The organism is Streptococcus mitis subsp. hohhotensis, from assembly GCF_000722775.1.
In the GTDB taxonomy this organism is placed as follows: domain Bacteria; phylum Bacillota; class Bacilli; order Lactobacillales; family Streptococcaceae; genus Streptococcus; species Streptococcus carlssonii.
Genome location: NZ_JPFZ01000006.1, coordinates 57,672 through 157,829, shown reverse-complemented (window position 1 = coordinate 157,829; position 100,158 = coordinate 57,672). Strand labels below are relative to the sequence as shown.

Here is a 100,158-nt window from a genome sequence, read left to right as displayed (position 1 = left end):
TTCTACTTGCATGTATTAGGCACGCCGCCAGCGTTCGTCCTGAGCCAGGATCAAACTCTCATTAAAAGTTTGAGTTCTCACTCATTTCTGTCACTGACAGATTTATTGTTTTTTTCATTGTTCAGTACTACAACCTTAGTTGTAGTGCCCTGCACATTGGTTCGTCTTGTTCAGTTTTCAAAGGTCTTTGTCACTCACTTCTCTCAAGCGACAACTATATTAGTATATCACAGTCGCTTTTGCTTGTCAACACTTTTTTGAAACTTTTTTAAAACTTTTTTCATCAAGTGTTTCAACTGCAACATACCATAGTCCGTACGGGATTCGAACCCGTGTTACCGCCGTGAAAAGGCGGTGTCTTAACCCCTTGACCAACGGACCAGAGTTGTTATTTTCAACTCTTACTATTATACCGACTTTTTATTTTTTGTCAACTACTTTTTTAAACTTTTTTACAAATCTTTCAATTCTTTTCAAGTACAGTTTTTCAAATTATAGTAAAAAGAGCCAGAATTGTACTGACTCTTCTATTGTTCATTAAACTTAGAAGCACGTTCTTCTCCCCACCAATAGGGGATTAGTTCTGCGACTTTCACCGTCTTTCTTGTATCGTAGTCCATCATGAATTCTGCATCTTTATTTTCAGCATTAAGCTCTAAAAGGAATTCTCTACAGGCACCGCAAGGCATGGCTGAACTTCCACCATAAGGTGGTTTATCTCGAAAGGCTAAGACTTTTTTAACCTTAGTTCGTCCCGAAAATTGGTACATATTGAAGAGTGCTGCCCGCTCTGCGCAGAGATGGAAAACACCACAAGTTCCCTCCATACAGAATCCTGTAAATATTTGTCCATCTTCTGCTTCTACTGCAGCTACAACATGATTGGCATAAACAAAGTCTGATACTTCATGTGGATCGTATAGCTTCTGTGCTTCTTCGTACATCTTTTCCCAGATGTCCATTGTTGCATCCTTCTTACTTAGAGATTTCCTTTAACATATTTTCGATATGCTGAATTGATTTTTCACGTCCAAGCAAGAAAATTGTATCTGGTAATTCTGGTCCATGCATTTCACCTGAAACAGCGATACGAATAGGCATGAAAAGATTTTTCCCTTTAATACCTGTTTCTTTTTGGACTGCTTTAATTTGTGGGAAGATATTCTCTGTTACAAATTCATCATCTGTCATCGCTTCAAGTTTTGCTTTGAAGGCTTCAAGAACTGTTGGGACTGTTTCACCTGCCATGACTTCGCGCTCTGCTTCGGTCAATTCTGGGAAATCTGAGAAGAAGAGATCTGTCAATGGGATAATTTCATCGACTGATTTCATTTGTGGTTTATAGAGTTCAACTAATTTTTCAGCCTTGTCAGTCAATCGACCTGCTTCTTCTAGGAATGGTTTTGCCATTTCAAAGATAGTTTCTAGGTCTGCATTCTTGATATAATCATTGCTCATCCAGTCGAGTTTTTTCTGGTCAAAGGCTGCCGGAGACTTGCTGAGGCGGTTTTCATCGAAAAGTTTAATGAGTTCTTCACGAGAGAAAATCTCATCTTCGCCACCTGGGTTCCAACCAAGAAGAGCAATAAAGTTAAAGACTGCTTCTGGTAAATAGCCTTTTTTACGGTAGTCTTCGATAAACTGAAGGGTGTTGGTGTCACGTTTAGACAATTTTTTCCCAGTTTCAGAGTTGATAATCAAAGTCATGTGACCAAACTCTGGAGTTTCCCAACCAAGTGCTTCATAGACCATAAGCTGTTTCGGTGTATTAGCAATGTGGTCGTCTCCACGAATTACGTGAGAGATTTGCATATCATGGTCATCGACGACAACAGCAAAGTTGTAAGTTGGGTAACCGTCTTTCTTTTGGATAACCCAGTCACCACCGATATTACCACCTTCAAATTCGATATCACCTTTGACCATATCATGCCACTTGTAGATACCTGACTCATTGACCGACAAGCGAACAGTTGGAATGATCCCTGCTGCTTCACGTTCTGCGATGTAAGCTGCTTTTTCTTCTTCACTCATACCAAGGTATTCGTTGATGTAGCGTGGTGTTTCGCCAGCTGCTTCTTGGCGTTCACGTTCAGCTGCTAACTCTTCTTCTGTAACGTAAGATTTGTAGGCTTTTCCTTCAGCTAATAGTTGGTCAATGTATTTTTGATACAAGTCCAAACGCTCAGACTGGCGGTAATTTTCATGTGTTTCTGGACTTTCATCCCAGTCCATACCTAACCAACGAAGGTTTTCAAGCTGTGAACGTTCACCATCCTCGACATGGCGTTTACGGTCAGTATCTTCGATACGGATAATAAAAGTTCCACCATGATGACGTGCGTAAAGGTAGTTGAACAATGCTGTACGGGCATTTCCGATGTGTAGTAGTCCTGTTGGACTTGGTGCGTAACGTACGCGGATATCTTTTGACATAGTTTCTCCTATAAAGTCTCTAGGCGTCTGCCTTTTTGCTCTCTATATTATATCACAAGTCTTGGCTGAGTCCAATTTCTATGGATAAAGAGAGTAAAAAGAGTGGACAAACCACTCTTTTCTTCTATTATAGACGTGCGTTAAGTTCTTTGCTCAATTCTTCAAATCCTGGTTTTCCAAGAAGGGCAAACATGTTACGTTTGTAAGCTTCAACACCTGGTTGGTCAAATGGGTTGATAGCATTCAAGTAACCTGAAAGGGCAATTGCCAGTTCGAAGAAGTAGATAGTGTAACCAAGAGTGAAAGCGTCTTGCTCTGGAAGAGTCACGTACATGTTTGGTACATCACCATCTGTGTGGGCAAGAAGAACACCGTCAGTTGCTTTTTTGTTTACAAAGTCAACGTCTTTTCCTTGAAGGTAACCAAGTCCGTCAAGGTCTTCTTCCAAGCTAGGGATAATCACGTTTTTACGAGGTTTGTCAACACGAACAACTGTTTCAAACATGATACGAGTTCCTTCTTGGATAAATTGACCAAGTGAGTGCAAGTCAGTTGAGAAGTTGGCTGAAGTTGGGTAGATACCTTTTTGGTCTTTTCCTTCTGATTCACCAGCCAATTGTTTCCACCATTCTGAGAAGTATTGAAGTGATGGCTCGTAGTTTACCAAGATTTCAGTTGCATATCCTTTACGGTAAAGGATATTACGAACTGCTGCGTATTGATAAGCTTCGTTTTCAGAGATTTTATCTGAAGTGTAGTCTTTGCGAGCTGCATTCGCACCTTCCATAAGGGCTTTAATGTCAGCTCCTGATGCTGCAATTGGAAGCAAACCAACTGCTGTCAATACTGAGAAGCGTCCACCGATGTCATCTGGAACCACAAAGGTTTCCCAACCGTTAGCGTCTGCTTCAACCTTAACAGCACCTTTTTGGCGGTCAGTTGTTGCGTAGATACGTTTGTTTGCTTCTTCTTGTCCGTATTTCTTAACCAAGAGTTCTTTGAAGACACGGAAAGCGATAGCTGGTTCAGTTGTTGTACCTGATTTAGAAATCACGTTTACTGAGAAGTCTTTGTCTGCAACATACTCTACCAAGTCAGCAAGGTAAGTAGATGAGATTGAGTTTCCTGCGTAAAGGATTTGTGGAGCCTTGCGTTCTTCTTTTGTTTGCAAGTTAGCAAAGTGGTGGTTCAAGAAGTCGATTGCTGCTTTGGCACCAAGGTAAGATCCACCGATACCGATTACAACCAAGACATCGCTGTCTGATTTGATTTGCTCAGCAGCTTTCAAGATGCGGTCAAATTCTTCGCGGTCGTAGTTTTCAGGAAGGTCCAACCATCCTAAGAAGTCGCTACCAGCACCAGTTCCTTTACGGATCAATTCATCTGCTGCTGTTACTTGTGATTGCATGTATTCCACTTCATGTGGTGCAACAAATTTGTCTAAAACTTTTGAATAATCAAATTTAATATGTGACATGTTATTCCTCCAATATTTCTTCTTTTCTATCATAACGCTTACCTTCGTTTTTTTCAAGTTTTTTTGTCGAATTTCTCCAATTTTTATCAGAATTCAAACGTTTGCGTAAAAATCCCACATTCCAAAAATTTTGAAAAAATAAAATAAAGAACGACCAGATGTCCCAGTCGTTACAGTTCATTCAATAAATACTCAAATAATTCTAAATTGCCATCTTCTTCATTAACCAGAAACTCTGGATGCCACTGTAAACCGATAATGCGGTGCTCGTCGATAGACTCAATCGCTTCAATAGTTTGGTCTCTTGGATCAATAGCAGTTACACGGAAATTAGGTGCCAAATCTTTAATGCTTTGACGATGGACGGAGTTGACCTGACTTTCTTTCCCAAATAGCTTAGCCACCACGCTTCCTTCTACTGTCTCAATAGAGTGAGATGTTCCGAAAGGTAGCCCTTGCCAGTGACCTTCGATTCCTTGATTGAGGGTTCCACCAAAGGCAACATTGACAAGTTGAACACCGCGACAGATTGCCATAATTGGTTTATTCTGACGAAGCGCTTCTTTCAAGAGGGCCAATTCAAACTCATCACGTACTAGATTGTAATCATCGCTCTCGATGGTCTTTTTCTCTCCATAAAACTGAGGGTGGACATTTTGACCGCCTGTCAAAATGAGTTTGTCAATCATTTCCACATAATCGCGTACAACTGACTCATCACCAACAGGAATGACTAAAGGGAGACCACCGACTTGACGAATGCTCTCTGCGAATCTACAAGATACAGATGAATGAATGTTTTTGCCTTCTGCGTCTACGGGACATAGATTTGCAGCAACTCCTACAACCGTTCTAGCCATGATGTCTCTCCTTTCGAATATTAACGATAGTCCTATCATAGCACTCAAAATGACTTTCGTCTAATATGTTTTTTTAAGGCTGTGATAAAAATTTTTTATGGACAAGAAAAAGCTGCCCACATAGGACAACTTCTTTCTTATTCGAAAACAAATTGATTGTGATAGAGTTCTGAATAGAATCCACCTAGCTTCAAGAGTTCATGGTGGTTACCACGTTCAATGACCTCTCCATCTTTAAGGACAATAATCTGGTCTGCATTAAGGATGGTCTTCAAACGATGGGCAATAACAAAACTGGTTCTGCCTGCTACAACTGCCTCCATGGCATGCTGAATCTTGCTTTCTGTCACCGTATCTACGTTTGAAGTGGCTTCATCTAGAATAAGAACTTCTGGATCTGTCATCAGGGTTCGAGCGATAGAAATCAATTGTTTCTGTCCTGTTGAGAAGATGCTCTGATCATCATCTATAAGAGTATCGTATTTATCAGGTAAGCTTTCGATATAGTCGTGAATGTGGGTTGCCTTGGCTGCTACCTCAACCATTTCTTGACTAGCATCTGGCACACCGAAACGGATATTGTCTCGAATCGTTCCACTAAACAAGACCGAATCTTGCAAGACAATCCCCACCTTGCTTCTGAGGCTATCTAAATCATAGTCACGGATGTCTTTGCCGTCAAAATAAATACCACCAGCATCAACATCATAAAAGCGATTGATGAGGTTCATAATAGTCGTTTTCCCTGACCCAGTCGGACCAACAACTGCTGTCATCTGACCTTTAGGGGCAGAAATGCTGACATCTTTCAAAATAGGTTTATCAGGTAAGTATGAAAAATCAATATGACTGATTTCAACACCTTCTTGCAACTTAGTGAAGATTGGAGCCTTTTCAGGTCGGATTTCTTCCTCTGCGTCAAACATTTCCTGAATCCGTTCAGCACCTGTAAAGGCTAGCTGAAGGCTTCCCCAACTTGCCGCAACTTGGATAATAGGCTGGTAGTACTGCTGTGAAAATTGGGCAAACATAACAATCAAACCTAGGGCGGTACTTGTTTCAATAGTCTTATCATTCAAAAGTACAGCTGAACCAGCAAAGATGACGATGGCTGTATTAACCAGACTCATGCCATTCATGACAGGGAAAAGAATTCCTGAGAACATTCTTCCTTTAAAGGTCGCCTTGCGCACGCGCTCATTTTGCTCAAGAAATCCTGCCATCATATCCTCTTGAATTCCTTGCACAATGACAGCTTTTTGGCCTGAAATACTCTCGTCCATATAGGCGTTGAGCTTCCCTACCTCTTTTTGCTGGATGTTGGTGTATTTGCGGGCCATTTTTACAATAAAAATCAGCATAAGGAAGGCCACTGGTGTGCTGGCAATGGTGATGAGGGCCAGCGTCACATTTCTCGAAAACATGACAAGAATCAGACCGATATATAAAACAATATTGCTCATGACCTGAATCAAGCTCTCGTTAAAGGCTTGGAGGATATTATCCAAATCACTGGTAAAACGAGACAGGATATCGCCATCTTGTCGGCGGTCAAAGAATGAAACCGTCAATCGCGCAAGCTTCCCAAATAGGCCTTTGCGCATCTCGTTGGTCGATTCTGCAATCACGCGCGTCATAAGACACATGTATATGACACTAGAGATAAATAGAACCAAAACCAGCAGTCCAAGATTGACCATGATTCCTGATAGACTTTGCCAAACAAGTTCTGGATTGCCATCTTGATAAGCTTGAACTAAATTAGCTAACTGCGTCACTGCTTGTCCAGAAAAGACCGGAAAGAGGGCTTGGGCAAGAGTTGCCAGAACAATCATCAGGATAACAACTACAAATGATAGCTTATAGACTTTAAAATAATTCCAAAAAAATTGAACTGTCTTCATTTTACTCCTCCTTTCCTTTCTGTGTTTCATAGATTTCACGGTAAACGGCATTGTTGGCAACCAAGTCTGCATGCGTACCTTGACCAATCAATCGTCCTTGGTCTAGAACCAAGATTTTATCTGCATGAACAACCGAGCTAATCTTTTGCGCGATGATAATGGTTGTTGTTCCCTTCAAGTCCTTATTCAAGGCTTCTTGCACTAGGCGCTCTGACTTGGCATCCAAGGCCGAGGTCGAATCGTCAAAAATCAGAATACGTGGATTGCTGACAATCCCACGCGCAATCGACATCCTTTGTTTTTGCCCACCTGAGAAATTGGTTCCCCGTTCCTCAACTGGACTTTCAAAGGTTTTCTCCATACGATGAATGAATTCACTGGCTTGGGCAATATTAGCTGCGCGTTCCATTTCAAATAGAGTAGCATCTCCCTTACCCTGTCTCAAGTTATCTGCAATCGTTCCACTAAAGAGAATGGCACGTTGAAGAACGATAGAAACAGTTTTACGCAAGGTTCCTTCACTCACTTCTCGAATATCCTTCCCTCCGATTTTGATAGCCCCTTCCTGTGGATCAAAGAGACGTGGAATCAATTGAGCCAAGGTTGATTTTCCTGCACCAGTCGCTCCAACGACACCAACCATCTGACCAGGTTCAATAGTAAAGCTCACATCTTTCAGCATCGGTTCCTTGTCCATTGGATAGGTAAAGGTCACATTTTCAAAGCTAAGACTTCCGACCAACTCTTCATCTGGGACATCCTTGAAGGTCATGGCTGGCTCTGCGTCCAGAATTTCTCGAATACGACGCATGGAAATCATAGCACGACTGACAGAATTTCCCAAAAATCCAACCATAACAATGGTAAAAATAATCTGGCTTAGGTAATTGACAAAGGAAGCAATGGAGCCAACAACTGACGGATCCGACTGAACCATCCCAGCAACTAGCCAAATAGAAAGGAAGACCGCCCCGTAACCAACCAACATCATAAAGGGTTCCACTACTGAAAAGGCATACCCAATGTAAAGGTTTTGACCAAGAAGCTCGTCTGAGACTTCCGTAAACTTTGCAAACTGCTCTTTTTCTTGGACAAAGGACTTGACCACACGAACACCGCGCAGATTTTCTTTAGCAATAGCATTGATGCGTTCAAGAAGGGTTTGAAACTTGGCAAAACGAGGACCCATCATCCCCATCATGACAGCAGTCAAACCAAAAATCAAGACTACCATGAGAACAATTACCCACCACAGAGAAGGCAGGGTTTGAACCGCCAGGATAAAGGAACCGATGAACAAGAGGGGAAGTCTGAAAAGAATTTGGAAGGTCATCATGACCACGTTCTGAATCTGGTTGATATCATTTGTCATTCGAACGACTAGATTTCCCGCATTAAATTGTTCAATATTGGCATAAGAAAAGGTTTGGATTTTACGGAAGGCGTCCTCCCGAAGGTCAGATGAAACTCCTTGGGCAATATAGGCTGCGAGGACAACATTGAGCCCACCAGCAACCAGACCGACCAAGGCCACACCAATCAACCAAGCCCCGATACTATAAATAGCTTCATATTTTCCAGCAAGGAGGGCGTCTAAGACTTCCTGCAGATAACGCGGTTGCAAAAGTGAACTAGCAACCATCAAGCCTGTCATCAGAAGCGAAGCCAAGGCCTGCCACTTGTAGGTTTTTATTTTCTGAATCAGCATACTTTCTCCTTAAAAAATAGACAAAAGGGAGCGACAATGCGTCAGCTCCTTTTCATTCTGTTTGTGTGATGTTATTCTAGCAAAAAAGTGGGAACTTGTCAAAGAAGTCTTCTTGATACAGCTAGAATGACAAGTCATTCATTCTTTATAATTTTTGTTTTAACTCGACCAAGACATTCATAGCCTGCATAGGTGTCATATTGTAAACATCCAGTTTAGACAATTCTGCTAGGATAGGATGCTCTTCTGCCGTATCAAAGAGTGAAATCTGTTCAGTGACATCACTTGTTTGCCTCATGGGAGCAGGACTTTCTGTACCCTGACTCTCTAACTGAGTCAAAATCTTATCCGCCCTTGCTAAAAGGTCTGCTGGCAAACCAGCAATCTTGGCAACATGGATACCGTAGGATTTGTCAGCTGGGCCTGGTTCAATCTTGTGAAGGAAAGTGACCTGTCCATCCTGCTCCAAGGTTGCCACGTGGACATTAACCAAGTGTTGTAAACTAGACTCCAGACTAGTCAACTCATGGTAGTGGGTCGCAAAGAGGGTCTTGGCTCCGATATGTTCATGGATGTATTCAATGATGGACTGAGCAAGAGCCATCCCGTCATAAGTTGCAGTTCCACGACCTAACTCATCAAAGAGAATGAGAGAATTCTTGGTCGCATGCGAAATGGCATTGTTGGCCTCCATCATCTCCACCATAAAGGTTGACTGGCCTGAAACCAAGTCATCTGCTGCTCCGATACGGGTAAAAATCGCATCAAAAATCGGTAAACGGGCGCTTTCTGCCGGTACATAGGAACCCATCTGGGCCATTATCGCCGTCATGGCTAACTGACGCATGTAGGTTGACTTCCCACTCATGTTTGGTCCTGTAATCAGTTGAATACTGGTATCTTTTGCCATCTGAATCGTATTGGGAATATAGGTCTGAGCCCCCATGACCTTTTCAACAACAGCATGGCGCCCTTTCTGGATATCAATTCGCGAATCATCTCCGAATTCAGGTCGAATCAAATGCTGGGTTTCAGCAACAACTGCGAGACTTTGCAGGACATCAACTGTCGCAATTCCTTGGGCTAGAGCTTGTAAACGTTGGATGTACTTGCTGACCTCTTCACGAATACGCATAAAAATTTCGTACTCTAGGTTGGCTGACTTCTCACGCGCCTCCAGCATATCGCCCTCGATACGGGCTAATTCTTCAGTTCCAAAGCGTTCCGAGTTTTTCAGCGTCGCCTTGCGGAAAAAGTGAGCTGGAACATTTCCCAGTTGTGAATTGGTCACATGAAAATAGTAGCCATCCTTTTTATTGTAGTCAATCTTGAGCGTACTGATACCAGAGTTTTCTCGCTCCTTTGCTTCAATCTCAGCAATCCAGCTAGTCCCTTCTCTGAGCACACGACGGTACTTGTCTAAGGTATCGTCAAATCCCGTACGGATAATGCCCCCATCTGTAATCACATGAGGGGCTTCAGGAGCAATCGCTGCGCTAATCAAACTCTCCAACTCTGGAATAGCATCTAGTTGTGTGATGAGATAGGCTAGAGCAGGTTGCTCCATACCTTCTAAAATCGCACGAATTCGTGGCACACTAGATAAGGTGGTCGCCAGCTGCAAGAGATCCTTGGGATTGGTTTTGCCAAAAGAAACCCGACTAGCCAATCGTTCGATATCATAAACTCCCTTGAGACTGTCTGTCAAATCACTACGCTCAAAGAAATGGTCGAGAAAGACCTGCACCACTTCTTGACGTTGGATGATTCGTTCCTTATCAATCAAGGGGCGATGAATCCAAGAACGCAAGAGACGCATGCCCATAGCCGTCTTGGTTTCATCCAAAAGCCAAAAAAGACTGCCTTGCTTCTTGCCTGAACGGGCATTTTCAACCAAATCCAGACTAGCCTTGGTCGCATAATCCATCTGCAAGTAATCTTTGATTTCATAGCGGATAACAGGCTTGAGGTGGTTCAATTCCCTCATCTGAGTCCGATGAACATACTGGAGTAGCTTACTAGATGCCGCTTGCTCCACAGGTGCCAATCGTGAATCCAGTAAATGAAGGTCTTCAAAGCCTTCTTTTTCATAGGAAAGCACTAGATTCATCTGACGACTAAGGATTTGTTCTTCTTCCTCAGACAAGTCATAACCCAACACCACTTCGCGCGCCTTGAGGTTACGGATTTCCCCACAAACCAGCGTGAAATCCAAAAGACCTGTCACATAAAAGTCACCCGTCACTAGGTCCATATAAGCTAAGCCAAATTGACTGCCATCACGGTCTATAGCAACCAAGAAATTGTTCTGACTATCCGGCTTACTACTATCGACCACTGTCCCTGGCGTAATAACCTGAACAACCTCTCGTTTCACAACCCCAACTGCTTGCTTAGGATCTTCCATCTGCTCTGCGATAGCCACCTTATAACCCTGCTCAATCAAGACATCAATGTACTGTTGGGCAGAATGATAGGGAACACCCGCCATAGGGATCGGATTATCGGCATTCTTGTTGCGACTCGTTAAGGAAATTTCCAGAATCTGCGCAGCATTGACCGCATCCTCATAAAATAATTCATAAAAATCACCCATCCGAAAGAGCAAAAAAGCATCTGGATATTGCTTTTTTATATCCACATACTGTTGCATGCCGGGTGATAGCTTTTCTGTCGCCATTTTCCGTCTCTCCTTGTCAAAAATAAGTCTTGAGAGCAACTCCCAAGACCTTACTTATCTTTCATCAAATCTAGCAAACGATCTTCCATGAGTTTGGCAACGTGCTGGTCTCGACAAATGACCAATAAGGTATTGGCACCAGCAACTGTTCCTAAAATCCATTCATCCTTGTTTGCATCTACAATATTTGCCAAAACAGAGGCTTCTCCCAGTTTGGTATGAAGCACCAAGGTAAACTCTGCTCTCGCAACACCTTCTAAATGATGAGACAAAAATTCCACCAAATCAATCTTTTCTGTCTCATTTGCTAGTACATAATACACCATATCATTTTTCTTGACCTTGGTCAAGCCAATTTCGCGCAAATCACGAGACAAGGTTGTTTGCGTCACAAAAACATTGTGCGCCTCCAACCGATCTTGAATTTCTTTTTGTGTACTTAATTTCTCCTCAGTAATCATTTTTTTTATTAACTGATGACGATCTCTTTTTCTCATAAAATCCTCTTATGTGAATATTTATAACTATTTTTATAACTATATTATACCAAAAAAATAGGAGATTTCAAAAATTTTTTCTTCTTTCTTTAAAATTGTGATAAAATAGTAGAAAAGTCCAAAAAGGAGCTCTTAATGAATACAAAAGAATTGATTGCTAGCGAATTGGCTAGCATCATTGATAGCCTAGACCAAGAGGCTATTTTAAATTTACTGGAAACCCCTAAAAACTCAGAAATGGGAGACATTGCTTTCCCTGCTTTTTCACTTGCAAAAGTCGAACGTAAGTCACCTCAAATGATTGCTGCTGAACTGGCTGAAAAAATTAACAGCCAAGCCTTTGAAAAGGTTGTCGCAACAGGACCTTACGTTAACTTTTTCCTTGATAAATCTGCCATTTCTGCTCAAGTATTGCAAGCTGTTATCACTGAAAAAGAACACTATGCTGACCAAACTATTGGCAAACAAGAAAATGTTGTTATCGACATGTCTAGCCCAAATATCGCTAAACCATTTTCTATCGGTCACCTGCGCTCGACTGTTATCGGAGATAGCTTGTCACATATTTTCCAAAAAATCGGTTATCAAACAGTCAAGGTCAACCATTTGGGAGACTGGGGTAAACAGTTTGGGATGTTGATTGTTGCCTACAAAAAATGGGGCGACGAAGAAGCTGTAAAAGCTCATCCAATCGATGAACTTCTTAAACTCTATGTCCGCATCAACGCTGAAGCTGAAAATGACCCTAGCTTGGATGAAGAAGCACGCGAATGGTTCCGTAAACTTGAAAATGGAGACGAGGAAGCTCTCGCACTTTGGCAATGGTTCCGTGATGAAAGTTTGGTGGAATTTAACCGCCTTTACAATGAATTGCAAGTCGAATTTGACAGCTACAATGGAGAAGCCTTCTACAACGATAAGATGGATGCAGTTGTAGACATTCTTTCTGAAAAAGGGCTTCTTGTTGAATCAGAAGGTGCCCAAGTTGTGAATCTTGAAAAATATGGAATCGAACATCCAGCCCTTATCAAGAAATCTGATGGAGCAACTCTCTATATCACACGTGATCTAGCTGCAGCCCTCTACCGTAAAAATGAATACCAATTTGCTAAATCTATCTACGTCGTTGGTCAAGAGCAATCTGCCCACTTTAAACAACTCAAAGCTGTCTTGCAAGAGATGGGTTACGACTGGAGTGACGACATTACCCACGTTCCTTTTGGTCTGGTTACAAAAGAAGGGAAGAAACTCTCTACTCGTAAAGGGAATGTCATCTTGCTAGAGCCTACTGTTGCAGAGGCAGTTAGCCGTGCCAAGGCCCAAATCGAAGCTAAAAATCCTGAACTTGAAAATAAAGATCAGGTAGCCCATGCTGTTGGGGTTGGAGCCATTAAATTCTATGACCTCAAAACCGACCGTACAAATGGATATGACTTCGACCTAGAGACCATGGTATCCTTCGAGGGTGAAACTGGACCTTACGTTCAATATGCCTACGCTCGTATCCAATCTATCTTACGCAAAGCCGATTTCAAACCAGAAACAGCTGGTAACTATAGCTTGAATGATACTGAAAGCTGGGAAATCATCAAGCTCATCCAAGACTTCCCACGTATTATCAACCGTGCAGCGGATAACTTTGAACCTTCTATCATTGCTAAATTTGCAATTAGCCTGGCTCAAGCCTTTAACAAATACTATGCACATACACGTATCTTGGATGAAAGTCCAGAACGCGACAGCCGTCTAGCCCTTAGCTACGCAACCGCAGTCGTTCTCAAAGAAGCCCTTCGCTTGCTTGGAGTAGAAGCGCCAGAGAAGATGTAAATCGTTACAAGAGACTGGAACTAAAGTTCCTAGTCTCTTGACGGCAATCGCTATATGGCGAATTGCCTAAACGCTTCACTAATTCACCAAACCAAATAATATCGATTTGGTTTGGTTCATGTCGTAATCTTCAAGTTACTTGATTAAAAAGCAGTCTAAGTAATTAAGACCAAATCCTGTCGGAGATTTGGCTAGGCGCTTCACTAGTAAAGAAACATAAATATTATCGATTTATGTTTCTTTACGTCGTAACCAGAGATACTTACCTAAACGCTTCACTAATTCATCTAACCCAATAATATCGATTTGGTTTGGTTCATGTCGTAATCTTCAAGTTACTTGATTGTAAAGCAGTCTAAGTAACTAAGACCAAATCCTATACGTAATTAGGTTTAGAGGTCTATCAAAAATCTTATCAAGTTTTGCTGGCTTGTTCTGCTATTTTGGGTTCTCTAAATCGATTTACTCACTACTACTTCTTTATCATACAGGGAGATTTCCTATGAGCCAATATGCTTATATCCTCGTTGTGATTAGCTTGGTTTTCCTTTTTCTGCTCAATAAGTACGAGAAGGAGAGACTGCAAAGGCTCTACCAAGAACAACTTTTGAAGGATGAAACATTTAGGGCTGACATCAAGGAGAAAATTCAAACGACTGAAAATATCAATGATGTCATTGCATATATCAATAAAACTTATCATCTGGGAATGTTGCTATCAAAAGACGTTACAGATCAATTGAAATAAACCGAGCTATTCTTTAAGGAATATCAAAACCGAGACTAAGAGTTTAATACTGAGTCTCGGTTTTTGTGTATTTTTCAAGTAACAAAGCCACTACTCCCCAGCAATGCAAGTGCAAAATCCTCTAGAATATGATAGAATAATGGAAAGGACTCTATCAAGGAGGAAAGCATGAAAAAACAAACCATCGCCGTCTTGGGGCCTGGTTCTTGGGGAACTGCCCTTTCACAAGTCTTAAATGACAATGGACACGAGGTACGTATTTGGGGAAATCTTCCCGAGCAAATCAATGAAATTAATACCTATCATACTAATAAACACTACTTTAAAGATGTCGTTCTAGATGAAAATATTATCGCCTACACCGACTTAGCAGAGGCATTAAAAGATGTAGATGCGATTTTGTTTGTTGTCCCAACAAAAGTGACACGACTTGTTGCCCAACAAGTTGCACAAACCTTGGATCATAAGGCTATCATCATGCACGCATCAAAGGGATTAGAACCTGATAGCCATAAACGATTATCAACCATCCTTGAAGAAGAAATTCCTGAGCATCTCCGTAGTGATATCGTCGTTGTATCAGGGCCTAGTCATGCAGAAGAGACTATTGTGCGTGACCTGACTTTAATCACTGCTGCTTCTAAAGATTTACAAACAGCTCAATACGTTCAGGAGCTCTTTAGTAATCACTATTTCCGACTTTATACCAATACGGATGTTATTGGAGTCGAAACTGCCGGTGCTCTTAAAAACATTATCGCTGTCGGTGCTGGAGCTTTACATGGTCTGGGATTTGGTGACAACGCTAAGGCAGCCATCATCGCTCGAGGATTGGCAGAAATTACCCGCTTAGGGGTAGCACTCGGGGCCAGTCCATTGACCTATAGTGGCTTATCTGGTGTGGGAGATTTGATCGTAACGGGAACTTCCATCCACTCTCGTAACTGGAGAGCTGGAGATGCCCTTGGTCGTGGAGAATCCCTAGCTGATATCGAAGCCAATATGGGCATGGTAATTGAAGGAATTTCAACAACTCGAGCAGCCTATGAACTAGCGCAAGAACTTGGAGTCTATATGCCCATTACACAGGCCATTTACCAAGTTATTTACCACGGAACCAATATTAAAGATGCCATTTATGACATCATGAACAATGAATTTAAAGCAGAAAATGAGTGGTCTTGACCCTCTAAAGAAAGGATTCTTATGACATCAAAAGTTAGAAAGGCAGTCATCCCTGCCGCTGGACTCGGGACTCGATTTTTACCAGCAACCAAAGCACTTGCTAAAGAAATGTTGCCAATTGTAGACAAACCAACTATCCAATTTATCGTAGAAGAGGCCCTTAAATCAGGTATTGAAGATATTCTGGTTGTCACTGGTAAATCAAAACGTTCTATTGAAGACCACTTTGACTCAAACTTTGAGCTTGAGTACAACCTTAAGGAAAAAGGCAAGAACGACTTGCTAAAATTAGTAGACGAAACGACTGGCATTCGCCTCCACTTTATCCGTCAAAGCCATCCTCGTGGTCTTGGAGATGCTGTCTTACAAGCAAAAGCTTTTGTAGGGAATGAGCCCTTCGTTGTCATGCTGGGTGACGACCTAATGGATATCACAAATGACCACGCTATACCTTTGACAAAACAATTGATGAACGATTACGAGACGACTCACGCATCAACCATTGCTGTCATGCCTGTACCTCATGAAGACGTTTCAGCATATGGAGTTATCGCTCCTCAAGGTGAGGGGATTAATGGTCTCTATAGTGTCGAAACTTTCGTTGAAAAACCAGCCCCCGAAGATGCTCCAAGTGATTTGGCAATCATCGGACGCTATCTTCTCACACCTGAGATTTTTGATATCTTAGAAAATCAAACTCCTGGTGCTGGAAATGAGATCCAACTTACCGATGCCATCGATACTCTCAATAAAACACAACGTGTTTTCGCCCGTGAATTTACAGGAGCTCGTTACGACGTTGGGGATAAATTTGGCTTTATGAAAACATCTATTGACTACGCCCTCAAGCACCCACAAGTCAAAGATGACTTGAAAGATTACCTCATCCAACTAGGAAAAGAATTGGCTGAAAAGGAATAACATAAAAAGATAAGGTTCAAAAATGCCTTATCTTTTTCATTACATAAATTTTCATCCCATTCCCTTGTAGAAAAGCAAAACTGCAAGTCCTAAAAACAAGACTACTGCTCCTACCCTCTGGCTGCTACTATACATCCGTCTTTCTCCTCGGACTGGAAAGATAACTGCTAGAAATGCTCCACCGACTGCACCTCCGATATGGCCTGATAGGCTGATTCCTGGAATCAGAACACTTCCAATAATGTTAACCACAAAAAGTGTCAGATAGGATTGACCCAACTGCTGGATATAAGGATTACGCGTTGCATAGCGAAGAACAATAATCGCAGCAAATAGTCCATAGAGAGAAGTCGAGGCTCCTGCTGCTAAGGATTGGGGACTAAATACAAAAACGAAGAGATTGCCCATCATTCCTGATAAAAGATAGAGAAAGAAAAACTTTTTGGATCCGAAAATCTCCTCTACCTGCCTACCAAGATAATAAAGCGAAAGCATATTGACAATGAAATGCTGCCACCCAATATGAACAAAAATGGCAGAGAAGAGACGCCAAACCTGCTCAGGAAAGAGACGAATGACCGGCCCATACATGGCTCCAAATCGAAATAGGGTATCTGCCCTATCAAAGTTTCCACCTGTAGTCACCAACATTAGTAGAAACACCAAGGCCGTCACTAGGAGGAAAAGACTCGTCACAGGATAACGTCTATCAAAGATTTCCTTCATCAATGAATACCTCCTCAACAGGAATATCATGGTTTTCAGGAATAAAATCCTGAACTTGACAAGGATAAACCGTACTCAAAGTATGACCAGAAAACTGTTCCAGATAGCGGTCATAATAACCTCCACCGTATCCAACCCGATATCCTTCCGTCGAAAAAGCCAAGCCAGGAACATGAATCAAATCAATCTGAGAGACATCCACTACTTCCAAAACTCCCTCTGGCTCCAGTAAGCCAAAGGAAGTTTTTATCAACTGCTGTGGATGATAGACCACAAAGTCCATGCGCCCCTTGGGATAGGTTTTGGGTATCAGAATCTTCTTGCCGTCCTTCAGCGCCTGCTCAATCAATCCCTGCGTTTGGAACTCATGAGAAAAAGAGAGATAGGTTGCGATGACCTTGGCTTCTTGGTAAAAAGGGTGTTGTAACAGTCGTTCTGTTAAAGCTTGGTCTATAGCCTGTTTTTGTTCTCGAGGTAATGCCTTCATTTCTTGCAAGACTTGCTTACGTAATTCCGATTTCATAGACAAGCCCTCTACTCTGCTGCCTTCTTTTTCAAGAAACTAGAGACCGCATCCACCCCAATAGCCAAAACTTCTTCCTTAGGACTCATCTGAGGATGATGAAGGGCATAAGGACTATCGATACCAAGCCAAAACATAACCCCATCAACCTTTGAAAGGAGATAACCAAAGTCCTCACCTGTCATAGCAGGCTCGATATCAATCAACTCAATTCCGTCTTTTTCTTCAAAGAAGTCCATCAGTTCACGCGCCAAGGCTGGATTGTTCTCAACAGGCAAGTAACCACCTTGTTTGAGTTCCACTTCAACTTCCATATCAAAGGCTGCTGCAACGCCTTCTGCAACTGTTTTGACCCTTTTTTGCACCAAGAGACTCATATCCTGAGTCAAGGCTCGAATGGTGCCATGTAAAAAGGCTGTGTCTGTAATGACATTGTTAGTTGTTCCAGCCTGAAAAACTCCAAAGGTCACCACTGCTCCCTCGATTGGATTAACATTGCGGCTGACGACTGACTGCACCTGGGTCACAAAGTAACTAGCCGCCACCAAGGCGTCATTGGCTTCATGAGGAAAAGCTGCATGTCCCCCTTTGCCTTTGAAACGAATCTTCACCTCGCAAGTCCCTGCAAAGAGTGTATGAGTATTGGTCGCAATCTGGCCAACCTTCAGATCTGGACGGACATGGAGACCATAAAATTGGTCTGGCAACCAGTCTCCAAAAGCGCCATCCTCATACATGAGCATCCCACCAGCTTCATTTTCTTCAGCAGGCTGAAATAGGAAAAGCAGATTATTCTTGGGTTGCTCTTCAAGGGCTCGCTCAAGACAGCCCAAAGCAATGGTCATGTGGAAGTCATGGCCACAAGCATGCATACGACCGTGATGTTGGGAAGAAAAAGGAAGGCCTGTCTGTTCAAGGATAGGCAGACCATCAATATCTGTCCGCCAACCAATGGTCCGCTCTGGCTGACTTCCCTGCAAATAAACTAAAATACCTGTCCGCCAAGTACGAACTTGGACAAACTCCTTGCCCGCAGTCAATTTCTCAATCACATCCAGCAAATAAGCCTGAGTCTTAAACTCCTCCAATCCAATCTCTGGAATCTGGTGCAAATCTCGTCTAGTCTGAATCAAATCTAACATCTATCTATCCTCCTATATAGCAGAAAGAGGCTGGAAAAGGGTTCCGCCTCTATTTTTCTTTTACAATTACAAGGTACGAAGCGCATCTTCTAGCGCTGTTTTTTGTTGGGTTTGGCTATCGATTTCTTTGATAATACGAGCCGGAACGCCTGCTACCACTACATTTTCTGGGACATCTTGAGTCACGATAGCTCCTGCAGCGACAACCGAACCACTACCGATTTGAACCCCTTCGATAACCACTGCATTGGCTCCGATGAGAACATTATCCCCGACACGGACTGGATCGGCACTAGCTGGTTCAATCACACCTGCCAAAACCGCCCCTGCGCCAACGTGGCTGTTCTTCCCAACGATGGCACGACCACCAAGGATAGCACCCATATCAATCATAGTCCCAGCACCGATTTCTGCTCCGATATTGATAACAGCTCCCATCATGATAACAGCATTGTCACCAATTTCAACTTGATCACGAATAATAGCGCCTGGTTCGATACGAGCGTTGATAGTACGTTTATCTAGCAAAGGAACTGCAGAATTACGAGCATCTTGCTCAACAACATAGTCTTGATTTTCTACCAAACCATCTAGAAGCGGAGCCACATCCTTCCAGTCTCCGAATAAGACATTCCCTAGTTTGACAACAGAGCTAGGTACAGCAGTTGTAAGTTGTCCCTCGAAGGTTACTTTAACACTGGTTTTCTTTTCAGCATTGGCGATAAATTGGATAATTTCTTGAGCATTCATTTTTGTGGCAGTCATAGGCGCCTCCTAGTTCATTTTAATGATACCTATTCTACCAAAAAAGGCCTCAAATTTGAAGCCTTTTTGTTTGTTTTTAGGTATGATTTTTAGGGATGTGAGATAAAACGTGCTGTCGGTAAAAGCAAGCTCCTACCGATACAACCTAAAAACACTCTTCACAACTATCTCCCCGTGTTTTATTGACTATTCTAGTATAGCACACTTTTAAAATTAAGAAAAGACTTTTTATTTACTTTCTTTCGCTTCTTCTACCGATAGGAAAATCATGGGTAAAATAATCAGGGTCATAGCTAGAAGAAGGGACCAATCCACTACCAGACCTAAAAATAAAACACTCAGCAAGGCAGAAGAGAGAGGTTCACTGGCACTGATAACGGAAACCACCAAAGGTGAAACCAAGGACACAGCCTTCATGGAAATAAAAAAAGCAAAAGCCGTCCCAAAGAAAGCGATAATGAGACAAATCAAGATGCTCCAAATATCAGGAGTAAAGGAAAGCTGGTAAACCGGCGAGAGGACATTGCTAAATAAACCTGCCAAAATCATCCCCCACCCAACTGTGGGAACAAAACCGTAGCGCTTAGCAAAAGGCTGAGGTAGGATAACATTAAACATAACCCCCATAGCGCTCAGCAGACCTGTCACAAGCGCTAGTGGTGTCATAGATAACTGAGAGAGATCTCCCTTTGTCGCCATCAGGCCAACACCCAACATGGCAACCAAAACATAAAAAATAGCGCTTTTTGACGCTCGTTTTTGATAAACCAAGCGATTGTAAAAGAGGATAAAGACAGGACTGATAAACTGTAAAATAGTTGCTGTCGCTGCATTTGAGTATTCTACACAGAGATAGAAAAAATACTGAACTGAAAAAATCCCCAAAATAGCATAGGCTAAAAAGGGTAGGTAATTTTTCTTATCTCGCCAAATATCTAGCACTTGCGATTTTAATTGTATTGCAGACCAAATGAGCACAAGACTCCCTGCCAGTGTCAAACGCATAGAGGTAATCCAGCCAGAAGACACTTGATAATGAGTAAAGAAATATTCTCCTAAAATTCCACAGATTCCCCAGATTAAGCCGGATAGGAGCGAATAAATAGTTCCTTTAACAATCTTTTTCTGATACTGATTCATACCTTTATTGTAACACGAAAGGAAAAAGAAAAAAGTGGCAATCCATTGATTAGCCACTTCATTTAGAAAAGTTTAAAGAACTTATCGTCTCGTCGTTGAAGAAGAAGGTTTAGTATCGCTTGAATTGCTACTGTTGCTAGAACTACTACTTGAACTGTTATTCGAACTAGTACTTGAGCTAGAAGGAGTTGGCAATGTGCTAACGATACTTGACCAAGCGTTTTGATAATCTGCTTCACTTCCTCCAATAGCAAAGTGATAGCTAGTCGTAGGAGCTCCCGCCTTGTTAGCCCAATAGCTGGTAACAGTCGAACCTGTGACCTCTACCTCTTTTCCTTCAACAGAAACCTTCCCTGGTTTTTGACCTGTTGATTTCAAGACTTCGGATTTTACGACACTAGGATCTAAAGCGAAGCGCTCGTTCCCCCAAATGTTTGGGGAGGCTTGCTGAATCGCATTTACCAGATGAGCCATGTAATTAGAGTTATTGGAATAACCTGCTCTACGTGACAGTGAATGATTATCATCATGCCCAATCCAGCCACCTAGGGTTAATCTAGGTGTCGAAAGCATGAGCCACATATTTTCGTCTTGGTTGGTCGTACCAGTCTTCCCAATCCAATCTGCATTAGCCAGAGTAGGATTTAAAGAAGTCAGATTCGTCTTGAAGGTTGTTGTCACACGAGAGGATAGAACTTCTCGCAACAAGCCCTGCATAATCGTCGCAGTAGCTTTTGAATAGACTTGAACCGGTTTATCCTGATATTCATACACCACTCTACCATCTGCTGCTTCAATTTTAGAAATTACATGTTTTTTATGATATAGACCATTATTTGCTAGGGTCTGATAGCCATTGGTATGCTGGGCAACTGTGACTTCAATACCACCACCCATCGGCAGGCTCTCAATACCGTACTCAGGAATCTCGTAGCCCATCTTTTCCATATAACCCTTGACATCAACACCCTTTTCACGAAGCATACGATAGGTCCAGTAAGCCGGAATATTCCATGAATAGTTCAGAGCCTCTCCCAAGGTCATCATTCCTGTTCCCTTGCTATTAGCATACATAATCGGATTACCATTAGCAAAGTTTGTTGGATAGTTAGATAGAATCGTTTCGCTTCCCATCAAGCCCTGGTCAATAGCAATACCGTAGGCCAGCAAGGGCTTGGTAGTAGAAGCTGGTGAGCGCTTGGTATCAAAGGCATGATTATTTTGATTTTCTTGATAATTACGACCACCTACAAAGCCTAGAATAGCACCTGTTTGGTTGTCCATCAGGACATTCCCTACTTCTACACGACCTGTTCCATCGTCTAAAAGATAGCCATAGTCAGAAACCGCACTTTGCATAGCAGAATGAATTTTCTGGTCTATGGTAGTAGTAATTTTATAACCACCATTTTCAATTTCCTTGGCTGCCAAATCGCGATAAAACTTCTGAGTTGCCTCAATTTTCAACTCCTTAGCGGAGACATTATCTCTCTGAACTAGATAATCATATATACGTTCCTGAGCTTCTGCCAAGGCTGTAAAGTATAAATAGCCTCGTGACACACCTATGACTGTAGCTGAAGGGAGAAAGTCCTGTTTAAGATTGTAATCCTTATATTGAGAATACTCGTCTTTGCTTAAGGCACCTGTACGATACATACTGTAAAGAACTGCCTTAGCCCGTCTCAAGCCTATTTCTAAGTCTTCATCACTCTTCAACTCTCCAGTATTTTCATAAGGAGAATAGGTAATGGGACTCTGTGGAAGTCCTGCTAAAAATGCTGCTTGAGGAACCGTCAACTGACTTGCATCTACACCGAAAATCCCCTCAGCTGCCTGCTGAGCTCCTGCAATATTCTGCCCCTTATTATTTCGGCCAAAGGGAGCCACATTGAGATAGGTCGTTAAAATCTCATCCTTATTCATGGCGCGTTCCAAGGCAAGAGCATCCACAATTTCTGTCGCCTTACGAGCCAAGGTCGGCGCATCCCCAACCACCTGCTGTTTAATCAGTTGCTGGGTCAAGGTTGACCCCCCACTTGAGGAACCCAAACCTACAAATTTCCCCAAGGTCGCACGAATCACCGCCTTGGGCACTACACCCTTATGTTCTTTAAAGTGTTCATCTTCCGTCGCAATGATAGCCTTCTTCAGATTTTCCGAAATTTGCTCAGATGAGATAGAAGTGCGCAACAAATCACTCTCTATGGAAGCAATCACCGTCCCATCCGCATAGGTAATCTCTGAAATAGAAGAAATGTCCTTGACCTGATGTACCAATTCTTCTGTCTGAGGCACCCGAACCTTGTCAAATAAGGCCACCCCGTACCCCAAAGCAATCCCAGCTCCCAACATTCCTCCTAGAAAACCGAGTACAAAGAGTAAGTTAAATAAGGCTTTTATACTCAGTAAAATAGCTGGAAAAATAGCTGGCTTCTCTAAGGATTTAGATTTTTGGACACTTGAGACTTTCTTGCCAGGGCTAGCTGTTTTTTATTTTTTGTTTTTGCTGGAAAAATTCCAGCATTTTTCGTTTTAATTCATTTAATTGATTTTGCATGGATTTCCTCACTCTATCTATTATACCATAAAAGGTAAACTTTCAATAAAATAGCCACTTTCTTCCCTATTCTACTAGGCTATTGCCCAAGTTTGTGATACAATAGTTAGAAACAATATTTTTAAAAAGGAGAAAAGACACATGCACATTTTTGATGAGCTAAAAGAGCGTGGTTTGATTTTTCAAACGACTGATGAAGAAGCTTTGCGTAAAGCCCTAGAAGAAGGTCAAGTTTCTTATTATACTGGCTACGATCCAACTGCTGACAGCCTTCACCTAGGCCACCTTGTCGCAATCTTGACAAGTCGTCGCTTGCAACTAGCAGGTCACAAACCTTATGCGCTCGTTGGCGGTGCTACAGGTCTCATCGGAGATCCGTCCTTCAAAGATGCTGAACGTAGTCTCCAAACAAAAGACACAGTAGATGGCTGGGTCAAGTCTATCCAAGGACAACTTTCTCGTTTTCTTGACTTTGAAAATGGTGAAAACAAAGCTGTCATGGTCAACAACTACGACTGGTTTGGCAGCATCAGCTTCATTGACTTTCTCCGTGATATCGGAAAATACTTCACGGTCAACTACATGATGAGCAAGGAGTCTGTTAAAAAACGGATTGAAACAGGGATTTCCTACACTGAGTTTGCTTACCAAATCATGCAAGGGTACGACTTCTTTGTCCTTAACCAAGACCACAACGTAACTCTTCAAATCGGTGGTTCTGACCAGTGGGGAAATATGACAGCTGGTACTGAATTGCTTCGTCGTAAGGCTGACAAGACTGGCCACGTTATCACAGTTCCGCTTATCACAGATGCAACTGGTAAGAAATTTGGTAAATCAGAAGGAAATGCCGTCTGGCTCAATCCTGAAAAGACTTCTCCATACGAAATGTACCAATTTTGGATGAACGTTATGGACGCAGACGCTGTTCGCTTCTTGAAAATCTTTACTTTCTTGTCACTTGATGAGATTGAAGACATCCGTAAACAGTTTGAAGCGGCTCCACACGAACGCTTGGCTCAAAAAGTCTTGGCTCGTGAAGTCGTCACACTTGTTCACGGCAAAGAAGCTTACAACGAAGCTCTTAACATCACTGAACAACTCTTTGCAGGAAACATCAAAAACCTTTCTGTTAAAGAACTCAAACAAGGACTTCGGGGTGTACCAAACTACCAAGTTCAAGCAGATGAAAATCACAATATCGTGGAACTGCTCGTCTCATCTGGTGTGGTTAACTCAAAACGCCAAGCCCGTGAAGATGTTCAAAATGGAGCCATCTACATCAACGGCGACCGCATCCAAGACCTTGACTATGTCTTGAGTGACGCAGATAAGCTTGAGAACGAACTGACTGTTATCCGTCGTGGGAAGAAAAAATACTTTGTATTGACTTACTAAACTGTTCAACATTGATCTATAAATAAAGGAGTTAACCTCGAGAAAGGTAACTCCTTTTTGCTGTTAATAACTCTCATCTATCTATTTTTAATAGACAGGCTACGCAGTACAATGCGTAAGGTTGTTAGATTATGTAAGATGGAGAGATTTGAAGGACTGAGCCAATTAAACAAGCCAAAGCCAATCAAACTACTATTTACGACAACAGTATCTTGAATATTCTTCTTTATGAGTGTTTGCAAAGATGATGATAGCCAATCCAACTCTTGGAAGAAATCCAAACGATTATCTAACAATAAGATATCACTCATCTGCTTAGAAATATCTGCACTCTCATTCATCACCACACCGATATCTGATAGGGTTAGAGCCGCTGAGTCATTCAACCCATCCCCAACCATCAAAATAGTGTGACCTGCTTTCTGTAGTTCCTCTACTAACTCAAATTTCCCATCAGGTTTCAAGTCTGTATAGACCTGATCAAAGGGCAAATCTTTGACTAATTCCTCTGTTCTAACCAAGGTGTCCCCTGTTGCCAGAATCAATTTTTTCCCTTGTGCCTTAAGTTTCTCCAAGGCTGCTTTTGCTTCTTTTCTCAAAGGAGTATGAATGCAGAACATTCCAATCAATTCATTCTGGTAGGCTAAGAATAAGAGATTGTAGTGACTCTTGTACTCTTCAATTAAAGCATTTTGTTCTGAACTGATATGAATTTGCTCATCCTGCATCAAAACATAATTCCCAATAAAAACTGGTTGGCCATCTATATGAGATTTGATCCCCTTGCTTGCGATATATTGGAGTTTCCCATGCATTTCCTCATGTTCAATTCCCTCTATCTCGGCTTGCTTGACGATGGCATTAGCAATAGGATGATAAATGTGTTCCTCAAGACAGGCACTGATTCTTAGAATATCTTCCTCACTATAGTCCCCAAAAGGTAACACCTTTTCAACTATAGGATAACTAGTTGTGATTGTTCCAGTCTTATCAAACAAGAAAGTATCGACTTCCAGATATTTCTCCAGAACATCTCCATCCTTAATCACCATTTCACGGTTCAACCCCTCCTTGATAGCCGTCAAATAAGCTACAGGAGTAGAGATTTTCAAAGCGCAGGAGAAATCAACCAATAGGAAAGAAATAGCCTTAGAAAAAGAACCTGTCAATAGGTAAGTCAGCCCAGCCCCCAAGAAATTATATTTGACGACCTTGTCCGCCATTTTGATGAAATAGCGTTGTTTCGTTTTCTTGTTTTCTTCAGATTTCTTCATCAACTCAATCAGTTGTAAAATCCGGCTGTTCATCTGATTATCGGTTACACGAATACGTAACTCTCCAGTTTCTAATACTGTATTTGCACAAACCAAATCAGACTCTCTTTTTTCAACTGGAAAACTCTCTCCCGTCAAGGAACTTTCGTTGACCATACCTAAACCTGAAACTACTTGTCCATCAAACAGAATTTCATTTCCTTGAGATAGGACCAAGACATCTCCTATTTGAACATCGGAACTCTTGATACTAACAACCGTATCGCCCTGTACTAGGAATACGTCGCTCTCTTTTGCAAGAAGGCTTTGTTCTAAATCTGTTGCAGTTTTTTTCAAGGACCACTGATCTAAATGATTCCCCAAATCAAGCATAAACATGATATTGCTAGCCGTCTTGGATTGGTTCATAAACAAGGACAATAAAATCGCCGAACAGTCCAAGACCTCCATCGTTAGTTCCTTACGCGCTAGTGTTTGATAGGCTTCTCTAATATAGCCAAAAGCCTGATAACAAGTCCATATATAGCGAATAGGATACGGCACAAAACTACGAAAAAGTATACGCTTAATCGCTGCACCTGAAACAATAGAATAAGCACTCTCTTCTCTACGAATGGGAAGAGTCATCAACTCAGAAACTTTCCCTTTATCAATTCTTTTTAAAAAGGCTTCTGCATTATCTAATACAGAAAAGCCTTCTTTTATACGTAGAGTAAAGTGCTGTTGATCCATGTAAAATTGGATAGACTCTATCCCCTTTTCATCTCTCGCCAAGGAACGAAGATAGTCTTGAATATCCAAGGTGAGTGAAAAAGAAGATGATAGTCGGATATGTTGGTATCCTCTATGTAGCACTTTAAAAGACATATTATTCTCCTATAAGGCTATCTAATTGCTCTTCTTTTTTCTCTTGCTCGTACAAATATTTGGCATCTTGCAAAACATCGTCTCCATGTTGTTTCACAACAGAAACAGATGCATCTAGCCCGTCTTTCAACTTGTAAACCTTAGCCAAAGCTTTAGAATAACCTTTTTTAGCTTCCTTACTTGCCAAGATTTTCAAACCAAGGGTACCAAATGCGACACCACCCAAAAAGAGTGATGATTTTTTCGCAACTTTTGCAACGGTTAGTACTTCTTTTAACATACTTATTTCCTCCTTATCATTATTATATAGCAATTTAGACATAAAAGCAATTTCATTTTATAAATTGGAGAATTATACTCAATGAAAATCAAAGAGCAAACTAGGAAACTAGCCGCAGGCTGTACTTGAGTACGGCAAGGCGACGTTGACGTGGTTTGAATTTGATTTTCGAAGAGTATTAGTTTTATTTCTACTGAATCTCCCATCTACTTACTCCTAAAGTTGCTTTCATTTACCTCTTTTGATACACTTAAACTATGAATACAAATCTCAAACCCAAACTTCAGCGTTTTGCTTCTGCTACTGCCTTTGCCTGTCCTATCTGTCGAGAAAATCTGACTCTGCTAGAGAGCAGTCTCAAATGCAACAATCGCCATTCTTTTGACTTGGCTAAATTTGGCTATGTCAATCTAGCCCCTCAAATCAAGCAATCTGCTAACTACGATAAGGAAAATTTTCAAAACCGCCAACAAATCCTAGAAGCCGGCTTTTATCGGGCTATCTTAGAGGCTGTATCTGACTTGCTTGCAAGTTCAAAAACTACCACAACAATTTTGGATATCGGTTGTGGTGAAGGATTCTATTCTCGCAAACTCCAAGAAAGTCACTCTGAAAAAACTTTCTATGCCTTTGATATTTCCAAAGATTCAGTCCAAATCGCTGCCAAGAGCGAACCCAACTGGGCAGTCAATTGGTTCGTTGGTGACTTAGCTCGTCTTCCTATAAAAGACGCCAGCATGGATATCTTACTTGATATCTTTTCCCCTGCCAATTATGGAGAATTTCGTCGCGTTTTATCCAAAGACGGCATCTTGATAAAGGTTATTCCAACTGAAAATCACCTCAAGGAAATCCGTCAGAAGGTACAAGACCAGCTGACAAACAAGGATTATTCTAACCAAGATATCAAGGAACATTTCCAGGAACACTTTACCATCCTATCTAACCAAACGGCCTCTCTGACTAAGACTATCACAGCAGATCAGCTCCAAGCCCTACTCAGTATGACTCCTCTCCTCTTTCATATCGACCAGAGCAAGATTGACTGGAGCCAACTGACAGAGATTACCATTGAAGCAGAGATTTTGGTTGGGAAAGCATTCTAAACTAGACTTCCCAAAGGTATAAAACTTACCGAAAATCCTCAATATTACGAAAACGCATAAGAACAGGTACTCAAAAACCTTAATCTTATGCGTTTTGTTATGCAAAAATCACTGGAGTTTCTATACATATTAAGTGGAAATATTTGAAACCAGTTCTTTTAATAACCATTGAATACCATATAGTACATTTATTCCAAATATGATATAGGCCGTATAAATCAAGTATTTCGATTTCTCCCGCCTCAAAGAATAAATCTTGTACAAGATAAATAAATTTAAAGCAATAAATAATAGAGACAAAAGCTTCCTCCAAAAATCAATAAAGGTACACAGCTAAGCATAGCCCTAAACTTTATTTTCGATTCGAGATAACAAACTTATCAATGAACAATAAGTGATATAAGGCCAGTACCAGACCCCAAACGCTACCACGAAAAGAGAATTCTTGATGATTGAGAGGAAACAAATCATGGTTACCAATATAGAGGCAGGTCAAAATAACAAATAAAATCCAAAATAAATCCGTCCACTTATATTTTGAAAAATATTTTTTCCACATAAAAACACCTTCTTTCCTATAATCATATTATAATACTTTATGTAAGCGAATACAAGAAATATGAGGTAAGCAACTACAAAGAAACATGAGGATGAAGACCGTAAAAACCAGCATTTTAAGCCTTCACTGTATCTATGATTTATCCCTTTTAAATAAGATTGATCCAAATCCACATCATTCAAAAAAAGCGAATTTCAATCGAAACTCGCTTTTTTACAAAATGTATTAGTATAAACTTGTATCTTAGTTCAAGTGCCAGATATCTTCGTTATACTGAGCGATTGTACGGTCAGATGAGAAGAATCCTGCTTTAGAAATGTTAACGATAACTTTATCCAACCATGCGTCACGGTCTTCATAGTCAGCAAGCATTTGCTCTTTCACTTTGATGTAGTCTTCCAAGTCAAGAAGAGTCATGAACCAGTCTTTGTTGATCAATTCCTTGTAAAGACGTTCCAAGCGCTCTTTGTTTCCAGCTGCAAGAACTGCATCGCTAACGATGAAGTCAACCAATGGTTTGATAGCTTCACGAGCGTAGAATTCGCTTGATTTGTAAGCTGCTTTTGCGTAAAGGTCGATAACAGTTTCTGAATCTTCACCAAAGATGTAGATGTTTTCGTCGCCAACCAACTCAGCGATTTCCACGTTAGCACCGTCCATAGTACCAAGTGTCAAAGCTCCGTTCAACATGAATTTCATGTTACCAGTACCTGAAGCTTCTTTAGAAGCAAGTGAGATTTGTTCTGAGATATCACATGCTGGGATAAGGAAGCTTGCTGCAGTAACGTTGTAGTTTTCAACCATAACTACTTGCAAGTGTGGAGCTACTGCTGGATCGTTAGCGATAACTTCTGACATGCAAAGGATCAAGTGGATGATGTCTTGAGCGATTGTGTAGGCTGGAGCTGCTTTACCACCAAAGAAGATTGTGATTGGGCGAGCAGGGATGTTACCAGCTTTGATGTCAAGGTATTTGTGGATCACGTACAAAGCGTTCATTTGTTGGCGTTTGTACTCGTGAAGACGTTTGATTTGGATGTCAAAGATAGAGTTTGGATTGATTTCCACACCTTGGTGTTCTTTCAAGTGACGAGCCAATTTACGTTTGTTGTGAGCCTTGATGCTTTCCAATTTTTCTTTGACAGCTGCTTTGTCTTCATAAGACAAGAGTTTTTCAAGCTCATCTGCTTCATGGTGCCATCCTTCTCCAAGAATCTCATCCAAGTAGTGAGACAATCTTGGGTTAGCATGCATGAGCCAACGACGGAAAGTGATACCGTTTGTTTTGTTGTTGAATTTTTCTGGGTAAAGGTCGTAGAAGGCTTTCAATTCAGAGTTCTTCAAGATTTCAGTGTGGAGTGCTGCTACCCCGTTAACACTGTATCCGTAGTGGATATCCATGTGAGCCATGTGAACACGTCCGCTCTCATCGATAATTTGAACAGCTGGATCTTTGTATTCTGCTTTCACGCGACGGTCCAATTCTTCGATGATTGGTACCAAGTGAGGAACCACTTCTTGCAAGAATTCAAGAGGCCATTTTTCAAGGGCTTCAGCAAGGATTGTGTGGTTAGTGTAGGCAGTCATGCTACGAACGATTGAGATTGCTTCGTCAAGCTCGATACCACGTGCAGTCAAAAGACGGATCAATTCAGGGATAACCATTGATGGGTGAGTATCGTTGATTTGTACAACTGCGTAATCAGCAAGGTCATGCAAGTTGCTTCCTTTTTCGATTGCTTCGTCGATGATCAATTGCGCACCGTTTGAAACCATGAAGTATTGTTGGAAGATACGGAGCAATTCACCTTGACGGTCACTATCATCTGGGTAAAGGAAGAGAGTCAAGTTGCGAGCGATATCTGTCTTGTCAAAGTTGATACCATCTTTAATAATAGAAGAATCAACTGAATCCAAGTCAAACAAACGCAAGCGGTTTTTAGTTGCTGTTTCATAACCAGTAACATCAATATCGTAAAGAGTTGATGTCAAAGTAAAGTCTGCAAATGGTACTTGGTAGCTACGGCTTGAGCGCACCAACCAGTTTTGCTCTGTCAACCATGCATTTGGAATTGTTTCTTGTTGGTTGTTTTTAAGAACTTGTTGGAAAAGACCAAAGTGGTAGTTAAGACCAACACCGTCACCATTCAAACCAAGAGTCGCAATTGAGTCGATAAAGCAGGCAGCCAAACGTCCCAAACCACCATTACCAAGAGATGGTTCCAATTCAACTTCTTCAACTTCGATCAAGTCTTTACCTGCAGCAGCAAGTTCTTTTTTGACATCGTCGTAAAGACCAAGGTTGATCAAGTTGTTTGACAAGAGTTTACCAATCAAGAACTCAGCTGAGATATAGTAAACTTTCTTTTTACCAGTGTTAACTGGTTTTTGACTGCTTGCAAGCTTGCTGTAGTTAAGAAGAGCAAGGTAAAGCTCTTCATTGCTACATTCTGCAATGGTTTTATTGTAACGATTTTGTACAAATTCTTGTAGTGATAACATGTTTAAGGTGTCTCCTGATATTGTATTATTTCTTTAATTCTACCAAATTTTCATTAATTCGTCGATAGATTGTTGTCAAGTCAAGCAAGCCTTCCTCGACAGCTGGTGTCAATTGATCTTCAGTCATACGCCAAGACCAGTTTCCACCAAGAGTAGATGGGAAGTTCATACGAGCTGCCTCATCCAATTCTAGCAAATCTTGCATAGTTGCAATTGCCATGAAGCTAACTGATGAAAAGACTGTACGAAGCATAGCGTGTGGAACTGTTTCGTATTCTTTACGGTTAGTGTAGCGAGCCATGTACTCACGAGTCGCATCATCAATCTCGTTACGGTACCAACCAAGGACCGTGTTGTTATCGTGAGTTCCTGTGTACATAACTGAGTTAGCAGGTGCCAAATGTGGGCTATCGATACTTTCGTCTTCTGGATTGAAAGCAAATTGAAGAATCTTCATTCCTGGGAAGCCAGTACGTTCGCGCAACTCGATAACTTCATCAGTCATGAATCCAAGGTCTTCAGCGATGATGTTTAGCTCACCAAGTTCTTTCTTAACGGCTGCAAAAAGCTTGTAGCCCGGACCTTTCACCCACTCACCAGGTGCTGCTGTATCGGAACCAGCAGGGATTTCCCAGTAAGATTCGAAACCACGGAAGTGGTCGATACGAACGATATCGTAGATTTTGAAGCTTTCACGCAAGCGTTCAATCCACCATTTGTAGCCGTCTTTGTCCATTGCTTTCCAGTCATAGATTGGGTTACCCCAAAGCTGACCAGTTGCAGAAAATTCATCTGGTGGGCATCCTGCGATGCAAGTCGCCTTACCGTTGACATCTGTCTTGAAGAGGTGTGGATTTGCCCACATATCGCTTGAATCTTCCGCTACGTAGATTGGCATGTCCCCAACGATTTCGATATGGTTGTCGTTAGCATAAGCTTTCAATTTCAACCATTGTTGGAAGAAGAAGTACTGAGTCACACGGTGGTAAACCAACTTGTCTGCTAATTGCTCACGGTAGCTTTCAAGTGCTGAAGCTTTACGAGCACGAGCATCTGCATCTGGCCATTCTGTCCAAGCAAGATTTTCAAAATGCTCTTTGATAGCCATATACTCAGCAAAGAGCTCAAGCCATGATTGGTTGTCTTGAGCAAATTTCTCAAAATCTTTAATATCTCCGACTTCAAAGAAACGTTTCACCGCTTTTTCTAAAAGAGGACGACGTGCATAGTAGATTTTAGCATAGTCAACTTCAGACGCATCGCTACCAAAGTCAACTCCTTCAAGGTCACTTGCTTCCAACAAACCTTGCTCCACCAAGATATCCAAATCGATAAAATGAGTGTTCCCTGCGAAGGCTGAGAAAGATTGGTAAGGAGAATCTCCGTAACTAGTTGTTCCTAATGGAAGGATTTGCCAGTAACGTTGTTTTGTGCGAACCAAGAAATCAACGAAGTCGTAAGCACTTTGACCAAATGATCCGATTCCGTATGCTCCTGGGAGAGAAGAGATGTGCATCAACACACCACTTTGACGTTTTTTCATAAACAACACCTCGTGTATTTGTAGTTTAAATTTTCATTTTTGGGCGCAAACGTTTGCGTTAAGATAATTATAGCGTATTTCCCCGACAATTGCAAGCGTTTTTAAAAAACTTTTTGATTATTTTTTTAAAAAAACTTGTCCTTCTTTATGTATACATATACATTTTCCTTTTCTATTTACAAAATCTTCTTCAACTACAAATAGAAGGCTCAACTTAGCCTACTTTTGGTCTAGAGCAATTTATTTTTTGTTCAAAATCTAGGCAATCGTTTCCCTAAATAATTTCAGTAAAATCATGAAAATATATTTTCTGACTTTTCTTCTATTATAAACAAATAAAACGCTTACCATTCCCGTGAAATTTTTTTAAAATTTTTACAAAAAACACTTGCAACCGTTTTCTATTTGTGCTATACTAGTCCCATAAAGGAAAACGTTTGCGTTTCCTCATTATAAAATTTGTTATTCTTTAGGAGGAATACACTATGTCATCTAAATTCATGAAGAGCACTGCTGTGCTTGGAACTGTTACACTTGCTAGCTTGCTTTTGGTAGCTTGCGGAAGCAAAACTGCTGATAAGCCTGCTGATTCTGGTTCATCTGAAGCGAAAGAACTCACTGTATATGTAGACGAGGGATATAAGAGCTATATTGAAGAGGTTGCTAAAGCTTATGAAAAAGAAGCTGGAGTAAAAGTCACTCTTAAAACTGGTGATGCTCTAGGAGGTCTTGATAAACTTTCTCTTGACAACCAATCTGGTAATGTCCCTGATGTTATGATGGCTCCATACGACCGTGTAGGTAGCCTTGGTTCTGACGGACAACTTTCAGAAGTTAAATTGAGCGACGGCGCTAAAACAGACGACACAACTAAATCTCTTGTAACAGCTGCTAATGGTAAAGTTTACGGTGCTCCTGCCGTTATCGAGTCACTTGTTATGTACTACAACAAAGACTTGATAAAAGAAGCTCCAAAAACTTTTGCTGACTTAGAAAACCTTGCTAAAGATAGCAAATATGCCTTCGCTGGTGAAGATGGAAAAACTTCTGCTTTCCTAGCTGACTGGACAAACTTCTACTATGCATACGGGCTTCTTGCTGGTAACGGCGCTTACGTATTCGGTCAAAACGGTAAGGACGCTAAAGATATCGGTCTTGCCAACGACGGAGCTATCAAAGGTATAGAGTACGCTAAATCTTGGTATGAAAAATGGCCTAAAGGTATGCAAGATACTGAAGGTGCTGGTAACTTAATCCAAACTCATTTCCAAGAAGGTAAAACAGCTGCTATCATCGACGGACCTTGGAAAGCTCAAGCCTTCAAAGATGCTAAAGTAAACTACGGTGTTGCGACTATCCCAACTCTTTCAAACGGAAAAGAATATGCTGCATTTGGTGGTGGTAAAGCTTGGGTCATCCCTCAAGCCACTAAGAACCTTGAAGCTTCTCAAAAATTTGTAGACTTCCTTGTTTCAACTGAACAACAAAAAGTATTATACGATAAGACTAACGAAATCCCAGCTAACACTGAGGCTCGTTCATACGCTGAAGGTAAAAACGATGAGTTGACAACTGCTGTTATCAAACAGTTCAAGAACGCTCAACCAATGCCAAACATCTCTCAAATGTCTGCAGTTTGGGATCCAGCGAAAAATATGCTCTTTGATGCTGTAAGTGGCAAGAAAGATGCTAAAACAGCAGCTAACGATGCTGTAACATTGATCAAAGAAACAATCAAACAAAAATTTGGTGAATAAGAAATTTGTTCAAGGGGGGTGGAATTCAAATCCCCCTTTGAATTTATCAACAAAAACACAAATAGTTTAGGTTTTATCTAAAAACCAGTATCCTATGAAAGGAGTTATTATGGAAAAGCAACAACCTAGCAAAGCAGCCCTGCTGTCTATCATTCCTGGGTTAGGACAGATTTACAATAAACAAAAAGCCAAAGGTTTTATCTTCCTTGGTGTAACCATCGTATTTGTCCTTTATTTTCTAGCACTTGCAGCCCCTGAATTGAGCAATCTCATCACTCTTGGTGACAAGCCAGGTCGTGACAATTCCCTCTTTATGCTGATTCGCGGTGCCTTCCATTTAATCTTTGTAGTTGTTTATGTACTCTTTTATTTCGCAAATATCAAAGATGCACATACAACTGCCAAACACATTAATAATGGCATACCAGTAGCACTTACCTTTAAAGAAATGGTCAAAGGAATCTATGAAAATGGCTTCCCTTACCTCTTGATCATTCCATCTTATGTTGCCATGACTTTTGCGATTATCTTCCCAGTTATCGTAACCTTGATGATCGCCTTTACCAACTACGATTTCCAACACTTGCCACCAAACAAATTGTTGGACTGGGTTGGTTTGACGAACTTTACGAACATCTGGAGTTTGAGTACCTTCCGTTCTGCCTTCGGTTCCGTTCTTTCTTGGACTATCATCTGGGCTTTGGCTGCCTCAACTTTACAAATCGTAATCGGTATCTTCACAGCTATCATTGCTAACCAACCATTTATCAAAGGAAAACGTATCTTTGGTGTTATTTTCCTTCTTCCTTGGGCTGTCCCAGCCTTCATCACTATCTTGACATTCTCAAATATGTTTAATGATAGTGTCGGTGCTATCAACACTCAAGTCTTGCCAATCTTTGCTAAATTCCTTCCTTTCCTTGATGGTGCTCTTATTCCTTGGAAAACAGATCCAACTTGGACAAAAATTGCCTTGATTATGATGCAAGGTTGGCTTGGATTCCCATACATCTACGTTTTGACTTTAGGTATCTTACAATCTATCCCTAACGACCTTTACGAAGCAGCTTATATTGACGGTGCCAATGCTTGGCAAAAATTCCGCAACATCACTTTCCCAATGATCTTGGCTGTTGCGGCACCTACTTTGATTAGTCAATACACCTTCAACTTTAACAACTTCTCTATCATGTACCTCTTCAATGGTGGAGGACCTGGTAGTGTCGGAGGTGGAGCTGGTTCAACCGATATCTTGATCTCATGGATCTACCGTTTGACAACAGGTACATCTCCTCAATACTCAATGGCGGCAGCTGTTACCTTGATTATCTCTATCATTGTCATCTCAATCTCTATGATCGCATTCAAGAAACTACACGCATTTGATATGGAGGACGTCTAAGATGAATAACTCAATTAAACTCAAACGTAGACTGACTCAAACCCTTACTTACCTCTACTTAATTGGCCTATCAATCGTGATTATCTATCCACTTTTGATTACCATCATGTCAGCCTTTAAAGCAGGTAATGTCGCGGCCTTTAAACTCGATACTAACATCGACTTCAATTTTGATAACTTTAAAGGACTCTTTACTGAAACCCTATACGGTACTTGGTATCTCAACACTTTGATTATCGCCTTAATTACTATGGCTGTTCAAACAAGTATTATCGTACTTGCTGGTTATGCTTACAGCCGTTACAACTTCTTGGCTCGTAAACAAAGTTTGGTCTTCTTCTTGATTATCCAAATGGTGCCAACCATGGCCGCTTTGACAGCCTTCTTCGTTATGGCACTTATGTTGAACGCCCTTAACCACAGCTGGTTCCTCATCTTCCTCTACGTTGGTGGTGGTATCCCGATGAATGCTTGGCTCATGAAAGGCTACTTCGATACAGTGCCAATGTCTCTAGACGAATCTGCAAAACTAGACGGTGCAGGACACTTCCGCCGCTTCTGGCAAATTGTTCTTCCACTTGTTCGCCCAATGGTTGCCGTACAAGCTCTCTGGGCCTTCATGGGACCTTTTGGAGACTATATCCTTTCTAGTTTCTTGCTTCGTGAGAAAGAATACTTTACTGTTGCCGTAGGTCTCCAAACCTTCGTTAGCAATGTGAAAAACTTGAAGATTGCCTACTTCTCAGCAGGTGCTATCCTCATTGCCCTTCCAATCTGTATTCTCTTCTTCTTCCTACAAAAGAACTTTGTTTCAGGACTTACAAGTGGTGGCGACAAGGGATAATATATCCCCGCCACCCTTTTTCATTTTATACTCTTCGAAAACCTCTTCAAACCACGTCAGCTTTATCTGCAACCTCAAAACAGTGTTTTGAGCTGACTTCGTCAGTTCTATCCACAACCTCAAAGCAGTGTTTTGAGCAGCCTGCGGCTAGCTTCCTAGTTTGCTCTTTGATTTTCATTGAGTATTAGCGATTGCTACTGTAAATAATATTCTTGCAACAAGCAATTTTTCTCCTAGACTTGAAATAAAGCGCATTTCTCTATATAATAATACTCATATAGAAAACACCTTTTAGAAAGATACCTATGCTTCCATATCCATTTTCTTATTTTTCAAGTATTTGGGGATTTCGTAAGCCCCTATCCAAACGTTTCGGGCTCAACTGGTTTCAACTTCTCTTTACCAGTATCTTCCTTATCAGCTTGTCTATGGTACCCATTGCCATCCAAAACAGCTCTCAGGAGACTTATCCGCTAGAAACCTTCATCGATAATGTCTATGAACCTCTGACGGATGGGGTTGTCCAGGACCTCTCTGAGCATGCTGCAATTGTTGATGGTAAATTAACTTATACAGGAACAGCTAGTCAAGCCCCTTCTCTTTTAATCGGTCCAAGTCAAAGTAAGGAGTTACCTAAGGACTTGCAACTGCATTTCGATACGAATGAGCTAGTCATCAGCAAGGAAAGTAAGGAACTGACCCGCATCTCTTACCGAGCCATTCAGACTGAGAGTTTCAAAAGCAAAGACAGCTTGACCCAAGCAATTTCTAAAGACTGGTACCAGCAGAATCGTGTCTATATCAGTCTCTTCCTAGTTCTCGGTGCAAGCTTCCTCTTTGGTTTGAATTTCTTTATCGTCTCTTTAGGAGCGAGTCTTCTCCTTTATATCACTAAGAAATCACGCCTCTTTTCATTTAAAACCTTTAAAGAGTGCTACCATTTTATCTTGAACTGTTTAGGATTACCAACTCTGATTACGCTTATTTTGGGACTCTTTGGCCAAAATATGACAACTCTCATTACTGTACAAAACATTCTTTTTGTTCTGTATCTGGTCACTATCTTTTATAAAACGCATTTCCGTGACCCAGATTACCATAAATAGGAGATTTTTATGCCCGTTACGATTAAAGACGTGGCCAAGGCTGCTGGTGTTTCGCCTTCAACCGTAACCCGTGTTATTCAAAACAAATCAACCATTAGCGACGAAACAAAAAAACGCGTTCGCAAGGCTATGAAGGAACTCAATTACCACCCCAACCTCAATGCTCGCAGTTTGGTAAGCAGTTATACGCAAGTTATCGGCTTAGTTCTTCCTGATGATTCAGATGCCTTCTACCAGAATCCTTTCTTTCCATCAGTCCTACGCGGCATCTCTCAAGTCGCATCTGAAAACCACTATGCCATTCAGATAGCAACAGGGAAAGATGAGAAGGAGCGTCTTACTGCCATCTCACAAATGGTCTATGGTAAACGTGTAGACGGTTTAATTTTCCTTTATGCCGAAGAGGAAGATCCTTTAGTCAAACTGGTGGCTGATGAGCAGTTCCCCTTCCTCATCCTCGGAAAATCTCTGTCCCCCTTCATTCCACTTGTCGATAATGACAACGTTCAAGCTGGCTTTGATGCGACTGAATATTTCATCAAAAAAGGCTGCAAACGAATTGCCTTTATTGGAGGGACTAAGAGACTCTTCGTAACACAAGACCGTTTAACAGGCTATGAGTCAGCACTCAAACAGTACCAACTGCCTCTTGATAGTAACTTGACCTATTTTGCGAACGAATTCCTAGAAGAAAAAGGTTATCAATTCAGTAAGCGTTTGTTTAAACACGATCCTATGATTGATGCTATCATCACAACTGATAGCCTCCTAGCTGAAGGGGTCTGTGACTACATCGCTAAGCACCAGCTAGATGTCCCTGTTCTCAGCTTCGACTCAGTCAATCCCAAGCTCAACTTGGCAGCCTATGTCGATATCAATAGCCTAGAACTTGGTCAAACATCATTTGAAACGATTCTTCAGATTATCAACGACGCTAAGAGCAATAAACAAATTTGTTACCGTCAGTTAATCGCCCACAAAATTATCGAAAAATAAAAACCAGCTCGCGCTGGTTTTTTTAGTCACTAATTTTCTGTTTCAACGAATCGTCCCAGAATATGAACATTCTCAGATACAGAGACAAAGGCGCCTGGGTCCACCTGTTTCATAATCTGTTTAAATTCATTAAACTCTGCACGTGTAATGACAGTAATTAAAACTGCCTTTCTCTCGTGATTATAGGTTCCTTCTGCATCGTGGATCATGGTTGCTCCGCGGTGCAATTTTTTATGGATTTTCTCAATTACTTTATCTGGATGATTGGTCACAATCATAGCCTGCATCCGTTTTTGCTTGGTAAAGACAGCGTCTGTCACACGGCTAGAGACAAAGATGGTAATCATAGAGTAGAGAGCGTATTTCCAACCAAAGGTCAAACCTGCTATCAGCATGATGGTCCCATTTACCAAGAAAGAAATACTACCGACATTCTTACCTGTTTTCTTGCGAATGGTCAGACTGACAATATCCGTCCCACCACTGGAGATATTGTTGCGAAGAGCAAAACCAATCCCCAAGCCCATGACAACACCCCCAAAAAGGGCATTGATAATGGGATCCTCCGTCAAGGTCGCCACAGGGACAAACTGGATAAAGAAGGAACTCATAGATACCGTGATAAAGGTAAAGACGGTGAACTTATGGCCAATCTGATACCAAGCCAAGACCATCAAAGGAAAATTAATGGCATAGAAGGTCAGCGAAATCGGAATATGAAAACCAAACCAGTGATTACTCAAGGCAGAGATAATCTGTGCCAGACCTGTCGCACCACTCGAATACACATGACCTGGTTGGAAAAAGAAATTGACCGCTACTGCTGATAAAAAACCATAGACCAGAGAAGCCGAAATCTTCTCATCGTATTTTTCACGAGAGATGCTTTGTAAGACACGTAAAATTTTTATCTGATGAGCAAAGCGGCGCAGATAATAGCGCCACCGCTTAATTCGTTTTGCTTGTTTCATCTTCTTCTACTTGTAAGCTGAGTTCCTCTAGTTGTTTGAGAGCTACTGTTGAAGGAGCTTGTGTCATTGGGTCACTTGCCTTGTTGTTCTTAGGAAAGGCAATGACTTCACGGATATTTTCTTCTCCTGCTAAGAGCATGACAAATCGGTCAAGCCCGATAGCCAAGCCACCGTGTGGTGGGAAACCATAGTCCATGGCTTCAAGAAGGAAGCCAAACTGGTCATTTGCTTCTTCAGCTGAGAAACCAAGAGCCTTAAACATACGTTCTTGAAGGTCTTTTTGGTTGATACGAAGGCTACCACCACCAAGCTCATAACCGTTCAAGACAATATCGTAAGCAATGGCACGAACCTTAGCCAAATCACCTTCTAATTCGTGAGCTGTTTCTTCCTGTGGAAGGGTGAACGGATGGTGGGCGCTCATGTAGCGACCTTCTTCTTCAGACCATTCAAACATTGGCCAATCAACCACCCAAAGGAAGTTGAATTTATCATTGTCAATCAAACCAAGCTCTTTGGCAATACGTCCACGAAGGGCACCAAGAGTTGCATTGGCCACTTCAAGCGTATCCGCCACAAAGAGAACGAGGTCCTTATCTTCAAGTGCAAGCGCTGTTGTCAATTCTGCTTGGATGCCTGTCAAGAACTTGGCAACTGGTCCGTTTAGTTCTCCATCAACTACCTTGACCCAAGCAAGACCTTTGGCACCGTACTGTTTGGCTACTTCCGTCATCTTGTCGATGTCTTTACGTGAATAGTTGTCCGCAGCGCCTTTGACCACAATGGCTTTTACAGCAGGTGCTTCTGAAAAGACTTTAAAGTCTACACCTTTGACCACTTCTGTCAAGTCCTGAAGCAACATGTCAAAACGAGTATCTGGCTTGTCAGAACCGTAAAGAGCCATAGCGTCATCGTATTTCATACGAGGGAATGGAAGCGTCACTTCGATGCCTTTTGTTTCCTTCATCACGCGCGCAATCAAGCCTTCTGTGATATCTTGGATTTCTTGCTCAGTAAGGAAAGATGTTTCCAAGTCGACCTGGGTAAACTCAGGCTGGCGGTCACCACGCAAGTCCTCATCACGGAAACATTTGACGATTTGGTAGTAGCGGTCAAAACCAGCATTCATCAAGAGCTGCTTAGTGATTTGTGGACTTTGTGGAAGAGCATAGAAATGCCCTTTATTAACACGAGATGGCACCAAATAATCACGCGCCCCTTCTGGCGTTGACTTAGAAAGGAATGGTGTCTCCACGTCGATAAACTCCAACTCATCTAAGTAATTACGGATAGAGTGGGTCACCTTAGCACGAAGTTTAAGATTTTCCAACATTTCTGGACGACGAAGGTCAAGGTAACGGTAACGCAAACGTGTATCGTCATTGGCCTCAATGCCATCCTTAATCTCAAATGGTGTTGTCTTAGCTGTATTAAGCACTGTCAGAGCTGTCACGTTTAACTCAACTGCACCAGTTGGCAACTTATCATTGGCTTGCTCACGCGCAGCGACCTGACCAGTCACCTCGATAACAAATTCGCTACGAAGGCTTTCAGCTGTTGCCATAACCTCTGCAGAAACTTTTTCAGGATTGATAACCAACTGCATAATTCCTTCACGGTCACGAAGGTCGATAAAGATCAAACCACCAAGGTCACGACGACGGCCAACCCATCCTTTCAAGGTCATTTCTTGTCCGATGTGTTCCTCACGAACACGACCAGCATACATACTACGTTTCATTGTTTCTCTCCTCTTTTATTCTGTTACTATTTTACCATAAAAGCGCAGGCTCTTCATGAAAATCATCAGAAAAGTTTACTAGTCTTTAAAAATCAGGTAAAGTCCCTAAAAATTAACGCACATACAAAAATCCGATGAAGTTCATCGGACTCTTTTATTTTGAATTGTTGCCTGCTTTACGCTTTTCAGCAATTTCGGCTGCCTTTCGAGGCAAGACAATTTCCGTTGTGTAGGCTGTCCCAAAGCGCAAGACACCTGCAATAGGGGCAAAGACAACTGCTAGATAGTTGTAGAAGAAATCGCCCTTGAAGGCATAAGCTAGCGCCCCAATGATGAAAAATAGAACGACTGCTTGAATCACTGCTAATAAAATTACTCGTTTCATGTGACCTCCTGACTCTATTATAGCATGAGAATCATCAAAAAGCTGACTAAATTATTCAAAGCGTGAAGAGAAATGCTGTAAAGAAGACCTTTTCGGCTTACATAAGCCAGACCCAAACTCAATCCTAGACTAGCATAAACTAAAAACTGTTGCAAAGTTCCTGGGAAATGAATCAAGGCAAACAGAACACTAGTTACCAGAAGGAAAAGCAGAGTTTGTTTGCTGTTGTCCTGCTTAGGAAAGATATAGCGTGCCAGCATTCCTCTAAAGATGAGTTCTTCCGTCAGAGGAGCAAAAATATTAATAGCAAAGAATGAGAAAAGTGGTTGAGATAAGGTCAAGTCTGTCGCTGTTTGCTGATTTACTGAAGGGTCGTTAGGCAAGAAAAACTGGACAACTAGAGATAAGAACCAAACCAAGGCAGGAAGCCAAATAAATCGGTTGAAGCCACTCTTCTCAATATGAACAGGACCTTTCTGGTACCATTTATAAATGACGTACACATATACTCCAGCCAAGGCCACATAGAGTAGGGTAACAGCATAGGGTGAAGCGCCTAAGGCAAGCGAAGTAGTCGCGAGTCCCTGAATGAAGCCATAGATGAATAAAAAGGATAGAATGGCTAGAAGAAACCAGCCAAGGTTTTTAAGTAATTTCATAGATAACTCCTTTATTTGAAATAACGTTTTACCATAGGCAATTGCATCACATTGATATAAACATGGATTGCTCCGACAAGCAAGAAAGCTAGTAACTGAATCTCTCCTGTCAGTAAGGAAAAGAGATCAATTAGAATGTAGAGACCTGGCAAGACATACTGATTTAATTGGAATAAAACCTGAAAACCTTGTTCTAAATTAGCCTGACGCTCCCCTTCGTCGTAAGAATTGATAAAGTCCATGACATCCTTTGGTGTAGAAAAAAATGCCAAATCAAACTGACGAACAATCGCAATGGTCTTAAAAAGATATTTTTGAACACTGAAAATCAGCACTAATACCAAAAAAGAAAGAGATAAGGTTAGATGGCTTCCATTTAGTACAATCACTTCATTTAATGAGATGAAAAGAGCCAACAAAATCGCTACACTTGTAATATTAAAAGCAATAGTTCCAAACTCAAGATTCCGATACATTTGCACATAATAGGTTTCATTCAAATCATCATCCATTTCCTCTTGATACAAGGAGTGAAATTTTCTGCTTTTCTTTAAGAAATTGAACGTCAAAAGAATGCTAATAAAACCTATCAGTAAACAAATAGCTGATATCCATGGTATCAAGACTTTTACATCTAACATAATTTCGTGGGATTCGGCACGTGCCTTAAACATCCCTACAAACATGCCCAAGAAACCTCCCAAGACAACAGACATTAAAAATAACAATCCATGTTTCTTTTTCATATTCATTCTCCTTTTTCACTTGCTAGATTTTTGGATTTCTTTTCAATCCAGTCAACGACTGGGATAAGAGCAAAGTAGGCCCAAATAAATTGGTCACTTTGATAGGGATTAAACCAGCCTAAGTCCATCCCAATCAATAGAAATACGCTGACTAATAAAGCTATGGCAACTACATAATAGATTACTTTATACTTGTTCATCACTCATCCTCCTCCAAGCGAAATACCGATTCGACTGTTTCGTTGAAAATTTGAGATATTTTCAGGGCAATGATAATGGACGGGGTGTACTCATCCCGTTCTAGTAGGCTAATGGTCTGTCTGGAAACCCCTGCCAGCTTGGCTAGGTCGGTTTGATTGAGACTATCGCGAGCCCGAAGCTCTTTTAGACGATTTTTTAGTTGCATGTTACACACCTACTCTCCATCAAATTCAACGGTTTGGATATCCTCAATACGTTGCAACTTGAATTTTTCTTTTCCCTCTTTATCAACACTACGTAGTTTGACCCATTCCTCGTCAACATCCACAACTTCCCATAAAGATGTTCCAAACACTTGTCCAACGATTGTTGGATTTTTCCCAATTAATTCTTGCAATAATCTTGACATTTCTATATTTCCTTTCTCTTTTCGCTCAAGCTTTTTGATTTTATTCTCTAGTTTCTTGATTTTTTTAGAATTATTAGAATAAAAGAAAATCATAAATAGTATAAATACTACCCACATCATAGCTCCTTTCTGCTTTCTATTTCTTAACTTGCTTACATTGTAACACATCTTTTTCTTTTTGACAAGCATATTTGTCAAAAAGTTTATTATTTTTGTCATTTTGTAAAAGAAAAAGGTCAGGAATAAGATCCTGACCAGTTTTTCTACTATTAAAAGCCTAATTTTTCAAAGATTTCTGAGAAATTTTGATTGATAGCATCAAGTGACACTTGCACTTCTTCTCGGGTTTGATTATTCTTGACTGTCACTTGTCCGCTTTCGACTTCACTCTCTCCTAGAGTGATGAGAGTCTTAGCCGCAAAGACATCGGCTGACTTGAACTGAGCTTTGAGTTTACGGTTGAGGTAATCACGCTCTGCTTTGAAACCTTGTTGGCGAAGAGCCTGTACCAATTCCAAAGCCTTGACATTTGCTCCATCACCCAAGACTGCGATATAGACATCTAGGGCGTTTTCGATAGGGAGGGCCACACCTTGCTTTTCAAGAATGAGAAGCAGGCGCTCTACACCAAGTCCAAAACCAAAGCCAGCAGTTTCAGGGCCTCCAAAGTAAGAAACCAAACCATCGTAACGACCACCCGCACAGACTGTCAAGTCATTGCCCTCAATCTCAGTGATAAACTCAAAAATGGTGTGGTTGTAGTAGTCCAGACCACGCACCATATTGGTATCGATGATATAGTCTACTCCAAGATTTTCCAACATCTGACGCACAGCATCAAAGTGTGCTTGGCTTTCTTCATCAAGGAAATCCAAGATAGACGGTGCATTCTCCACTGCCACCTTGTCTTCTTTTTCTTTAGAGTCCAAGACACGGAGAGGATTTTCCTCCAAACGACGTTGGCTATCCTTAGACAAGGTCTCCTTGAGCGGTGTCAGATAGTCAATCAAGGCTTGACGGTAGGCCGCACGGCTCTCAGGATTTCCAAGAGTGTTAAGATATAATTTGACACCTTGGATGCCGATTTCTTTCAAGAAATGGGCTGCCATCGCGATTGTTTCCACATCGGTAGCTGGATTGCTAGATCCAAAACACTCAACTCCGATCTGGTGGAACTGGCGCAAACGCCCTGCCTGTGGACGCTCGTAACGGAACATAGGGCCCATGTAGTAGAACTTACTTGGCTTTTGCACTTCTGGGGCGAAGAGTTTATTTTCCACATAGGAACGGACTACTGGTGCCGTTCCTTCTGGTCGGAGGGTAATATGGCGGTCACCCTTGTCATAGAAATCATACATTTCCTTGGTTACGATATCCGTTGTATCTCCGACAGAGCGACTGATAACCTCGTAATGCTCAAAAATAGGCGTGCGCACTTCTGCATAGTTGTAGCGCTTGAAAATCTCACGGGCAAAGCCCTCAACGTACTGCCATTTGGCAGACTCAGCAGGTAAAATATCCTGCGTTCCTTTTGGTTTTTGTAATTTCATAGGGAATCCTCTTTAAACTTAATAGTCTTATTTTACCATAAATAGAGGGATTAAAACAGTAAGAAAAAAATTAGGATTTATACTCAATGAAAATCAAAGAGCAAACTAGGAAACTAGCCGCAGGCTGTACTTGAGTACGGCAAGGCGACGTTGACGTGGTTTGAATTTGATTTTCGAAGAGTATTAGATATCATTTTTGAGATTAAGACCTGTCAAAAGAATAGCTATCAAGGAGAGACCAACAAATAGCATCCAAGTCAACTGTATATTCCACACAGCTATAAGTGAAAAACAAGCTGTTCCCACAGGTATGGATAAGGTAAACAATAAACCTAAAAAATTACTAGTACGAGCCAAAACCTCTGGAGCTAGATTTTTCATGAGCATGGCACTAATCTTTGGTTGAACTTTACCAGACACATACAGAGTTAAAAAGAGAAATAGTAAACCAAGTACGACTTGATTGAATACGTTAGCTAGACCAACTAGACTGAGTCCTACAGTCGCCCACATCATCAATCTAGGCAAGGACTGCTTCCCAAAATAATCATTGCCCGTAAGACTACTAATGATGATTGCTACTAAAACACAGAATTGATTGATAAATAGTGCTTCCGTGTAAGAAAAATTCAAGAGAGAATGGCTCAAAAAGAAGATATTATAAATTCCACCCAAAGCGCCACCCAAGGCATTGATCAGCAAGACAGCAAAGAGCATAAAACCAAAGTTTTTCTGTCCACTTTTAAGAAAAACGAGACGTAAATTTCTATAAATCGTTAGAAATTGGTCTTTGATAGATAGCTTCTCATTTTTTAGTGATTCACCATCAGCAAATGACATTGACAGGCTCAATTTGCTTTTTCCTAAAAAGAGAACAGAGGCTGATACGAGGAAAAAGCAGGCATTGATTCCCGCAACGAGGGAAAAATTATTGACCGATAGCCCTAAGAGCCAGACTCCAAAAGCTTGACCACCAATAGCTGAAATATAGGTGATGAACTGGGAAAAAGAATAAGCCTCCATCAGATCATCTTCAGCTACTTTTTTCTTAATAAGAGGCATGCGCAAACCACCAGCAAAATCACTGATGACATCACTAATGACATTGATCAAACACAGGCTAGAAAAGGCAAATAGACTAGCTTGCTGGACAACTAAAGCTGCTAGAAAAAATAAAACCGCCTGAAACAAACCACTATAGACCATCCATTTGACCTTGGCCCTCGTATAATCTGCCCGAATCCCTACAAAAACTGTAAAGAAGGTCGGAAGAATCATGACAATATTCGCCATAGCAACAGCAAAGGAGGCTTGTGGTAGGGTCGATGCATAGACGATAAATACCAGGTTAAAAATTGAAGCACCAAAAGCATTGAAGAAGCGTGACAAAGTCAAGAGTCGATAAGCTTGATTTCTGAACAATAGTTTCATAGATAATCTCCCTTCTTGTTAGAAGTTTTATGTGAAGTATGACTATAGTATAGCACTTAGAAATTTTAGAGGAAAAACTTTTGAATATATGCAACAAATAAAATGAGCACAAAGAAACGAGAGAATTTCTCCAGTGACACGAGAGAGCCCAACAATTCTATCACTTAAAATTTCAAATTATTTTCGTAGTTTGCAGATATTCAACAATCGGTCGTTTTTCTATAGTATTCGGCAGATTTATTACAGCCAAGCATCTCAAAAATACGGACAGCATCCTCCATCTTTTTCTGGCCTTCCTTGACTCTACCTTGCTTGCTATCAAGAAGACCTTCCGCCCACAAATAGACAATTCGGAAATAAGTTTCATTTTCATTGTAGAAATGCTCTTCGATAACACGTTTAAAATAAGAGGCATTGGTAAATTCTTCACACTCAATGCTGGCTAAAAAGCCATTCAATAGTATAGTGTGAAAAAGGTTTCGATTACCAGATATTTCCATTAAAAAATCAGATTTTCGGACCATTTCTCGTACATATCTAGTAAAGAGAGAAACAGATAAGAAGGGAGAACTGACTGAGAACAAATTGAGTTCATAGATTCCCCAAATCTCAGTAGAAAACAAGTAGTCATGAAGGACTTTCCCTTCCTCTGCTGTTAACTCTACCCTTTCATCCATACTCTTCATATAAGACTTGATAAGAATGGCATTTAGAATATGTTTCTGCTTGTTTTGAGAATGGGTATGCTTTTGATACTCCCTGCGATACAGGTCTTCGAGAGGTGCTATATTCTTTGGATCCAAGACATCTATGATTTCTTTTCTCAACTCAGAATCTGTATCATGCTGAAAACCTCTCGCCAGAAAGAGGATTTCCTCCACACTGGCAGATATATTTTCCAGGGCAAATAGAAACTTTTCTACCGAAAGTTCACTCTGACCTGTTTCAAAGCGGGATAACATAGACGGCGAAAATTGTCCCCCAGTTGCTTGTCTCAGTGAGATATTTCTTGACTCTCGTAATTGTCTAAAGACTTTTCCAATCTGCTCCATAGGCTTCCCCTTGATTCAGCGTTTTCTTTATATTATCATATTTTTTCAGAAAATTCATCAAAAGCTTGCCAAATTGTCAGAATTATGAGAAAATAGAGGATATTTATCACGTGGAGGGACTGTAATGAGAGACGATATCAAAATCAATGACCGCGCTTTGGCCTTACAAGACCAAATTATCGAAAAACTAGAGAAGGTTTTTGATACAGATGTGGAATTGGATGTTTACAATCTAGGGCTGATTTATGAAATCAATCTGGATGAAACGGGTCTCTGCAAGATTGTCATGACCTTCACTGATACTGCCTGTGATTGCGCCGAAAGCCTGCCTATCGAAATCGTCGCAGGTCTGAAACAAATCGAGGGTATCGAAGATGTCAAGGTTGAAGTTACCTGGTCGCCTGCTTGGAAAATCACACGAATCAGTCGCTACGGCCGCATTGCCCTTGGACTGCCACCTCGTTAATACTCTTCAAACCACGTCAGCTTAGCCTTATCGTATAGATGTTACTGACTTCGTCAGTTCTATCTGCAACCTCAAAACAGTATTTTGAGCAACCTGCGCCTAGCTTTCTAGTTTGCTCTTTGATTTTTATTGAGTATAAGCAGGCAAATCACTTTTGGAGATGAAAAGAAGCAAGCCGAAGTTGGCTTGCTTTTTGAGTTTATTTTTTACCTGACTTGTCCATATTCCAGAAGTCTGTCACAGCTCCACGAGAAGCAGATGATACGATATGGGCATATTTACCAAGGACACCACGGCTGTAAAGTGGTGGCAAGATTGTTTCTGCCTTGCGTTTTTCAAGTTCTTCTTCGGATACGGCCATGGAAATTTCTTTGGTATCCTGATCAACCGTAACGATATCACCTGTACGGAGGTAGGCAATCGGTCCACCATCCTGAGCTTCAGGAGCGATATGTCCAACAACCAGACCATAAGTACCACCAGAGAAACGTCCGTCTGTCAAGAGGGCAACCTTGTCTCCTTGACCTTTACCAACGATCATGGATGAAAGTGAGAGCATCTCAGGCATACCAGGACCACCCTTAGGTCCAACGAAACGAACAACGACAACATCGCCATCAACGATTTCATCTGTCAGAACGGCCTGAATAGCATCTTCTTCTGAGTCAAAGACCTTAGCTGGTCCAACGTGACGACGCACTTTCACACCTGATACCTTGGCAACCGCACCGTCAGGGGCAAGGTTCCCGTTCAAGATGATAAGCGGACCGTCTGCACGTTTTGGATTTTCAAGTGGCATGATGACTTTTTGGCCTGGTGTAAGGTCTGCAAAATCAGCCAAGTTTTCAGCAACAGTCTTACCAGTACATGTGATGCGATCGCCATGAAGGAAACCATTTGCCAAGAGATATCTCATAACCGCAGGCACACCACCGACTTCATAGAGGTCTTGGAAGACATACTGACCAGATGGTTTCAAGTCGGCCAAGTGAGGCACACGCTCTTGGATCGTATTGAAGTCCTCAAGTGACAAATCAACATTAGCCGCATGTGCAATGGCAAGCAAGTGAAGAGTGGCATTTGTAGAGCCACCGAGAGCCATAGTTACAGTGATAGCATCTTCAAAGGCTTCACGAGTCAAGATATCTGATGGCTTGAGACCGAGCTCCAACATCTTGACAACAGCACGTCCTGCTGCTTCGATGTCTTCTTTCTTATCAGCTGATTCAGCTGGGTGAGATGAAGAGCCTGGCAAACTCATACCGAGAACTTCGATAGCAGTCGCCATAGTATTAGCTGTATACATACCTCCACAGCCACCAGGGCCAGGGCAGGCATTACATTCAAGACGCTTCACGTCCTCAGCTGTCATATCACCGTGGTTCCATTTTCCGATACCTTCAAAGACAGAAACCAAGTCAATGTCCTTGCCATCAAGATTTCCCGGTGCAATGGTTCCACCATAGGCGAAAATAGCTGGGATATCCATATTAGCAATGGCAATCATAGAACCAGGCATGTTCTTGTCACAGCCACCGATAGCGACAAAGGCATCCACGTTGTGACCACCCATAGCCGCCTCGATTGAGTCCGCAATGATATCACGAGATGTCAAAGAGAAACGCATCCCAGGCGTTCCCATGGCAATCCCGTCCGCTACGGTAATAGTTCCAAACTGCACAGGCCAAGCACCTGCTGATTTGACACCTTCTTTAGCCAATTTCCCAAAATCATGCAAGTGAATGTTACATGGTGTATTTTCCGCCCAAGTCGAAATCACTCCCACAATCGGTGTTTCAAAGTCCTTATCTGTCATACCAGTCGCACGAAGCATGGCACGGTTTGGTGATTTAACCATGCTGTCATAAATGCTACTGCGGTGACGTTTATCTAATTCTGTCATCTTATCCCTCCCGTTTCAGTTTTAACTATTATAGCACATTTTAAAGGCAATGAACAGAAGAAAATTCTTGAATTTTCAGAAAATTTCGATTAATTAGATTGAATGGCTTCTATTTTTTTCATCTTTTTTTGTCAAGTAACTTTACTTTACAAAAAAAATGTGTTATCCTAGTATGGTTGATGAAAATCAGTAGATTGAATCGAATATAAATACCTAAAGGAGAAATCGAAATGGCAGTACCTGCACGTCGCACTTCAAAAGCGAAGAAAAACAAACGTCGTACACACTACAAAGTAACAGCTCCATCTGTAAACTTTGACGAAACTACTGGAGATTACTCACGTTCTCACCGTGTATCACTTAAAGGATACTACAAAGGACGTAAAATCGCTAAAGCTGCATCAGCTGAATAATAGAAGGGAGATACCATGCGCGTAAATATTACACTTGAACACAAAGAATCTGGTGAACGCTTGTACCTTACTTCTAAAAACAAACGTAACACTCCAGACCGTCTTCAATTGAAGAAATACTCACCAAAACTTCGCAAACACGTTGTGTTTACAGAGGTGAAGTAAGGGTTTCAGTACACGTCAATAGACGTCAAAATATTGATTTAAAGTGATTTTTGATTTTTTGAAACTCATTATATCGCACTACAAATCAATAAAAACTCTACCTTTTACTCTACCTTTTTTAGATAAATATATCATCTGGATATTGAAGTTAAGCCCTGCTATCATTTCGATGGCAGGGCTTTTTAATATTTGGTACACTAACGCCTTATCTATATTTTGGTGAATTTTAAGTTGACATCTACAAAGTTTAATGTTAAAATACATTCAAAAATATATTTGAATGAGGTGTTTTATGATTCAAAATGTTGTTACTTCAATAATACTGTATTCTGGGACAGCCGTAGACTTACTTATTATCCTAATGTTATTTTTTGCCAAAAGAAAAAGCAGAAAAGACATCATTAACATCTATTTAGGACAATTTCTAGGCTCTGTTAGTCTAATATTCCTAAGTTTGCTTTTTGCATTTGTCTTAAATTATATTCCTAGTAAAGAGATTTTAGGTTTACTCGGTTTGATTCCAATTTTCCTAGGCCTAAAAGTTTTGCTTTTAGGAGATTCTGATGGAGAAGCTATTGCCAAAGAAGGTTTGCGCAAAGACAATAAAAACCTGATTTTTCTAGTCGCTATGATTACTTTTGCAAGTTGTGGCGCTGACAATATTGGTGTCTTTGTCCCATATTTTACCACCTTAAATTTAGCGAATTTGATAGTGACTTTACTTACTTTTCTAGTCATGATTTATCTCTTGGTTTTTTCTGCACAAAAATTAGCACAAGTCCCTTCTGTTGGAGAAACTTTGGAAAAATATAGTAGATGGTTTATTGCCGTTGTCTATTTAGGATTGGGGATGTATATCCTGATTGAAAACAACAGCTTTGACATGCTATGGGCTGTGTTAGGCTAGGAGAAAAAATTATGAAAAAAGATAGTATCTGTCAAGTGGATGTTATAAATCAACAAAATGTTACAACCGCAACGAACTACCTTGAAAAGGAAAAAGTCCAAAAATCACTTCGCATTTTATCAAAATTTACCGATAATAAACAGATAAATATCATCTTTTATCTCCTTGCCGTCGAAGAACTCTGTGTCTGCGATATAGCCTGTTTATTAAATCTCAGTATGGCATCTGCCTCCCACCATCTTCGTAAACTAGCCAATCAAAACATCTTGGACACTAGAAGAGAGGGGAAAATTATATATTATTTTATAAAAGATGAGGAAATCAGAGATTTTTTTAATCAACTAGGATAACAACTATTTCTACTACTTTCTACTTTTCCATGATTATAGGGGGATTATATATGAAATTTTTTGAAGAAAATTATTCACAAGAAATACCTACTCGTATCAAAAATTTAAGAAAAAAATACAATATTACACAAAGCGAACTAGGCAATGCAGGTCAAGTTAGTCAAGTTGAAAGTGGTAAGCGACCAATTACGAGTTCGATGTTAGTTTATTTAAATGCTCTAACCGCTTCGAGCTATACGTATATCGTTTTTGGAGAGTTAGATGAGTTTATTGAGAATCTGTTTCATTATTTTTTCAGTTCTATTTTATATAGAGATTTAGAGGCTGTAGATGAAAAACTATATTCTTTCATGAGTGATGATTTAATTTCAATCCAATCAAGTTGTCTAAGTATTGCCAAGACATTTGCAAATTTCAATATTCAAAGAAAAAGATTTATGATTTCTACTGAAACTGAAATGGATACTTTTCACAAGAAAGATGACATTGACGTATGGGTTGGTGGAAAAAGTTATAACCCCGCTAGAAGTTTTAGAACCCGTACCATCAATGAATTGACTGTCATTGATTTTGAAGAAATGTTTGATATTCTTTGGTTGATGTTAGGGGATAATTTAATTAAATCATTTGAAGTTAATGTCTGTGGTATCCTATTTGAATTAGGCGGAAATGACATACCCTCAACATTTAGGCAAGAAAACATTGATCCTCTCATCAATAAATGGTGGTATGATAATGTTTCGACAGAAATTATCCCTAATCTAATAAAAAAACTCAAAGAAAATCCCTTGTTTAATATCGGATTTATGGTAAATGATATATTAGAAAGAATGTATAAAGAGAATATTCCAAAATCTTACCTTACATCCGTCCCATTAGTTATTTCTCAAAAAGGAAGAACAACCTATTCGTTTAGTATGACTGGTGGTCAACAAATAGATGGAGTGAAATTCAAACAGATATATGAGGACTATATGAAATTACTCAGTCAAGGTAAGGATATCGCAGAGTTATATCAAAAATATTCTAAAGAAGAGTTGGCAAATCTAGGCATTAATATTTATCAATCCAATGATATAGAAAGGACTGAGGAAAGAACTTTTGATGAAATTATCAGTTGGGTTTCCAACCCTTATGCAACAAGACCAATTCAAGAAAGGCACACTATTCAATTAGAGCCAACAAGATTTTCACTAGAGGATAAGAAAAGAATTGAAGAAGCTGCAGCTCAAGGACTAAGCGAAATCGACCTTATTGATTTAGTTGACCTATATGATATTAATTTAGACAATACAAGCGTCAATCGCCATATTGTGGGGTTATTGACTAATAACACCCAAGTAACATACTATTTCCAAGAACAATTAAATAAGGAGTTGCTGTCAATGGCTCACGCTTTAGATAACGTACAACAGGCCTTTATTAAATTATTAAGTGAAGAGGAGATACGAAAATTTGCTCTTTAAAGACTAGGTGAATCGCCTAGTCTTTTTTTGCGCCTCGTTTTACAAATTAGTCTATTGAAGTAAAAAAAGAAGTAAAAAATAAAAGAACATTACGCCTTATACTGAATATATCAAGAAAAACTCTTGATATAAATTTTAATAGTCCAAATTGATGGCCATCAAAGGACAGATTGAAACAAATATGATGACATGACGATAAAGGTCATGTCTTGCATAGAATTGTTTCGCTGTTTCTTTGTTGTGCCTTTTGGTATACTCAGCGTTCAATATTTGCTCATTTTGTTTCCTTCTGTCCAAAGGACAGAAAGGAGCTCATCATTATGAGTAATAAAGTACAAGAACGTCGTGAGCGTAAAATCAAAGAAGCTATTAAAGCTAAAAATTGGAATGAAGTAACTCGTTTGCTTCAACAAGAACAAAGTAATGCAGAACGGCGTGACCGATACCACCATAAACGAAGTATGGAAGAAAGCATATCTCGTAATAACGGTAAACGACGTGAACGCTATGAAGTAGTTGCAAGTTCTGATTTGAATCCCGAAGAAGCTTTAATCCTAGCGGAGTTAAGACAAGCTATTCGTGAAGCTAAAGCATCCCTATCAGAAATTGACAGTAAGATTGTTGAAATGATAGCGGAACAAGGTTCAAGCTATAAAGAAACGGCTCGCTATATCACTGAACATTACAAGAAAATGAGTGATGTAACTGTCAAATCTCATTATTGTAAAGCACTAAAAAAATTAGCTCCTTTATTAAAAAGTTATCGCTAATACCTCAAATCCAGTGTCTCTGTCACTGGATTTTTTATAAAAAAATTAAAAATTTAACAAATAACTTTGCGTTTGGTTGTCTCATTCTCCTTAGTAATAAGGAGGTGATACATAACTAGAGCAACTACGTCCAGCTCACGACCAAAACCGAGCAAGTCTCATTCGTATTATTTCTCAATAATAAAGGAGGAACAACCCTATGGCGTTTAAAATGAAAACAACAAAAGGTGGTTATACAACTACATTGGCTGATAAAATTATCAGTCAAAAACAACCGATTTACTCACTTAGTACCGAACTTGAACCACAACAACGGTTTGAAGAAGGAAAACCAACAGGAGAAATCGTAGCCTATAAAGCATGGTTTGTACAGGAAGGGCAAGACCCTTTCCAAGTAAAATTCGAAGATACGATTGAGCTTCCAGCGTTTCAATCCATGATTCAATTTGACACCCTACAAGCCTGCGAAGTAAAATATAACGTTTACTTCAAAGCAAATGGTATCAAGGAGGTTCGGTAATGACCTCACAATCTCGTGATGTGCTGAACCAACCTTTCCTGCAATCTTACCTGCTCCAGAGCCTAAACATGGCTCTAGGGGCTTTAATGCAGGGGGAAACCAGCTATACTAATTCTTTTAACGTCATTATTCAAGAAGACGGCTTTGTCTTTGTCCCTCGCCTACCGTGCGCTTATATCCTCGATGACGACTTATACAAGAAAATCTTTCTGATTGCCAATGCTTCACTTTACCCACAATATACGCTTCTAAAACAAAATGCTACCTATTTTGTCCCTCTAGACACAGATGACTTACACATTCAACGTGGTTTATTCTTCCCTTGGAAAAGAGGGATTTCAGAACGTTTAGCGATTCCTGATTTGGATAAGTTTTCAGCCAGATTGCCACATGGGAAAATCCCTATCATGAAGCACTTTGAACTCAATTTAGACAAGGTCAATCACTGGGCTATTGCTGGAAATTCAGGTTCTGGGAAATCGTATGCTCTCACTTACTTCTTGAGTGTACTGAAGCATATGTCTGACTTGATTATCATTGACCCGAAATTTGATACCCCAAGTCGTTGGGCAAGAGAAAATCATATTTCCGTTATCCACCCTGTCGAAAACCGTTCAAAATCTGATTTTGTATCACAGGTCAACGAACAATTAAGTCAATGTGCAAATCTCATTCAAAAACGACAAGCTATCTTGTATGATAATCCCAACCATCAATTTACCCATCTAACTATTGTTATTGATGAAGTCCTAGCTCTATCAGAGGGAGTCAATAAGAATATCAAAGAAGCATTTTTCTCCTTACTCTCACAGATTGCCTTGTTAGGACGTGCTACCAAAATCCATCTATTTTTAGTAAGTCAGCGTTTTGACCACAATACTATCCCAATTTCAGTAAGGGAACAGCTAAACGTATTGTTACAAATTGGAAATATCAATCAGAAAACTACTCAATTTTTATTTCCTGACCTCGATCCAGAGGGGATTGTCATTCCAACAGGACATGGTACAGGTATCATCCAAGTTATCGACAATGAACACCCCTACCAAGTTCTGCCCCTACTCTGTCCAACCTACTACACTAAGCGAGGTATCCTATGACCACAAAAAACTACTTTATAAGAAGTTTCAATCTTATACTATATTTGGTTCTCTCTACTCCTATCTGCTCTGTCTTCGGCTGGCTATTCAATTTTCTTTCCGTCCAATTAGCCAACATCTCATTTGTCAACCTAGATTCAGTTAAAAACATTACTGATACCATTAGTTCTGTAAGTCACAAATCCGCTCTTATTTCACTACTACTTGCCTTACTATTGACTGGATTAGAGATAATACAACGGTTGAAAACAGATAGTCTTCGGAACTATATCCAATCTGTCTATCACACTTTCCTGTTGCGACACTTCCTGTTTCAGCGTGAACGAGTACAGAAGATAAGCAACCTTGAACACCAGACCGTTACCACCATCAATCCAATCCATAAAGGATTTAACCGAGCTGTTCGCAAGTGTATTGTAGATATACGAAAAGATACCATCACTATTTTTCTAAAAGTCCCTAGAGACCAACAAGGGCAAAAAATCCTAAAAGAGATGGAAGCACAATTAAAAGAAGAAATCGTCAGCCAACACGCAGACTATTATTTCTCCTCTCCTATTCGAGTTCGTAACCAATTGTGGTTCACTGGACAAAAACGTTAATCCCTTGGGGCTGTGGCTTGCGTTAAGCAAAAGCCAGACAGCCCCTTTTTATATTCTTTTCTATCATGACCTATTGGGGTTACTACGACCCCCAATAGGTCAATAATCAATAATCACAAAAAATTCAATTTTTTCAAAAAAACTTTGCATACGACCTGACATTTCTCCTTAGTAATAGAACCCAAAAGAAATGAGGTAACTGCCTATGGCAAAAGAACAGCGCTCAACCAAATGGACGTTTCTCTTCTACGAGGAAAGCGCACCAGAGAACTACTTGAATATATTAGAGGAACTCCATATTCCGTTTATTCTTAGTCCTTGGCACGATAAGGATGTTAATAGACAGACGGGAGAGTTCAAGAAATCGCACAAACACGGTGCTTTCTTCTTTGATTCACTGAAAAGCTATTCACAAGTATCAGATATCATCAGTGACAAACTAAACGGTCCAGCACATGTGGAGGTAGTTATGTCTCCCACTGGTTTATTTGACTACTTTACCCATGCGGAAAATCCAGATAAGACCCCCTACAACATTGAGGATATTGAAGTCGGTTGCGGCTTTAATTTAGAAAAATTCTTGATGGAGATGAACTCCTCGGATTTTATACATGAAGTAGTTGATATTATCGAAGAGAACGACTTTACCGAATTTGAAGAATTGGTCTGGTATGCCCGAGCAAACAATACCAATTTATTAGGGCTTATCATTGAACGTACATATTTCTTCGCCAAATACCTAGATTCACGAAGATACAATCCTAATCGACTCCATAATTCAAACACAGAGGAGAAAGAGAATAATGAATAACGAAAAATTAGAACAAATTGAACAATTATTGCAAACACTTATCAAACTCATTCAAATCAAAGAACAGAACATACCACTAAAGATAATACAACAGCGAGAATTGCTAAAACAGCTAAATATCTCCCCAAACACACTAAAAACTTGGGAACAAAAAGGATTAAAAAGATTAGAACCTCCTATAGAGGGAACTCGAACCGTCTTCTATCTACTAGATGATATTATCAACTTTTTACAATCCTAATTCTGAAAATTTGTGCTAAAATAGTTTTATCTAAAAGAAAGAGTGGTAACTATTTTAGCCTACTTCAATATCCATGAAGAAAGGCAAATATGGAAACTGAAACAATTATTCATAATGGCAAAAAAGTCATTAAAAAAATCAAAAAAGATAAGTCCATCTCATACACTTTGAAGGGGACATTTCTGGGAAAAGATATCAAAACTGGTAAGCAAGTCACTACTACCATTACAGCCAAGACACTAAAACAGTTAGATAGAGCAATCATTCAAGCACGACTAGAATTTGAAAAAAATGGCTCAACACGAGAAAAAGTTATCGTCATTGATACACTGGAAGATTTAGCTGAAGAATGGTTTAAATCATATAAGACCTGGGTCAACTCGCATAATACTCTGAACAGAGTAAGAGGTTATCTTGATAATTATATTATCCCTAAATTTGGAGATTACAAACCAGATAAAATTGAATCTGCGGATATTCAGCTTTGGTTAAATGGTTTGGCAAAGAAATCAAAAGAGTCCATTGAATCTGGTATAAAGCGTGCTGATAAAGGTAGTGCTAAAGATTTTGGTGCTGTTATCCATAAGTTGAAAGATATTTTTGACTATGGAATTACAAACTATGGACTAATCACTAATCCTGTTAGCTCTGTTAAGATACCACCTAAGCCAAAATCAAATAAGCAACGCATCATGGTATTACATGATGATAGTCTTGTAATATGGCTTAATTATCTTGAAAGTTTAGATAACAATAGAGCCAATCGACGATTTAAGTTAATTTGTAATACTTTATTAGCCTCTGCTTTGCGAATAAATGAACTACTTGCATTGACGATTGATGACCTAGATTTTGAAAATTCTTCTATTAATGTCAGTAAAACATTGATGTGGAAAACCGCAAATAAAAAAGATGGGACAAAAGGGGAAGTTATCTGTAAAGCTACACCAAAAACTGATGCAGGAAATCGCTCTGTCCCTGTCCCTCCCCCCATAATAGAAAAACTCATAGATTTCCACCACGAAATGAACAAGTATCTTGAATTGCACAACAGACATAGAACAAAACTTATTTTCCCTACAATCTATGGGAACTATATGTGTGACAGAAACGAGAGAACAACTCTTAAGAAAAGGTTAGTAGGTCTTGGGTTACCAAACTATGGTTTCCATTTATTCCGACATACTCATGCTTCAATGCTACTTAATGCTGGAACAAATTGGAAAGAACTCCAAGTCAGAATGGGACATAAATCCATTTCAACTACAATGGATACTTACGCTGAATTAGCACCACAACGAAAGTTAGAAGCTGTGGGGATTTATCTTGAAAAGATTGCTGAGCTAACGCAATAACTACTCTACCATTCACTCTACCTTTTATTATGTAGCATTCTAGAAACATTGATGTACCAACGTTTCTAACAGCTAAAATAGAAATTATTTAACTCTTACAGAGGTTAAATAAGCATTCAATACGAATCAATACAGAAGAAAAACGCTTGATTAGCGTTTTTTCTTTTTGTTAATTTCACTATATTGCAAGGGAAATCATTCGAATCACTACCTTTTTCACTACCTTTTTTGAAATAAGAATATTGATTCGGACGATTAAAAGCAAGAGAAACTTCATTATGAGGTTTCTCTTTTTTTATATTTTCATTCCTAAAAATTTTTGAAATAGAGTAATCTTTTTTAAAATTTTTGGAATCCAAAACGCAGTTCAATAATATGCACTATTTTTTCTTGAACAAGCGAATGTAATCCTGTTTGCTATGAATAATATCTGATACAAAGACAGCTTTTCTATCCTCTAAAATATGATAGAAGGCTAGGTAATCGCCTAAAATGATGCATCGAGTTTTGTGGGGTGGGTATATAATAACTCCTACTCTTTCATCAGCATCAAATCCTGCTTCCGGGAAAACTTCAAGACGTTCCAATCCGTAAAGAATATTCTTAACTGTGTTTGCTCCTGCCTGTTCTGAAAAGTAGTTAGCTGAGATATAATCTTTAATACCTCTTAGCTGTTCTTGTACCGTTTCAGAGATAATAAGGCTATATGAGTTCTCGTTAAATTCCAAGGTTAGCCCTCACTTCATCAAGGCTGTAAGTCCTTCCATGTTCTAAATCCTCAAAGCTACGGGCAATTTCGGCACGCAATCCTAATAGAAGTTCTTCTCTTTCTTTGTCTACTTGAGTTTCAAATGGCAAGGCTTTATTTTCTACAATGTGTTCTAAAAACAAGTTAAAACTGGCTGTCATATCAAGATTTTGCGATGTGATAATAGCTTTAGCCTTCTCTAACAAGTCTCTGTTAGTCTTAAAGTTTACCTGTGTATTTTTTTCTAAAACATTCATAGTAGTACCTCCTTTTAGACTATTATATCACTTTAAACTATACAGGTCTAGTCGCGTATAGATACTTATAGCTGTATGCTTAAAAGCTATTGTAAAAACAAAAAAAGCACTAAGGGAAAGCGCCCCAAAGTGCTCAATATCAAGGCTCTAAAGCCTATCTTATTCAATAAAATATTACAACATTTTGTTGTAGAATAGATTTAGTATAAATTACACTTTGGTATGCTTTATAAATGTTGATTCTGTAGTATTTTTAGAATTTACATATTAAATAAAATAGATTAAACTTTACTCCGAGGTGGACAAAAAGGAGTACAAATTTCATGGTGATGAGTTCAGTAGGCAAGTAAGAAGTACCGTTTAGGTGCTTTTTATTTTACCCCATTCATCTTGTAGATTAAGGTGTATATTTTACATTTGCTAGAGTTAAAAAATTATTAAAAACATTAACTAATATATATGTAACTGTGATATAATTAGGATAGTGTTTAACAATGTTTTAAACATAAATATAAAACAGGAGGTGTTTTATGAAAATATAGTGATATTACTTGATTTATGGTATAATAATTTACGATTTATATTTAAGTAATAAAGTTTAAATGACTTCTTATTGCTTGAAATGAATTATAAAACAAAGGAGTATTTAAAGTGAAAAAGAAAAACACAATTATTACAGCGCTTATAGCATTGTTTATAGTTTTTGCTGGTGTTAAGTCTGTCTCAGCAGACCATGTAATTAATAAAAGCGAGACTGAAAGAATTAGTAAAATAATAAATGATATTCCAAAGAAGACGAAAGCTATTTGGGATGAAGATTTTAAAATGCAAAATCAAAAAATTGCTCGAAATAGTGGCGTATTTTACTGGGGTAAAAATGGAGAACTTGCTTGGTATCAGCCTGAAAATGAAATTATATTAGACCCTTTAAATGTAACCGAATATGAGAAAATACATTATGGTTACCCTTTTGATGATGTTGGTTTAGTCTCGAGTGTCTATATTGCTGAAACAAACCGCCTTAGAGGGTATGATAGTTTTGATAAAATCAAAAAAGAGTTTGATAAAGACAAAGAGGAACAAGCAAAGAGACATAAAGAATACATAGAAAAACTTAAAGAAACTAGAAGAAACAGGTCAGAAGAAAAGAAAAGACAAGAAGCTGAGTATATAGAAAGAATAATTGCAGATAAAAAATATGCAAACAGTGAAGATTTAAAATATGTGGGAGATGTTCTCAGAAATAATTGGGGTATATTCTACTGGGGGGAAGCAGGCGTACTTGCTTGGTATCATCCTGAAACAGGAAAAGTCGAAGACCCCTATGAATCTAAAACGATTAGCCAAACTACTGGGAACCCTTTTGAGGGTGGAGATACACCCTATGCTGACTATGTTGCAGAAATAAATAAGCGTAGAGGATATGACTCTCTTGAAAAAATTAAAGAGGGAATAAAGAAACCTAAGAGTGATACTACAGTTAAAGCTGAAGAACCATTAAAAAAACAGGAGAATGAACTGAAGCAAAAGAAAGTAGACGAAAGTACTACTAAAAAAGAAGAAGCTACAACACAGAAACAAGGTTGGGTGCAAGAAAATGGTAAATGGTTCTACTATGACCAATCAAAGAACAAGCAATCTGGCTGGGTTCAAGTAAACGGTGCATGGTATTACCTAGCACAAGATGGAGAAATGAAGACTGGTTGGTTAAATCAAGGAGGCTCTTGGTACTATTTGACTGATTCAGGCTCTATGAAAACAGGTTGGCAAAAAGTTAATGGAACTTGGTATTATCTCAACGGTTCAGGAGCTATGCAAACAGGTTGGCTCAATCAATCTGGTACATGGTACTACCTAAACAGCTCAGGCTCTATGCAGACTGGCTGGCTTAGTCAAAGTGGTACTTGGTATTACCTCACTGAATCAGGTTCTATGAAAACTGGTTGGTATCAAGTCAGCACTAAATGGTACTACTCTTATAGCTCAGGAGCATTAGCAGTAAGCACTACAGTTGATGGTTATACTGTAAATGCTAATGGGGAATGGATTTAGTAACACGTTTTTTAAGAAAATAGATAAGCGCTGAATATTCAGATTCAGTGCTTTCTTTTTCTTTTTGTTTTTTAATCGACCTCTTCAATTAAGAAAAATAATTCTCATTCCTTATCTGAATAATGTCACCTCTAATCCTCACAATATACAAACAGTACAGATAATTTCTAATCACCCGACCTACAGATTACTATTAAAAATCACTTCGAGAGAGACTATAACAATTTTAAGCATGATGAAATAATAATAGATACTAAAACAACTATATATGGTTGGATAGATTTAGTATAAATTACTCTTTAGTGCTTTTTATTTATCACTAACTATCTTGGCTTAATTCAAGTATTTCCATCACCTTATGAACAATCATCTTATGCTGTGGGTGTTTCTGAATCTTCAATAACAGTTCCATCATCTCTGTATCTTGTGGAACAGAATAAGGTAAGAAAAAATCACTCAACGGAACTTCTAAAGCATCAACAATCTTCACAAAAGTTTCCAAAGAGATATTTCTATGATTATTTTCTATCTGACTGATATAAGGAACACTTAGATTTGTTCTTTCTGCTAATTCTTGCTGTGTAATCTTCTTTGAAGCTCGTAAGTCTCGTATCTGATTACTTATATTTTCTAATATATCATCCATTCCTTCACCCTCTATGTTAAATCTACTATCTATCTTATAGATTAAACAATCAGGTTTACATTCTCTATAGTTTAATATTTAATAAAAACATATTCTATTGTTAAAGTTTGTGTGATATAATTATAACTATTAGGAAATATTTATTTTATTTCATTAAATAAAGTTAAACATTTGGAGGTTATATATGCTTAAAAAGCTTAAGGAATTAAGCAAAGAACAAAAGATTATAGGTGGTATTGTACTATTGCTTATCCTCATTTTGTTCTTCACACTACTAACTAGCGGTAGCACTAAACACTCACAAGCTCAAACCAAGGCTAGTGATTCTGTCAAACAGTCTTCACAAGTTAAACAGTCTAGTTCATCTTCCTCTACTTCATCATCTAGTAGTGAAACTAGCTCTAAAATAGAGAAATGGTCTCCAACTGGACATATAGCTGTAGATGCTTATCTAAATACACCACAAATTAAAATCATACTGCGAGCCAAAGCACTGAGAGAGGTAGCACACAAACTCTCTAACACAGATAAACTCTACGAAGTTGAAGCTGAGGTAATTGGGATTGAAGAAAAAGATGAATACCGTGAGTACAACATAACAGGTAAGAAGCTTCTTATCCGTACACCTGAATCACTAGCTGTGAAAATGAATGAACTTATGGTCTATACAGGAAATACAGTATCTTTAGAAAAATATGATTCAATCGATAAAGGTTCGTTAGTAATCAGTGAAGTGAGAAAAACAGAAAAAGCACAAGAAGAGGAAAAAGCAAGTATTGAAGCCTCCAAATCAAAAGAGGAGGAAAGGAAAGCATCTTCACGAGCAAAAGAGCAAGAACAAGCTTCATCTCACACCACAACCACTCCTACACAATCGTCTACACCTGCTCCACAATCAAATTTAAGACCGTTCAAAAACTGTAAGGAAGCACGAAAAGCAGGACGTGTAAACATACCTGCTAGTGACCCACAATATGGTCCATGGCTAGATAGAGACAAAGACGGATACGGATGTGATGAATAGTAAAAAAGTTCTTATTCTACTGTCACTACTACTTATTATAATCGTCACATTCACAGCATACTTAACTACTCTACCACAAACAGAATACCAGATAGCTATAAAGAGACTCCAAAAGATAAGTTTAGAGGCTGTGGAACAGAAAATACAACATAAAGAAAGCTTTTACCTATACACAGGGAGAGAGAGTTGTCCATACTGCCAAGAATTTGCTCCAAAGCTAGCAAAAGCAGTAGATAAAACTGAGACAACTGTGTATTACTTAGATAGTGAGCATATAGATAAGACAAGTTGGAATAACTTTAAAACAAATGTAGGATTCAAAACAATCCCCAATCTCACTTACTTCACAAATGGTACAGTATATGACATATTACCGAAAGCAAGTCAAGCTAGTGTTGAAGTGATTGAGTCATTTATAAGAAAGGAATAAATAATGAACCAAGAAAAAATTTATAAATATATTGTAGGTTTTCTAGTGATATTTACTTTATTATTTGGATTATTTGCTTATATTGCAATAAGCTATGGTAATCAACAATATGTTAAAGATACGGAACGTGTTACTAAGCTAGTTGAAGCACTAGAAAATAACACAACAAATATAAAACAAAATATAACGTTAGAGGAAGCTTTGAAGCTTGTTTCTGATGATAGTGAATTGTCATCTGTTAAAAAGGAAATTAAATACCTAGAAGATAGATATCCAAACGACCACGAGTACAAAATTAGTAGTTTGTCCTCCCGTGTAAACGAAGTGGAATTAAAACTTAATAAACAAATCGAAAAGATTAAAGAAGAAAAAGAGCGGAAAGAACGAGAAGAACGGGAAGAACGGGAAAAACAGAAAAAATTGAAAGAGGAAGCAGAGAAAAAATCTAAAGAATCTGAAAAAAAGTCTAATGAAGAAAACAGAAAAGTAGATTTAGATGCTTTCTATAATGCAATTCAAGGAGGTGTAGATAAAGTAAATACACAATCAGGAGCACATATGCTTGAAATGGAAAAAACATCTGTAACACTTGGCATCAGAATCATTCTCACAGAAAATAATGCTTCGTATTCAAACAAAGAACTTAGAGCAATTATCAGTGCATTAAACAAATCTTTATATAAAATTGCCAAATCCCACGGAGTAAATAGCCCTAGATTCTATTACACTCTCAGTGGGGAAGAAGTCGCTGTGAATCGTTATGTAATGGCACCTGATGAAGTTAAGTTTTCTGGAATATTAAAATAGGAGAGTACTAATGAACATAGGGAAAATTATTAAAATAACTGAAGATACTGCTTATATAGGTTATGAAGATGGAAGTTTAAAGGAAATTGCTATTGAATCTTGTGACTTTGAACCTAGTATAGGGGATTATGTAGAAGTTTATGAAGGTATTGTCATAAAAGTCGACATCAACAAGAACAACATAGAGAAAAAGAACAAATCTAAAAAAATAGGAATTATAGTCACTCTACTATTACTGTTTGTAATTATTGTTATAAGTTTTATAAATACTAAAAAACAAATTTCAAACAATCAAACAACTTCAAGTTCAACATCAAAACAAATTTCATCATCCAAAAAAAGTAGCTCTACCTCTTCATCTTCCTTAAAGGAAAGTAGTTCCAGTTCCTCATCCTCAGTACCATCAAAACCTAAGATTACTGTAGATAATGATAAAGCAAATTATGGTGAAGTAGACTATAACAAGTGGAATCATGATGAAATAGCCGTAGATACTAAAGTAAGAGTATATGGTAAAGTTTTACAAGCTATGGAAGATGGGAAAGCCTACACACTGCGTGTAGCCATAAATGATGACTATGATAAAATTATTTTGGTTTCTATTCCTTCTGAATACAACAATAGAGTTATAGCCGAAGATGACCATATAACATTGTACGGACTAGTAAAAGGAAGACAAAGTTATGAAACGGTCTTTAAATCCACAAAAACACTACCTCTCATGGTTGCCTATATGTACGAGAACTAATACTACATGAAAAATAAAAAACATAACCAAATTATTCACGTTTCAGAAACACATATTATCATTCGACTCCACACAAATGAGACTCTAAATGTTCCTATCAATGAGTTAACTTTTCATCCTAAAGTAAACGATATTGTTGAAGTTTACCAAAATCAGAATCACGTAGTAGTTTGTCCTCTACCACAGAGCAACAAATTTTGGATTCTTATAACCTCAATTACACTTCTACTTCTTACCATTATAGGAGCTACTTTTTTATTCTTTAGACATCTAAATGAAAATATAGAAACAGTAGATAGTCACTCTTCACAACAAATCTCATCTACTACTTCTAGTTTCTCTGCATCATCCAGCACATCTACCACAAGCTCTAGCTCAACTGAAGATAGTATAATAGACACGACAGCCGAAGAGCTTCGAGACATGGAAAATGATGGTAGGTTAAAAACTGGTCAACTATACCGCTTCACAGCAGAACTAACACGCCAAAAATTTTGGGAAGCATACGTAGGACATTTTAAAGCTCTAGAAACATACCATACTATTTGGGTAAAAGCTAGTAATGCTCCTATAACTGGTGTACAAATACAAATTAAGAAATCTATGATTGAAGGATGGCAAGAAGGAGCAACCGTTACTTTCACAGTCAGAATCATGGAAGACTCTGAAAAATTTCAATTCTGGGTTGCTACTGATGCCACACTTATCACGACTCCCACAGAAGAAAAGCACACAGAAAATACAACACAAGAAATTGATACACAGGCTATTCTACATGGAGACTACTCTAGTATAGCTGGTACTTGGAGGAATGAACTAGGATATGAAATAGTGTTTAATAAGAATGGGTTAACAAAAGGAGGACAGATAGCTCAGTCAGGCATGGGAAGCGATGGACACATAGGTTTTAGTATCAGCTCAGGACCTATAGGAGCTGCAATGGGAATATATCCCCCTGGAACAAGTATACCTATGAAACGATTTGAGAATAACCAAATGGTATCAATCGAAGACCCAACTGATAAAAGTAAAACTAGAATTATCATTACTCAAACACATCCATCTGATGAAAAAGCTGTCTACTACAAAATAGACTAAAACAATATTCCCTATACTTACAAAGTTTTCCTAGTTACCTGAAAATCCCTGCAATTACTCATTGCAGGGATTTTGTATATCCGTTACATCACATGAATCTCTTTCAGACAATTCCACATTACTAACACATTTTTGATATAGAGAGTTAATCGGTGAATAGCAAAATTCACATACATCCATTACTATTCTATTTTTTAATCGCCCCTTAGAAATCCCATTATCACGCGCATTACTAACCACAAACACAAAAAGATAAATTGATACAATTGTACAGAAAAAACTGATAGCTGAATCAAGACAACACTATAAAAATGTTAAATTCTATAATCTAAATCCTTATTAAATAGCTAGTTTTATTCTCTATTTTATCTCACAAGCATACGCCTTTATGCCGTGAAAGCAAATTGACAGTAAGTAGGCACAAAGTACGCTAAGAACGTCTCAGACGAAAGGCTTTAGTTTTTCGGATGGACAGTTCATTTGTACGAGAGTGCCTTGTTTCTTGCTGTCAATTAGACCATGGAATAAATTAGGCGTGTTTGGTACTTAACAAAGTGTTTCACTCCTTTGCCTTCGCTCGTGGCGGGCTAGTCGTTCACACTTTGTATATCTCCAGAATGATACACTTGATACACTAATTTCCAACTTCTTAGAATAAATAAAACAAATAAAATTGAAAATAGAAATGAAATTTACTGTTTCAAGTGTATCAAGAGCATGACTTCATTACATACCCTTTATATCTCTTTGTAGAATCCAAATTAAAAGACTCAGAATGAATAAAATAAACAGAATCACCCTCATCAAAATCTTTACAAGTAGATAATGTTGGCTTAAATACCCAGTCTGATGGAAGTGCATCTTTTAATTCTTTGTGAAAGGCTTCCTTAGTTTCTCGTTTTAAACCATTTCCTTCACAGAATTGTTCATATGCCCATAGCATAAATGAATTCGGCAAGAAAGTAGATTTCACACGACTAAACAGATAAGATGAAAACTGTTCAACACTTGTCATAGACTTCCCATGAATTTCCTTGATAGCAGGGTGGTGACTGATATCCTTGAATCCATCACTGATATCATATTCTAATGCATTCTTCAATACATATTCTAATACATCCTGACGTTTTAGATAAACCTGCTTTATTTCTCTCTTGTAACCATCTTTGTTAAATTCAGAAACGAAGGGAAGTATGAAAGTTCTTCTTGCTATAGCTTCTTTGTCTCCTTGAATCTTAATCAATCGATTAGATGATTGAACAATCACAGGAGTAAGTCGAGCAGAATAGGCCTGTTTGCCTTTCTTTTCGATTGTGACAATATCATGAGTAACTAGAGAAAACATAGTAGAAGGGTCTGTTACCACCTTATCAATAGGATTATCATCTCCAATAACTAGATGTTTACCTATTAACTGTGAAGTGGCAAAACGATTTTTGCCCTCTAATTCAATTAGTTTCATGGATGCTGTATTAATCCTACCTACTAAGTTAATTAACAACTCTTGGAAACTACCCTTACCTGTTCCTCCTTTTCCAATCAGCCAAATAATTCTCTCATCAGCATAACCACGTATCACTGCCAAAATTGTTTGCCATGCTAAGTGAATTAGTTCAGCATCATTATTAAACAGTTCAGTTAACCAAGAATCAATAGACCAATCGCCCAATACTGGAGAAGTTGCTTCTGAATTATAATTTACTTGTACCTTATGTGTAAACACAATTGAAGGACTGTACTTCATTCCGTCCCCATAATAAGTATCATAAATACAATTCCCTAACGCTATGTAACGTGAGCCTTGATATATACTTACATTTTTACAGATACAACTTAGTACAGAAAAAATCTCTGATATATCATTACTCCTAAAAGAAGGTTCTAACCTTCTTGCTAATTTATTAACAATATGCCAAGCAGGTTGATAAATCCCCTCTTTGGGATTATACACAAATAAGTTACCTTCACCAGTATCCTCTATTTCAGCTATACTAACCACAATGAGATGAGCCATTAAAAAATCTGCCATGATATAAAAAGGAGCTTTTCTCTTTTTCATCTTCTCTTTTTCTGAAGGCTCTATGTGAGGGGTAGAATCAATTACCTCATTTTTATATATTCGCCATTCTTCCTTATATTCAGTTATTGGAGTAGCGTTATCAAAATCTTGAATAGCATTCTCAGGGTAAGTTTCAAATTTAATATCTGCTTCTAGAACAGAATGTTTTGGTTTTATGGTAATTAATGTCATTAGACAATCCTTTCTTGGATAAGCATTACACTATATAGCGTAATTGATAGCAATTGAATCTGTGATTCAACATGGTTGCAAGTACCTATGTATTTCAAGAAATCATAGAACTTTTCAATTGTGTTTATTTTCTTTTCATACAATGTATTCACTCCTTACTAGTAATTGAAAGAAACTTCATAACATCTGATTTCTTATAGAAAACTTTGCGAGTTCCTTCTATTGGTGGACAGTATCGAGTTAACCCCAAACGCTCCCATTCATGCAGAGTTACTAAACTAATACCTAGTTCTTTGATTAACTCTTTCTGTTGTATCAAGCCAAACGAGTCACTGTGAGGTGAAAGCATTGCATGTGATAGATAATCATTTATTAAATGCTCAATCCTTCCCAACAATGCTAGTTCTGCTTCTTGAGATAATATCCCTTGTGGTGTACTAAACATAGACACCCCCTTTCTTTTCCATTTTGTGCACAACTATCCTCTCATAACTAGTACAGCTCGCCTATTAACCAAGTTAATTGACTTGGGTTATATTTGGAATTTTATCAGTTTTCTATTTACATGTCAAGAGTTTTTTGCTAAAATATTACTAAAGTTATTAAACGGAGGTTAAAAATGATAGGAGCATATCTTAAAAAATACCGTACAGAAGGTAACGTAACTACTAAGAGCCTTGCTGAAGAACTAAAAGTATCACAGTCTTATATCTCACAAATTGAAAATGAGAAAAAGATTCCCAGTTTAACTAAACTCTCTGAAATTACTGAAAGCATTGCTTCACTCTCTATAAAAGAAAAATGCGAACAAGGTGGATTAGAGTTTGATGAGCACAAAATTAAATATCAACAATTGGCTAACTCTTATATTGATGATATAATCAAAAATATCCACATGGATTCTGTTCATAACGATAAAGAGAAGCAACTTTTAAAAGATTTAATTGAGTTAAGAAATGGCGAATCCATATTCTCAAAGTTAAAAACATACAAAGATATTAGCCAAGATATTATCAATGGGGAAAATATCAAAATTAATCTTGATTATATCTTTAGGAAGAATGTAAAAATAACTATTGATGGTCAAGCACTCACAACTGAGGACTTAACTGCTCTACAGATACTAATTGAAGGTATTCGTTCTAGACACAAATCATAATATCTATTTTTCATAACCTTTTACAGCTTGCCTACTGATGTTAGAAAGGTTAAAAAATGAAAATAGCAGAAATAAAAAAACAAAATGGTAGCACTGTATATCGTGCCAAAGTATACTTAGGAGTAGATAAACTCACAGGAAAAAAATAAAGTCTAATCTGACAGCTAGAACTAAAACTGAATTGAAGAAAAAAGCTCAATTAGCTAAGGCTGAATTCCAAAATAATGGCTTCACTAAAAAAGAAATAATCCCACTAACAAGTTATGAAGAAGTAGCTCAACTATGGTGGGAAAGCTATCAACACACAGTAAAACCAAATACGCAAGATTCAGTAAAGCGACTACTATCTAACCATGTGATTCCTTTATTTGGTTCTTATAGGTTAGATAAGTTAACTACTCCAACTATCCAACGCATTGTTAATCAACTAGCTCTACGTGCTAACAAACGAGAAGAAGGCGCATTTCTACACTATGATAAAATTCACGCGCTAAATAAACGTATACTACAATATGCTGTGACAATGCAGATTATTGATATGAATCCAGCTCGTGAAGTTATTCTTCCTCGTAAAATAAAAAAGGGTAGAAACAAAGTAAAACACTTTAATAACTTAGAGTTAAAGCAATTTCTCAGCTATTTAGAAGAGGCTAACTTAGCAATATATAGAAATATCTATGAAATTACTTTGTACAAGTTTCTTCTTGCTACTGGTTGCCGTATTAACGAAGCCTTAGCTCTACACTGGTCAGATATTGACCTAAATAATGCAACTGTGAATATTACAAAGACACTAAATCATTTAGGTGAGATTAACAGCCCAAAGTCTGAGGCAAGTTATCGCACAATTGATATTGACCCACAAACTATAGAGGTCTTAAAAGTGTATCAAAAAAGACAAAGGCAAGAAGCTTGGAAACTTGGTCGGACTGAAACTGTTGTCTTCTCAGATTTTATTCATAAATACCCAAACAATAAAACACTATCAACTCGTTTAAACACACGTTTCAAACATGCTGGTGTACCTAATATTGGATTCCACGGTTTTAGACACACACACGCTAGTCTTTTGCTAAACTCTGGAATACCATATAAAGAATTACAACACCGTCTAGGTCATTCTACACTAGCTATGACTATGGACACTTACAGTCATCTCTCCAAAGAAAAAGCAAAAACAGCCGTCTCATTTTATGAGAAAGCTGTAAGTTCTTTGTAAAGGGGGACAAAAAGGGGGACAAACCCAGAAATCAACGTTTTAAGACAAAGCAAAAAGCCCACTGTTGTAGGCTTTCTGTAAGATATTTCTTAAAATTAAAGCATTTTGTTGTAGAATTCAACGACAAGTGCTTCGTTGATTTCTGAGTTGATTTCGTCGCGTTCTGGCAAGCGAGTCAATGAACCTTCCAATTTTTCAGCGTCGAATGATACGAATGCTGGACGTCCAAGAGTAGCTTCTACTGCTTCAAGGATAGCTGGAACTTTCAATGATTTTTCACGAACTGAGATCACTTGACCTGGAGTTACGCGGTATGATGGGATATCAACGCGTTTTCCGTCAACAAGGATGTGACCGTGGTTTACGAATTGACGAGCTTGACGACGAGTAGTCGCAAGACCAAGACGGTAAACAACGTTATCCAAACGACGTTCCAAAAGAAGCATGAAGTTGAAACCTAGGATTCCGCCTTTGATTTTTGTAGCTTGTACGAACAAGTTACGGAATTGTTTTTCACCTACACCGTAAGTGAAACGAAGTTTTTGTTTTTCAGCCAATTGCAAACCGTATTCTGACAATTTAGAACGGTTGTTTGGTCCGTGTTGTCCTGGTACGTAGTTACGACGTGCCAATTCTTTACCTGTACCTGTAAGTGAAAGGCCAAGGCGACGAGCTTGCTTCCAAGATGGTCCTGTATAACGTGACATGTGAATGTCCTCCTGATATAAATAATATTTCGGTGGAAATAGTCACTTAGAAAGCCCTGATTCGTGCAGATGCCCTTCGCCTAAACAGCCAAGGTTACTTATTATAAGACACCTGTTGACGAGCTTCATGCTTTCCTGCTGATATTTCGCACAAAATCCATTCTACCATGAATGGCTAGATTTGTAAAGGGGTTTTAAGCTTTATTTTCATTGCCAGAGAGGTTAAGAAGGAGGGTAAAGGTGCTTCCTAGACCGTACTGGCTGCTGACTGTAATTTCTCCACCCAATTGATGAGCCAATTCACGCGCAATCGCAAGCCCTAAGCCATGACCACCTGTTTTCATGTTACGCGAAGTTTCGACACGATAAAGGCGTTTGAAAATATTCTCCAAGTCCTCTGGGGCAATTCCCTGCCCCTCATCGGTCACACTGATTGAAAGCTGGTTTTTCTCCAGCTTAGCCACCACTTCCAGTTTGGTTCCTGGAGCTGAGTATTTAAAAGCATTATTGACCAGATTCACCAAGATACGAGAAAGTTTGGCATAATCTCCCTCAATTCGGGCAGACTCAGGGATTACCTGCAAATGAACATCTCGTTCCTCCTGCTCAATCAAGAACTGAAATTCACTCATGCACTCAATCAAGAGCTGATCCAGAAAAATGCTGTCTTTACTAGTCGTCTCCGCCTGATTTCTAGCTGTGTTTAGGGTCAAAAAATTCAACTCCTCAACCAGTTTATTGAGCCTTTCCGTCTGGCGCCCAATGGTTGCCAGATAATGAGTCTGTTCTCCTTCCTTGATAACCCCATCCAAAATCCCTTCTACCGTCGCTTGGATTGAAGTGATGGGGGTCTTGATATCATGCGATAGCTGAGCAATCATCAAGCCCTTTTCTCGTTCGCTTTCTTCCAAGGAATCAAATGTCGCCTGCAAATCATGGGACATTTCATTGAAAGCTTGGCCTAATTGCTGAAATTCTACAGGGCCTTGGACCTCCAGATTTGATGGAAAATCCTTATCCGCTACCCGCTTGGCATGTTCCTTGAGTTTACCCAACGACGTAAATACTGGCGACAGGAGAAAGAGACTAATCCCAGCACCGACAAGGCTAGCAACGATGGTCATTCCAAGCAAAAAGTAAATCTCGCTTTTCTCAATCAGCATTTTTTGAACAGCCCAAAAAACCACGATAATCGTTAGGAGTGTTGAAATGACATACCCCACTAAAATATAACTTTTTAATTTCATTGACTACCTCGTGCTTTCTCAATTTTGTAGCCCAAGCCCCAGACGGTTTTGATGGTCGGTGTTTCTGCACTAGCATGTTTAGCCAACTCCTGTCGAAGAGCATGAATATGAACATTCAAGGTATTGGTGTCATCCACATAGTCTTCTTGCCAGACCTTTTCATAGAGGTCTGTCTTAGAGAAAACCCGCTCTGGATTGCTGGCTAGAAGCCATAGAAGTTCGAAGGATTTGACGGTCAAATCAAGCGCTACATCTCCGACTTGGACCTCATGGCTACCGTGATTCATCCGTAAATCCCCGAGACTGACGACCTCTGTCTCACCTCCACGATGAAGGCGACGCAAGATATTGTGGACACGCAAAACCAGCTCACGAGGGCTGAAGGGCTTGGCAATAAAATCATCTGCCCCTAAGCTCAGACCATAAATCTTGTCCTGCTCACTAGTCTTAGCCGTGATAAAGAGAAAAGGCTGATCTGGAAATTGATACTGGACCTCACTAATCAAATCATAACCATCCATCCGAGGCATCATGATATCTGTAATAATCAAATCAATCGCTTTTCGCTTGAAGATTTCCAAGGCCTCTACTCCATCATGGGCCACCAAAACCTGATATCCCGCCTGAACCAGATAACGTTGATGAATATCTGTGATTTCTACCTCGTCGTCAACGAGTAAAATTGTCTTTCCCATCTGTCTCTCCTTTGAAAAAAACAGTGCTATACCACAATAGTATAACACCATTTTAATCTCTTTACGAACATTCTAAACGATATCTGGATTTTTCATATCCTAGATAGAAAGTCTGTAACTAGACTAGTCATTTTCTTCTTTTTTAGCTTTCAAACCGAGTCCACCTAGCAGGCCGGCCAAGGCTAATCCAAAGAATCCAATAGTAGCCATTGATGTTTGGGCTTCACCAGTATATGGAAGTATGTCTTTTTGGTCTTTCATTTGAGCAGCCATCATCGGACTTGATACCTTGTTATTGGATATCATCTTGCCTTCATCAGACATTTGGCTTGAGGCTGCTGGAGCTTGATCTTGTTTCATGCTTGGTGTTGCCATAGGCTGGCTAGCATTCATGGTTTTGTCCTGCTCTTTGTTAGGCATCATCTTATCCTGACTAGCAGCTGGCATTTTAGATTTCATCTCATCCTGATTGGCACTTGGCATTTGAGCGTTCATCTTAGACGCATCTTGATGACTATTCATCATTGGAGCCGGCATAGCTGAACCATTAGAAGATGGGACGAAACCTGATTGCATCTGAGTAAGAGACTGATGTCCATTCAAGTTCACTGTCAAATCCTTAGTCGCTACGAGATTAGTCAAATCGGCCTTGCCGTCCTTCGCACCATAAACCTTGATAGTTGCCTTGTAGCTGTGAGTTCCATTTTGTTTCAACAAGTCAAGAAGCTCTTTATCTGATTTGCCTTGAGTCCCTGCCAAATCTACTTCGTAGAAGTAGAGGCCTTTGCCTAATTTTTCTACTGGTGGGAGAGCGGGATTTTTAGCTGAACCATTGTCTGACCATGGAGCCTTGTCTGAGGCTTTCAAGATAAGGCGAGTCAACATACCGTCACCTGCGAAGAATTCATATGGAATGACTTGGTTGACACCGGCTGTGAATGGACCAGGGAAGTTGGCTTTGCCCAAGTATGTAGCTGGAACATCTACTGTATCTTTGGTGTTGTCAGCTACTCCTTTTTGGACTTCAGCTGGAGTGGTTAAGCCATTCAAATTGACATCCAAATTCTTAGTCGCTACAAGATTAGTCAAATCCGCCTTGCCGTCTTTGGCACCGTATACCTTGATAGTGGCTTTATAACTTTGTGTACCATTTTGTTTCAACAAGTCAAGAAGCTCTTTATCTGATTTGCCTTGAGTCCCTGCCAAATCTACTTCGTAGAAGTAGAGGCCTTTGCCTAATTTTTCTACTGGTGGAAGGGCAGGATTTTTAGCTGAGCCGTTGTCTGACCATGGAGCCTTGTCTGAGGCTTTCAAGATAAGGCGAGTTAACATACCGTCACCAGCGAAGAATTCATATGGAATGACTTGGTTGACACCAGCTGTGAATGGACCTGGGAAATTAGCTTTATCCAAGTAAGTAGCTGGGACGTCTACTGTATCTTTGGTGTTGTCGGCTACACCTTTTTGAACTTCAGCTGGGGTAGTCAAGCCATTCAAGTTGACATTCAAATCTTTAGTCGCTACGAGATTAGTCAAATCGGCCTTGCCGTCTTTCGCACCGTAAACTTTGATGGTAGCTTTATAACTTTGAGTGCCATTTTGTTTCAAGAGGTCAAGAAGCTCTTTATCTGATTTACCTTGGGTGCCGGCCAAGTCCACTTCATAGAAATAGAGACCTTTGCCCAATTTTTCTACTGGTGGAAGAGCTGGATTTTTAGCTGAACCATTGTCTGACCATGGGGCCTTGTCAGAAGCTTTCAAGATAAGACGAGTCAACATACCGTCACCAGCGAAAAATTCGTATGGAATAACTTGATTGACACCAGCTGTGAATGGGCCTGGGAAGTTCGCTTTGTCCAAGTAAGTAGCTGGAACATCTACTGTGTCTTTCGTGTTGTCAGCCACACCTTTTTGGACTTCAGCTGGAGTGGTTGCTGGTTGAGCTTCACTTGCTTCACGGTCTTGTCCAGAAACTGTAGCTGCAGGACTGTCCACAGGTTTAACCGCATCTTCTGTTTGTTTCTTAGATTCTGGTTTTGCTTGCGCTTCTTCTTTTGGTGCTACTACTGGCTCTTTAGCACCTGCATCTGCTTTTTCTGGAGAGCTTGCAGTATCCAAGCTTGCTTTAGGTGTTGAATCTGCCTGTTCTGAAGGAAGAGCTGTATCGACTGCTTCTTTAAGAAGTTCTGCTGATAAGTCGCTCTTTTCACTCACCGAAGTCGCATCTGGCGCTACTTGAGCAGGGGTTGGATTGAGCCCATCGGCACGTACAGAACTTGGCTGACCAACTAGGACAAAGAAGCCACTAGCCACAACAACTGAGGCAACACCGACACTGAGACAGCGAATAGACCAACGAGTATATCTTTGATTTGGATTGAATTTCATAGGATTCTCCTTAGAGTTTTTCTTTATTTGATGACTCTAGTATAATCTCCTAAAATTAAAAAGGATTAAGAAAAAGTTAAAATTTTTCTTAAATCCCTCTTATAAAATACTTATATTAATTAAATCCATAAACAGATTTGGTGATTTGATAGACGACATTGGAAAGTTTGCGAGCTGGCAAGACTGAATGTTTGGTCAAACGGCTCAACATAGTCTTACGAATAGCTTGAAAGACCTCTGGATTTTCCTGTTGAATATAAGTCCACAGCTCACGTTTTTTTGCCAGATGTTCCGCTGTTCCAGCTCGGTTGAGCAGGGCACTGGAAATCACCGTCGTAATCTCAATGTGATTCAGCAGATATTCTCGCATTTTGGGGTGGCTTACTTTAGATAAATCAAGCTGGTCTACCAAGAGTCGATTGACCTTGAGTTGCTGGTCAATGCGCTTAATCATCACTTGCTCATTGACAGACTGGTCTTCACGCCCAATCAAATAACGATAGAAATCAACAGGTAGATAGTACATAGTCTTGACCTGCTGAAGGGGGGTAAAGACAAAGAGATTATCGACATAAAAAGTATGCTCAGGCAGTTGGAACTGGCTCGCTCGCAACAAATCTGTCCGGTAAATCAGCGAGTGCATCATAATATACTGGCCTTTTGAGAAATTTCCAACCTGGTCCCAGCCAAAAATCTGCTGGACAGGCAAGACCGACTCGTAACTCATACTCTTCTTACGAGACTGGCCTTCCTTTTCATAGACAAAATTAGTCACAAAGGCATCCACTTCCTGCCCCTCGTTCTCTAGTTCCTGCAAGGTTTCAAGAATTTTTAGGTAAGCACGAGGATCCACCCAGTCATCACTGTCAACTACTTTAAAATAGCGCCCAGAAGCCTCCGCCAAGCCACGATTGACCGCACCGCCATGGCCTTTATTTTCCTGATAAATAGCTCTAACGATGCTAGGATACTTGCTGGCTAAACGCTCAGCTATTTCCTGAGTCTGGTCCTGGGACCCGTCATTGATAATCAAAATCTCAACTTGCTCACCACCAATCACTAGCGACTCCACACAGTAATGAAGATAGGCTGCGGCATTATAGCTAGGGATGGCGATAGACAATAACTTCATAATCTACTCCTTTAGGGGACTGATTTTTTCTTATACTCAATGAAAATCAAAGAGCAAACTAGGAAACTAGCCGCAGGTTGCTCAAAGCACTGCTTTGAGATTGTAGATAAGACTGACGAAGTCAGCTCAAAACACGGTTTTGAGGTTGTGAATAAGACTGACGAAGTCAGTTACCTATACCTATGATATCTACGGCAAGACGACACTAGTATGGTTTAAAGAGATTTTCGAAGAGTATTACTCTCTCTTATCATTTCTTTCTATTCTATCATAAAGTCCCGTTTTTGAAGGACTTTTACTGGAATACAAGGGGTTCTGGTCTCATTTGGGATACAGGTTTCTGTCTATTTGCTATCTTGGACATCAAAAAAGAGGGAAATCCCCTCCTTACGAATTTAATTCTGCCAAGTCATCTAGATACTGGTTGTTAATGACTGCTAAAATATAGGCATCTGCCTTCAAGAGGTCATTAGGTCCAAACTGGACATCTAGCGGTGAATTTTCTTGTTCACGGAATCCTAGAACATTGAGGTTGTATTTGCCACGTAGATCTAGCTGGCTCAGGCTTTGACCTGCCCAAACACTCGGAATTTTCATCTCCACGATAGAGACATTTTTATCCAACTGAAAGACATCAACATTGTTATGAAAGAGAATGGTCTGCGCTAGGGACTGTCCCATTTCATACTCAGGTGAAATCACCGAGTCAGCACCGATTTTTTCCAGCACCTTCTTAGCTGTCTGGCTTTTGACCTTGGCAATAACCCTTGGTACCCCCAAACTCTTACAGTGCATAACTGCAAGCACACTTGACTCCAGATTTTCCCCTGTTGCCACTACAACCGTATCACAGGTATCAATACCTGCAGTTCTGAGGAGTTCCTCATCTGTAATATCTCCAACTACACCACGCGCCAAAACTAGCTCAAATTGATTGATGTGCTCGGCGTGGTCATCGATGGCAATGATATTCATATCTTGCTTGGCTAGGGCCGTCAGGACACTACTTCCGAAAATCCCCAAACCTAAAATTCCAATCGTACGATCTGACATAGTTCTTCCTTTCTTATCCAATACTAATATCTGCTTTCATATACTGAATCAAATCTTTCTTATCAGGCTGGTAATCCGCTAAACTAACCAACAAGGTCAAGGGACCGATACGGCCAATAAACATGAGCACCATGACAATACTGAGGGCTAACTTGCCCAATTCTGGTGTCAGATTTGCCGTTACCCCAACTGTCGCAAGGGCTGAAATGGTCTCAAACATGAGGTAGATAAAGCGCGGTGTTCCTTCTGCTGTAATTCCCAGCAACACCAAGCCCAACAGGAAGGTCATCAAAAAGATAATGAAGACACTAAAGGATTTTTGGACTGTGCGAGCCTCAATGGTTCTCTGCGCAACATTGGCATGAGGTAAGCCCAGCAATTCACTACGCGCAAAGACCAATAAGACAAAGAAAGTCGTAATCTTGAGCCCCCCAGCCGTTCCTCCAGGCGCCCCTCCAAGAAACATCTGCAGGATATAGATAAACAAGGTCACAGGCCGAGCTTGAGTGTAGTCAATAGAAGCAAAGCCAGCTGTTCTCATGCTGACGGTTTGGAAAAAGCTAACCAACACTTTCTCTGGGATACTGAGATTGCCAATAGTCCCTGGATTGTGCCACTCCGTAAAGAGTGTGGATACTGTCCCAAACAGCAAAATTCCTGCAGTCAAGAAGAGGACCAACTTGGTGTGGAAACGCAGACGACGTTTTTTCTTCTTGTCAAACTGGGTTGCCAAGTCAAACCAGACCATAAAGCCAAGACCACCTGTGATAATCAAGCCAGCAATGACCAGATTGATCAAGGGATCTGTCTGATAATTCACTAAACTACTACTGCCGAAATTATCAAAACCAGCATTACAAAAGGCTGAAATGGCTAAAAAGATGGAGGTAAAAATGCCCCGTCCCCAGCCAAACTCAGGAATAAAACGGAAACTTAGTAGAAAGGCACCCAAGCCCTCCACCAGAAAAGTCGTCAAAAAGATGGAGCGCATAAAGGCCTTCAGTGACCGAGTCTCCCCGTAACTAAAGCTCTCCTGAATGGTTTCACGACTGCGAAGACTGAGCTTTTGCTTCCCCTGAATATAAAAGACTCCGATAAAGGTCATGAGTCCCAGACCACCAATCTGGATCAAGAGCATACAAATCAGCTGACCCCAGACATTATAGGTAGTAGCCACTGGTTGCGTAAAAAGGCCAGTCACACAGACCATGGACACCGTCGTAAAGAGATGGTCAAAATAAGTGGCCTGAGAACCATTTGCCTGAACAAAAGGCAGACTCAAAAGAAGAGAGCCTATAAAAATAACTCCAGCGAAACTTAAAAAAATGCGACGAGCAGGCGAAAGTCCGCCAAAGACCCTTTCAAGTTTTTTCACAAATAATTTGAATAACATACATCCATTGTACCATAAAAAGAAGAAGAGTAGCTAGATCTGAAAGGCAATCTCAAGGCAGAGTTCCAAGGCCTTCTCGAAAGCTTCTGAACCCCAGTCACGACTATCGTACTGGTCCAAGTCTGCTAAGGAATCAGCTGTGAACAACAATTCACCCCAGAGAACCCCACGCAGTTGGGCTACTGCCGCAAGCGCAGAACACTCCATCTCCACAACAGCACAGCCTTCTTCCTTGCGATAAGCCACCTTTTCAGCCGTTTCTCGGTAAAAACCGTCTGTCGTCCAGGTCATGACTTCTTCATAGGGAATCCCTCTGGCTTCCAACACTCGCTCAATAGCAGCAATAGCCTCTGGCTGCATTTCCATATAACGAGAAGGTGCCACATAGTGATAACTAGCTCCTTCATCTCGCAGAGCGCGAACAGGGACTAGAAAGGCATTTTCTTCTATATCAGCCAGCACACCACAGGTACCAGTAGAGATAATCTGCTCCACACCATAGCCAATCAACCAATCCATAAACTGGGTTGCTGGAGCGGAGCCGACAGGTGCCTGAGCCAGACAAATTCCCTCTCCCTTGTAGTTAACGACATAGACTGGATAGATCTTGGTGGCTGAAACAAATTCGCCGACACAGTCCGCCCCTACTTCCCTCGCATAACGGTCAATCTCCTCACCTAAAAAAGCATAGACACACTTCTTAGGCAACTGCAAGTCTAGCCCGTCGTGATCAGGCATGATGACCGCCTGAGGATTGTCATCAAACTCTAAAATAGGAATCGCATGTTTCTGAATCATAATCCACCTCCTCTGATTTTGTACTATTGTATCAAAAGCTGACACAGTGTCAAGGAGGGGGCTGATAAACTAAGGAGAAAAAAGCATCCCACTTACGAGATGCTTTTAAATTAATCAATGAAACAGACTTGCTAAGATATAGAGTAGGTAAATGTGGGCTGGGTAAAAGATGATGAAACCTACAAAAAAGAAACAACCTCCGCTGTTCCTTTTTACTTCTATTTCACAGGTATCTCCTTAATCACACGCGCAGGATTTCCAGCTAGGACAACGTTGTCGCCAAAGGACTTAGTGATTACAGCACCTGCTCCAGCAACAACATTATTGCCCAGTGTCACTCCAGGAAGGACAATAACACCACCTCCAGCCCAGAAATTGTCTCCGATAGTAATAGGCTTGCCGTATTCCACACCTGAATTACGTTCCTGCGGGTCCAATGGATGGAGAGGAGTCAAGAACTGACAGTTGGGACCAATCATAGCATTGTCCCCGATGCGAATCGGACAAACATCCAGCATGGTCAAGTTCCAATTAGAATAAAAATTTTCTCCTAGATAGATATTGACCCCATAATCGACCACCAGGCGTGGATTGACATAGAGATTTTGCCCAGTCGAACCAAACCAAGTCTTAATAATCTCCGCCCCCTTCAAGGGATCTTCTTCCTTGTTAAAGGCAGCCTGTTTTTGGCGAGAAGCCTGAGCCAAGGCCCGCAACTCAGGATCAAACGGATGATAGGGTTCTCCTGCAATCATTTTCTGGTATTCACTGGTCATTGTATTCTTCTCCTTATTCCCTACTATCATATCAAATTTTCTACATATCCGACTCCTACAATTTATACTCTGATTTTCATCACATACTGTCTATCTTGCTAAACGAATACGGGTCACGATTCCGTCTGGGTCTGTGATTTCCAGCTGGCTCGATGTCAGCCATTTGATTGGTGCATCAACTTCTTGTGCTCCTTGCGCAATCGTTAACAGTTCTTCTTTACGAGCGATTTCAATGACATAGTAGGCTAAGCCTGGCAAACCTGCCTTACGCGGAGCTAAGCCTTTTCCTCCCCATTCATTGACTGCTAAGTGATGGTGGTAGTCCCCAGCTGCAATCCAACTAGCGCTCGGCAAACTGAATTTATCCTCTAGTCCTAACACCTTTTGATAAAACTGGCTGGACTTTCGACTATCCTTGACGGAAAGATGGATATGCCCCATTCTCGTACCTTCTGCTAGGATAAAGGGCTCTACTCTTTCCCCCAACTCATAGATATCCTGCGCCGCAAGGGCCTCTGTCACCCCAATAATGCGTCCATCTTCTCGAATATCCCATGTGGAAACTGGCTTATCTCGATAGAGCTCGATGCCATTCCCCTCCAAATCTTCCAAGTAAAGGGCCTCACTGTAACCGTGATCTGCACCGCCAACAAGAGGAATCTGTAAATCTGTCAGGTGTTTCAAGACATCAGCCAATGCCTTGCGTGTCGGCAAGAGAATAGCCAGATGGTAAAGGCCATAATATTCCCTTACTTCTCCACTCTCTTGTGCTTGAATCAGCTGTACCAAGGCTTTTCCACCCAGGCCTAGAACGGCCTCTGTCTCAGTTTGAGATAGGATTTCTAAACCAATAATTTGCTGATAAAAGGCTGTTTGACTTGCCAAATCCTTTACATTTAAAACTGCCTCTGCCAAATAAATGTGACTCTTGTATTCATAGGTCATAAATAGTCCTCTTTTCTGTTGTAATGTTTTTTGTTACAACTATTATATCATTCCCATCAAGAAAGTCAAGTCATACAACTTGAAGGAACTCCCCAGCAAAAAACAATCCCAGAAAAATCTTCTAGGATTGTTTTGTGTTTATTTAACCAGGCTAGCAAAGTTATTTCTCAAATCGACGTTTTCTGTGGGATTGAGATACATCTTGTCACCATTGGTCGTTGGCGAATGAAAAACAATTCCTGCAACCTGGATTCAATCACATCTCTATATCACTCCATAAGAAAAAGGAGTAGATTGGTCATCTGACTCCTCATTCTTACAAAAAACACTATTCAACAATAAAACTCTACAATCTTATTTATAAATAGATTCTCTGAAATCATCTGTGCTACGTAGGTAGGCATTATAGATTTTCTGTTTCAGTAAATGAACCCAACTTGACGGAACATTTTCTGTTGCACGTTTAAGGTTTTTCACATCGTGCGCTACTGCCGCATCAATTAAAGCTTGCATTTCTTGTGCTGATGAAATGGTTACTTCTTTTGTGCTGTTCGGCTTATCGAGTTCATATTGAATAGTAATTGGCTTCAAGTTTGCCTGTTTACTTATACGTTGATTAAACATATCTTTTTTGAATTCTACCCAGTTTGGATAGTGATTATCAAATACTTTTTTCAATACTAAATCATCTGTGACTAAAGCAACATCTTTTTTATACCAGTTTGAATATGTTTTACTTCCTTCTGCAAGCGCATCTGCTGCATACTGATTTGAAACATATGGTAGGAATCCTTTGTGGTAGCCTTTTTCAGCATATAATTCATACGCTGTTTTTCTGAACATGACATCCCCTGGTGCACCGTTTGGATTGCTTAGTCCTGCATAGATAGGTGAGAACATACTTATTGTGTAATATCCGTTTCTTCCGTATTGAGCTTCATTTTGATAAGCACGTCTATTGATGATGTCATTTTCGATTAATGAGTCTAACGTTTTTAATCTTGCTACTTCTTCATCGGTTAATGGACGAACCTTGTTTCCTGCGTGTGTATCCTTGTTATATCTATCATCACGCACATAGTAGTTCTCTATTTTTCTAAACCATTGTTTCTTAACCGTGTCAGATTGAGTTAATACTGCCTTGGCTTCCATCGCATCAAGCGTGTATAGCACATCATACATTCCGTGTAAGTAGTGTTGAATTTCTTCTTCAGAAGTGAATCTTGCTGTTGGATCGTATGTGTGTAGACGAGTTCTTGAGTCTTTATCTCCTTTAAAGATTGTGTTTAATACTATTGCATCTTTATCTACACTGTCCGCTGATTGAAGTAGTCCTAGTGCATATAGTTCTGCTCCCAGTCCTTCACGTCGCTCGTTTCCTTCGAAGTAGACTTTTCCGTCTGAGTTGTGCACCATCTCATGACTATAAACCGATGTTCCATATTGGTCTAACAATCTATCACTTACAAAGTAGGCCTCTACTCCTGTTGCGTAAGCTCCTGCATTCTTTCTTGGCGTATGGTATTTACCTGCTGGCCCGAAGAAACTATAGATAGAGTCTATGTTTTTGTCTGATAATGTTGCCCAGTAGCCTCTACCATTTGTATCTTTTACCTCAAATGCATCTGTTACCGGCACTGCACGGTATAATCTTTCTTTAAATTCTGGCGCTAGGACTTTATACCAGATGTCATAATGATCTCTCTGCCATTTTGCAGATTGGTCTACCTTTCCACGAACATATTGTTTCAAGGCATCTCCTGAGAGAATCGCTCCATCAGCTCCTCTGTCTCGATAACGTTCATAGCTACCGAAGGCTAATGTTGATAGAGTAGATATTGCATACAGACTTTCTTCTTTCATCGTTAATAGTGGCAGTAGCATGCTCTTATATCCCCAACTTGGTGCTGATATTCTATCATATACTCCTATTGAGTATTTCTTATCAGCCGTTGGTGATACTTGTTTTTCACGAACTTCTTCTATATCTGATGTTGCTTCTACTATGTAGGCTTTTGTATTGTCTTTGAACCACTGGTTATTGGTTTTGTTTGGTAAGAATAGTTTTCTATAGGCTTCTACGAAGTCAAAGACTGAATCTTCTCCTTTAAGTGGTGCAAGTGCGCTCGCGTATAGACCTGTCGTGTTTGGTCCTCGTAGGTTTTCTAGCCCACTATTTCCTAAGGCGATGATAGTGTCTAGCGTTGAAGCTTCATTGTTTCCGTTAAAGTCAAACTTGTACACTGATAAATCTTTCGTATTCAGACTATCATAATTAATATTGTACCAACGATTCATGTATGTAAGTCCCAGCATAAATGCTTCTTTGTTATTTTTAATTTTTTCGCTTACGTATTCAACTACACCATCTCCTGTAGTGTTGATTGATTTATCCATCGCTAATACTTTTCTTAAGTGTTCTGCTATATTAGTTTTAACTTCCTCAAATTCTCTATCTAAGTATAAGTTATCTAACGCTGCGTCATCTGTCGCTCCTAGCACTTTCTTAGTCGCTTCTGAGCTGAATGTTACATTTTGTAATTCGCTTAGTACGTTATTAGTTATCGCTGTATAATCTGATACAAATGCTTCTGGTGTGAATATGTATCCTTTGTCTGCAACATTGTATTCGACCACTTGGCTGTTTGCGAAGTTTTCTTTGAATGTTACATCTAAGTATTCTACCGTGTTGTCTTTGTAGTGTAACATAACTCTATTGATTGAATTTTTCTTATTATTAATATCCGTTACTACTTCATTTCCGTTCATCGGCACTACGTCTAGCAGTTCTGTAGTGTAAAGTTTATCCGTTGTCGCCACTTTATTACCATAGTGAACAACTAGCTCCTTATTGTAGAATGGCATTAGTTTTTCTATGTTATTATACGCTACTTTTCTTTCAACTTGCGCTTTATTTAATGTTGTATAGTCAACTTCTTTTGAGTTTGCTTTTTGGTCTTGTCCAGTATCATCAAGAGTTACTGTTATTCCATAAGAAGCAATCTTAGCATCCGCTTCTTCTTTAGTTACTTTTCGAACGAAGTTATCTTGTTTTTTGTTTTCAACAGAGGTAATAGTATTCTTCACATCTGCACTACTGAATTGATCTCCTGTAGTGGCATATCCGTCACCGACATTCATATTGCTTACTACATTGTCCACACGACCTCTTGGATATGTAGACCCAACTATTCCTCCGACTCTTGGATACCCTTGACCATTTAGGATTTTACCTGTTGTTACAGAACGTGTTACTAACGCTCCATTTTCTAATTTACCTGCGATTCCTCCTGCTGTTTGGTTATTGTTACGAGCAGCGGTAGAGATGACTGCATCTACTTTCGATTTGTCAACTTTGGCATTTCCTCCAGTTAATTTACCGACGATTCCTCCTGCATAATTCGCATTGTTATCCGCGTGGTTGGCGACTAGTTTTCCGCTGAATGAGCTGTTTTCTATTCTTGTATTTGTAGCATCTACTACTAATCCTGCTACAGATTTTCTTCCTGATACTTTTCCTTCTACAGCTACATTGCTGATAGTAGCATTATTCGCTGTTTTTGCTACTGCTGCGGCATTTTCTTTGCTATCCACTTGTGTATTTTTAAGATCTAAATCTTTTACAGTTGAATTTTTTAATACATCAAACAGCGGTTTTTTCAAGTCGTATATAGCATATGCTTTGTTTCCTTCGGCTCCTACTAGCGTTCCTGTAAATTCTCCTGTTATGTAACTTGTTTGATTCTCTGGTACCCCTACTTCATCAGCTGTCATATCAGCAGCTAATTTATATACACCTGCTAAGTTACTTTGCATCGCCGTTACAAGTTGTTTAAATGATGTATATACTCCTGGTTGCTCCGCTTTAGTTTTAGCTACATTAAATGTGTAGTCCTCTTTGTAACCTTCTGCACCTTCTTCTACAAGTTGATCAACAGCTGCCGTCACTTTATAAGTTCCATCCGTATTTTCTGTAATAGATTTTACAGGTATATACATTTCTTTGAATCTATCTGATTTTATTTTTACAAAGTATTTAGCCGTATCAGTCGGTGTTTCACTTAGACTTAAATATCTGCGATAACGGTCATTTTCTTTACCGTATAGTTCTACTGAATCGATATCTTTAATTTCTATTTTCTTATAATCTAGTTGGAAAGCTTGAGTTGATGTTTCTGTACTTTGTTCATCGTTTTCGCCTAGATTATAAGTTAAACGTGTTTTTAGTGTGTAAGGTGTGTAGTAATCTAAACCTGATATCACCTGCTCTTTGGCAGGATTCTCTATATCCACCTCTTTGACTAACTCGTCTTCATGGAAAACTTGCGCTTTTGCAGAGACATACGCCGATGTAGTGTCTGTTAAGTTATAGCTTACAGTTATAGATTTTTTGTTCTCAGCTTTTGTTAAGTTTATAATTTCTACTGTAGGTTTAACTTTTACTAGTGTTCCTACTTTAACGATTTCTTTTACTGGAGCTACTTCAGTTCGTGATAGTTCTTTAGTTTCTACTACATTACCATTTACGATGTAGTCTTCATATTGAATTGTACGCGTTCCTGCTTGACCTGGTTGTTCTGTTCTACGACGATTTTTCAGAAGTGTTGCATCTTGAATTTCTTCTGTTGTATAAGGAATATTTTCTGTTTCCGTTCTATTTCTTGTAGTAACTTCTAAAGCCGGAAGCTCCTCTGTTACTACGGATTCTCCTTCGTGTCCTGGTTCTTGCGTACCTTTAGTTTCGAGTGGTTTAGTATACTCTGGTGTTTCCTCGCGGACTGCGGCTTCGCCCTCGTGTCCGGCTTCTTGCGCGCCTTTTGTCGCTACTGGGTCAGTGTACTCGGGTAACTCCGGTTGCACTACTGCTGCGCCCTCATGACCCGGTTCTTGCGTACCTTTAGTTTCGAGTGGTTTAGTATACTCTGGTGTTTCTTCGCGGACTGCGGCTTCACCTTCATGTCCTGGTTCTTGCGTGCCTTTTGTTGACACTGGATCAGTGTGCTCCGGTGTTTCTTCGCGGACTGTAGCTTCACCTTCGTGACCTGGATCTTGCGTGCCTTTTGTCGCTACTGGATTAGTGTATTCTGGAGTCTCTTCGCGAACTGCGGCTTCGCCCTCATGACCCGGTTCTTGAGTACCTCTCGTTGCTAACGGTTCTGTGTAGACTGGAGATTCTTCGCGGACTGCTGCTTCACCCTCGTGTCCGGCTTCTTGCGTACCTTTCGTTGCTAACGGTTCTGTGTAGACTGGTTCTTCCTCGCGAACTGCTGCTTCGCCCTCATGACCCGGTTCTTTCGTACCTTTGGTTTCTAGTGGTTTAGTATACTCTGGTGTTTCCTCGCGAACTGTAGCTTCGCCCTCATGACCGGGCTCTTGCGTGCCTTTAGCTTCTGACGAATTAGTATAAACTGGATTTTCCTCGCGAACTGCTGCTTCACCCTCATGACCTGACTCTTGCGTGCCCTTTGTTTCTAACGGTTCTGTGTAGACTGGTTCTTCCTCGCGAACTGCTGCTTCACCTTCATGTCCGGGTTCTTGCGTGCCTTTTGTCGCTACTGGATTAGTGTACTCTGGAGTCTCTTCGCGGACTGCTGCTTCGCCCTCATGACCCGGTTCTTGCGTACCTTTGGTTTCTAGTGGTTTAGTATACTCTGGTGTTTCCTCGCGAACTGTAGCTTCGCCCTCATGACCGGGCTCTTGCGTGCCTTTAGCTTCTGACGAATTAGTATAAACTGGATTTTCCTCGCGAACTGCTGCTTCACCCTCATGACCTGACTCTTGCGTGCCCTTTGTTTCTAACGGTTCTGTGTAGACTGGTTCTTCCTCGCGAACTGCTGCTTCACCTTCATGTCCGGGTTCTTGCGTGCCTTTTGTCGCTACTGGATTAGTGTACTCTGGAGTCTCTTCGCGGACTGCTGCTTCGCCCTCATGACCCGGTTCTTGCGTGCCTTTGGTTTCCAATGGAAGTTTATATTCTGGTCGATCGTTTGTCGTCGCCAATACTTCCTCTTCCGCACTCTGCACCGTTGTAGCAGATACAGGATTTTCTTGTTCTGGCAATGTTGATCGAACTACAGATTCTCCTTTGTAACTCGGATTCTGCTCACCTTGACTTACGAGTGAATCATTAGAAGAGGGATTTTCTGCTGCTATCGAAGATTTTTCTGAAAGTCCATCATCCCCAGATGTTTCACCTTGTAAACTAACCTTCCCCCATCCTTGGTTCCATTCTAAATCAGCTGAATGAACTACATCTGATATTTTTGTAGAGTCTGGTTGATTATCTTTTTGAGCAGAGTATTGCCCATCAACTATCCTTGAAATCCCTGCATTATCCTGTTTCTTAGTCTTGATATAACCAATGTATTGATAACCTTCGATTTTCAGAGGCTCTGGCAACTGTTCCCCGACTCCGATAGAAAGTTGACTATTATAGGCAGATAAAATTTGGCTGGTCAATCCAAAAGCACTGGCCGGCAACAATTGAACTCCCATGCTAGTTAACAGCAGAAAATGAACAAATCGTTTCTTCCCATTTTCCCTTTTAGAAACCAATAAAACTAACAAGCTCAAGCCTGCAGTAAAAAGGAAAGTACCAACAGTTGGGTTAAAACCTGTATTCGGTAAAAACTGTTGAGGTCTATAAACCAGGTAGTAAGTATCATCCGATTCTTCAGCCAGTTGTGGAAGGGCCTCTACCAGCAAGGATTTTTCCTCGTCTGTCAATTCACCCTCAGTCATATACTTATAATGAATTGGACTTTCCATATGATCGGCTGATACCGATTGAATCCCTTGACTCATCAAAAAGAAACTAGCTACAGTAACTGATACCAATCCCACTGACAACTTTCTCATCGAGAAACTCTGGCGTTTCTCACCAATACTTTTTCGACCCATATTAACCTCATCTTTATTTTCTATACTCTTTATGTCAATCAATTATTTTGCGCATAAAAGTATAAATTCTCAAAGAATAGTTTGACTATATCAACCTTTCTCTGAGAATCTTCTAATAATTACTTATTATTATACAATAAGTTGATAGAAATTTCTATGAAAATATACTTAAAAATATTCTGCATACTATAGAAAAATACAGTGAATTATAGCGATAAAAAGCAGAGATAACATCTCAACAAGTAAGTATGGACTTCAGACCAATTACAGCATTTTTTAGATTACCAATTATACTTTTAATATGCCATAAAATATTGGTCCATAATAGAAAAGTCTGAAATTGAGAAGACAAGAATCCAATCTTTATAAATCAAAAGAGGTCAATGTTCGCCATCAACCTCTTTCTTATCGTTCATTCTTTTTGCTAAGTAAGATGAATACTTTACCTATAGCCTGACATTTTCAGCCTAGTTTACCCATTCACCATTACCATTTACACGGTAACCATCTGGTGTTGTTGTACTCACAGCCAAAGCTCCAGAACCGTAGGCATAGTACCAATGTGGTCCAACTTTAAACCAACCTGTCTTCATGACACCTGATTGATCCAGATAATACCAAGTACCATTTTCCTTATACCAGCCTGTCTTCATAGCTCCTGAGCCATCAAAGTAAAACCATCTGCTACCATCTGTTCCCCAGCCTGTAAACATCGCGCCTGAACTATCAAGGAAATACCATGTTCCATCAACTTCTACAAATCCAGTCTGCATGACACCTAAATCATTCAAGTAGTACCATTTACCACCCGTTTTCACCCAGCCTGTCTTCACATCACCAGACTCATAAAAATACCATTTTCCATTAGACTTCACCCATCCAGACTGACTAGATGTAGATGTTCTAAAATCTTTCAGCGGTTTTTCTACAACCGTAGCTTTACTTTTAACTGTTGAAAGATTTGATGCAGTCACTTCTGTATACTGAATAGCAGAACCATATCCACCAGCCAATTCCTCTGAAGAAGCATCATCACCTAAAGCTAGAGAAATCGTTGCTACTTGCTGAGAGCTGGCTGCGTTTTTAAAAGCTGCAAGACCCACATATGTAAATTTAGGATTAATCAAAACCTCATAATAACCTGTAAATTCTTTAGAGGTTCCACCCTTCTTTTTCGCTACATAATTCGCCTTCTCAGCATGCCAGTTTTCAATTGCTTTTAGAAAACCTTCATAGTTCACATCTAAAGCTTCTCCTCTTATACTATTGCTAGATGGAAAAGCAGTCCAGATTTCTTTAGTAGAAAGACGCTCAGGTTTTAAAGCTACTGACACCTCAGTAGCTCGTACAAAAGCAGTTTTCTCAAGATCAGTAGACCATTTAATAGGGACATACTTATCTACCAAACCTTCATCAGCCGCTTCCTTACGAATCTTATTAATCGCGTCCAAAATAGATTGTTTATTTGGAGTTAAAAATTCTCCCTTGATTCCAACCAAAACATTGCCACTAGCAGGTTTTAGCACCTCTGAGGTCAATACATTTTCATTTTTACCATTAACAGATTGTGTTGCCACCAATCTGTCATTAGCAAAAACATCATTTGTCAAAACTGCTCCAGCCAAAGTCAAAGCCAAGGCGCTAGCAAATACAATTTTCTTCATCTTTTTCTCCTTTTATCCTTTAGATAGGACAGGTATTTTCAATACTAAATTATATCATATTTTCCTATTCTTTGCCCATTTCTACTAATGTTATAAGGCAAATACTATTCACCCCAAAAGTAGAATCTTCATCCTTTATTTCACAACAAGCTCATAACGTGTCGTACTGATTAAGGTTTGACCGGCTTTGAGAATGACTTGGTCTTTGAGGTCACTGTGAATAGCATCTGGTAAAGCTTGCGCTTCAAGGGCAATCCCATTGTGCTGTACCATTGGCCGACCTCCTATGATGACACTTTCATCCACAAAGTTTGCTGTGTAGACTACAAAGCAAGGAGCCTCTGTCTTGAAAAGCAGGAAGCGGCCTGAGTTTTGGTCATAAAGGAAACCAGCATTATCATGACCTGCAGGAAGAGCAAATGGATGATCCAAACCAGATACCAGCTGGATTTGCTCATCTTCCTCTGCAAAGATGTCTTTCAACAAGGCACCATTGTAGATGTGTTTGACCACATCACGATCGGCGTCTGGAGTTTTGGCAGGAACACCATCGGGAGCGATTGGGTAAATGCCCTCTGTATTTAGTTGGAAGACATGGCGGTCAATCGTCTGCGTGAAATCACCAGACAAGTTGAAATAGCTGTGGTTTGTTGGATTGACCAGCGTATCCTGATCGGTCGTCACCTTGTAGCTGATTTCATAGGCACCAGTTTCTTCCAAGTGATAACTGATCCAGATCTTGAGGTTCCCAGGAAATCCTCCTGTCCCATCTGTACGCTCTGTGTAGAGGGTCAGACCATAGTCGCTCACTTCAACTAGTTCAAACAATGTAGAATCCCAACCTGTTGAACCACTGTGGTTACAATTGCTAGCATTATTGACTTCAAGGTCATAAGTCTTGCTATTAAGCTCAAATGTCGCACCAGCAATACGGCCTGCCACAGGACCTACGCTAGCTCCATGCTTGGGACTATTACCTACATAGCTATCAAAATCATCAAAACCCAAGATAACATTGGCAAAATTTCCAGCCTTGTCAGGTGTGACATAACGCAAGATGGTCGCACCATAAGTCATAACCTCAAGTTGGTAGCCACCGTCTGTCTCAAAGCGATAGGCCAAGACATCCTTGCCCTCAACATTTCCAAATACACGCTCTGTGTATACTTTCATTTTGTTCTCCTTTTACTATTTCTCTCAAGCAAACAAACCATAGAAAGCCTACTGACAATCTATGGTTTATCTGATGATTTACAAATACTCTTGTCAAGAATTCACAAACATTTCCTTACTTTTGATATTCGTGGATGATAACACCTTGTACCACACGGTTTACGGTACCTGTAGGAGAAGGTGTATCTGGTTTATTTTCTACCTTGAGTGAAGTCAATAGGGCAAAGAGTTGGGCATAAACGATGTAAGGGAAGACACGGTAAATATCATTCAAGACACCGCCACAACCAAGTGCCACTTCTTTGACATTTTCAAGACCAAAGGCTTGATCACTCAAAAGCACGACACGACGAGCAATCTGGTCACCAGCAACTTCACGAACCAAGTCCAAGTCGTACTTACGAGTGTAGTCTGTCGTTGTACCAAAGACCAAAACAACTGCATCTTCGTTGATAAGAGATTTTGGACCGTGACGGAAGCCGACCGGACTTTCATACATGGTCGCAACTTGACCAGCTGTTAATTCCAAAATCTTGAGCTGAGCTTCATGAGCAAGTCCAAAGAAAGGACCAGCACCTAGATAGATGACACGGTTAAAGTCTAGGTCAACAAGCTCTTTGACATCTTCTGCATTGTCTAGAACTTTACGGGCAAGACTAGTCACAACTTCAAAACGTTCAGCTTTCACAGCAAATTCTGTAGGATCAAAGACCAAGAGAGCTGTCAACATCATAGACGTAAAGCTAGAAGTCATGGCAAATCCAGCATCATTGGAAGCAGCTGGTTGCAAGAGCAAGAGATTGCGGTCATCTCCATGAGCTTGAAGAGCCAATTTCCCATCTGCAGCACAAGTAATCGTCACTTGGTAAAGCTCATCCACCAAGGCTTTAGCCAAATCAACAGTCGCCACACTTTCAGGCGAGTTCCCACTACGAGCAAAAGACACAAGGACAGTCGCAACATCTTTTTTCAAATAGGTTTCTGGATTGGCAACGATATCTGTGGTCGCAATAGCATTGAAATTCCATTTGCGTTCGTCATAGACTTCCTTAAAGTAAGGTACCAAGGTATCTCCCACATAAGCAGAAGTCCCCGCACCTGTCAAGATAACCTTGATATAGTCATGTTTATCAGCAATCCCTTGTAGGAAGGCTGCAATTTCTTCACGTTTTGCTTGATAAGATTCAAAAGCTTCTTTCCATACATCAGGCTGTTGGTAGATTTCACGTGTAGTGATTTCTGCACCCAATTCGAGCAAGTCTTCTTTTGTATAATGTAGCATTGAGTTCCTCTTTTTCTATCAAATATGGGAATGGGAGTAAGCCCCATTCCCATGTATATTCTATATAAAATGCTCTAACGATTTTCACGTTGTCACATCTTATTCATCTTCGTCATCATCGAAGCCTGCTAACAGGTCATTAACTTTCACAATGCTTTCTGTAGCACGGTTCTTATAGTCCGCATCTGCGCCTGTAAGGCTCGCATTGATAAATTCAATCACCATTGGAAGATTCATCCCTGCATAAAGTTCGATGTCACGACCTTCCATAATCAAACGGCTTACCACGTTACATGGTGTTCCACCGAGAAGATCCGCAAAGACTAGGAAATCATCCAATCCTTCAATAGCAGCTTCAAATTTTGCAGTAAATTCTTCTGGGCCATCTTCTGGAAGAAGAGCCACTGCATGAATGTTATCTTGTGGACCCATGATCATTTCAGTGCTACCTTTAAGTTCTTCACAGAAGCGACCATGACTCACCAAAATTAATGATTTAGCCATAAATTATGCGCCCATTCCAAGTACAAATTTACCAAAGGCAGAAAGAGCCAAAGCAAGTACGATAATAATACCGATAGCTTTAGTAGAGTTCATACCTTTCTTACCAAGCAACCAGAAGATAAAGGCAGTAAAGATTGCTGGAAGCAAGCGTGGGAAGATTTGGTTCAAGATGTCTTGGAAGTCAATCATCTTCTCACCGATTGCCCATTTGTAAGAAATTTCAAAGTTGATCATTGTTGCTACAAGAGCACCCATCATGAAGACACCAAGTACAGATGCCGCGTCAATCAAAGCTGTCAAAGTACTTTGCATGTTGTTGATAAGGTTAACCCCTTCTTTGTAGGCAAATTCCAACTGTTTCCAACGGAAGATGTCATAAGCAACTGCAACTGCGATCCAAAGGAAGATACCCCAAGGTTGACCACCGATAGCCATAGTTGCTGCGATAGATCCCATGATAGCAGGTACAAGTGAACCAAAGATTGTATCTCCAAGAGGAGCGAATGGTCCCATCAAACCTGTCTTGATACCATTAACGGCATCTTTTGAACCTACACCATCTTTTTCTTCCATGGCAAGGTCAAAACCAGCGATAATGGTATGGAAGAATGGTGAAGTATTGAAGAATTGAGTATGAACTTTCATCATTTCTTTCAATTCAGGAGTTCCATCCCCATACATTTTACGCAATTGAGGCAAAATCATGTAAAGGTAACCAGAAGCTTGCATACGTTCGTAGTTCCAACCCAATTGGAAAGTAAACAAGCTACGTTTATTGATTTGGTTAAAATCTTCTTTTGTAAGTTTGTAATTAGAATTCGTCATCTTCGATTTCCCCACTTTCTGATGGTGTAGAAGGTGCTGCTACAGCTACTTTTTGGCTATTTTTGAAGTGAAGCACTGCAAGGAAGATACCTACGATAGAGATACCAATCATAGACAAGCCTTTGAAGTTGTTCACGAAACCAATTTTTTCAGCAACTTCAGCAGGAAGAGTACCTACGATACCAGCAACAGCGCCACCAAGACCTGTTACATATGAGTAAAGAACAGTCAACATAGCTGTCAAACCAAATCCCATTGCAAGGTAGTGAAGGTTACGTTTAACTGGAAGGTAACGAAGCAAGATTGCAAATCCAAGACCTGGAAGCATACGTCCTGCGAGAGTCAAACCATCTGCAACCCATTGGTATTTTGTAACGAAATCTACTACGTGTTGTACAAATTCACCACCAAAAGCAAGCGCAAAGAAGACTGGAAGGGCACGAGATAGAGCCCAAGGAATCGCACCAAGTAGGTAGTTGCGTTCAATACCTTTATAGTCAAAGCGTTCGATTGCAGCATCCACACGGTGAGCAAAGAAAGTAGTTGTCATACGTCCAAGAACGTCGAAGTAAGTCAAGAGAGTTGCTACTGGCACAGCGATTGTTGTAATCGCAAGTGCTGTATCAATTCCTTGTGAAACAGAGAAGGCTGTCGCAAGAACTGCACCAGAAGTTGCGTCAATACGAGAAGCACCACCGAAGGTACCAACCCCAAGAACGAACAATTGCAAGTTACCACCGATAAGCAAACCAGTAGTCACATCTCCCATGATTAAACCAGTAATGAAACCAGCAAATACAGGGGAACCTGCAGATGAAACGATCGTCAACTCATCACAGATTTGATAAGCTGAGTACAAAGTGAGAAGTAAAATTTGCCACCATTGTATCATAACAATGACCTCCTAAAAATTTTTTCCTATTTTAATAAGCTCAAAAAGTCTGAAATTGGATCATTTGGAACCATTTGAGCAGTAAGTTTAACACCTTTTTCTGCCAGTTTGTGGAAGTCTTCCACATCCTTGTCTACTACGTTGATAGAACGTGTGATGGCGCGAGTTTCTGGTGTTTGAGACATATTCCCAACATTAAGGGTTTCAAGTGGTACACCTGCTTCTACCAAACCAAGGAAGCGGTCTGGTTTGCGAGCCACAATAAAGAGACGTTGGCTATCGTATTTTCCAGCAAGAATATTGGCTGCCGCTTTTTCAATTGGCAAAATACTCAATTTTACACCTGGTGGTGTCGCAAGTTTCAAACCACTCTTTTCAACGTCGTTGTTGACAACTTCGTCATCTACAACCATAATACGTGAAACATTTAGTTTTCCAGCCCATAGATTGGCTACTTGTCCGTGGATCAAACGTCCATCGATACGGCATCCTACAATTGTCATAAGTTTTCCCCCTTTATATGTTTTAGTGTAGGTTTACGAGTTAAATGAATCTCTTCTTTATATTGGCCCTCTGTCTCAAAGATGATGATACGATTGGCACCTTCCTTGAGATAGCTATGAGGAATATAAAGAGAGAGGGTTGGGCCGACGTTCCAAAAACGTCCTAGATTCTGCCCGTTTACAAAGGCAACTCCCTTACCAAACTCAGATAAGTCTAGGTAAGTATCTTTTGGCTCTTCGACTGTAAAGTCATAAGCGTAAAAGGCTGGTTGTCCTTGATTCCATCCTTTTGAAAAATCAATTTTCTCAGGATTATCTAGTGGGAGTGGATAGTGTTTCCAGTTTAGTAAGAAGTGCAAATCCTTACAAACCCCTGTCCGAATTCCCTTACGTTGCGTATCTGCTAAGAACTTATGTCCATAGTTGACACGCCCCATATTTTCTACCAAGATATCTAACCTAGATAGCGCTTTCTTTTCACCTTGATAAAAAATATCTTCCCCAATCTCTGTCTGATATTGGGTTTTGACCCATTGACCATCGACATAAAGCTGAGCCCTATCTCGACCATCAATGATACGAAGTCTTTCTTCTTCTGCATCCCAGTTTGTTTCTGTTCGATAAAGTAGGTAGCCATAACTTTGTCCCAGCTCCTCCATCTTTTGAGGATAGAGACTTTCTACTGGATTTGACAAGCTATCCAGGGTTTCAAACAAGGAAACTTTTTCAACTAGTGGAATAGCATCCAACTCCATACTCTCTTTGTAGAGTGGCTCCAACTGCGGGTACTCTGGAAAATGTGTTGCCATCATCTTCTTGACTGCCAAGTATTTGGCAGTTGGATTTCCTTCTTCATCCAGAAGCGCATCGTAATCATAAGACGTAACTTGTGGCAGGTCCAAAGTTCCTCGAGCCGAGCAACCATTCATGAATCCAAAGTTTGTACCACCGTGGAACATGTAAAGATTGATAGAGCCTTGCTCCAAAACTTCTCGAACTGCATCTGCTAATTCTTTTGGATCCCGTGTGATAATCGGTTCTTTCCAACGATTGAACCAGCCATCCCAAAACTCCATACACATGAGTGGCCATTTTTTGCCATGTTCATCAAAGAATTCCTGCATCTGTGAAAAGTTATAAGGTGCCTTAGAACCAAAGTTCCCTGTCACAAAGAGGTCATCTTCGATTAAGGTTCCAGCTTTCAGAGTAGCTCTCCATGGACCATCTGATGTAAAGAGTGGACAGGTTACGCCACGCTCTTCCATCAACTGTCGAATGGCTCTCAGGTAAGCCTTATCTTCTCCATAAGAACCATACTCATTTTCAACCTGCATCATAAGGATATTGCCACCCTTGTCCAACAAATGTGGAACCAATCGTGGCAAGAGCTGGTCATAATAGCGACCAACAGCCTCAATATAGGCAGGATCTGAGGAACGAATCCTCATATCTTTGGTTAAGAGCCAAGCTGGTAAACCACCGAATTCCCACTCTGCACAAATGAAGGGAGAGGGACGAACGATAGCGTAGAGACCCAAATCTTGTGCCGTTTGGAGAAATCGCTCCAAATCCAGAGCTCCTTCAAAGTGAAACTCACCCTCACGAGGCTCATGTAAATTCCAAGCCACATAAGTCTCTACTGTATTAAAACCAAGAGCCTTCAAGTTATAGAGCGAATGATACCAATCTTCTGGAGGAACCCTAAAATAATGAATGGCGCCAGATAAAATCTTAAATGATTTTCCATCGAGATAAAAATCATCTCGTATCTCAAATCGTGTCATATTCTTACCTTCTGACAACTAAAGTTTACGCTTTCATTTGTTGATATATTGAATATAACTCAATATACCACATTTGTCAATAGCTTTTCACAATTTTTTTCATTTTTCCCCAACTTTTACACAAAAAACTTATAAAGATATAAAATTTACAGACATATAGCTTCAAACAGGTAGCATGTATAAAAATGTATAAAACCTCCTATTTTTTATGTAAATTAACCTTATAGCCTATTATTCTAATTTTTTTATTCAAAAGACTACTATTCTTTCCGGTTTTATGGTAAAATCTTTAACGGAGAAGGAAAATCGAGGTGAAATTATGGCAATTCCAAAGTATCAATATATAAAAGATGAATTAAAGAACAAAATCATTTCTGGCCAATTCGCTAGTGGAGATAAATTTTACACTGAAGCTGAATTGATCGCTATGTATGATGTAAGTTCTATCACAGTTGTCCGCGCCTTAAACGACCTTGCCAAAGATGGCTATATTGTCCGCCAACAAGGAAAGGGTACATTCGTTTCACGCGCACGCAAACACAAACTCGTAGAGTTTTCTGATGTAGAAGTTTTTGAAACTAAAGATGATAAAGTGACCGTCCTTTCTATTGAGCGTGGAAACAAACTAAGCTACCTAGAAAAACTTGGACTACGCGGTAACCAATTCTACTACAAGATTGAACGTGTACGCGAAACAAATGGTGTCGTATACATCTATCACACATCTTATATTCCAGAACAATACATCAACGCAAATTATCCAAATCTTGAATATTATAGCTCTATCTATAACCGTTTCAAATTGGATTATCACATCCACATGAATGATGAACATTTTGAAGAAATCAATGAAATAGCATTTCCAACTCCAGAACATGCGGCTTCAGTCCTCGGAGTCGATGAACAATTCCCTAGCGTTTTACAAACCAAGACTACTAAATTAGAGTCTACTGGTCAGGTTCTCGCTTACAGCGAAACTTATAAACGAGCGGATTACTACAAAATCAAATTCATTTCATGTGACCGTGATCACTAAGAAGAAAGCCTAAGCCTAATCGCTTGGGCTTTTTTCTATGATTATTATATCCCATCAAAACTGTATTTTCTATATGTCAATTAAGATAGACTAAATTTGTTTAAATTTTACTATAGTAGATTGAGATAAGATGTGAATAAATCGATTAGGAAAATTAAATTAATTTCTAGAAATATCTTAACAGTCATTATGTACTATTCCAGTTTCAATCTGCTATAAAATATTGGCGTTCTGTTTATAAAAAAGAAAAATCGAAATTCTACTACTCATATAGATGGAGTAATAAAAATTCGATTTTTTATTCTAATTATCCTAATCCAAGACGTTCAAAGATATCATCCACTCGTTTGGTATAATAAAGAGGGTTGAAGATCTCATCGATTTCCTCTTGAGTCAGGCGTGATGTCACCTCTGGATCTGCTTCAAGAAGTGGTTTAAAGTCGACTTGATTGTCCCAAGAGTAGGCTGTTTTTGGTTGCACCAAGTCATAAGCTTGCTCACGTGTCATCCCTTTTTCAATCAAGGTCAACATGGCACGTTGGCTGAAGATGAGACCGAAAGTTGAGTGCATGTTGCGGATCATGTTTTCTGGGAAGACTGTCAAGTTTTTGACAATATTTCCAAAACGGTTGAGCATGTAGTCAATCAAGATAGTTGTATCTGGTGTGATGATACGCTCAGCTGATGAGTGTGAAATGTCACGTTCGTGCCAGAGAGCCACGTTCTCATAGGCTGTCAGCATGTGACCACGGATAACACGCGCAAGACCAGTCATGTTTTCAGAACCGATAGGGTTGCGTTTGTGAGGCATAGCTGAAGACCCTTTTTGACCTTTGGCAAAGAATTCTTCTACTTCGCGTTGTTCTGATTTTTGAAGACCACGGATTTCCGTTGCCATACGCTCGATAGAAGTCGCGATGCTGGCAAGAACTGCAAAGTACTCAGCGTGAAGGTCTCGAGGAAGCACCTGTGTAGAGATTTCTTGAGCACGAATACCCAATTTGTTGCAGACGTATTGCTCAACAAATGGTGGGATGTTGGCAAAGTTCCCAACCGCACCCGAAATCTTACCAGC

General features: G+C 39.9%; 90 protein-coding genes, 1 tRNA gene, 1 rRNA gene and 2 pseudogenes (1 of these 94 cut by a window edge). 34 read left to right on the top strand and 60 right to left on the bottom strand.

Annotated elements, in window-relative coordinates; all coding sequences use genetic code 11:
• The 10 genes from SK608_RS00875 to argR all read right to left on the bottom strand — a co-directional run.
• Nucleotides 1-66: ribosomal RNA gene (locus SK608_RS00875) — 16S ribosomal RNA — on the bottom strand; the annotation flags it as partial.
• A 243-nt stretch (nt 67-309) separates the two neighbouring features.
• Nucleotides 310-381 (bottom strand) — tRNA-Glu (locus SK608_RS00870).
• 146 nt (nt 382-527) lie between these two features.
• Nucleotides 528-962: a cytidine deaminase family protein gene (locus SK608_RS00865; protein WP_033675821.1), complete on the bottom strand. Its 435-nt coding sequence runs from the start codon at nt 960-962 to the stop codon at nt 528-530.
• A 13-nt stretch (nt 963-975) separates the two neighbouring features.
• On the bottom strand, nt 976-2,436 hold the full coding sequence (gene gltX, locus SK608_RS00860) for a glutamate--tRNA ligase (protein WP_033675819.1): 1,461 nt from the start codon (nt 2,434-2,436) through the stop codon (nt 976-978).
• Between the two features lie 127 nt (nt 2,437-2,563).
• A complete protein-coding gene (locus SK608_RS00855; protein WP_000018268.1) occupies nt 2,564-3,913 on the bottom strand; it encodes a glucose-6-phosphate isomerase in 1,350 nt (449 codons plus the stop codon).
• Nucleotides 3,914-4,083: 170 nt separating this feature from the next.
• On the bottom strand, nt 4,084-4,773 hold the full coding sequence (locus SK608_RS00845; protein ID WP_033675817.1) for a gamma-glutamyl-gamma-aminobutyrate hydrolase family protein: 690 nt from the start codon (nt 4,771-4,773) through the stop codon (nt 4,084-4,086).
• 137 nt (nt 4,774-4,910) lie between these two features.
• Nucleotides 4,911-6,677, bottom strand: coding sequence for a multidrug efflux ABC transporter subunit PatB (gene patB / locus SK608_RS00840; RefSeq protein ID WP_033675815.1), 1,767 nt, complete (start codon nt 6,675-6,677; stop codon nt 4,911-4,913).
• Nucleotide 6,678: 1 nt separating this feature from the next.
• Nucleotides 6,679-8,385, bottom strand: coding sequence for a multidrug efflux ABC transporter subunit PatA (gene patA / locus SK608_RS00835; RefSeq protein WP_033675813.1), 1,707 nt, complete (start codon nt 8,383-8,385; stop codon nt 6,679-6,681).
• 145 nt (nt 8,386-8,530) lie between these two features.
• The gene (gene mutS, locus SK608_RS00830; RefSeq protein ID WP_033675811.1) at nt 8,531-11,065 is read right to left on the bottom strand and encodes a DNA mismatch repair protein MutS; all 2,535 of its coding nucleotides are present in this window, start codon (nt 11,063-11,065) and stop codon (nt 8,531-8,533) included.
• A gap of 50 nt (nt 11,066-11,115) precedes the next feature.
• Nucleotides 11,116-11,562, bottom strand: coding sequence for an arginine repressor (gene argR / locus SK608_RS00825; protein WP_001231476.1), 447 nt, complete (start codon nt 11,560-11,562; stop codon nt 11,116-11,118).
• 135 nt (nt 11,563-11,697) lie between these two features.
• Between argR and argS the strand changes: the two genes are divergently transcribed.
• The 4 genes from argS to galU all read left to right on the top strand — a co-directional run bounded on the left by argS (nt 11,698) and on the right by galU (nt 16,243).
• The gene (gene argS, locus SK608_RS00820; protein ID WP_033675809.1) at nt 11,698-13,389 is read left to right on the top strand and encodes an arginine--tRNA ligase; all 1,692 of its coding nucleotides are present in this window, start codon (nt 11,698-11,700) and stop codon (nt 13,387-13,389) included.
• A gap of 502 nt (nt 13,390-13,891) precedes the next feature.
• Entirely contained in the window at nt 13,892-14,137 is a 246-nt protein-coding gene (locus SK608_RS00815) for a hypothetical protein (protein ID WP_033675807.1), read from the top strand.
• Between the two features lie 168 nt (nt 14,138-14,305).
• Complete coding sequence (locus SK608_RS00810) at nt 14,306-15,322, top strand: NAD(P)H-dependent glycerol-3-phosphate dehydrogenase (protein ID WP_033675805.1); 1,017 nt, start codon at nt 14,306-14,308, stop codon at nt 15,320-15,322.
• A gap of 21 nt (nt 15,323-15,343) precedes the next feature.
• Nucleotides 15,344-16,243 carry a UTP--glucose-1-phosphate uridylyltransferase GalU gene (galU, locus tag SK608_RS00805; RefSeq protein ID WP_033675803.1) on the top strand — a complete coding sequence of 300 codons (900 nt, stop codon included), beginning with the start codon at nt 15,344-15,346 and terminating at the stop codon, nt 16,241-16,243.
• 51 nt (nt 16,244-16,294) lie between these two features.
• Here galU and SK608_RS00800 read toward each other — a convergent pair whose 3' ends face one another.
• From SK608_RS00800 to pbp1b, 6 genes and pseudogenes are all read right to left on the bottom strand, one after another.
• On the bottom strand, nt 16,295-16,969 hold the full coding sequence (locus SK608_RS00800; protein WP_033675801.1) for a rhomboid family intramembrane serine protease: 675 nt from the start codon (nt 16,967-16,969) through the stop codon (nt 16,295-16,297).
• Nucleotides 16,953-17,492, bottom strand: coding sequence for a 5-formyltetrahydrofolate cyclo-ligase (locus SK608_RS00795; protein ID WP_033675799.1), 540 nt, complete (start codon nt 17,490-17,492; stop codon nt 16,953-16,955). The genes SK608_RS00800 and SK608_RS00795 overlap by 17 nt, the downstream gene beginning before the upstream one ends.
• 11 nt (nt 17,493-17,503) lie before the next feature.
• Nucleotides 17,504-18,634, bottom strand: coding sequence for an N-acetyldiaminopimelate deacetylase (locus SK608_RS00790; protein ID WP_033675797.1), 1,131 nt, complete (start codon nt 18,632-18,634; stop codon nt 17,504-17,506).
• A 66-nt stretch (nt 18,635-18,700) separates the two neighbouring features.
• Nucleotides 18,701-19,399: a 2,3,4,5-tetrahydropyridine-2,6-dicarboxylate N-acetyltransferase gene (gene dapD, locus SK608_RS00785; RefSeq protein WP_033675795.1), complete on the bottom strand. Its 699-nt coding sequence runs from the start codon at nt 19,397-19,399 to the stop codon at nt 18,701-18,703.
• A 228-nt stretch (nt 19,400-19,627) separates the two neighbouring features.
• On the bottom strand, nt 19,628-20,539 hold the full coding sequence (locus tag SK608_RS00780; RefSeq protein ID WP_033675794.1) for a DMT family transporter: 912 nt from the start codon (nt 20,537-20,539) through the stop codon (nt 19,628-19,630).
• Nucleotides 20,540-20,620: 81 nt separating this feature from the next.
• Nucleotides 20,621-23,099: pseudogene (gene pbp1b, locus SK608_RS00775) on the bottom strand (penicillin-binding protein PBP1B).
• Nucleotides 23,100-23,240: 141 nt separating this feature from the next.
• On the opposite strand from pbp1b, the gene tyrS reads away from it, so the two are divergent.
• Nucleotides 23,241-24,497, top strand: coding sequence for a tyrosine--tRNA ligase (tyrS, locus tag SK608_RS00770; protein ID WP_033675793.1), 1,257 nt, complete (start codon nt 23,241-23,243; stop codon nt 24,495-24,497).
• 77 nt (nt 24,498-24,574) lie between these two features.
• On the opposite strand, the gene SK608_RS00765 is transcribed toward tyrS, so the two are convergent.
• Both SK608_RS00765 and SK608_RS00760 read right to left on the bottom strand, forming a co-directional pair.
• The gene (locus tag SK608_RS00765) at nt 24,575-26,638 is read right to left on the bottom strand and encodes a heavy metal translocating P-type ATPase (protein ID WP_033675792.1); all 2,064 of its coding nucleotides are present in this window, start codon (nt 26,636-26,638) and stop codon (nt 24,575-24,577) included.
• Between the two features lies 1 nt (nt 26,639).
• Nucleotides 26,640-26,918, bottom strand: coding sequence for a DUF6110 family protein (locus SK608_RS00760; protein WP_033675791.1), 279 nt, complete (start codon nt 26,916-26,918; stop codon nt 26,640-26,642).
• Nucleotides 26,919-27,175: 257 nt separating this feature from the next.
• Here SK608_RS00760 and SK608_RS00750 point away from each other — a divergent pair, with 257 nt between their 5' ends.
• A complete protein-coding gene (locus SK608_RS00750) occupies nt 27,176-28,024 on the top strand; it encodes a putative RNA methyltransferase (protein WP_033675787.1) in 849 nt (282 codons plus the stop codon).
• Between the two features lie 352 nt (nt 28,025-28,376).
• Here SK608_RS00750 and SK608_RS11580 read toward each other — a convergent pair whose 3' ends face one another.
• The 3 genes from SK608_RS11580 to malQ form a co-directional block, all read right to left on the bottom strand.
• Nucleotides 28,377-28,583, bottom strand: coding sequence for a hypothetical protein (locus tag SK608_RS11580; protein WP_033675785.1), 207 nt, complete (start codon nt 28,581-28,583; stop codon nt 28,377-28,379).
• Between the two features lie 243 nt (nt 28,584-28,826).
• A complete protein-coding gene (glgP, locus tag SK608_RS00740; protein WP_033675783.1) occupies nt 28,827-31,085 on the bottom strand; it encodes a glycogen/starch/alpha-glucan family phosphorylase in 2,259 nt (752 codons plus the stop codon).
• A 25-nt stretch (nt 31,086-31,110) separates the two neighbouring features.
• Complete coding sequence (malQ, locus tag SK608_RS00735) at nt 31,111-32,628, bottom strand: 4-alpha-glucanotransferase (protein ID WP_033675781.1); 1,518 nt, start codon at nt 32,626-32,628, stop codon at nt 31,111-31,113.
• A 485-nt stretch (nt 32,629-33,113) separates the two neighbouring features.
• Between malQ and SK608_RS00730 the strand changes: the two genes are divergently transcribed.
• The 3 genes from SK608_RS00730 (at nt 33,114) to SK608_RS00720 (ending at nt 36,631) form a co-directional block, all read left to right on the top strand.
• Nucleotides 33,114-34,385: an extracellular solute-binding protein gene (locus tag SK608_RS00730; protein ID WP_033675780.1), complete on the top strand. Its 1,272-nt coding sequence runs from the start codon at nt 33,114-33,116 to the stop codon at nt 34,383-34,385.
• Between the two features lie 109 nt (nt 34,386-34,494).
• Complete coding sequence (locus tag SK608_RS00725) at nt 34,495-35,787, top strand: sugar ABC transporter permease (protein WP_033675778.1); 1,293 nt, start codon at nt 34,495-34,497, stop codon at nt 35,785-35,787.
• A gap of 1 nt (nt 35,788) precedes the next feature.
• The gene (locus SK608_RS00720; protein WP_033675775.1) at nt 35,789-36,631 is read left to right on the top strand and encodes a sugar ABC transporter permease; all 843 of its coding nucleotides are present in this window, start codon (nt 35,789-35,791) and stop codon (nt 36,629-36,631) included.
• Between the two features lie 46 nt (nt 36,632-36,677).
• Here the strand turns inward: SK608_RS00720 and SK608_RS11870 are convergent, their stop codons facing one another.
• On the bottom strand, nt 36,678-36,809 hold the full coding sequence (locus SK608_RS11870) for a hypothetical protein (protein ID WP_265182483.1): 132 nt from the start codon (nt 36,807-36,809) through the stop codon (nt 36,678-36,680).
• A gap of 127 nt (nt 36,810-36,936) precedes the next feature.
• Here SK608_RS11870 and SK608_RS00715 point away from each other — a divergent pair, with 127 nt between their 5' ends.
• Together SK608_RS00715 and SK608_RS00710 are read left to right on the top strand one after the other, a co-directional pair.
• On the top strand, nt 36,937-37,737 hold the full coding sequence (locus SK608_RS00715) for a DUF1189 domain-containing protein (RefSeq protein WP_033675773.1): 801 nt from the start codon (nt 36,937-36,939) through the stop codon (nt 37,735-37,737).
• 9 nt (nt 37,738-37,746) lie between these two features.
• On the top strand, nt 37,747-38,733 hold the full coding sequence (locus SK608_RS00710; RefSeq protein WP_033675771.1) for a LacI family DNA-binding transcriptional regulator: 987 nt from the start codon (nt 37,747-37,749) through the stop codon (nt 38,731-38,733).
• Nucleotides 38,734-38,762: 29 nt separating this feature from the next.
• Here SK608_RS00710 and SK608_RS00705 read toward each other — a convergent pair whose 3' ends face one another.
• From SK608_RS00705 to rgg, 11 genes are all read right to left on the bottom strand, one after another.
• A complete protein-coding gene (locus SK608_RS00705) occupies nt 38,763-39,704 on the bottom strand; it encodes a YitT family protein (RefSeq protein WP_000806276.1) in 942 nt (313 codons plus the stop codon).
• Nucleotides 39,682-41,445: an aspartate--tRNA ligase gene (aspS, locus tag SK608_RS00700; RefSeq protein WP_033675768.1), complete on the bottom strand. Its 1,764-nt coding sequence runs from the start codon at nt 41,443-41,445 to the stop codon at nt 39,682-39,684. Before aspS ends, SK608_RS00705 begins: the two co-directional genes overlap by 23 nt.
• Before the next feature lie 154 nt (nt 41,446-41,599).
• Nucleotides 41,600-41,830, bottom strand: coding sequence for a hypothetical protein (locus SK608_RS00695; RefSeq protein WP_000832185.1), 231 nt, complete (start codon nt 41,828-41,830; stop codon nt 41,600-41,602).
• Between the two features lie 17 nt (nt 41,831-41,847).
• Nucleotides 41,848-42,489 carry a CPBP family intramembrane glutamic endopeptidase gene (locus tag SK608_RS00690; protein WP_033675766.1) on the bottom strand — a complete coding sequence of 214 codons (642 nt, stop codon included), beginning with the start codon at nt 42,487-42,489 and terminating at the stop codon, nt 41,848-41,850.
• Between the two features lie 11 nt (nt 42,490-42,500).
• Nucleotides 42,501-43,235 (bottom strand): DUF3169 family protein, encoded by a 735-nt coding sequence (locus tag SK608_RS00685; RefSeq protein ID WP_033675764.1) that lies wholly within the window; start codon nt 43,233-43,235, stop codon nt 42,501-42,503.
• A 2-nt stretch (nt 43,236-43,237) separates the two neighbouring features.
• Complete coding sequence (locus tag SK608_RS00680) at nt 43,238-43,435, bottom strand: hypothetical protein (protein ID WP_023947595.1); 198 nt, start codon at nt 43,433-43,435, stop codon at nt 43,238-43,240.
• Nucleotides 43,435-43,641, bottom strand: coding sequence for a helix-turn-helix transcriptional regulator (locus SK608_RS00675; RefSeq protein ID WP_033675762.1), 207 nt, complete (start codon nt 43,639-43,641; stop codon nt 43,435-43,437). Before SK608_RS00675 ends, SK608_RS00680 begins: the two co-directional genes overlap by 1 nt.
• 9 nt (nt 43,642-43,650) lie before the next feature.
• Complete coding sequence (locus SK608_RS00670) at nt 43,651-44,115, bottom strand: hypothetical protein (protein ID WP_082242377.1); 465 nt, start codon at nt 44,113-44,115, stop codon at nt 43,651-43,653.
• The gene (gene hisS, locus SK608_RS00665; RefSeq protein ID WP_033675758.1) at nt 44,115-45,395 is read right to left on the bottom strand and encodes a histidine--tRNA ligase; all 1,281 of its coding nucleotides are present in this window, start codon (nt 45,393-45,395) and stop codon (nt 44,115-44,117) included. The genes SK608_RS00670 and hisS overlap by 1 nt, the downstream gene beginning before the upstream one ends.
• A gap of 183 nt (nt 45,396-45,578) precedes the next feature.
• A complete protein-coding gene (locus SK608_RS00660) occupies nt 45,579-46,826 on the bottom strand; it encodes an MFS transporter (protein WP_033675755.1) in 1,248 nt (415 codons plus the stop codon).
• Between the two features lie 200 nt (nt 46,827-47,026).
• Nucleotides 47,027-47,878, bottom strand: coding sequence for a quorum-sensing system transcriptional regulator Rgg (gene rgg, locus SK608_RS00655; protein ID WP_033675754.1), 852 nt, complete (start codon nt 47,876-47,878; stop codon nt 47,027-47,029).
• Nucleotides 47,879-48,002: 124 nt separating this feature from the next.
• Here rgg and SK608_RS00650 point away from each other — a divergent pair, with 124 nt between their 5' ends.
• Entirely contained in the window at nt 48,003-48,344 is a 342-nt protein-coding gene (locus SK608_RS00650) for a metal-sulfur cluster assembly factor (RefSeq protein WP_001204052.1), read from the top strand.
• Between the two features lie 199 nt (nt 48,345-48,543).
• Here SK608_RS00650 and ilvD read toward each other — a convergent pair whose 3' ends face one another.
• Entirely contained in the window at nt 48,544-50,247 is a 1,704-nt protein-coding gene (ilvD, locus tag SK608_RS00645; RefSeq protein ID WP_033675752.1) for a dihydroxy-acid dehydratase, read from the bottom strand.
• A gap of 230 nt (nt 50,248-50,477) precedes the next feature.
• Between ilvD and rpmF the strand changes: the two genes are divergently transcribed.
• Nucleotides 50,478-50,660, top strand: a complete 183-nt coding sequence (gene rpmF, locus SK608_RS00640; RefSeq protein ID WP_000290417.1) for a 50S ribosomal protein L32 — start codon at nt 50,478-50,480, stop codon at nt 50,658-50,660.
• A gap of 15 nt (nt 50,661-50,675) precedes the next feature.
• Nucleotides 50,676-50,825, top strand: a complete 150-nt coding sequence (gene rpmG, locus SK608_RS00635) for a 50S ribosomal protein L33 (RefSeq protein WP_001265622.1) — start codon at nt 50,676-50,678, stop codon at nt 50,823-50,825.
• A 78-nt stretch (nt 50,826-50,903) separates the two neighbouring features.
• Here the strand turns inward: rpmG and SK608_RS11575 are convergent, their stop codons facing one another.
• Nucleotides 50,904-51,089: a FanG protein gene (locus SK608_RS11575; protein ID WP_082242376.1), complete on the bottom strand. Its 186-nt coding sequence runs from the start codon at nt 51,087-51,089 to the stop codon at nt 50,904-50,906.
• Between the two features lie 28 nt (nt 51,090-51,117).
• Between SK608_RS11575 and SK608_RS00630 the strand changes: the two genes are divergently transcribed.
• The 10 genes from SK608_RS00630 (at nt 51,118) to SK608_RS00585 (ending at nt 58,947) form a co-directional block, all read left to right on the top strand.
• Nucleotides 51,118-51,732 (top strand): CadD family cadmium resistance transporter, encoded by a 615-nt coding sequence (locus SK608_RS00630; RefSeq protein ID WP_033675748.1) that lies wholly within the window; start codon nt 51,118-51,120, stop codon nt 51,730-51,732.
• An 11-nt stretch (nt 51,733-51,743) separates the two neighbouring features.
• Nucleotides 51,744-52,082: a Cd(II)/Zn(II)-sensing metalloregulatory transcriptional regulator CadX gene (gene cadX / locus SK608_RS00625; protein WP_000711078.1), complete on the top strand. Its 339-nt coding sequence runs from the start codon at nt 51,744-51,746 to the stop codon at nt 52,080-52,082.
• Nucleotides 52,083-52,132: 50 nt separating this feature from the next.
• Complete coding sequence (locus tag SK608_RS00620) at nt 52,133-53,548, top strand: helix-turn-helix domain-containing protein (RefSeq protein ID WP_000667636.1); 1,416 nt, start codon at nt 52,133-52,135, stop codon at nt 53,546-53,548.
• Between the two features lie 320 nt (nt 53,549-53,868).
• Nucleotides 53,869-54,318 (top strand): RNA polymerase sigma factor, encoded by a 450-nt coding sequence (locus SK608_RS00615; RefSeq protein ID WP_033675744.1) that lies wholly within the window; start codon nt 53,869-53,871, stop codon nt 54,316-54,318.
• A gap of 199 nt (nt 54,319-54,517) precedes the next feature.
• On the top strand, nt 54,518-54,838 hold the full coding sequence (locus SK608_RS00610) for a hypothetical protein (RefSeq protein WP_000874693.1): 321 nt from the start codon (nt 54,518-54,520) through the stop codon (nt 54,836-54,838).
• Complete coding sequence (locus SK608_RS00605) at nt 54,838-55,938, top strand: P-loop NTPase family protein (protein ID WP_033675741.1); 1,101 nt, start codon at nt 54,838-54,840, stop codon at nt 55,936-55,938. The genes SK608_RS00610 and SK608_RS00605 overlap by 1 nt, the downstream gene beginning before the upstream one ends.
• A complete protein-coding gene (locus SK608_RS00600; RefSeq protein ID WP_000208709.1) occupies nt 55,935-56,540 on the top strand; it encodes a hypothetical protein in 606 nt (201 codons plus the stop codon). Before SK608_RS00605 ends, SK608_RS00600 begins: the two co-directional genes overlap by 4 nt.
• A gap of 205 nt (nt 56,541-56,745) precedes the next feature.
• The gene (locus SK608_RS00595; protein ID WP_033675739.1) at nt 56,746-57,351 is read left to right on the top strand and encodes a replication protein; all 606 of its coding nucleotides are present in this window, start codon (nt 56,746-56,748) and stop codon (nt 57,349-57,351) included.
• Nucleotides 57,344-57,592: a MerR family transcriptional regulator gene (locus tag SK608_RS00590; RefSeq protein WP_001058391.1), complete on the top strand. Its 249-nt coding sequence runs from the start codon at nt 57,344-57,346 to the stop codon at nt 57,590-57,592. Before SK608_RS00595 ends, SK608_RS00590 begins: the two co-directional genes overlap by 8 nt.
• 89 nt (nt 57,593-57,681) lie before the next feature.
• Nucleotides 57,682-58,947, top strand: coding sequence for a tyrosine-type recombinase/integrase (locus tag SK608_RS00585; RefSeq protein WP_033675735.1), 1,266 nt, complete (start codon nt 57,682-57,684; stop codon nt 58,945-58,947).
• A 380-nt stretch (nt 58,948-59,327) separates the two neighbouring features.
• On the opposite strand, the gene SK608_RS00580 is transcribed toward SK608_RS00585, so the two are convergent.
• Both SK608_RS00580 and relB read right to left on the bottom strand, forming a co-directional pair.
• Complete coding sequence (locus SK608_RS00580) at nt 59,328-59,675, bottom strand: type II toxin-antitoxin system RelE/ParE family toxin (protein ID WP_000395515.1); 348 nt, start codon at nt 59,673-59,675, stop codon at nt 59,328-59,330.
• A complete protein-coding gene (relB, locus tag SK608_RS00575) occupies nt 59,665-59,952 on the bottom strand; it encodes a type II toxin-antitoxin system RelB/ParD family antitoxin (RefSeq protein ID WP_001101482.1) in 288 nt (95 codons plus the stop codon). The genes SK608_RS00580 and relB overlap by 11 nt, the downstream gene beginning before the upstream one ends.
• A 651-nt stretch (nt 59,953-60,603) precedes the next feature.
• Between relB and SK608_RS11940 the strand changes: the two genes are divergently transcribed.
• Nucleotides 60,604-62,004, top strand: coding sequence for a PspC-like choline-binding domain-containing protein (locus SK608_RS11940; RefSeq protein ID WP_000728914.1), 1,401 nt, complete (start codon nt 60,604-60,606; stop codon nt 62,002-62,004).
• Nucleotides 62,005-62,323: 319 nt separating this feature from the next.
• Here the strand turns inward: SK608_RS11940 and SK608_RS00565 are convergent, their stop codons facing one another.
• Complete coding sequence (locus SK608_RS00565; protein WP_000340948.1) at nt 62,324-62,650, bottom strand: helix-turn-helix domain-containing protein; 327 nt, start codon at nt 62,648-62,650, stop codon at nt 62,324-62,326.
• A gap of 184 nt (nt 62,651-62,834) precedes the next feature.
• On the opposite strand from SK608_RS00565, the gene SK608_RS00560 reads away from it, so the two are divergent.
• The 5 genes from SK608_RS00560 to SK608_RS00540 are packed head-to-tail and all read left to right on the top strand — an operon-like array spanning nt 62,835 to nt 66,757.
• The gene (locus tag SK608_RS00560; RefSeq protein ID WP_000914270.1) at nt 62,835-63,674 is read left to right on the top strand and encodes an excalibur calcium-binding domain-containing protein; all 840 of its coding nucleotides are present in this window, start codon (nt 62,835-62,837) and stop codon (nt 63,672-63,674) included.
• Complete coding sequence (locus SK608_RS00555) at nt 63,667-64,104, top strand: DUF6568 family protein (RefSeq protein WP_001086165.1); 438 nt, start codon at nt 63,667-63,669, stop codon at nt 64,102-64,104. Before SK608_RS00560 ends, SK608_RS00555 begins: the two co-directional genes overlap by 8 nt.
• A gap of 3 nt (nt 64,105-64,107) precedes the next feature.
• On the top strand, nt 64,108-64,911 hold the full coding sequence (locus tag SK608_RS00550; RefSeq protein WP_001071060.1) for a hypothetical protein: 804 nt from the start codon (nt 64,108-64,110) through the stop codon (nt 64,909-64,911).
• Between the two features lie 10 nt (nt 64,912-64,921).
• Nucleotides 64,922-65,659 carry a hypothetical protein gene (locus SK608_RS00545; protein ID WP_001020597.1) on the top strand — a complete coding sequence of 246 codons (738 nt, stop codon included), beginning with the start codon at nt 64,922-64,924 and terminating at the stop codon, nt 65,657-65,659.
• Between the two features lie 6 nt (nt 65,660-65,665).
• Nucleotides 65,666-66,757, top strand: a complete 1,092-nt coding sequence (locus SK608_RS00540; RefSeq protein ID WP_000791258.1) for a DUF6287 domain-containing protein — start codon at nt 65,666-65,668, stop codon at nt 66,755-66,757.
• Nucleotides 66,758-67,466: 709 nt separating this feature from the next.
• On the opposite strand, the gene SK608_RS10275 is transcribed toward SK608_RS00540, so the two are convergent.
• Nucleotides 67,467-69,008, bottom strand: coding sequence for a phage/plasmid primase, P4 family (locus SK608_RS10275; protein WP_000172686.1), 1,542 nt, complete (start codon nt 69,006-69,008; stop codon nt 67,467-67,469).
• 148 nt (nt 69,009-69,156) lie between these two features.
• Nucleotides 69,157-69,453: a hypothetical protein gene (locus SK608_RS00530; RefSeq protein ID WP_000493151.1), complete on the bottom strand. Its 297-nt coding sequence runs from the start codon at nt 69,451-69,453 to the stop codon at nt 69,157-69,159.
• A 174-nt stretch (nt 69,454-69,627) separates the two neighbouring features.
• Between SK608_RS00530 and SK608_RS00525 the strand changes: the two genes are divergently transcribed.
• Together SK608_RS00525 and SK608_RS00520 are read left to right on the top strand one after the other, a co-directional pair.
• Nucleotides 69,628-70,167: a helix-turn-helix domain-containing protein gene (locus SK608_RS00525; RefSeq protein ID WP_000578650.1), complete on the top strand. Its 540-nt coding sequence runs from the start codon at nt 69,628-69,630 to the stop codon at nt 70,165-70,167.
• Nucleotides 70,168-70,223: 56 nt separating this feature from the next.
• A pseudogene (locus SK608_RS00520) lies at nt 70,224-71,386 on the top strand (tyrosine-type recombinase/integrase).
• A gap of 95 nt (nt 71,387-71,481) precedes the next feature.
• Here the strand turns inward: SK608_RS00520 and rpsD are convergent.
• The 5 genes from rpsD to SK608_RS00495 form a co-directional block, all read right to left on the bottom strand.
• Complete coding sequence (gene rpsD / locus SK608_RS00515) at nt 71,482-72,093, bottom strand: 30S ribosomal protein S4 (protein WP_033675722.1); 612 nt, start codon at nt 72,091-72,093, stop codon at nt 71,482-71,484.
• Nucleotides 72,094-72,287: 194 nt separating this feature from the next.
• Nucleotides 72,288-73,340 (bottom strand): HAMP domain-containing sensor histidine kinase, encoded by a 1,053-nt coding sequence (locus SK608_RS00510; protein WP_033675720.1) that lies wholly within the window; start codon nt 73,338-73,340, stop codon nt 72,288-72,290.
• Nucleotides 73,337-74,035: a response regulator transcription factor gene (locus SK608_RS00505; RefSeq protein WP_033675718.1), complete on the bottom strand. Its 699-nt coding sequence runs from the start codon at nt 74,033-74,035 to the stop codon at nt 73,337-73,339. The genes SK608_RS00510 and SK608_RS00505 overlap by 4 nt, the downstream gene beginning before the upstream one ends.
• Before the next feature lie 123 nt (nt 74,036-74,158).
• On the bottom strand, nt 74,159-76,423 hold the full coding sequence (locus SK608_RS00500; protein WP_033675716.1) for an SSURE domain-containing protein: 2,265 nt from the start codon (nt 76,421-76,423) through the stop codon (nt 74,159-74,161).
• 115 nt (nt 76,424-76,538) lie between these two features.
• Entirely contained in the window at nt 76,539-77,555 is a 1,017-nt protein-coding gene (locus SK608_RS00495; protein ID WP_033675714.1) for a glycosyltransferase family 2 protein, read from the bottom strand.
• Between the two features lie 39 nt (nt 77,556-77,594).
• Between SK608_RS00495 and SK608_RS11565 the strand changes: the two genes are divergently transcribed.
• Nucleotides 77,595-77,741: a hypothetical protein gene (locus SK608_RS11565; RefSeq protein ID WP_235202139.1), complete on the top strand. Its 147-nt coding sequence runs from the start codon at nt 77,595-77,597 to the stop codon at nt 77,739-77,741.
• A 201-nt stretch (nt 77,742-77,942) separates the two neighbouring features.
• On the opposite strand, the gene SK608_RS00490 is transcribed toward SK608_RS11565, so the two are convergent.
• The 14 genes from SK608_RS00490 to SK608_RS00425 all read right to left on the bottom strand — a co-directional run bounded on the left by SK608_RS00490 (nt 77,943) and on the right by SK608_RS00425 (nt 98,047).
• Complete coding sequence (locus tag SK608_RS00490) at nt 77,943-78,608, bottom strand: potassium channel family protein (RefSeq protein WP_033675712.1); 666 nt, start codon at nt 78,606-78,608, stop codon at nt 77,943-77,945.
• A gap of 13 nt (nt 78,609-78,621) precedes the next feature.
• Nucleotides 78,622-80,001 carry a TrkH family potassium uptake protein gene (locus SK608_RS00485; protein WP_033675710.1) on the bottom strand — a complete coding sequence of 460 codons (1,380 nt, stop codon included), beginning with the start codon at nt 79,999-80,001 and terminating at the stop codon, nt 78,622-78,624.
• A 33-nt stretch (nt 80,002-80,034) separates the two neighbouring features.
• Nucleotides 80,035-80,799, bottom strand: a complete 765-nt coding sequence (locus SK608_RS00480) for a nucleoside phosphorylase (RefSeq protein WP_033675708.1) — start codon at nt 80,797-80,799, stop codon at nt 80,035-80,037.
• 218 nt (nt 80,800-81,017) lie between these two features.
• Nucleotides 81,018-81,575 carry a sugar O-acetyltransferase gene (locus SK608_RS00475; RefSeq protein ID WP_033675706.1) on the bottom strand — a complete coding sequence of 186 codons (558 nt, stop codon included), beginning with the start codon at nt 81,573-81,575 and terminating at the stop codon, nt 81,018-81,020.
• 90 nt (nt 81,576-81,665) lie between these two features.
• Nucleotides 81,666-82,520 carry a VOC family protein gene (locus SK608_RS00470; RefSeq protein WP_033675704.1) on the bottom strand — a complete coding sequence of 285 codons (855 nt, stop codon included), beginning with the start codon at nt 82,518-82,520 and terminating at the stop codon, nt 81,666-81,668.
• Between the two features lie 354 nt (nt 82,521-82,874).
• Nucleotides 82,875-89,420 (bottom strand): zinc metalloprotease C, encoded by a 6,546-nt coding sequence (zmpC, locus tag SK608_RS00465; RefSeq protein WP_082242375.1) that lies wholly within the window; start codon nt 89,418-89,420, stop codon nt 82,875-82,877.
• Nucleotides 89,421-89,887: 467 nt separating this feature from the next.
• A complete protein-coding gene (locus SK608_RS00460) occupies nt 89,888-91,084 on the bottom strand; it encodes a CAP domain-containing protein (protein WP_033675702.1) in 1,197 nt (398 codons plus the stop codon).
• 135 nt (nt 91,085-91,219) lie between these two features.
• On the bottom strand, nt 91,220-92,257 hold the full coding sequence (locus SK608_RS00455; RefSeq protein ID WP_033675700.1) for an aldose epimerase family protein: 1,038 nt from the start codon (nt 92,255-92,257) through the stop codon (nt 91,220-91,222).
• A 115-nt stretch (nt 92,258-92,372) separates the two neighbouring features.
• Nucleotides 92,373-93,539, bottom strand: a complete 1,167-nt coding sequence (locus tag SK608_RS00450; RefSeq protein ID WP_033675698.1) for an SIS domain-containing protein — start codon at nt 93,537-93,539, stop codon at nt 92,373-92,375.
• A gap of 99 nt (nt 93,540-93,638) precedes the next feature.
• Complete coding sequence (locus SK608_RS00445; RefSeq protein ID WP_033675696.1) at nt 93,639-94,043, bottom strand: PTS sugar transporter subunit IIA; 405 nt, start codon at nt 94,041-94,043, stop codon at nt 93,639-93,641.
• Between the two features lie 3 nt (nt 94,044-94,046).
• The gene (locus SK608_RS00440) at nt 94,047-94,868 is read right to left on the bottom strand and encodes a PTS system mannose/fructose/sorbose family transporter subunit IID (RefSeq protein ID WP_000185294.1); all 822 of its coding nucleotides are present in this window, start codon (nt 94,866-94,868) and stop codon (nt 94,047-94,049) included.
• Entirely contained in the window at nt 94,855-95,760 is a 906-nt protein-coding gene (locus tag SK608_RS00435; protein WP_000617018.1) for a PTS mannose/fructose/sorbose/N-acetylgalactosamine transporter subunit IIC, read from the bottom strand. Before SK608_RS00435 ends, SK608_RS00440 begins: the two co-directional genes overlap by 14 nt.
• A gap of 26 nt (nt 95,761-95,786) precedes the next feature.
• Complete coding sequence (locus SK608_RS00430) at nt 95,787-96,263, bottom strand: PTS sugar transporter subunit IIB (protein WP_000156970.1); 477 nt, start codon at nt 96,261-96,263, stop codon at nt 95,787-95,789.
• On the bottom strand, nt 96,260-98,047 hold the full coding sequence (locus SK608_RS00425; protein ID WP_033675694.1) for a glycoside hydrolase family 35 protein: 1,788 nt from the start codon (nt 98,045-98,047) through the stop codon (nt 96,260-96,262). Before SK608_RS00425 ends, SK608_RS00430 begins: the two co-directional genes overlap by 4 nt.
• Before the next feature lie 319 nt (nt 98,048-98,366).
• Between SK608_RS00425 and SK608_RS00420 the strand changes: the two genes are divergently transcribed.
• Nucleotides 98,367-99,083, top strand: coding sequence for a GntR family transcriptional regulator (locus tag SK608_RS00420; RefSeq protein ID WP_001007194.1), 717 nt, complete (start codon nt 98,367-98,369; stop codon nt 99,081-99,083).
• 307 nt (nt 99,084-99,390) lie between these two features.
• On the opposite strand, the gene purB is transcribed toward SK608_RS00420, so the two are convergent.
• Nucleotides 99,391-100,158 carry the 3' portion of an adenylosuccinate lyase gene (purB, locus tag SK608_RS00415; RefSeq protein WP_033675692.1) on the bottom strand. 528 nt of this gene lie beyond the right edge of the window, so only the last 768 of its 1,296 coding nucleotides appear in the window; its start codon lies beyond the right edge, outside the window; the stop codon is at nt 99,391-99,393.

Bases quoted from the DNA above. Each gene is read 5' to 3' on its own strand.
- SK608_RS00760 (WP_033675791.1), bottom strand. From the start codon at position 26,918: ATGTTAAAAGAAGTACTAACCGTTGCAAAAGTTGCGAAAAAATCATCA.
- rpsD (WP_033675722.1), bottom strand. From the start codon at position 72,093: ATGTCACGTTATACAGGACCATCTTGGAAGCAAGCTCGTCGCCTTGGC.
- patA (WP_033675813.1), bottom strand. From the start codon at position 8,385: ATGCTGATTCAGAAAATAAAAACCTACAAGTGGCAGGCCTTGGCTTCG.
- SK608_RS00495 (WP_033675714.1), bottom strand. From the start codon at position 77,555: ATGAAGTTATTGTCTATCGCCATCCCTAGCTATAATGCCGCAGCCTAT.
- galU (WP_033675803.1), top strand. From the start codon at position 15,344: ATGACATCAAAAGTTAGAAAGGCAGTCATCCCTGCCGCTGGACTCGGG.
- SK608_RS00650 (WP_001204052.1), top strand. From the start codon at position 48,003: ATGAGAGACGATATCAAAATCAATGACCGCGCTTTGGCCTTACAAGAC.
- argR (WP_001231476.1), bottom strand. From the start codon at position 11,562: ATGAGAAAAAGAGATCGTCATCAGTTAATAAAAAAAATGATTACTGAG.
- SK608_RS00610 (WP_000874693.1), top strand. From the start codon at position 54,518: ATGGCGTTTAAAATGAAAACAACAAAAGGTGGTTATACAACTACATTG.
- aspS (WP_033675768.1), bottom strand. From the start codon at position 41,445: ATGAAACGTAGTATGTATGCTGGTCGTGTTCGTGAGGAACACATCGGA.
- SK608_RS00460 (WP_033675702.1), bottom strand. From the start codon at position 91,084: ATGAAGAAAATTGTATTTGCTAGCGCCTTGGCTTTGACTTTGGCTGGA.
- SK608_RS00420 (WP_001007194.1), top strand. From the start codon at position 98,367: ATGGCAATTCCAAAGTATCAATATATAAAAGATGAATTAAAGAACAAA.
- SK608_RS11580 (WP_033675785.1), bottom strand. From the start codon at position 28,583: ATGTGGAAAAAATATTTTTCAAAATATAAGTGGACGGATTTATTTTGG.
- mutS (WP_033675811.1), bottom strand. From the start codon at position 11,065: ATGGCGACAGAAAAGCTATCACCCGGCATGCAACAGTATGTGGATATA.
- dapD (WP_033675795.1), bottom strand. From the start codon at position 19,399: ATGACTGCCACAAAAATGAATGCTCAAGAAATTATCCAATTTATCGCC.
- SK608_RS00750 (WP_033675787.1), top strand. From the start codon at position 27,176: ATGAATACAAATCTCAAACCCAAACTTCAGCGTTTTGCTTCTGCTACT.
- SK608_RS00730 (WP_033675780.1), top strand. From the start codon at position 33,114: ATGTCATCTAAATTCATGAAGAGCACTGCTGTGCTTGGAACTGTTACA.
- SK608_RS00425 (WP_033675694.1), bottom strand. From the start codon at position 98,047: ATGACACGATTTGAGATACGAGATGATTTTTATCTCGATGGAAAATCA.
- SK608_RS00695 (WP_000832185.1), bottom strand. From the start codon at position 41,830: ATGAAACGAGTAATTTTATTAGCAGTGATTCAAGCAGTCGTTCTATTT.
- SK608_RS10275 (WP_000172686.1), bottom strand. From the start codon at position 69,008: ATGACATTAATTACCATAAAACCAAAACATTCTGTTCTAGAAGCAGAT.
- SK608_RS00490 (WP_033675712.1), bottom strand. From the start codon at position 78,608: ATGTCAGATCGTACGATTGGAATTTTAGGTTTGGGGATTTTCGGAAGT.
- SK608_RS00630 (WP_033675748.1), top strand. From the start codon at position 51,118: ATGATTCAAAATGTTGTTACTTCAATAATACTGTATTCTGGGACAGCC.
- SK608_RS00480 (WP_033675708.1), bottom strand. From the start codon at position 80,799: ATGATTCAGAAACATGCGATTCCTATTTTAGAGTTTGATGACAATCCT.
- relB (WP_001101482.1), bottom strand. From the start codon at position 59,952: ATGAATGTTTTAGAAAAAAATACACAGGTAAACTTTAAGACTAACAGA.
- SK608_RS00865 (WP_033675821.1), bottom strand. From the start codon at position 962: ATGGACATCTGGGAAAAGATGTACGAAGAAGCACAGAAGCTATACGAT.
- SK608_RS11870 (WP_265182483.1), bottom strand. From the start codon at position 36,809: ATGAAAATCAAAGAGCAAACTAGGAAGCTAGCCGCAGGCTGCTCAAAA.
- SK608_RS00525 (WP_000578650.1), top strand. From the start codon at position 69,628: ATGATAGGAGCATATCTTAAAAAATACCGTACAGAAGGTAACGTAACT.
- SK608_RS00510 (WP_033675720.1), bottom strand. From the start codon at position 73,340: ATGAAATTAAAAAGTTATATTTTAGTGGGGTATGTCATTTCAACACTC.
- SK608_RS00430 (WP_000156970.1), bottom strand. From the start codon at position 96,263: ATGACAATTGTAGGATGCCGTATCGATGGACGTTTGATCCACGGACAA.
- SK608_RS00595 (WP_033675739.1), top strand. From the start codon at position 56,746: ATGGCAAAAGAACAGCGCTCAACCAAATGGACGTTTCTCTTCTACGAG.
- SK608_RS00585 (WP_033675735.1), top strand. From the start codon at position 57,682: ATGGAAACTGAAACAATTATTCATAATGGCAAAAAAGTCATTAAAAAA.
- SK608_RS00705 (WP_000806276.1), bottom strand. From the start codon at position 39,704: ATGAAACAAGCAAAACGAATTAAGCGGTGGCGCTATTATCTGCGCCGC.
- SK608_RS11575 (WP_082242376.1), bottom strand. From the start codon at position 51,089: ATGTATTTTAACATTAAACTTTGTAGATGTCAACTTAAAATTCACCAA.
- SK608_RS00680 (WP_023947595.1), bottom strand. From the start codon at position 43,435: ATGAACAAGTATAAAGTAATCTATTATGTAGTTGCCATAGCTTTATTA.
- SK608_RS00815 (WP_033675807.1), top strand. From the start codon at position 13,892: ATGAGCCAATATGCTTATATCCTCGTTGTGATTAGCTTGGTTTTCCTT.
- SK608_RS00765 (WP_033675792.1), bottom strand. From the start codon at position 26,638: ATGTCTTTTAAAGTGCTACATAGAGGATACCAACATATCCGACTATCA.
- SK608_RS00540 (WP_000791258.1), top strand. From the start codon at position 65,666: ATGAAAAATAAAAAACATAACCAAATTATTCACGTTTCAGAAACACAT.
- SK608_RS00455 (WP_033675700.1), bottom strand. From the start codon at position 92,257: ATGAAAGTATACACAGAGCGTGTATTTGGAAATGTTGAGGGCAAGGAT.
- SK608_RS11565 (WP_235202139.1), top strand. From the start codon at position 77,595: ATGAAAATCAAAGAGCAAACTAGGAAACTAGCCGCAGGTTGCTCAAAG.
- SK608_RS00505 (WP_033675718.1), bottom strand. From the start codon at position 74,035: ATGGGAAAGACAATTTTACTCGTTGACGACGAGGTAGAAATCACAGAT.
- SK608_RS00855 (WP_000018268.1), bottom strand. From the start codon at position 3,913: ATGTCACATATTAAATTTGATTATTCAAAAGTTTTAGACAAATTTGTT.
- argS (WP_033675809.1), top strand. From the start codon at position 11,698: ATGAATACAAAAGAATTGATTGCTAGCGAATTGGCTAGCATCATTGAT.
- SK608_RS00435 (WP_000617018.1), bottom strand. From the start codon at position 95,760: ATGATACAATGGTGGCAAATTTTACTTCTCACTTTGTACTCAGCTTAT.
- SK608_RS00790 (WP_033675797.1), bottom strand. From the start codon at position 18,634: ATGTTAGATTTGATTCAGACTAGACGAGATTTGCACCAGATTCCAGAG.
- SK608_RS00795 (WP_033675799.1), bottom strand. From the start codon at position 17,492: ATGAAATCGGAATTACGTAAGCAAGTCTTGCAAGAAATGAAGGCATTA.
- SK608_RS00605 (WP_033675741.1), top strand. From the start codon at position 54,838: ATGACCTCACAATCTCGTGATGTGCTGAACCAACCTTTCCTGCAATCT.
- SK608_RS00685 (WP_033675764.1), bottom strand. From the start codon at position 43,235: ATGAAAAAGAAACATGGATTGTTATTTTTAATGTCTGTTGTCTTGGGA.
- SK608_RS00550 (WP_001071060.1), top strand. From the start codon at position 64,108: ATGAACCAAGAAAAAATTTATAAATATATTGTAGGTTTTCTAGTGATA.
- gltX (WP_033675819.1), bottom strand. From the start codon at position 2,436: ATGTCAAAAGATATCCGCGTACGTTACGCACCAAGTCCAACAGGACTA.
- patB (WP_033675815.1), bottom strand. From the start codon at position 6,677: ATGAAGACAGTTCAATTTTTTTGGAATTATTTTAAAGTCTATAAGCTA.
- SK608_RS00590 (WP_001058391.1), top strand. From the start codon at position 57,344: ATGAATAACGAAAAATTAGAACAAATTGAACAATTATTGCAAACACTT.
- SK608_RS00715 (WP_033675773.1), top strand. From the start codon at position 36,937: ATGCTTCCATATCCATTTTCTTATTTTTCAAGTATTTGGGGATTTCGT.
- SK608_RS00800 (WP_033675801.1), bottom strand. From the start codon at position 16,969: ATGAAGGAAATCTTTGATAGACGTTATCCTGTGACGAGTCTTTTCCTC.
- SK608_RS00710 (WP_033675771.1), top strand. From the start codon at position 37,747: ATGCCCGTTACGATTAAAGACGTGGCCAAGGCTGCTGGTGTTTCGCCT.
- zmpC (WP_082242375.1), bottom strand. From the start codon at position 89,420: ATGGGTCGAAAAAGTATTGGTGAGAAACGCCAGAGTTTCTCGATGAGA.
- SK608_RS00845 (WP_033675817.1), bottom strand. From the start codon at position 4,773: ATGGCTAGAACGGTTGTAGGAGTTGCTGCAAATCTATGTCCCGTAGAC.
- SK608_RS00545 (WP_001020597.1), top strand. From the start codon at position 64,922: ATGAACATAGGGAAAATTATTAAAATAACTGAAGATACTGCTTATATA.
- ilvD (WP_033675752.1), bottom strand. From the start codon at position 50,247: ATGACAGAATTAGATAAACGTCACCGCAGTAGCATTTATGACAGCATG.
- hisS (WP_033675758.1), bottom strand. From the start codon at position 45,395: ATGAAATTACAAAAACCAAAAGGAACGCAGGATATTTTACCTGCTGAG.
- rpmG (WP_001265622.1), top strand. From the start codon at position 50,676: ATGCGCGTAAATATTACACTTGAACACAAAGAATCTGGTGAACGCTTG.
- glgP (WP_033675783.1), bottom strand. From the start codon at position 31,085: ATGTTATCACTACAAGAATTTGTACAAAATCGTTACAATAAAACCATT.
- SK608_RS00725 (WP_033675778.1), top strand. From the start codon at position 34,495: ATGGAAAAGCAACAACCTAGCAAAGCAGCCCTGCTGTCTATCATTCCT.
- SK608_RS00565 (WP_000340948.1), bottom strand. From the start codon at position 62,650: ATGGATGATATATTAGAAAATATAAGTAATCAGATACGAGACTTACGA.
- SK608_RS00615 (WP_033675744.1), top strand. From the start codon at position 53,869: ATGAGTAATAAAGTACAAGAACGTCGTGAGCGTAAAATCAAAGAAGCT.
- rgg (WP_033675754.1), bottom strand. From the start codon at position 47,878: ATGGAGCAGATTGGAAAAGTCTTTAGACAATTACGAGAGTCAAGAAAT.
- SK608_RS00600 (WP_000208709.1), top strand. From the start codon at position 55,935: ATGACCACAAAAAACTACTTTATAAGAAGTTTCAATCTTATACTATAT.
- SK608_RS00780 (WP_033675794.1), bottom strand. From the start codon at position 20,539: ATGAATCAGTATCAGAAAAAGATTGTTAAAGGAACTATTTATTCGCTC.
- SK608_RS00690 (WP_033675766.1), bottom strand. From the start codon at position 42,489: ATGAAATTACTTAAAAACCTTGGCTGGTTTCTTCTAGCCATTCTATCC.
- SK608_RS00440 (WP_000185294.1), bottom strand. From the start codon at position 94,868: ATGACGAATTCTAATTACAAACTTACAAAAGAAGATTTTAACCAAATC.
- SK608_RS00620 (WP_000667636.1), top strand. From the start codon at position 52,133: ATGAAATTTTTTGAAGAAAATTATTCACAAGAAATACCTACTCGTATC.
- SK608_RS00530 (WP_000493151.1), bottom strand. From the start codon at position 69,453: ATGTTTAGTACACCACAAGGGATATTATCTCAAGAAGCAGAACTAGCA.
- SK608_RS00475 (WP_033675706.1), bottom strand. From the start codon at position 81,575: ATGACCAGTGAATACCAGAAAATGATTGCAGGAGAACCCTATCATCCG.
- SK608_RS00555 (WP_001086165.1), top strand. From the start codon at position 63,667: ATGAATAGTAAAAAAGTTCTTATTCTACTGTCACTACTACTTATTATA.
- SK608_RS00445 (WP_033675696.1), bottom strand. From the start codon at position 94,043: ATGGCTAAATCATTAATTTTGGTGAGTCATGGTCGCTTCTGTGAAGAA.
- tyrS (WP_033675793.1), top strand. From the start codon at position 23,241: ATGCACATTTTTGATGAGCTAAAAGAGCGTGGTTTGATTTTTCAAACG.
- SK608_RS00810 (WP_033675805.1), top strand. From the start codon at position 14,306: ATGAAAAAACAAACCATCGCCGTCTTGGGGCCTGGTTCTTGGGGAACT.
- SK608_RS00485 (WP_033675710.1), bottom strand. From the start codon at position 80,001: ATGTTATTCAAATTATTTGTGAAAAAACTTGAAAGGGTCTTTGGCGGA.
- SK608_RS00450 (WP_033675698.1), bottom strand. From the start codon at position 93,539: ATGCTACATTATACAAAAGAAGACTTGCTCGAATTGGGTGCAGAAATC.
- SK608_RS00660 (WP_033675755.1), bottom strand. From the start codon at position 46,826: ATGAAACTATTGTTCAGAAATCAAGCTTATCGACTCTTGACTTTGTCA.
- SK608_RS00675 (WP_033675762.1), bottom strand. From the start codon at position 43,641: ATGCAACTAAAAAATCGTCTAAAAGAGCTTCGGGCTCGCGATAGTCTC.
- SK608_RS00560 (WP_000914270.1), top strand. From the start codon at position 62,835: ATGCTTAAAAAGCTTAAGGAATTAAGCAAAGAACAAAAGATTATAGGT.
- SK608_RS00720 (WP_033675775.1), top strand. From the start codon at position 35,789: ATGAATAACTCAATTAAACTCAAACGTAGACTGACTCAAACCCTTACT.
- rpmF (WP_000290417.1), top strand. From the start codon at position 50,478: ATGGCAGTACCTGCACGTCGCACTTCAAAAGCGAAGAAAAACAAACGT.
- SK608_RS00470 (WP_033675704.1), bottom strand. From the start codon at position 82,520: ATGACCTATGAATACAAGAGTCACATTTATTTGGCAGAGGCAGTTTTA.
- SK608_RS00500 (WP_033675716.1), bottom strand. From the start codon at position 76,423: ATGAAATTCAATCCAAATCAAAGATATACTCGTTGGTCTATTCGCTGT.
- malQ (WP_033675781.1), bottom strand. From the start codon at position 32,628: ATGAAAAAACGTCAAAGTGGTGTGTTGATGCACATCTCTTCTCTCCCA.
- cadX (WP_000711078.1), top strand. From the start codon at position 51,744: ATGAAAAAAGATAGTATCTGTCAAGTGGATGTTATAAATCAACAAAAT.